At 62.1% G+C, this 112141-nt stretch carries 109 protein-coding genes and 1 tRNA gene (2 of these 110 cut by a window edge); 60 read left to right on the top strand and 50 right to left on the bottom strand.

The features are described 5' to 3' along the window. A protein-coding gene (locus QA637_RS12495) for a hemin-degrading factor (protein WP_283061599.1) crosses the window boundary here: on the bottom strand, positions 1-926 show its 5' portion. The gene continues 136 nt to the left of window position 1, outside the view; 926 of the gene's 1062 nt are visible here — the first part of the coding sequence; it begins with the start codon at positions 924-926; the stop codon falls past the left edge of the window. Positions 927-936: 10 nt separating this feature from the next. Continuing rightward, positions 937-1116, bottom strand: a complete 180-nt coding sequence (hemP, locus tag QA637_RS12490) for a hemin uptake protein HemP (RefSeq protein WP_184108863.1) — start codon at positions 1114-1116, stop codon at positions 937-939. Between the two features lie 192 nt (positions 1117-1308). Here hemP and QA637_RS12485 point away from each other — a divergent pair, with 192 nt between their 5' ends. The 5 genes from QA637_RS12485 to hmuQ all read left to right on the top strand — a co-directional run bounded on the left by QA637_RS12485 (position 1309) and on the right by hmuQ (position 4091). Next, entirely contained in the window at positions 1309-1743 is a 435-nt protein-coding gene (locus QA637_RS12485) for a hypothetical protein (RefSeq protein WP_283064960.1), read from the top strand. 38 nt (positions 1744-1781) lie between these two features. Then, positions 1782-2702 carry an energy transducer TonB family protein gene (locus QA637_RS12480; RefSeq protein WP_283061596.1) on the top strand — a complete coding sequence of 307 codons (921 nt, stop codon included), beginning with the start codon at positions 1782-1784 and terminating at the stop codon, positions 2700-2702. A 224-nt stretch (positions 2703-2926) separates the two neighbouring features. Next, on the top strand, positions 2927-3340 hold the full coding sequence (locus QA637_RS12475) for a DUF2325 domain-containing protein (RefSeq protein ID WP_283061594.1): 414 nt from the start codon (positions 2927-2929) through the stop codon (positions 3338-3340). Positions 3341-3393: 53 nt separating this feature from the next. Next, positions 3394-3663, top strand: coding sequence for a hypothetical protein (locus QA637_RS12470; protein WP_283061593.1), 270 nt, complete (start codon positions 3394-3396; stop codon positions 3661-3663). Positions 3664-3776: 113 nt separating this feature from the next. Next, positions 3777-4091, top strand: a complete 315-nt coding sequence (gene hmuQ / locus QA637_RS12465; protein ID WP_283064958.1) for a heme-degrading protein HmuQ — start codon at positions 3777-3779, stop codon at positions 4089-4091. A 10-nt stretch (positions 4092-4101) separates the two neighbouring features. Here the strand turns inward: hmuQ and QA637_RS12460 are convergent, their stop codons facing one another. Both QA637_RS12460 and QA637_RS12455 read right to left on the bottom strand, forming a co-directional pair. Next, positions 4102-4470, bottom strand: a complete 369-nt coding sequence (locus QA637_RS12460; RefSeq protein ID WP_153439136.1) for a DUF423 domain-containing protein — start codon at positions 4468-4470, stop codon at positions 4102-4104. A 6-nt stretch (positions 4471-4476) separates the two neighbouring features. Then, positions 4477-4869: a globin domain-containing protein gene (locus tag QA637_RS12455; protein ID WP_283061591.1), complete on the bottom strand. Its 393-nt coding sequence runs from the start codon at positions 4867-4869 to the stop codon at positions 4477-4479. A gap of 132 nt (positions 4870-5001) precedes the next feature. Here QA637_RS12455 and QA637_RS12450 point away from each other — a divergent pair, with 132 nt between their 5' ends. The 8 genes from QA637_RS12450 (at position 5002) to QA637_RS12415 (ending at position 12515) form a co-directional block, all read left to right on the top strand. Then, positions 5002-5562 carry a TetR/AcrR family transcriptional regulator gene (locus tag QA637_RS12450; protein WP_283061590.1) on the top strand — a complete coding sequence of 187 codons (561 nt, stop codon included), beginning with the start codon at positions 5002-5004 and terminating at the stop codon, positions 5560-5562. Positions 5563-5611: 49 nt separating this feature from the next. Continuing rightward, positions 5612-5953, top strand: coding sequence for a DMT family transporter (locus tag QA637_RS12445; RefSeq protein ID WP_153439130.1), 342 nt, complete (start codon positions 5612-5614; stop codon positions 5951-5953). A 223-nt stretch (positions 5954-6176) separates the two neighbouring features. Further along, a complete protein-coding gene (locus QA637_RS12440) occupies positions 6177-7232 on the top strand; it encodes a dipeptidase (RefSeq protein ID WP_283061588.1) in 1056 nt (351 codons plus the stop codon). A 51-nt stretch (positions 7233-7283) separates the two neighbouring features. After that, positions 7284-8924, top strand: a complete 1641-nt coding sequence (locus QA637_RS12435; RefSeq protein ID WP_283061586.1) for an ABC transporter substrate-binding protein — start codon at positions 7284-7286, stop codon at positions 8922-8924. 42 nt (positions 8925-8966) lie between these two features. Then, positions 8967-10010 (top strand): ABC transporter permease, encoded by a 1044-nt coding sequence (locus QA637_RS12430; protein WP_283064957.1) that lies wholly within the window; start codon positions 8967-8969, stop codon positions 10008-10010. Beyond that, complete coding sequence (nikC, locus tag QA637_RS12425) at positions 10007-10939, top strand: nickel transporter permease (protein WP_283061585.1); 933 nt, start codon at positions 10007-10009, stop codon at positions 10937-10939. The genes QA637_RS12430 and nikC overlap by 4 nt, the downstream gene beginning before the upstream one ends. Then, the gene (locus tag QA637_RS12420) at positions 10936-11769 is read left to right on the top strand and encodes an ABC transporter ATP-binding protein (protein ID WP_153439120.1); all 834 of its coding nucleotides are present in this window, start codon (positions 10936-10938) and stop codon (positions 11767-11769) included. The genes nikC and QA637_RS12420 overlap by 4 nt, the downstream gene beginning before the upstream one ends. Next, entirely contained in the window at positions 11766-12515 is a 750-nt protein-coding gene (locus QA637_RS12415; RefSeq protein ID WP_283061584.1) for an ABC transporter ATP-binding protein, read from the top strand. The genes QA637_RS12420 and QA637_RS12415 overlap by 4 nt, the downstream gene beginning before the upstream one ends. Positions 12516-12628: 113 nt before the next feature. On the opposite strand, the gene QA637_RS12410 is transcribed toward QA637_RS12415, so the two are convergent. From QA637_RS12410 to QA637_RS12400, 3 genes are read right to left on the bottom strand one after another with little or no spacing between them, the layout of a single operon-like run. Then, positions 12629-13396, bottom strand: a complete 768-nt coding sequence (locus tag QA637_RS12410) for a cephalosporin hydroxylase family protein (RefSeq protein ID WP_283061582.1) — start codon at positions 13394-13396, stop codon at positions 12629-12631. Continuing rightward, complete coding sequence (locus QA637_RS12405; protein ID WP_283061580.1) at positions 13389-14456, bottom strand: class I SAM-dependent methyltransferase; 1068 nt, start codon at positions 14454-14456, stop codon at positions 13389-13391. The genes QA637_RS12410 and QA637_RS12405 overlap by 8 nt, the downstream gene beginning before the upstream one ends. Before the next feature lie 23 nt (positions 14457-14479). Beyond that, on the bottom strand, positions 14480-15307 hold the full coding sequence (locus QA637_RS12400; RefSeq protein WP_283061578.1) for an NAD-dependent epimerase/dehydratase family protein: 828 nt from the start codon (positions 15305-15307) through the stop codon (positions 14480-14482). A 194-nt stretch (positions 15308-15501) separates the two neighbouring features. Here QA637_RS12400 and rfbC point away from each other — a divergent pair, with 194 nt between their 5' ends. Then, a complete protein-coding gene (rfbC, locus tag QA637_RS12395; RefSeq protein WP_283061577.1) occupies positions 15502-16035 on the top strand; it encodes a dTDP-4-dehydrorhamnose 3,5-epimerase in 534 nt (177 codons plus the stop codon). A 136-nt stretch (positions 16036-16171) separates the two neighbouring features. Here rfbC and QA637_RS12390 read toward each other — a convergent pair whose 3' ends face one another. The 3 genes from QA637_RS12390 to rfbF are packed head-to-tail and all read right to left on the bottom strand — an operon-like array spanning position 16172 to position 19244. Beyond that, positions 16172-17404 carry a class I SAM-dependent methyltransferase gene (locus QA637_RS12390; protein ID WP_283064955.1) on the bottom strand — a complete coding sequence of 411 codons (1233 nt, stop codon included), beginning with the start codon at positions 17402-17404 and terminating at the stop codon, positions 16172-16174. Further along, complete coding sequence (gene rfbG, locus QA637_RS12385) at positions 17404-18480, bottom strand: CDP-glucose 4,6-dehydratase (RefSeq protein WP_153439110.1); 1077 nt, start codon at positions 18478-18480, stop codon at positions 17404-17406. The genes QA637_RS12390 and rfbG overlap by 1 nt, the downstream gene beginning before the upstream one ends. After that, positions 18477-19244, bottom strand: a complete 768-nt coding sequence (gene rfbF, locus QA637_RS12380; RefSeq protein ID WP_153439108.1) for a glucose-1-phosphate cytidylyltransferase — start codon at positions 19242-19244, stop codon at positions 18477-18479. Before rfbF ends, rfbG begins: the two co-directional genes overlap by 4 nt. A gap of 273 nt (positions 19245-19517) precedes the next feature. Here rfbF and QA637_RS12375 point away from each other — a divergent pair, with 273 nt between their 5' ends. From QA637_RS12375 to QA637_RS12365, 3 genes are all read left to right on the top strand, one after another. Beyond that, the gene (locus QA637_RS12375; protein WP_153439106.1) at positions 19518-20957 is read left to right on the top strand and encodes an FAD-binding oxidoreductase; all 1440 of its coding nucleotides are present in this window, start codon (positions 19518-19520) and stop codon (positions 20955-20957) included. A 148-nt stretch (positions 20958-21105) separates the two neighbouring features. Continuing rightward, positions 21106-22524, top strand: coding sequence for a pyridoxal phosphate-dependent decarboxylase family protein (locus QA637_RS12370; protein WP_153439104.1), 1419 nt, complete (start codon positions 21106-21108; stop codon positions 22522-22524). Beyond that, a complete protein-coding gene (locus tag QA637_RS12365) occupies positions 22524-23066 on the top strand; it encodes a GNAT family N-acetyltransferase (RefSeq protein WP_153439102.1) in 543 nt (180 codons plus the stop codon). The genes QA637_RS12370 and QA637_RS12365 overlap by 1 nt, the downstream gene beginning before the upstream one ends. Here QA637_RS12365 and QA637_RS12360 read toward each other — a convergent pair. Beyond that, complete coding sequence (locus tag QA637_RS12360; RefSeq protein WP_283061576.1) at positions 23052-23513, bottom strand: MarR family winged helix-turn-helix transcriptional regulator; 462 nt, start codon at positions 23511-23513, stop codon at positions 23052-23054. The two genes, QA637_RS12365 and QA637_RS12360, sit on opposite strands and share 15 nt — an antisense overlap. Positions 23514-23559: 46 nt before the next feature. On the opposite strand from QA637_RS12360, the gene QA637_RS12355 reads away from it, so the two are divergent. Beyond that, positions 23560-23919: a DUF488 domain-containing protein gene (locus QA637_RS12355; protein WP_153439098.1), complete on the top strand. Its 360-nt coding sequence runs from the start codon at positions 23560-23562 to the stop codon at positions 23917-23919. Between the two features lie 60 nt (positions 23920-23979). Here QA637_RS12355 and QA637_RS12350 read toward each other — a convergent pair whose 3' ends face one another. Next, positions 23980-24864 carry a LysR family transcriptional regulator gene (locus QA637_RS12350; RefSeq protein ID WP_153439096.1) on the bottom strand — a complete coding sequence of 295 codons (885 nt, stop codon included), beginning with the start codon at positions 24862-24864 and terminating at the stop codon, positions 23980-23982. Between the two features lie 143 nt (positions 24865-25007). Between QA637_RS12350 and QA637_RS12345 the strand changes: the two genes are divergently transcribed. The 3 genes from QA637_RS12345 to QA637_RS12335 all read left to right on the top strand — a co-directional run bounded on the left by QA637_RS12345 (position 25008) and on the right by QA637_RS12335 (position 27402). Then, positions 25008-25853 carry an oxidoreductase gene (locus QA637_RS12345; protein ID WP_153439094.1) on the top strand — a complete coding sequence of 282 codons (846 nt, stop codon included), beginning with the start codon at positions 25008-25010 and terminating at the stop codon, positions 25851-25853. 51 nt (positions 25854-25904) lie between these two features. Beyond that, positions 25905-26747, top strand: a complete 843-nt coding sequence (locus QA637_RS12340; protein WP_153439092.1) for an oxidoreductase — start codon at positions 25905-25907, stop codon at positions 26745-26747. Between the two features lie 184 nt (positions 26748-26931). After that, positions 26932-27402, top strand: coding sequence for an aminoacyl-tRNA deacylase (locus tag QA637_RS12335; protein ID WP_153439090.1), 471 nt, complete (start codon positions 26932-26934; stop codon positions 27400-27402). Positions 27403-27505: 103 nt separating this feature from the next. Here the strand turns inward: QA637_RS12335 and QA637_RS12330 are convergent, their stop codons facing one another. From QA637_RS12330 to xylF, 9 genes are all read right to left on the bottom strand, one after another. After that, the gene (locus QA637_RS12330) at positions 27506-28441 is read right to left on the bottom strand and encodes a bifunctional helix-turn-helix transcriptional regulator/GNAT family N-acetyltransferase (RefSeq protein WP_283061574.1); all 936 of its coding nucleotides are present in this window, start codon (positions 28439-28441) and stop codon (positions 27506-27508) included. A 67-nt stretch (positions 28442-28508) separates the two neighbouring features. Next, complete coding sequence (locus QA637_RS12325; RefSeq protein ID WP_153439086.1) at positions 28509-28946, bottom strand: thioesterase family protein; 438 nt, start codon at positions 28944-28946, stop codon at positions 28509-28511. After that, entirely contained in the window at positions 28943-29704 is a 762-nt protein-coding gene (locus tag QA637_RS12320) for a class I SAM-dependent methyltransferase (RefSeq protein WP_234886856.1), read from the bottom strand. Before QA637_RS12320 ends, QA637_RS12325 begins: the two co-directional genes overlap by 4 nt. Further along, positions 29694-30170 (bottom strand): MarR family winged helix-turn-helix transcriptional regulator, encoded by a 477-nt coding sequence (locus QA637_RS12315; RefSeq protein ID WP_234886855.1) that lies wholly within the window; start codon positions 30168-30170, stop codon positions 29694-29696. Before QA637_RS12315 ends, QA637_RS12320 begins: the two co-directional genes overlap by 11 nt. A 255-nt stretch (positions 30171-30425) precedes the next feature. Beyond that, positions 30426-30977, bottom strand: coding sequence for an alpha/beta fold hydrolase (locus QA637_RS12310; RefSeq protein ID WP_153439082.1), 552 nt, complete (start codon positions 30975-30977; stop codon positions 30426-30428). A 124-nt stretch (positions 30978-31101) separates the two neighbouring features. Continuing rightward, positions 31102-31178: transfer RNA gene (locus tag QA637_RS12305), tRNA-Arg, on the bottom strand. A 212-nt stretch (positions 31179-31390) separates the two neighbouring features. Continuing rightward, positions 31391-32176: an ATP-binding cassette domain-containing protein gene (locus QA637_RS12300; RefSeq protein WP_153439080.1), complete on the bottom strand. Its 786-nt coding sequence runs from the start codon at positions 32174-32176 to the stop codon at positions 31391-31393. 14 nt (positions 32177-32190) lie between these two features. Continuing rightward, positions 32191-33504 carry a sugar ABC transporter permease gene (locus QA637_RS12295; protein WP_153439078.1) on the bottom strand — a complete coding sequence of 438 codons (1314 nt, stop codon included), beginning with the start codon at positions 33502-33504 and terminating at the stop codon, positions 32191-32193. Positions 33505-33662: 158 nt separating this feature from the next. Beyond that, entirely contained in the window at positions 33663-34703 is a 1041-nt protein-coding gene (gene xylF / locus QA637_RS12290) for a D-xylose ABC transporter substrate-binding protein (protein ID WP_153439076.1), read from the bottom strand. Between the two features lie 347 nt (positions 34704-35050). On the opposite strand from xylF, the gene QA637_RS12285 reads away from it, so the two are divergent. Further along, positions 35051-36259, top strand: a complete 1209-nt coding sequence (locus QA637_RS12285) for an ROK family transcriptional regulator (protein ID WP_153439074.1) — start codon at positions 35051-35053, stop codon at positions 36257-36259. A 127-nt stretch (positions 36260-36386) separates the two neighbouring features. After that, positions 36387-38735 carry a bifunctional diguanylate cyclase/phosphodiesterase gene (locus QA637_RS12280; RefSeq protein WP_283061571.1) on the top strand — a complete coding sequence of 783 codons (2349 nt, stop codon included), beginning with the start codon at positions 36387-36389 and terminating at the stop codon, positions 38733-38735. Positions 38736-38806: 71 nt separating this feature from the next. On the opposite strand, the gene iolG is transcribed toward QA637_RS12280, so the two are convergent. Continuing rightward, the gene (gene iolG, locus QA637_RS12275) at positions 38807-39799 is read right to left on the bottom strand and encodes an inositol 2-dehydrogenase (RefSeq protein ID WP_153439070.1); all 993 of its coding nucleotides are present in this window, start codon (positions 39797-39799) and stop codon (positions 38807-38809) included. Positions 39800-40141: 342 nt separating this feature from the next. On the opposite strand from iolG, the gene QA637_RS12270 reads away from it, so the two are divergent. Beyond that, on the top strand, positions 40142-40372 hold the full coding sequence (locus QA637_RS12270; RefSeq protein WP_283061569.1) for a hypothetical protein: 231 nt from the start codon (positions 40142-40144) through the stop codon (positions 40370-40372). 3 nt (positions 40373-40375) lie between these two features. Here QA637_RS12270 and QA637_RS12265 read toward each other — a convergent pair whose 3' ends face one another. Both QA637_RS12265 and QA637_RS12260 read right to left on the bottom strand, forming a co-directional pair. Then, a complete protein-coding gene (locus QA637_RS12265) occupies positions 40376-40831 on the bottom strand; it encodes a hypothetical protein (RefSeq protein ID WP_283061567.1) in 456 nt (151 codons plus the stop codon). A 103-nt stretch (positions 40832-40934) separates the two neighbouring features. Continuing rightward, positions 40935-41885 carry a LysR family transcriptional regulator gene (locus QA637_RS12260; protein WP_153439167.1) on the bottom strand — a complete coding sequence of 317 codons (951 nt, stop codon included), beginning with the start codon at positions 41883-41885 and terminating at the stop codon, positions 40935-40937. Positions 41886-42188: 303 nt separating this feature from the next. Here QA637_RS12260 and chvE point away from each other — a divergent pair, with 303 nt between their 5' ends. The 6 genes from chvE (at position 42189) to araD (ending at position 50550) form a co-directional block, all read left to right on the top strand. Continuing rightward, positions 42189-43256 (top strand): multiple monosaccharide ABC transporter substrate-binding protein, encoded by a 1068-nt coding sequence (gene chvE / locus QA637_RS12255; RefSeq protein WP_153439064.1) that lies wholly within the window; start codon positions 42189-42191, stop codon positions 43254-43256. A 97-nt stretch (positions 43257-43353) separates the two neighbouring features. Beyond that, a complete protein-coding gene (gene mmsA / locus QA637_RS12250; protein ID WP_153439062.1) occupies positions 43354-44889 on the top strand; it encodes a multiple monosaccharide ABC transporter ATP-binding protein in 1536 nt (511 codons plus the stop codon). Further along, positions 44889-46103 carry a multiple monosaccharide ABC transporter permease gene (mmsB, locus tag QA637_RS12245; RefSeq protein WP_153439061.1) on the top strand — a complete coding sequence of 405 codons (1215 nt, stop codon included), beginning with the start codon at positions 44889-44891 and terminating at the stop codon, positions 46101-46103. Before mmsA ends, mmsB begins: the two co-directional genes overlap by 1 nt. 152 nt (positions 46104-46255) lie before the next feature. After that, a complete protein-coding gene (gene araD1, locus QA637_RS12240; protein WP_184108867.1) occupies positions 46256-47251 on the top strand; it encodes an AraD1 family protein in 996 nt (331 codons plus the stop codon). A gap of 73 nt (positions 47252-47324) precedes the next feature. Further along, positions 47325-48758 (top strand): aldehyde dehydrogenase family protein, encoded by a 1434-nt coding sequence (locus QA637_RS12235; protein ID WP_153439059.1) that lies wholly within the window; start codon positions 47325-47327, stop codon positions 48756-48758. A 46-nt stretch (positions 48759-48804) separates the two neighbouring features. Next, the gene (gene araD / locus QA637_RS12230; RefSeq protein ID WP_153439057.1) at positions 48805-50550 is read left to right on the top strand and encodes an L-arabinonate dehydratase; all 1746 of its coding nucleotides are present in this window, start codon (positions 48805-48807) and stop codon (positions 50548-50550) included. 197 nt (positions 50551-50747) lie between these two features. Here araD and QA637_RS12225 read toward each other — a convergent pair whose 3' ends face one another. Genes QA637_RS12225 through QA637_RS12215 form a run of 3 tightly spaced genes read right to left on the bottom strand, consistent with a single transcriptional unit; the run spans position 50748 to position 53983 of the window. After that, entirely contained in the window at positions 50748-51626 is an 879-nt protein-coding gene (locus QA637_RS12225) for a transglutaminase family protein (RefSeq protein ID WP_283061566.1), read from the bottom strand. Positions 51627-51642: 16 nt separating this feature from the next. Next, entirely contained in the window at positions 51643-52584 is a 942-nt protein-coding gene (locus QA637_RS12220; RefSeq protein WP_153439054.1) for an alpha-E domain-containing protein, read from the bottom strand. A gap of 4 nt (positions 52585-52588) precedes the next feature. After that, entirely contained in the window at positions 52589-53983 is a 1395-nt protein-coding gene (locus QA637_RS12215) for a circularly permuted type 2 ATP-grasp protein (protein WP_283064953.1), read from the bottom strand. Between the two features lie 263 nt (positions 53984-54246). Here QA637_RS12215 and QA637_RS12210 point away from each other — a divergent pair, with 263 nt between their 5' ends. Continuing rightward, on the top strand, positions 54247-54708 hold the full coding sequence (locus tag QA637_RS12210) for a GyrI-like domain-containing protein (protein WP_153439050.1): 462 nt from the start codon (positions 54247-54249) through the stop codon (positions 54706-54708). 129 nt (positions 54709-54837) lie between these two features. Continuing rightward, complete coding sequence (locus tag QA637_RS12205; RefSeq protein ID WP_153439048.1) at positions 54838-55761, top strand: DMT family transporter; 924 nt, start codon at positions 54838-54840, stop codon at positions 55759-55761. 230 nt (positions 55762-55991) lie between these two features. On the opposite strand, the gene QA637_RS12200 is transcribed toward QA637_RS12205, so the two are convergent. From QA637_RS12200 to QA637_RS12190, 3 genes are all read right to left on the bottom strand, one after another. After that, on the bottom strand, positions 55992-57506 hold the full coding sequence (locus QA637_RS12200; protein WP_153439046.1) for a DEAD/DEAH box helicase: 1515 nt from the start codon (positions 57504-57506) through the stop codon (positions 55992-55994). Between the two features lie 303 nt (positions 57507-57809). Further along, the gene (locus QA637_RS12195; protein ID WP_153439044.1) at positions 57810-58910 is read right to left on the bottom strand and encodes a DNA alkylation repair protein; all 1101 of its coding nucleotides are present in this window, start codon (positions 58908-58910) and stop codon (positions 57810-57812) included. 16 nt (positions 58911-58926) lie between these two features. Next, positions 58927-59229 carry a hypothetical protein gene (locus QA637_RS12190; RefSeq protein ID WP_283061563.1) on the bottom strand — a complete coding sequence of 101 codons (303 nt, stop codon included), beginning with the start codon at positions 59227-59229 and terminating at the stop codon, positions 58927-58929. Between the two features lie 82 nt (positions 59230-59311). Here QA637_RS12190 and QA637_RS12185 point away from each other — a divergent pair, with 82 nt between their 5' ends. Together QA637_RS12185 and QA637_RS12180 are read left to right on the top strand one after the other, a co-directional pair. Continuing rightward, on the top strand, positions 59312-59986 hold the full coding sequence (locus QA637_RS12185) for a helix-turn-helix transcriptional regulator (RefSeq protein WP_153439040.1): 675 nt from the start codon (positions 59312-59314) through the stop codon (positions 59984-59986). A 120-nt stretch (positions 59987-60106) separates the two neighbouring features. Next, positions 60107-60556, top strand: coding sequence for a host attachment protein (locus tag QA637_RS12180; RefSeq protein ID WP_180938655.1), 450 nt, complete (start codon positions 60107-60109; stop codon positions 60554-60556). Positions 60557-60595: 39 nt separating this feature from the next. Here the strand turns inward: QA637_RS12180 and QA637_RS12175 are convergent, their stop codons facing one another. Together QA637_RS12175 and mnmC2 are read right to left on the bottom strand one after the other, a co-directional pair. After that, positions 60596-62176 carry a trimethylamine methyltransferase family protein gene (locus QA637_RS12175; protein ID WP_283061558.1) on the bottom strand — a complete coding sequence of 527 codons (1581 nt, stop codon included), beginning with the start codon at positions 62174-62176 and terminating at the stop codon, positions 60596-60598. A gap of 117 nt (positions 62177-62293) precedes the next feature. Then, positions 62294-63013 carry a tRNA (5-methylaminomethyl-2-thiouridine)(34)-methyltransferase MnmC2 gene (mnmC2, locus tag QA637_RS12170; protein WP_283061556.1) on the bottom strand — a complete coding sequence of 240 codons (720 nt, stop codon included), beginning with the start codon at positions 63011-63013 and terminating at the stop codon, positions 62294-62296. Positions 63014-63120: 107 nt separating this feature from the next. On the opposite strand from mnmC2, the gene QA637_RS12165 reads away from it, so the two are divergent. Beyond that, on the top strand, positions 63121-64287 hold the full coding sequence (locus QA637_RS12165) for an NAD(P)/FAD-dependent oxidoreductase (RefSeq protein ID WP_153439032.1): 1167 nt from the start codon (positions 63121-63123) through the stop codon (positions 64285-64287). 150 nt (positions 64288-64437) lie between these two features. On the opposite strand, the gene QA637_RS12160 is transcribed toward QA637_RS12165, so the two are convergent. Continuing rightward, positions 64438-65493, bottom strand: coding sequence for a glycosyltransferase family 2 protein (locus tag QA637_RS12160; RefSeq protein ID WP_153439030.1), 1056 nt, complete (start codon positions 65491-65493; stop codon positions 64438-64440). Between the two features lie 473 nt (positions 65494-65966). Here QA637_RS12160 and QA637_RS12155 point away from each other — a divergent pair, with 473 nt between their 5' ends. The 5 genes from QA637_RS12155 (at position 65967) to uraH (ending at position 69225) form a co-directional block, all read left to right on the top strand. Further along, positions 65967-66767: a DUF1045 domain-containing protein gene (locus tag QA637_RS12155; RefSeq protein WP_153439028.1), complete on the top strand. Its 801-nt coding sequence runs from the start codon at positions 65967-65969 to the stop codon at positions 66765-66767. An 82-nt stretch (positions 66768-66849) separates the two neighbouring features. Continuing rightward, complete coding sequence (gene puuE / locus QA637_RS12150; protein ID WP_153439026.1) at positions 66850-67779, top strand: allantoinase PuuE; 930 nt, start codon at positions 66850-66852, stop codon at positions 67777-67779. After that, on the top strand, positions 67779-68282 hold the full coding sequence (gene uraD, locus QA637_RS12145; RefSeq protein WP_153439024.1) for a 2-oxo-4-hydroxy-4-carboxy-5-ureidoimidazoline decarboxylase: 504 nt from the start codon (positions 67779-67781) through the stop codon (positions 68280-68282). Before puuE ends, uraD begins: the two co-directional genes overlap by 1 nt. A 69-nt stretch (positions 68283-68351) precedes the next feature. Then, complete coding sequence (locus tag QA637_RS12140) at positions 68352-68849, top strand: ureidoglycolate lyase (RefSeq protein ID WP_153439022.1); 498 nt, start codon at positions 68352-68354, stop codon at positions 68847-68849. Positions 68850-68862: 13 nt separating this feature from the next. Beyond that, entirely contained in the window at positions 68863-69225 is a 363-nt protein-coding gene (uraH, locus tag QA637_RS12135) for a hydroxyisourate hydrolase (protein WP_153439020.1), read from the top strand. On the opposite strand, the gene QA637_RS12130 is transcribed toward uraH, so the two are convergent. From QA637_RS12130 to QA637_RS12115, 4 genes are all read right to left on the bottom strand, one after another. Further along, entirely contained in the window at positions 69210-70364 is a 1155-nt protein-coding gene (locus tag QA637_RS12130; RefSeq protein ID WP_153439018.1) for an alpha-hydroxy acid oxidase, read from the bottom strand. The two genes, uraH and QA637_RS12130, sit on opposite strands and share 16 nt — an antisense overlap. 209 nt (positions 70365-70573) lie before the next feature. Continuing rightward, entirely contained in the window at positions 70574-71890 is a 1317-nt protein-coding gene (gene guaD / locus QA637_RS12125) for a guanine deaminase (protein WP_283061553.1), read from the bottom strand. Next, positions 71887-73119, bottom strand: a complete 1233-nt coding sequence (gene puuD, locus QA637_RS12120; protein WP_153439014.1) for a urate hydroxylase PuuD — start codon at positions 73117-73119, stop codon at positions 71887-71889. Before puuD ends, guaD begins: the two co-directional genes overlap by 4 nt. A 150-nt stretch (positions 73120-73269) precedes the next feature. Next, positions 73270-74169, bottom strand: coding sequence for a LysR substrate-binding domain-containing protein (locus QA637_RS12115; protein WP_167528215.1), 900 nt, complete (start codon positions 74167-74169; stop codon positions 73270-73272). 29 nt (positions 74170-74198) lie between these two features. Here QA637_RS12115 and QA637_RS12110 point away from each other — a divergent pair, with 29 nt between their 5' ends. Next, on the top strand, positions 74199-74462 hold the full coding sequence (locus QA637_RS12110) for a hypothetical protein (RefSeq protein WP_153439011.1): 264 nt from the start codon (positions 74199-74201) through the stop codon (positions 74460-74462). Between the two features lie 24 nt (positions 74463-74486). Here QA637_RS12110 and xdhB read toward each other — a convergent pair whose 3' ends face one another. The 3 genes from xdhB to QA637_RS12095 form a co-directional block, all read right to left on the bottom strand. Next, positions 74487-76823, bottom strand: coding sequence for a xanthine dehydrogenase molybdopterin binding subunit (gene xdhB, locus QA637_RS12105; protein WP_283061551.1), 2337 nt, complete (start codon positions 76821-76823; stop codon positions 74487-74489). A 171-nt stretch (positions 76824-76994) separates the two neighbouring features. Beyond that, positions 76995-78485, bottom strand: coding sequence for a xanthine dehydrogenase small subunit (gene xdhA, locus QA637_RS12100; RefSeq protein ID WP_153439007.1), 1491 nt, complete (start codon positions 78483-78485; stop codon positions 76995-76997). A gap of 170 nt (positions 78486-78655) precedes the next feature. After that, entirely contained in the window at positions 78656-79432 is a 777-nt protein-coding gene (locus QA637_RS12095) for a 3-hydroxybutyrate dehydrogenase (protein WP_153439005.1), read from the bottom strand. 303 nt (positions 79433-79735) lie between these two features. Here QA637_RS12095 and glpK point away from each other — a divergent pair, with 303 nt between their 5' ends. The 8 genes from glpK (at position 79736) to sbmA (ending at position 87420) form a co-directional block, all read left to right on the top strand. Continuing rightward, positions 79736-81229, top strand: coding sequence for a glycerol kinase GlpK (glpK, locus tag QA637_RS12090; protein WP_153439003.1), 1494 nt, complete (start codon positions 79736-79738; stop codon positions 81227-81229). A gap of 320 nt (positions 81230-81549) precedes the next feature. Continuing rightward, positions 81550-81873, top strand: coding sequence for an ArsR/SmtB family transcription factor (locus tag QA637_RS12085; RefSeq protein WP_153439001.1), 324 nt, complete (start codon positions 81550-81552; stop codon positions 81871-81873). After that, on the top strand, positions 81870-82301 hold the full coding sequence (locus QA637_RS12080) for an SRPBCC family protein (protein WP_153438999.1): 432 nt from the start codon (positions 81870-81872) through the stop codon (positions 82299-82301). Before QA637_RS12085 ends, QA637_RS12080 begins: the two co-directional genes overlap by 4 nt. Positions 82302-82367: 66 nt before the next feature. Then, on the top strand, positions 82368-82592 hold the full coding sequence (locus QA637_RS12075) for a hypothetical protein (protein ID WP_153438997.1): 225 nt from the start codon (positions 82368-82370) through the stop codon (positions 82590-82592). Positions 82593-82728: 136 nt separating this feature from the next. Further along, entirely contained in the window at positions 82729-83787 is a 1059-nt protein-coding gene (locus tag QA637_RS12070) for an LLM class flavin-dependent oxidoreductase (protein ID WP_153438996.1), read from the top strand. A 69-nt stretch (positions 83788-83856) separates the two neighbouring features. Continuing rightward, positions 83857-84606 (top strand): type I methionyl aminopeptidase, encoded by a 750-nt coding sequence (gene map / locus QA637_RS12065; RefSeq protein ID WP_153438994.1) that lies wholly within the window; start codon positions 83857-83859, stop codon positions 84604-84606. Positions 84607-84860: 254 nt separating this feature from the next. Beyond that, positions 84861-85991, top strand: a complete 1131-nt coding sequence (locus tag QA637_RS12060; RefSeq protein WP_153439163.1) for an MFS transporter — start codon at positions 84861-84863, stop codon at positions 85989-85991. A 166-nt stretch (positions 85992-86157) separates the two neighbouring features. After that, a complete protein-coding gene (gene sbmA, locus QA637_RS12055; protein WP_153438992.1) occupies positions 86158-87420 on the top strand; it encodes a peptide antibiotic transporter SbmA in 1263 nt (420 codons plus the stop codon). A 10-nt stretch (positions 87421-87430) separates the two neighbouring features. On the opposite strand, the gene QA637_RS12050 is transcribed toward sbmA, so the two are convergent. Then, a complete protein-coding gene (locus tag QA637_RS12050) occupies positions 87431-88435 on the bottom strand; it encodes a polysaccharide deacetylase family protein (RefSeq protein WP_153438990.1) in 1005 nt (334 codons plus the stop codon). A gap of 146 nt (positions 88436-88581) precedes the next feature. On the opposite strand from QA637_RS12050, the gene QA637_RS12045 reads away from it, so the two are divergent. The 4 genes from QA637_RS12045 to bglA all read left to right on the top strand — a co-directional run bounded on the left by QA637_RS12045 (position 88582) and on the right by bglA (position 93319). Next, positions 88582-89169 carry an NnrU family protein gene (locus tag QA637_RS12045; RefSeq protein ID WP_153438988.1) on the top strand — a complete coding sequence of 196 codons (588 nt, stop codon included), beginning with the start codon at positions 88582-88584 and terminating at the stop codon, positions 89167-89169. Between the two features lie 89 nt (positions 89170-89258). After that, entirely contained in the window at positions 89259-89927 is a 669-nt protein-coding gene (locus QA637_RS12040) for a tetratricopeptide repeat protein (RefSeq protein ID WP_153438986.1), read from the top strand. A 124-nt stretch (positions 89928-90051) separates the two neighbouring features. Continuing rightward, positions 90052-91485, top strand: coding sequence for a ribosome biogenesis GTPase Der (gene der / locus QA637_RS12035; protein ID WP_153438984.1), 1434 nt, complete (start codon positions 90052-90054; stop codon positions 91483-91485). 187 nt (positions 91486-91672) lie between these two features. After that, positions 91673-93319, top strand: coding sequence for a beta-galactosidase BglA (gene bglA, locus QA637_RS12030; RefSeq protein ID WP_283061543.1), 1647 nt, complete (start codon positions 91673-91675; stop codon positions 93317-93319). A gap of 3 nt (positions 93320-93322) precedes the next feature. On the opposite strand, the gene ade is transcribed toward bglA, so the two are convergent. The 7 genes from ade to QA637_RS11995 form a co-directional block, all read right to left on the bottom strand. Next, positions 93323-95020 carry an adenine deaminase gene (gene ade, locus QA637_RS12025; protein ID WP_283061542.1) on the bottom strand — a complete coding sequence of 566 codons (1698 nt, stop codon included), beginning with the start codon at positions 95018-95020 and terminating at the stop codon, positions 93323-93325. Positions 95021-95108: 88 nt separating this feature from the next. Then, positions 95109-96437 (bottom strand): omega-aminotransferase AptA, encoded by a 1329-nt coding sequence (gene aptA, locus QA637_RS12020; protein WP_153438978.1) that lies wholly within the window; start codon positions 96435-96437, stop codon positions 95109-95111. 215 nt (positions 96438-96652) lie between these two features. Next, entirely contained in the window at positions 96653-96994 is a 342-nt protein-coding gene (locus QA637_RS12015; protein WP_153438976.1) for an ArsR/SmtB family transcription factor, read from the bottom strand. A gap of 120 nt (positions 96995-97114) precedes the next feature. Continuing rightward, a complete protein-coding gene (locus QA637_RS12010) occupies positions 97115-97858 on the bottom strand; it encodes a HugZ family pyridoxamine 5'-phosphate oxidase (RefSeq protein WP_153438974.1) in 744 nt (247 codons plus the stop codon). A gap of 91 nt (positions 97859-97949) precedes the next feature. Continuing rightward, entirely contained in the window at positions 97950-98999 is a 1050-nt protein-coding gene (gene choV, locus QA637_RS12005; RefSeq protein ID WP_153438972.1) for a choline ABC transporter ATP-binding protein, read from the bottom strand. Further along, positions 98996-99841: a choline ABC transporter permease subunit gene (gene choW, locus QA637_RS12000; protein WP_184108865.1), complete on the bottom strand. Its 846-nt coding sequence runs from the start codon at positions 99839-99841 to the stop codon at positions 98996-98998. Before choW ends, choV begins: the two co-directional genes overlap by 4 nt. A gap of 184 nt (positions 99842-100025) precedes the next feature. After that, the gene (locus QA637_RS11995) at positions 100026-100982 is read right to left on the bottom strand and encodes a choline ABC transporter substrate-binding protein (RefSeq protein WP_153439161.1); all 957 of its coding nucleotides are present in this window, start codon (positions 100980-100982) and stop codon (positions 100026-100028) included. A gap of 367 nt (positions 100983-101349) precedes the next feature. Between QA637_RS11995 and QA637_RS11990 the strand changes: the two genes are divergently transcribed. The 7 genes from QA637_RS11990 to QA637_RS11960 all read left to right on the top strand — a co-directional run bounded on the left by QA637_RS11990 (position 101350) and on the right by QA637_RS11960 (position 110729). Next, positions 101350-101937: a thymidine kinase gene (locus tag QA637_RS11990; protein ID WP_153438971.1), complete on the top strand. Its 588-nt coding sequence runs from the start codon at positions 101350-101352 to the stop codon at positions 101935-101937. 235 nt (positions 101938-102172) lie between these two features. Then, positions 102173-103261, top strand: coding sequence for a coiled-coil domain-containing protein (locus QA637_RS11985; RefSeq protein ID WP_153438969.1), 1089 nt, complete (start codon positions 102173-102175; stop codon positions 103259-103261). A 61-nt stretch (positions 103262-103322) separates the two neighbouring features. After that, on the top strand, positions 103323-104471 hold the full coding sequence (locus QA637_RS11980) for a hypothetical protein (RefSeq protein WP_153438967.1): 1149 nt from the start codon (positions 103323-103325) through the stop codon (positions 104469-104471). A 2-nt stretch (positions 104472-104473) separates the two neighbouring features. Next, entirely contained in the window at positions 104474-106390 is a 1917-nt protein-coding gene (locus QA637_RS11975) for an AAA family ATPase (RefSeq protein ID WP_283061540.1), read from the top strand. A gap of 49 nt (positions 106391-106439) precedes the next feature. Further along, positions 106440-107729, top strand: a complete 1290-nt coding sequence (locus QA637_RS11970) for a DUF6638 family protein (RefSeq protein ID WP_153438963.1) — start codon at positions 106440-106442, stop codon at positions 107727-107729. 3 nt (positions 107730-107732) lie between these two features. After that, entirely contained in the window at positions 107733-108959 is a 1227-nt protein-coding gene (locus QA637_RS11965; RefSeq protein WP_283061538.1) for a DUF2333 family protein, read from the top strand. 90 nt (positions 108960-109049) lie between these two features. Beyond that, positions 109050-110729, top strand: coding sequence for a formate--tetrahydrofolate ligase (locus QA637_RS11960; protein WP_153438960.1), 1680 nt, complete (start codon positions 109050-109052; stop codon positions 110727-110729). Positions 110730-110777: 48 nt separating this feature from the next. Here the strand turns inward: QA637_RS11960 and QA637_RS11955 are convergent, their stop codons facing one another. Both QA637_RS11955 and QA637_RS11950 read right to left on the bottom strand, forming a co-directional pair. After that, entirely contained in the window at positions 110778-111287 is a 510-nt protein-coding gene (locus QA637_RS11955; RefSeq protein ID WP_153438958.1) for a DUF1993 domain-containing protein, read from the bottom strand. A gap of 299 nt (positions 111288-111586) precedes the next feature. After that, positions 111587-112141, bottom strand: the 3' portion of a protein-coding gene (locus QA637_RS11950) for an extensin-like domain-containing protein (protein WP_153438956.1). It continues 279 nt past the right edge of the window; the window shows 555 of its 834 coding nt (coding positions 280-834); its start codon lies off the right edge, out of view; its stop codon occupies positions 111587-111589.

The raw sequence follows: 112141 nt of genomic DNA, 5'->3' as shown, positions 1-112141 counted from the left end.
GAGGTCACATGGCCATCGGCCGTCGGTTTGCGGACTGCCCACAATTCGGCAATATGGTCCGTGCGCAGATGCAGATGGAACGTCGGATCCATGACGTTGAGCCACGGACCCATCACTCCGATACGGGCGACTGGTCCGGAATGGATCTGAATGACGCCGCGGTTGCCGACGAAGCACATGATCGGCAGTTCGATTTCGGCGCTGCCGCGCATCATCGCCTCGACGCCCGTCGGATCGAGGCGCCAGGCCAGATCCTCGCCGACGGCATGCAGAGCCTGGCGCCGGCCGATGTTCAGGTTGCGCAACATGCCGTGAAACTGGTGGGTGTCGGTCAGCTTCGACCAGCGGTCCCGGAGTTCCCCGGCATCGACCGCCACATCGGAATGGTCGTCGCTCGTCGGTGCGCTCGCGTCGGCAACGAAGTGCTGCGACTGGTCGCCCAGGCGGAAATCCTCGACGAGCCTGTCGTAGGCCGCTCCGTCGGAGGCGGGGCGCAGGTGAACTTTGTGGACGGCGTTGCCCCACTTGTCGAAGAATTGCAGGCTTCGCCGGACGTCGCCGTTGGAGTCGGTCTTGTTGACGGCAAAGCCGTGGGCCCAGGCACTTGGGAAGATACGCAGGTCGATTTCGGTCCCTAGCACCAGGGCCGCCGCCTTTCCCGCCTTGATGTTCTCGTAGACGCCGATCTTCTCGTGGACTGCACTTTCGTTGCGAGTGAGCGCGAGCACTTCACCCAGTTCCGCGACCCGCTCCAGGAAGCGGTTGGCGTCGCTATCGATGCGAACCGTCGTGAGGCCGCATTCGGCGGCAACGAGCGCAGCTTCCGAAACGCCGAGCTCAGCAGCGATATCGCGCTCGCGCAGCTTCGGGTTCGCGGCGCGGTAGGCACGGATTTCGGAAGGAGTTGGGCAAATGCTCTCGATCATGGTCTTCTGCCTATTTGTTCAGGATCAGTTTGCCCTGACGGGTGATCCTCATCCGGTAGATCGTGCCGTCATGGGAAATGAGGATCTCGCTGTCGCCGCGGAAGAGATCGCGGCTCTCCACGACTCGCTGGTTTTGACCGATCGGGGTCGGCTGCGAGGGGCGCGCGGTATCGGTATCGTTCGGTGTCACGGTTCGGCCAGTTCGCGAGGGACGAACCGGCTGTTTTTCCGAATTCCTCCCGCATATTCCCTTTTAGTATCTTGACTTCATTACTCATATTTATCTAAGGACGCAATACCGGATAATTACAGTCAAGTTTTATGAGCGCGAGCGCTGTTCGAGGATCGCCGGGCACGCGCGCAGATATCGAGTGGTGTGATGATGACGCATGCTTTCCGTTTCGCTCTTGCGGCCGCAGTCGCGCTTTTTCCCGCAGCAGCGCCGGCGATCGCGCAGGAGACTGCGGCTTCCGGACTCGCCATCGAACTGAACGACGTCGCTCCATCGCAGAAGGGCTGCAAGCTGACCTTCGTCGCCGGCAACGCGCTGCCGCAGTCGCTTTCGAAAGTCTCGTTCGAGTTCGTTCTCTTCGATCACAAGGGATTGGTGGAGCGCATGGCCGTGCTCGACTTCCGTGACCTGCCGGCCGGCAAAACAAAGGTCCGCCAGTTCGATCTGCCGGGCACCAAATGCGAGTCGGTCAAGAGTTTGCTGATCAACGATGCCCCCGCCTGTGTCGGCGAGGGCGTCGACAAGAACGCCTGCATGTCGGGTCTCAAGACCCGCTCCAAATCGACGGTCGACCTCAAGGGCTGAGGCGGTGCCGGCCAATCGGTGACCAAGGTAAGGCATTGATGAAGCAGACGTTGAAATGGACGGCGGCGATCGCGCTATCGCTCCTTGCGCATGCGAGCGGCGCGATGCTGTTTAGCCCCGGCGAAGAAGAGGTCCAGGTTGCTGGCGGCGCCGCCACAGAGGTGACGCTGCTCGGCGACGCCTTCGAAGAGACGCTTCAGGCGGGCGACCCCTCTGAAATCGTTGAGCCGTCAGAAGATGTGGCGGAAGAGCTGACGCCCGACGAGGTTCAGCCGACCGAGGAACGCAGCGAGGAAGTGCCGCCGACCGCGGCTGAGGCCGTGTCGCAGCAACCATCCGACGTCACGCCCACGGAGGCGGACGTCATCCTGCCGGCAGAGGAGATGCCCACCCCTCTGCAGCCGGAGCCCGCGGTAACAGCCAGCGTGGCGCCGATCGACACCGTCGTTCCGGAAGAAAAGCCGGAGCCGGATAAGGTCGAGACGCCGAAGGTGGAAAAGCCGGAGCCGAAGAAGGAGCCGGTGAAGAAGAAGAAAGTCACCCGGAAAAAGACCGGTGACGGCGGCGAGCAAGCGAAATCGCAGGTCAAAGGCACGGCCGACGGCGTAGAAGACGCCGCGGCAAGCGCAGCCACGGGCGACAAGGGTCGCGTCTCCCAGCAATCCGGCAACGCGGCAGTGTCGAACTATCCCGGCAAGGTGCGCAGCAAGCTCAATCGCGCCTTTCGCTATCCCGCCGAGGCGAAACGTCAACGTCTGCGCGGCGTCGCCCAGGTTCGCTTCACTGTAACCGCCGGCGGTCACGTGGCGGGTGTCAGCCTGGCGAAGAGCGCCGGTTCGCCGATCCTCGATGAGGCCGCGCTCGACGCCGTGCGCCGCGCGGCTCCGTTCCCCGCCATTCCCGCCGGTGCGGGTCGCGACAGCTGGGTTTTCACTATTCCGCTCGCCTTCAATCGTTGAATGGATGCTCGCTCGGGTGTGAGGGACGGCGGCGTCCCGCAACCGGGGACGGCGTGCGGCGCGACAAATATATGAGTTTAATACTCATGTTTATACTTTACTCTGATTATCAAGTTTAATAACGTCTCGCCATCACGCAACCGATCGGTGTGTGCTGAAGCGTAAATCCAAAGGGTGATCGGCGACGAAGCGCCGGTGACGCGGAACAAGATGGAGAGGAACGCATGCGCGGCAAGCGGCAGAACGCAGGCAAAGGCCACAAGGGAAACGCGGCGAACGCAGCACCCGAACCGAGGCCCGATGCGGGCAAGGCGACGCTGGAGGGCCGCAGCTTCCTCTATGTCGGCGGCAGGGACTGCCAGGTTGCGCATCTGCGCGAGATCGCCAGTTCCTTCGGCGCGGAGTTGATCCATCACGACGGGGGCTTGCGCGAAGCCGTATCGCGTATCGACCGCGTACTTCCTTCCGTCGACTGTGTCTTCTGCCCCATCGACTGCATCAGCCACGACGCGTGTCTTCGCGTGAAGACCGGCTGCAAGAAGTGGGGCAAGGCCTTCGTGCCGCTCCGCAATGGCTCGAAGTCGAGCCTGGAGCGGGCGCTGCAGGACCTGACCGCGAGTAACAGCCGCGACGGCTGAGTTTTTTGAAGATCAGCGGCACGCGAGGGCGCGCCGTGACTGGAGAATTGACGATGAATGACGAACGCCCCGATCAGATGATGCTGATCGGTCTGCACAAGCTTGCCTTCCAATTCGGCGATGGACTGGTGCCCGAACTTTACGAGTTGCTGACCCGCCGGGCCCGCATGCTGGAAGAAAATCCGAACGTTGCCGAGTTCCCGACATGGCAGGCGCGGCAGCCGGGCAGGGATCCTCTCGGCCTTGCGTCACCGCTTGAGGGCGCTATCCTGCCGTTCCCGAGCGTCGGGACCGATGCTCCGTTGAAGAAAGATCGAGCATAGAGCAATTCCAGGAAAAAAGTGTGCAACGGCTTTCCGTCCGGAATTGTGTAATTTCAAAGGGTTATAGGGTTTCTCGGTTTCGATGAAACCGTGAAATGATCGGGAGCGACGACATGTACTTCGCGATGAACCGTTTCCGCATTGCAATCGGTCAGGAAGAGGCGTTCGAGGCCGTCTGGAAAGGCCGGGACTCGAGCCTTGCCGAAGTGCCCGGCTTCATCGCCTTCCACCTGCTTCGCGGGGAAAGCGCGCCGGAAGAAGGCTATACACCGTTCATTTCGAAATCGACCTGGGAAAGCAAGGACGCTTTTATCGCCTGGACGAAGTCGGAAAATTTCCGCGCGGCGCATCGGAGCGCGGGCGAGAACAAGGCGATGTATGTTGGCCCGCCGAAATTCGAGGGCTATTCCGTCGTCGAGGGCGCGTGAGCAGCGGCTCTTAGCTTGCGCGCGACGGCAGAAACGCCCCGAGCGCCACGGCAAGCCAGCCCGCCATCATCGTCAATCCGCCGAGCGGCGCCGACATCGGGAAGAGGCCGTGGCCGAGAGTATGGCGCGCGGTGAGATCGCCGGCGAAAAGCGCAGTGCCTGCCGCCAATAGCAAAGCGGCGATTGCGGCCGTTCGGAAATGGGCCCATGCGGCGTGGAGCGCCACGAGTGCCGGCGCATGGGCGAGGCACATCGCGGAGGCGCCACCGAGCAGTCGCGGATCGGCGCCATGCGACGCCGCTGCCGCAGCGGCGACACCGGTGATCCCCATCAGACCGGCGATGAAAAGGACGGTCGAGCGCGCTCCGCTGTTCGGCATCGAAGACTATTCCTTGTTCTGCATGTGATGGGCAAGCCGCGTGATCGGTTCGAGAATGATTGACCGCAATTTCGGATGGGCAACCGTCTCTTCGAGCGCGCGGGTGAAGCAAAGAAGCCATTCGTCGCGTTCTGCCGGGCCGATTTCCGCGATGAAATGCCGGCGGCGCAGCATTGGATGGCCGCGCTTTTCCACATAGATCGGCGGCCCGCCGAGCCAGCCGGTCAAATATTCGTAGAGTTTCTCCTCGCTGCCCGAGAGATCCGGCGGATGAACGGCCCGGCAGCGGGCGGCTTCAGGCAGGCTGTCCATGAGCGCGTAAAAGCGCCGTGTAAGCGCGCGAACCGTGGCGTCGCCGCCGATTGCTTCGTAAAGGGTTGTCGTTCCGGTTTCGGCCATATAGTCGTCCTTTGCCGGATTGGTATAACGCGACCCGCCTTCCGACAATCTCTTTCAACCATTTGCGGCGTTTCATCGCGTCGGCCAAACCAAGCCTCTTGACAAACCGTCCAGACGGTATCTTTATTGGGCATGACAAGCGCGTATCACAGGAAGAAGCAGCCGGAGCGGGTTCGCCAGCAATTGCTGGAGGTTGCCGCGCGCCTGTCGCTGGAGCAGGGCATCGGTGCCGTGACGCTGGACGCGGTGTCGCAGGCGGCAGGCGTCAGCAAGGGCGGGCTCCTGCATCATTTCCCGAACAAGCTCGCGCTCCTCGACGGTCTCTTCGACGAACTCGTCGCGCGTTTCGATCGGGCGATCGAGGCGGCAATGGAAGCCGACGATGTCGAGTGCGGGCGGTTTACCCGCGCCTATCTGACGGTCTGCTTCGCGCTCGAGGCGGAGGCGGATGGAAAGGGTTGGCAGGTGCTGACGATCGCATTGCTCGCCGAGCCGCATCTCAAGGCGCGCTGGCGCGACTGGGTGGCACGGCGCGCGGACGAGTTCGCAGCGACCGATTCCTCGCCGAATTGCCTGCTCGCCCGTTTCGCCGCCGACGGCGTCTGGCTGGCGGACCTGCTTGAGAGCCATGAGATCGATGCGCCAACCCGTGCGCTTCTGCTCCAAAACCTCAAGGCGCTTTCACTGCAATAGGCAAGAAACCGGAGCAGATCGCTCTCAACTCGTCCACCGGAGACGTCCCATGAACCCCGCCATGCTCTACACGGTCCTGGTGATCGCCATCATCTTCGAGGTGCTCGGCACCTCCGCGATGCAGGCAGCGCAGCATTTCTCACGGCTGGCGCCCACGGTGGTCATGGTGCTGTGCTATGGCGTCGCGTTCTTTTTCCTGTCCTACACGCTGCGCTATATTCCGGTTGGCATCGCCTACGCGCTGTGGAGCGGTCTCGGCATCGTGCTGATCTCTGTCGCCGGCTATCTCGTCTTCGATCAGAAGCTCGACCTGCCGGCCGTTTCCGGGCTGGCGCTCATCATCGCCGGCGTGCTGGTTCTCAATCTCTTTTCCAAGTCGACGTTCCACTGACCGGCCGACGGTGTCATCCAAGTGGTGCTCTGGCCCATGTGCTACCTGGCGTCAGCAATCAGCACGGGGTACTTGCAACATTTCACTACAGATTACGCTGGGAAAACCCCTGAATTTCATTGAAATGGCCGAACTGTTTCAATAGCATCGCCCGCGTCCCTTCTTTGGATGCGGCATGGAAGCATTCCATCCGATCTCCCTGATAATGCGAAGGAATCTGGGAATGCAGGCGGTTTTCGACGGCCACAACGACGTGCTTCTGCGCCTCTGGCAGCACGGGCGCAGCGGAGGCGATCCGGTAACCGAATTCGCCGAGGGGACCGATAAGGGCCATATCGATGCGCCGCGCGCCAAGAGCGGCGGGTTGGTCGGCGGTCTTTCGGCAATCTACATCCCATCCGGCGATCTGGTGCTGAAGACGCCGGACGAAAACGGTCACTACGCCACCCCTCTCTCCGCGCCGCTTGACCGTCTCCCGTCGCTTGCTACCGCGATGGAGCTTGCCGACATCGCCGTGAGGCTCGATCGCGCCGGGGCCTGGAGGCTTTGTCGCTCGACCGCGGAAATCCGGTCGGCGATCGCGGACGGCATCTTCGCCTCGGTCCTGCATATGGAGGGCTGCGAGGCGATCGGGCCCGATCTGGCAGCGCTCGAAACCTTTTATGCCGCCGGGCTTCGGTCGCTTGGTCCGGTCTGGAGCCGCCACAATGTTTTCGGCCACGGCGTGCCGTTCGCCTATCCGATGTCACCCGACACGGGCGCGGGCCTCACCGAGGCCGGCTTCGAACTGGTGCGCGCCTGCAACCGGCTCGGCATCCTCATCGATCTGGCGCACATTACCGAGCAGGGTTTCTGGGACGTTGCGAAGACGACCGACCAGCCGCTTGTCGCCAGCCATTCCAATGCCCATGCGCTGACGCCCGTCGCCCGCAATCTCACCGACCGGCAGCTCGACGCCGTGCGCGAAAGCCGTGGGCTCGTCGGCCTCAACTACGCGACGACGATGCTTCGCCCGGACGGGCAGGAGAATGCGGCAACGCCTCTGTCCGACATGGTGCGCCATGTCGACTACATGGTCGAGCGCATGGGGATTGATTGCGTCGCACTCGGATCGGATTTCGACGGCGCGACCATACCGGAGGAAATCGCCGACGCGGCAGGTAACCAGAGGCTCGTTGCAGCACTACAAGACGCCGGATATGGTGAGGCCGAACTGGCAAAGATATGCCGGGAGAACTGGCTGAGAGTTCTGGGACAGGCATGGCACGAGCCTGCCTGATGCCATGAAGAAAGGCCCGGAAAGGGCGTTAAAAACGAGGGAACTGCAAAAATGATGCACAAGCTCAATGGACGTTTTCGACTGCTTGCCGCTTCGGCAGCACTTGCCATGGTGATGGGCGCTTCCCAGCCTGCCTTCGCAGAGACGCCGAAGGACACGCTGGTCGAAGCCTTCGCGATCGACGACATCATCACCATGGATCCGGGCGAGGCTTTCGAGCTTTCGACCGCCGAGATGACCAGTAACACCTATAGCCTGCTCGTCCGCCTGGATCTTAACGACACGACCAAGGTCGTCGGCGATCTCGCGGACAGCTGGACAGTCTCCGACGATGGCCTGACCTATACGTTCAAGCTGAAGCCCGGCATGAAGTTCGCATCCGGCAATCCTATCACGGCCGAGGACGTCGCCTATTCGTTCGAACGTGCCGTGAAGCTCGACAAGAGCCCTGCCTTCATCCTTACTCAGTTCGGCCTCAACGGCGACAACGTCACCGAAAAGGCGAAGGCGGCTGACGAAACCACCTTCGTCTTCACCGTCGACCAGGCCTATGCACCGAGCTTTGTCCTCAACTGCCTGACCGCGACGGTCGCTTCGGTTGTCGACAAGAAGCTGGTGCTCGAGCACGTCAAGGCCGTGACGCCGACTGAGGAATACAAGTACGACAACGACTTCGGCAACGAATGGCTGAAGACAGGTTATGCCGGCTCCGGCCCGTTCAAGCTGCGTGAATGGCGCGCGAATGAAGTCGTTGTGCTGGAGCGCAACGACAACTATTACGGCGAACAGGCGAAGCTCGCCCGCGTCATCTACCGGCACATGAAGGAAAGCTCCGGCCAGCGGCTTGCGCTTGAGGCGGGTGATGTCGACGTCGCGCGCAACCTGGAGCCGGGCGACTACGAGGCCGTGGCAAAGAACGGCGACCTGGCGACGACCAGCGCAGCGAAGGGTACGGTCTACTACATCAGCCTCAACCAGAAGAACGAGGCGCTGGCGAAGCCCGAAGTGCGCGAAGCCTTCAAATACCTCGTCGATTACGACGCGATTGGCTCGACCCTGATCAAGGGCATCGGCGAAATCCACCAGAGCTTCCTGCCGAAGGGCGTTCTGGGTGCGCTTGACGAGAACCCCTACAAGCTCGATGTGGCCAAGGCCAAGGAGCTGCTGGCGAAAGCCGGTTATCCCGACGGCTTCACCGTCACCATGGACGTGCGCAACTCGCAGCCGGTCACCGGCGTTGCCGAATCCTTCCAGCAGACGCTTGGACAGGCGGGCGTGAAGCTCGAGATCATTCCCGGCGACGGCAAGCAGACGCTGACGAAGTATCGTGCCCGTAACCACGACATGTATATCGGCCAATGGGGCATGGATTATTTCGACCCGAACTCGAACGCCGAAACCTTCACCAGCAACCCTGATAATTCCGACGAGGGCAAGAACAAGACGCTTGCCTGGCGCAATGCCTGGGACGTTCCGGAGCTGACGAAGAAGACCAAGGAGGCGCTTCTCGAGCGCGATAGCGCCAAGCGCGCGGAGACCTACAAGGAGCTCCAGAAGACCGTTCTGGCGGAAAGCCCGTTCGTCATCATCTTCCAGCAGACGGAAGTTGCTGGCCTTCGCGGCAACCTGAAGGGCCTCAAGCTCGGTCCGAGCTTCGACACCAACTACGTTTGGAACGTTTCCAAGGAATAACCCGAAAGGACCGTTCCCTTGAGCATGAGCGGAACAGAACGACTGAGCGGGCGCAGACGCGCCCGTTCCCGAAAGGTTGTGGCCTCGGCACTGCAATTCCTCGTCGTCGTGGCGACCACCTATCTCGGCCTTCTCGCCGTCACCTTCTTCATTGGGCGCGTGATTCCGATCGATCCGGTCCTCGCCGTTCTCGGCGACCGGGCGCCTTCGCATGTCGTCGAGAGAACGCGTGAGGCGATGGGGCTCAACCAGCCTCTCTACCACCAGTTCTTCATCTATGTCCGACAGGCGCTTTCCGGTGATTTCGGCACTTCGGTGCTGACGACAAACCCTGTCATGACGGATATCCGCCGCGTGTTCCCGGCGACGATCGAGCTCGCGACGCTTGGAACGTTGATTGGCGCCTTTATCGGTGTGCCGCTCGGCGTGCTCGCAGCGGTCAAGCGCGCCAGCATCGCCGACCAGATCGTCCGCGTCATCGGCCTCGTCGGCTACTCGGTTCCGATTTTCTGGCTTGCGCTATTGGCCCTGCTCGTCTTCTACGCCCGGCTGCAATGGGTCGCCTATCCCGGCCGCATCGATGTCGTCTACGAATATACGTTTTCGCCGATCACGGGGTTTTATCTCGTCGACGCTCTTTGGCAGGGGCAATGGGATGTCTTCCGCGACGTCTTCCGCCACATCGTGCTGCCGGCGTCGCTGCTCGGCTATTTCTCGCTCGCCTATATCAGCCGCATGACCCGCAGCTTCATGCTGAACGAACTGCAGCAGGAGTATATCGTCGCCGCGCGCGCCAAAGGTCTTTCGGAAGCGCGGATCATCTGGGGCCACGCGCTGCGCAACGCGGCCGTCCCGCTCGTTACGGTGATTGCGCTCTCCTATGCGGGCCTGCTCGAAGGGTCGGTGCTTACCGAAACCGTCTTCGCCTGGCCGGGGCTCGGCCTCTATATCACCAATTCGCTGCAGAATGCCGATATGAACGCCGTGCTCGGCGGAACGATCGTCATCGGATCGGTCTTCATCGGCATCAATCTCCTGTCCGATCTCCTCTACCGGACGCTCGATCCAAGGACGCGCGCGCGATGAGCCTTGCCACCGAAACACGACCGATGACACGCCGCGAATGGCTGCTGTCCGACCGGCCACAATCCCGCACGCAGGCGCGTCTCGGCCGCGCCTACATGACCTGGCGGCGCTTCTCGGCCAACCGCTTGGCGGTTCTCGGTCTCATCATCCTGCTCGGGCTGGTCTTCGTGGCGGCCTTCGCCGATGTGCTGGCGCCGCATTCGCCCGTGGTCGGCAACCTTGCCGGCGCACGGCTATTGCCGCCGGGAAGCGAGGGCTATCTGCTCGGCACGGACGACCAGGGCCGTGATATCCTGTCGCGACTTATTCACGGGTCGCGACTGACGCTTGCGGTGGTCGTGCTCGTCGCGATCATCGCCGCGCCCATCGGCCTTATCGTCGGCGCTGTAGCCGGATACTCCGGCGGTTGGGTCGACGCCGTGCTGATGCGCATCACCGATATCTTCCTCGCCTTTCCGAAGCTCGTCCTGGCGCTTGCCTTCGTCGCGGCGCTTGGACCCGGTATTGAAAACGCCGTCATCGCAATTGCGATCACCTCCTGGCCGCCCTATGCGCGCATCGCCCGCGCCGAGACGCTGACGGTGCGCAATTCCGACTATATCGCCGCCGTGCAACTGATGGGCGCGTCGCCGACGCGCATCATCTTCCGCCACGTCATGCCGATGTGCCTGTCGTCGCTGATCGTGCGCGTCACGCTCGACATGGCCGGCATCATCCTGACGGCGGCGGGACTCGGTTTCCTTGGCCTTGGCGCGCAGCCGCCGTTGCCGGAATGGGGTGCGATGATCGCCTCCGGCCGCCGCTTCATTCTCGATCAATGGTGGGTTGCCACCATGCCCGGTGTCGCGATCCTGATCGTCAGCCTCGGCTTCAACCTCCTCGGCGACGGCCTGCGCGATGCGCTCGATCCGCGGGAGAGCGGCCAATGAGCGCGCTTCTGACCGTCAACGACCTGAGGGTCCGGTTCCCAACGCGCACCGGCGTGGTCGAGGCCGTGCGCGGCGTCTCCTTTACGCTCGGGCGCGAACGTCTCGGCATCGTCGGCGAGAGCGGTTCCGGCAAATCGCAGACGGGCAGGGCGATCATGGGGCTGACGCCGCCGCATGCCGAGGTGACGGCAAAGACGCTTTCCTTCGGCGGTATCGATCTCATTTCCGCGCCGCCAAAAGTCCGCCGCGATCTTCGCGGCAAGCGCATTGCCATGATCCTACAGGATCCCAAATATTCGCTCAATCCGGTGATGAGCATCGGCCGGCAGATCGTCGAGACGCTTCGGCGGCACGAGAATGTCAGCCGTTCCGAGGCCCGGGAGCGGGCGTTGGATATGCTCGCGGCGGTGCAGATCCGCGACCCGGCTCGCGTCTTCGATCTTTACCCGCACGAGGTCTCGGGTGGCATGGGCCAGCGCGCGATGATCGCCATGATGCTGGTCGCGGGCCCGGAGCTGCTGATTGCCGACGAACCGACCTCTGCCCTCGACGTAACGGTGCAACTCGAAGTGTTGTCGATCCTCGACAAGCTGGTCGCGGATCGCGGCATGGGATTGATCTTCGTGTCGCACGATCTCAGGCTCGTCTCGTCCTTCTGCGACCGTGTGCTGGTGATGTATGCAGGCAGGATCGTCGAGGAAATCGCCGCATCGGATCTCGCCAGCGCCAAGCATCCCTACACGCAGGGCCTCCTGAACTGCATGCCGGTCATCGGGGCGGACCGCCATCCCTTGCCCGTCCTCGACCGGAAGCCGGAGTGGGCGCTATGACGACTGCCGTTTCCGTTCAAAACCTCACGGTCAGCTATGACGACTTCAAGGCGCTGGACGCTGTCGGCGTCGATGTCGCCGCCGGTGAGTCCTTCGGCCTTGTCGGCGAATCCGGCTCGGGAAAATCCACCTTGCTCAGGGCCGTTGCGGGGCTTGCGCCGGTAACCGAGGGTACGATCCATGTCGAGAACCGGCAGCTTCAAGGCACGCGCCGAGACAAGGCCTTCTATCGCTCGGTGCAGATGGTGTTCCAGGATCCTTACGGTTCGCTGCATCCGCGCCAGACAGTTGACCGGCAATTGCTGGAGCCGCTGGCGATCCACGGCATCGGCGACGGCGAACGCCGCATCCTGAAGGCGCTGGACGAGGTGGGGCTCGGTTCCGGCTTTCGATTCCGCTACCCGCACCAGCTGTCCGGCGGGCAGCGCCAGCGCATCGCCATCGCGCGGGCGCTCATTCTCGAACCATCGATCCTGCTGCTCGACGAGCCGACATCGGCGCTTGATGCATCCGTCCAGGCGGAGGTGCTCAACCTCCTTGAACAGGTGCGTCGCGACCGCAAGCTGACCTTCATCATGGTCAGCCATGATCTCGGGGTCGTCACTCATATGTGCGACCGGCTGGCGGTCATGCGCGGTGGACGCGTCGTCGAACGGTTGTCGTCGGCCGATCTCGTCGCGGGACGCATCGGCGAGGACTACACCCGCAACCTGATGGTGGCGAGCAAGGGCTTTCGGCGGGACTGACCTCCCGAAGCGCTCAGCCCTTGTTCCCGTCGCCTGGCCTCAATTTCTTTGTGAAATGCAAACGCTCCGAGACGCTGTCCCGGGGCGTTTTGCAGAAAAGCGTCTTCGTGTGATCACTTGCGCCGCAGGAAGCCGTCCGGAGCAACGGTGATCATCAGTTTCCGGTCAATCGAGCGGTCGATCTCGAATTCCGGGTGCGATTCAAGATATTTCCACACCGCGGTCTTGGGGTTGTTTCCCTTGCCCCACGGACGGTCGGGATAGGCCTCTTCCGGAAGGTCTTCGATGACCGTGTCGAACACGACGCAATAGCTGTCCTTCGTCGTCAGCGGCGCATAGGCCTCCAGTTCCGCCAACACATGATCATGCGTGTGGTTGCTGTCGAGGCAGACGAGGACGCGCTCGAACGGTTTTGCAAAGTCACGGACCCGTTCGACGACGTTGCGCTCGATGCTCGACCCCTGGATCATGTGGATCCGGGACGACATCGGGTGGGCCTCGATTGCCTCCCGGTTGTGGGCGCGGATATCGATGTCGACACCCAGCACCTTCCGGCGCGGGGCGCGGGGGTCGAACGTCGTGCCCGCCTCGATTGCGTCGCTCATGTCGAGGAGCGCCAGGATCGATGCGCTCATGATGAGCGAGCCGCCGTGGGCGATGCCGGTTTCAATGATGAGATCGGGACGTGTCGCCCAGATGATCTCCTGCATCGCGACGATGTCCTGCGGATACTGGATGATTGGCCGGTCCATCCAGAAGTAGTTGTACGAGTATTTCGGACCGATCGACTGGCGCAGGAAATCGGCGGCACTCTTGCGGAACTCGCTGTTTGCTTCGATTTCGGAGATTCGCGCGGCGAGCTCCTTTCGGAAATCAGTCATGATCGACCTCGATATAGGTGTATGCGTTGTTGGACATTCGCTTGATCTCTTCGAGATAATTGCGGTTCATCACGTAGATGCTCGAGCCGGGGCGCAAGTCCGCCAGCACGTCCTCGGGCGCGCGGACCCGCAGCCCGGTAATCGGCAGATACTTGCCTTGCTTGGCCGGGTTGATGTCGATGACCGCCTTCACCGGCAGCCCTGCGCGCGTGCGCAGCAGCGAGAAGATGACGCCCTTCGATGCGCCGCCCCAGATCACCGCCGGTTCCCGGTCCGCCGTATCCAGTGCGTCGAGCTTGCGGGTGAAGTCCTCCGGAATGCCTGCCCGATCCTTCTCGTCGATGACCGGTCTGCGCAAGGAATTCAATTCCGCAACCACGAACAAATATTGGCCGCCGAAGACACGGCCGCTCGAAATGACGTTGCCGAAGATCCGGTGAAAATCGGACAGCCTGAAATAGTTGACATGTTCGTAGAAGATGTCGAACCAGGCCCGGCGCTCGCAGATCCAGTCGAAGCAGGGGACCTCGATATAGATCTTCCCCTGGCCGCCGTTCGCTTGCTTCAGTTGCTCGAGGAAGGCGACAGGATCGGGAATGTGCTCAAGCACATGGCGCAGAATGAGGCCCTTGGCCTCGATGCCCGAGCCGGGCTGGAAATATTCGCGGCGGACGCGCGGGTTGTCACCCTCATAGGCCGGATCGAAGCCGGTGATATCGACGCCTTCGCCAAGAAGCTTCTCGAGGAAAAAGGCCTTGCCGCATCCTACCTCGACGAGCTCGTGGCGCCCCATCGTATCGAGAATGATCCTGGCGACGTCATCGAGATGACGTTGGAATGAGGGGCTGACGGCCTGCTCGTTCTGATAGCTCGTATCGTAAACCATCAGATCCGGCCGGAAGGCCGCATTGCGCACCAGGCCCGTGCCAAGGTCCTCCACGAGGCGCATTTCCCCGCGCGGCGAAGATATCGCGTCTTCGGGGCTGTCGTACATCTTGTTCTGAAAAATCGGCAACTCGCGCTGCTCGTAAAGCACCCGCGTAGCGTTTTCTGATGCCATAAGTGGTCCCTCAGCCTGTCGGTTCACCTGACGCCCACGACGAATGGCGGGTCGACGAGGTTCTCGGCTCGACCCCCGAAATTGAGCAGGTCCCGCCTACCATGTTCGTCGGCGATTCTCTCGGCAAATTCTCGGATCGTTACCGGTACGCCCGAACAAATATTGACCGCTCCTTGCGCGGTGCTGACCGAAGTGTCCACGATCATCCTGGCGGCTTCGCCGACGTCGAGAAAATCGCGGACCTGGTGACCTTGGGTCAAATCCGCCCTCTGTCCCGCGGCGAGGCATTTTCGTAGATAGGGAACGAAGCGCCGCTCGTCTTCTCCTTCGCCGTAAAGATAGAACAGCCTGCACCAGGCAAATTCGACACCCGCCTGCGGCAGCCATTGTGAAAGCGCCATGAAGACCGCCGCCTTGGCGCCCGCATAGGGTGTCAGGGGCTTGAGCGGCGTATCGATGGTGAGCGGCCGGCCGGTAAGCTCGTATTCAAAGCATGTACCTATGCCGACAAAGCGCCTGACGCCGGCGGCCGCGGCGCCTTTGGCCATGGCCAGAGTGCCGGTGAGACAATCGAGGTTGATGGGTGATGTGAGGTATTTGCCGGGCTCGGCATACCATGCCAGGTGGATGATCGTGTCGATTCCGGCGAGCGCTTGCGCCCACCATTCCGCCGGCTCGGAAAAAAGCGCATCGGTTGAAAGAATGCGCCCGATCCCGGCCACGTCGGCAAGCCGGTCTTCGCTTCCTGTGCGCACGACAGGGCACGCGACAAGGCCGCGTCTGGCCAGTTCGCGCAGGACGTGGCGGCCGACAAAACCGGCAGCGCCGGTGAGAAGGACTTGTCTGGTCAAGCGGTCTCCGTTCGCCGGTAAGGGTTTTCGCGAGGGATCGTGTTCATGAGACACGCAACCCCTCGAAACGATGCAATCCCGGAAGGAAAACGACTACACACCTTCCGTGGAATCGCTCTAACGTCTTTCGATCGCGCGGGAATGATGATACCGCCGCCCCGATGAATCGCTTGGCCAATTGAGAGGGACATGCAATGTCGCGCTTCAAGCGCATCCATACGGAACTTCCCGGCCTGCTGGTGGTCGAGCGCAAGCGGTTTGGTGACGAGCGTGGATTCTTCTCGCGTTTCTTTTGTCAGGAGGAGCTTTCCGAGCTCGGCCCCTCTGGCGTGATTGCGCAAATCAATCATTCGATGACGCGCACCAAGGGTGCCGTCCGCGGGCTTCATTTCCAGCGCCCGCCCTATGAGGAGGCGAAGTTTGTCTCGTGTCTCGCGGGTGCGGTCTTCGATGTCGCTGTCGACATGCGGCCGGATTCGCCGACCTACTTGCGCTGGCACGGCGAAATCCTGAGCGCCGAAAACGCTCGGTCCATGATGATCCCGGGCGGCTTTGCACATGGCTTCCAGACCCTCACCGAGAATTGCGAGCTGATCTATCTTCACGACAAGCCCTTTGCGCCGGAGGCGGAGGGCGGACTGAATGCGCTCGATCCGCGTGTGAATATCGCATGGCCGATCGAAATTACCCAGATGTCCGAGCGCGACCGGAACCTCGCTTTCGTCTGATCGCAGAATGAAGTTGGGGCGCCTACAGCGCCGCGCATCTTTTCAGACGCACAAAGGACGCTGTGGCACTTTGAATTGCTGCATGTTTTGTCCTTAAACCGGTTACGATTTGAGGAAACATGCAGTAATCGCACCCTCAGATCACGCGTACTTCCGGAATCGCCACGACGAAGCGGCCGCCCCAAGAGCGGACGTGATCGTTCGCGGCAACGATCTCATCCGTCAGGTTCCAGGGAAGGATCGCGACGTAATCGGGCCTCGCGGACGCCAGTTCGTCCGGCGCGTGGATCGGGATATGGCTGCCGGGCGACAGCTTGCCCTGTTTCAGGTCATTGCGGTCGACGATGAAGGCTATGTCCTCTGAGGTAAGGCCGCAAACATTCAGGAAGGTGTTGCCCTTGGCCGCCGCGCCATAGGCCGCCACGGTCTTGCCCTCGGCCTTTGCATCCGCGAGAAAAGCCCGGAATTCTTCGCACACCGCTGCGATCCGCTTTCCAAACGCCGTGTAGGTCTCCATGCGCATCAGACCGGCCGCGGCCTCGTCGGCACGCACCGTCGCCAGACCCGCGGTCTCCGGCCTCTTGCCGCCTGGCAGTTGCGCATAGACTCGGAGCGAGCCGCCATGGGTCGGCAGTTCCTCGACGTCGAAGACGTGCAGACCGCAGGCCTTGAAAATGCGCTCTACGGCGACGAGCGAGAGATAGGAGTAATGCTCGTGGTAGATCGTATCGAACTGGATGCCTTCGATGGTGCGCAGCAGATGCGGGAATTCAAAGGTCGCCACCCCGTCCGACTTGAGCAGGATCGGGAAGCCTCTGACGAAATCGGCGATGTCCGGCACGTGCGCCAGAACATTGTTTGCGGCGGTCAGGTCGGCGCGGATGCCGCGGGCGACCAGTCCACTCGCGGTAATCTCTCCGAAGAAGGCAACGTGCGTCGGGACGTTGCGCCCTTCGGCGATCTTGGCGGCATTGGCCGCCGGTTCGACGCCAAGCACGGGAATATACTTCTCGGCGAAATATTGCAGCAGATAGCCGTCGTTTGAGGCAACCTCCACGACCTGTGACGTGCCATCGAGATTGAAGCGGTTAATCATCTTTTCGGCATAGCGCCGGGAATGGTCCAGCCAGCTCGTCGAGAACGATGACAGGTAGTGATATTCCGCGTTGAAGATTTTATCGGCCGGTACCGTTTCGGTAGTCTGGACGAGCAGGCACTCCGAGCAGACCATCACCTGCAAGGGAAAGGCCTGCTCCCGTGCGATCGCTTCCTCGGTCGGCTCGAGAAACGAGTTGGACCAGGGCGTCGCCCCCAGGTCGGCAACGAGCGTTGCGAGCGGGGTCGAGCAGAAACGGCAGTGATGGGGCATCAGCATGGGCAACCTTTCGTAAATTCGGCGATCTGGCCGAGCGTGAGCTGGCGCGCGGCCTCGCCCCGGCGCCAGCCGTTGTACCAGTGCGCGGTCCACTCGATCGCCTGTCGCTGCGTCAGTCGCGCGCGCCAGGCGAGGGTCTCGGCTGCGAGTGCCGGATCAAGACCGAGTGTCTGCATTTCGCGCGGTTGCGCGAGTGAGGAAACATCGTCCCATTGCGGGGAAAGACCCATTGCGGCCTGAATGGCGTTTGCCACGTCACGCACGGCGATCGGCTGTTCGGTGGGCGAAGGACCGAAGTTCAGTGCATCGACGCTGGCTTTGCCCTTGTAGAGCGATTCGGCCAGGAGAAAATAGCCGTTGAGGCAGTCGAGCACATGCTGCCACGGCCGCGTCGCAAGCGGGCTGCGGATGTGGAGCCTTTCACCTGAAAGCGCCGCCCGCACGATATCGGGCACCAGCCGGTCGGCCGAAAAGTCGCCGCCGCCGATCACATTGCCGCCACGGGCGGTAGCGATGCGGATGCCGCGCTCGTTGAAATAGGAGCTGCGCCAAGTCGCGACCGCGATCTCGCAGGCGGCCTTCGAGCCGGAATAGGGATCGTGGCCGCCGAGCGTGTCGCTTTCCCGAAAGTGTCGGCCGCTCTCGTCGTTGCGGTAGACCTTGTCCGTCGTCACCAAAACGATGGCTTTGACCGATGGCGCGGCGCGGGCGGCCTCCAGCAGCCATACCGTGCCCATGACATTGACGTCGAAGGTTTCGGCGGGCGTCGCATAGCTTTCCCGCACCAGCGGCTGTGCCGCCATGTGCAGGACGATCTCCGGCTCGCTCTTCCGCAGGATTTCGGCAAGCGCTTCGCGGTCGCGAATGTCTCCGAGCTGCGCATCCGGTAATTCGCCTGGATGCAGCAGGGCGTGCAGCGACGGTTGGGTAGCCGGCGGCAATGCGTAGCCGGTGACATGCGCTTGCATTTCACTCAGCCACAGCGCAGCCCAACTGCCCTTGAAGCCCGAGTGACCGGTGAGAAGGACGCGTTTTCCCGCCCAGAACTCTGGATCAGCCAGTCGGCTCATGACCAGACCTTCCAGGGCGCGCGGTTTTGCTGCCAGAGCTCTTCGAGCTGGTTCTTGTCGCGCAGCGTGTCCATCGGACGCCAGAAGCCGTCATGCGGGAAAGCCATCAACTGGCCGTCCCGCGCCAGGCCTTCGAGCGGCCCGTCTTCAAAGGGGCTGTGATCGCCTTCGATGCGGTCGAGCACAGCGCGGTTGAGCACGAAGAAGCCGCCATTGATGCGGCCGTTGTCGCCCGCAGGCTTTTCCGTAAAGCTGTAGACCCGGCCGGAATCTATTGCGAGCGCCCCGTATCGTCCTGGCGGTACAACGCTCGTCACGGTCGCGTCGCGCCCATGCCGGCGGTGGAAATCGGTCAACGCGCGTATGTCGATGTCGGCGACGCCATCGCCGTAGGTGAGGCAGAAGGTATCGCCGAGATAATCGGCGACCCGCTTCAAGCGCCCGCCGGTCATCGAGTCCGCGCCGGTTTCGACAAGGGTTACGCGCCAGGGCTCCGCCTTGCTGGTGTGATAGACGGTCTCTCCGGTCGCCATGTTGAAGCTGACGTCCGAGGAGTGGAGGATGTAGTTGGAGAAATATTCCTTGATCATGTAGCCGCGGTAGCCAAGGCAGATCACGAAATCGGAAAAGCCGAAATGGCTATAGATCTTCATGATGTGCCAGAGGATCGGACGACCGCCGATCTCGATCATGGGCTTGGGCCGCAGGTGGCTCTCCTCGGAGATGCGTGTGCCGTATCCACCGGCGAGAATGACGACTTTCATGCCCGATCTGCCTCCAACGTGCGCTTTGCGCTCCGCTTTTCTCGTATTCCAGCCTTGCCCGGGGCTTGATTGGCGACGTCCTTCCTGGGGGGCGGCGTGAACTGCGGAGTCATCCGCGCGCCGCCGGCGTTCCTTGGCGGATTTTGGCCAAAATTGCAACCATGGGGCGCACTGACGCCGGTCGATGCAGCCGGGCCGGCTGCTTGCGCGGGTTTGGGGAAAGGCGCAGAATGCCGCTCGCTGGGGCATGGTTCACCGCGGGAGAAGCGAATCATGAATGATATGAGCCTCACCAATCTGCAAGCGGGAAAGACGACGGTTAAGGCCGAGGCCATCGAGGCGCTGGCGGGGCAATTGCGTGGCCGCGTACTCACCGAGAACGACGCGACCTACGACGAGGCGCGTACGATCTGGAACGGCATGATCGACCGCAAGCCCGCACTGATCGTGCAATGCGCAGGGGCCGCCGACGTCATCAATGCGGTTCGTTTCGCGGCCGAAAACGGCCTGCTCGTCGCGGTGCGCGGCGGTGGGCATAACATCGCCGGCAACGCCGTCTGCGACGGCGGCCTGATGATCGATCTGTCGCCGATGAAATCCGTGCGCGTGGACGTTGCGACGAAGCGGGCATGGGTCGAGCCGGGGGCGACGCTTGCCGATGTCGACAAGGAAACACAGGCTTTTCGACTGGCGCTCCCTACCGGCATCAATTCAACGACGGGCATTGCCGGGTTGACGCTTGGCGGCGGCTTCGGCTGGCTCACGCGCAAGTTCGGATTAACCCTGGACAACCTGCTTTCGGTCGATGTGGTGACGGCGAATGGCGAGATGGTGCGCGCCAGCCTGACAGAGCATCGCGACCTGTTCTGGGCGCTGCGCGGCGGCGGCGGAAATTTCGGCGTCGTCACGGCCTTCGAATTCCAGCTCCACGAACTCGACACGCAGGTTCTCGCGGGGCTGGTTGTCCACCCCTTCGCCGACGCGCAAACGGTTCTCCAGCAATACCGCGAGGCGCTCGAGACTGCGCCGGACGAACTCACCTGCTGGGCGGTGATGCGGCAGGCGCCGCCGCTGCCCTTCCTTCCGGAAGAATGGTATGGCAAGGAAATCCTCGTGCTGGCCATGTGCTACTCGGGCGATATCGCGGCCGGCGGGCAGGCAACTGCGGCCTTGCGCGCAATCGGCAAGCCGATTGCGGATGTCGTCGGTCCCAGTCCTTTCGTCGGCTGGCAGCAGGCGTTCGATCCCTTGCTAACGCCGGGTGCTCGCAACTACTGGAAGAGCCACGATTTCATAGAACTGTCGGACACGACGATCGGCATCCTTCTGGACGCCATCCGTCAATTGCCGGGACCGGAATGTGAAATCTTCATCGGCCACGTCGGTGGTGCCGCCGGTCGTGTTGCAGCCGAGGAGACCGCTTTCCCGCAGCGCAGCTCGCACTTCGTCATGAACGTTCATGCTCGCTGGCGCGAACCGGGAATGGACCAGACCTGCATAGACTGGGCGCGTCGTCTTTTCGAGGCGGCCAAGCCCTATGCAGCCGGGACGGCCTATATCAATTTCATGCCGGCTGACGAAATCGACCGCGTCGAGGCCGCCTATGGCAGCAATTACGGACGGCTTGTCGAGGTCAAGCGGAAATACGACCCGCAAAACCTGTTCCGCATGAACCAGAACGTAAGGCCGATCGAGGAGCGGGGAGCGGCCTGAGTCCACGAGAGCTGCCGCTCACTGCTGAAATGCGGCCATGCGCGAAACCGCACGCGTATGGCCGGACCGCGTCGTGACGGCAGAAGAGAGACGTCAGGAGTCGTCATTTTCGCTTGCGAGGGCTGGCGACTTGGCCGGAGGGGGCTTCATGAAGCAGGACTCGGTAGACGACCTGTTCCAGCGTGCGGCAAAACATGCCGCGCGCTTCCGCGACAACATAGCCGCGGGCCCGCAAAGGCCGCGGATCTCCTACCAGGCATCGCTTGACGAATTCCGCGAACCTCTGCCGGAGAGAGGCGGCCTTGGCGTGATCGAGGAACTTGTGGCGAAGGCGGAGCCCGGACTTCACGCGATGACGGGTCCGCGCTTCTTCGGCTGGGTCATCGGCGGGTCGCATCCCGTTGGGGTCGCCGCCGACTGGCTGACGAGCGCCTGGGGCCAGAACACCGGCAACCATCACGCAACACCCGCTGCCGCGGCCGCCGAGGCTGTTGCTGGCAACTGGCTGCTCGATCTTCTCGATCTGCCGAGAGAAAGTTCCATCGGCTTCGTGACCGGAGCGACGGTCGCGAATTTTGTCTGCCTCGCCGCAGCACGCGGCGATGTGCTGCGAAAGGCCGGCTGGGACGTCGAAGCGCAGGGCCTGTTCGGCGCACCGCCAATCACGGTTTTGATTGGCGATGAGGCCCACGCGACGGTTTTCTCGGCTCTGCAGTTTCTCGGCCTCGGGCACGACAGGGTTGTCCGCGTGAAGACCGATGATGCCGGCCGCATTCTCGTGTCGGATTTCACCGAGGCGGCTGGCAAGGTTTCCGGACCCTGTATTGCCATCCTTCAGGCTGGGCAGATCAACACAGGTGCCTTCGACGATTTCGACCGCATCATTCCTATCGCCAGGGACATCGGCGCCTGGGTTCATGTCGACGGCGCCTTCGGTCTTTGGGCGCGCGCCTGCCCGCAGAGAAGCGGGCTCGCCAAGGGCGTCGACGGTGCCGATTCCTGGGCTACCGACGGCCACAAATGGCTGCAGACGCCCTATGACTGCGGCTATGCCATTGTTCGCAGCGAAGAGGCGCATCGCCGTGCGATGACGATTGCGGCAAGCTACCTGCCGCCAAGCTACGAGGGCGAGCGGGATCCGAGCCATTTCGTCCCGGAATTGTCGCGTCGCGCCCGTGGTTTTGCCACCTGGGCGATGATCAAGCATCTCGGGCGTGACGGCATTGCCGCCATGGTCGCGCGTCACTGTCGGGTCGCCCATGCCATGGCCGAAAAGCTGAGGTCGGAGGAGGGCATTGCGGTACTGAATGACGTCGTGCTCAACCAGATCCTCGTGCGGTTCGGTGCGAAACACCCAGACGACGCGGCCGACCGGCTCACGCAGCGGACGATCGAGCGGATACAGGCCGACGGCGTCTGCTTCTGCGGCGGTGCGATCTGGCGTGGCCGCAAGGTCATGCGCGTATCGGTGATCTCATGGCTGACCGACGATCTCGCCGGCAATGCTGCGGCAGACGCAATCATCGCGGCATGGCGGGCGGTGCTCCGGGAGAGTGACGGTTGCTGATGGCAGATATGCACGTGACCATTCGCACGGCTGTGTCGGCTGACGACTACGCCGCCTTCGACACATTGATCCGGGAGTATACGGACTGGTGCCGAGCCCGCTATGCGCACGACCGCTGGTTCGTCGACGCGGCGTTCGGTCATCAATCGCTCGATGCGGAACTAATGAACCTGCCGGCAGTGTACGGGCCGCCGAATGGCAAAACCCTTCTTGCCACGATCGGCAACCAGATCCACGGCGCCTGCGCCTACCGCCGGCTTTCAGATGGGATTTGTGAGATGAAGCGGCTGTTTGTTCCGGCGCGCTCTCAGGGGCATGGCATCGGCAGGCGTCTGGGTGACGCGATCATGGCTGCGGCGAGCGCCGACGGCTACATGCTGATGCGGCTCGACACGGCCAACCGCCTGACGGAGGCGATCGCCCTGTACAAGTCGCTCGGGTTCCGCGACTGTCCTCCATACCATCAGTACCCGGATGACCTCATGCCCCATATCGTCTTCATGGAGCGCGAGCTCGGCACAACGCCTTCAACCTCTGACTAACACTTCCGTCTCCTCCGCCAGACGGCGGGCGAGGTCGGGGGAAAAGTGCGCCGCCAACCTTGCCTGAGCGTCGCGCCAGACCGGAATCGCCGCTTCAAGCCTTTGAGCGCCGGCCTCCGTCAGCCACACGGCGCGGCGGCGCAGATCAGCCTCGACGATGGCAATCTCGATCAAGCCTTCATTCTCGAGGGTGCGCAGGTTCCGCGAAAGGGTGGATTGTTCAAGCCCGCTGCGCCGCGCCAGGGCGCCGAGCGTGTCGTCGGATGCCGCTGCGATCTGGGCCATCAGGCCGAGTTGCGCGACGCTCAGCCCGCATCCCGCCATTTCACGATCCATGAATTGGGTGATGCGCCGGGCGGCGAGCCGGCTGTTCAGGCCGGCGCAGATGTCCACCAGGATACTGGCATCGCTGCGGAGCGTTTTCGGCGGTTGCTTCGTCTTTTCCATGGTTGTATGCATATACATAGTATCTAGATACATGGAAAGGCTTCTGATGAGCTCGCTCAAATTGAAGCGGGTATACGAGGCGCCGGAGGCCAGCGACGGCACGCGCATCCTCGTCGATCGGCTTTGGCCACGCGGCGTTGCCAAGGACAAGGCCGGGGTCGATCTCTGGCTGAAGGACATCGCGCCGAGCGATGCCTTGCGCAAACGCTTCCATGGACAGCCGGATGCATGGGACGAGTTCTGCACGGCTTATGCGGCGGAACTGGAGGACGCGGCGGCGCAGGCGGCGGTCCAGGAGCTTCGCGAGCATCTGGCAAACGGTTCCGTGACGTTGCTATTCGCGGCGCGCGACGTCGGGAGGAACAATGCCGTGGCACTGAAGGCATGGCTGGAGCGACATGGGTGAGGCGTTGCCGAAGTAGCAAGCGGCCGTGATGGCGCGCGAGGACCAGTTTGCCGGCCCCGGTCACACCCGCATCGCCTCGATCACCGCCCGCAGTCCCGCTGAAATGTTCCGGCGACTCGGATAGTAGAGATAAAACCAGTCCTCCGGCGGACACCATTCATCGAGGCAGCGGATCAGCCTGCCGTCAAGGACCTCGCGTTGTGCGCGGTTTTCCCAGACATAGGCGAGCGCCACGCCGGAAAGCGCCGCTTGGACCATGAGTTCCTGGTCATCGAGCGCGATCGGTCCGCTCGGATGGAAGGCGACAGCCTCGCCGCGCCGTTCGAATTCCCAGGGGTAGCGCACACCGGTCGGATACATGTTTTGAACGCAGACATGATCCTTCAGTTCGTGCGGCGTCTGCGGGATGTCCCGCTCCCGGAAGTAGTCCGGTGCGCCGACGACCGCGAAGCGTAGTCGAGGCCCGACCTTCACTGCCACCATGCCCTCCCGAAGGCTCTCGCCGAGGCGGACTCCGGCGTCGAAACCTTCCTCGACGATATCCACCAGTCGGTCGGTCGCGGAGATCTCCAGTTCCAGATTGGGGTTGTCCCGGATAAGCGGACCCATCACCCGCCCCAAGATGAAAGGGGCAATCGAATTCGGGACATTGATGCGCACCTTGCCGAACGGCGTGTCGCGAAATCTGTTGAGCGCGTCGAGCGCCGATCCGATTTCACCGAAGGCGGGGGTGAGATGCGCCAGAAGCATGGTGCCGGCGTCGGTCAGCGAGACGCTGCGGGTCGTGCGGTTGAGCAGCCGAAGCCCGATCCGTTCCTCCAGATTGCTGACGGCGTGGCTGATCGCCGAGGCCGTCACCCCACGCTCCTCGGCGGCCTTCCGGAAGCTTCGGTGCCGCGCGACGGCGTCGAAGGCCGCAAGTTCTGACAGATCGGTTGCCCGCATAGATGAACCTCGCTCAGCATTGTTGAGATATTTTCCATTCTAATCACGCAAATCTAATTGCGCCATTCTCCCCTTGTCGCCACGGGCAAGTCGGCCCCGGCCTCGAGGATCTGATCCTCATCCGATCAAGGAAGGAGTTCGCAATGGCACAGACATGGTTCATTACAGGCTGCTCGACCGGCTTCGGCCGCGCGCTCGCACAGCACGTCATCGCGCTCGGCCACAATGTTGTCGTCACGGCTCGTGACGCCGCGCAGGTCGCCGATCTAACGGCCATCGCGCCGGACCGGACGCTCGCGCTCGCACTCGACGTGACGAAGGCAGACGACATTGCCGCGGCGACACGCGCCGCCGAAGAGCGCTTCGGCCACATCGACATTCTCGTCAACAATGCCGGTGTCGGTTATTTCGGCGCCTTCGAGGAGAGCGACATGGATGCGGTCCGCGCCATGTTCGAGGTCAATGTCTGGGGCCTCGCCAACATGACCCGCGCCGTCCTGCCCGGCATGCGCCGGCGCCGCTCGGGCACGATCGTCAACATTTCTTCGGTCGGTGGCCTGCGGTCGGTGCCGTCGCTAAGCTTCTACGCGGCCTCGAAATTCGCCGTCGAGGCATTGTCCGAGGGGCTGTCGAAGGAGACGGAGCCTCTCGGCATCAAGGTGCTCATTGTTGAGCCCGGTCCCTTCCGCACCGATTGGGCGGGACGCTCCGCCGGCGAGGCCACCGTCTCGATCAACGACTATGAGGACACGGCAGGTGCCGTCTGGCGCCGGATCAGGGGTTACAGCGGCAAGCAACCTGGCGATCCGGATCGGGCCGCGCGCGCGATCGTGATGGCGGTTAATGCCGCCGAACCGCCGCTGCGGCTGCTGCTCGGCCGCGAAGCTCTCGCCGGTGCTCGGGCGAAGCTCGATGCCTTGCGCAAGGATTTCGATGCCTGGGCCGAAGTGACCGAAGGGGCCGACTTCCCGGCTGCTGAATCGAACTGATTGACACTCGAAGAAAACATCCGACTCAACTCAAGGAAAAAGGATATTCCCATGCGTATCTGGTTCATCACAGGTGCCTCCCGCGGCTTTGGCGCACTGATCACCAAGGAGGCACTCAGTGCCGGTGATGCGGTCGTTGCCACGGCGCGTCGCGTCGAATCCCTCGATTCGCTCGGCCAGCACGCGAACCTCCTGACGCTCGCGCTCGACGTCACCAATGAGGAACAGGCCCGGGCGGCAGCCGCAGCAGCGGTCGAGCGCTTCGGCCGGATCGACGTGCTGCTCAACAATGCCGGCTACGGTCTGCTCGGGGCCGTCGAGGAAGCGACCGCGGAAGAAATCGAGAAGATCTATCGCACCAATGTCTTCGGCGTTCTCGCCGTCACCCGTGCCGTCCTGCCGCAGATGCGCAGCCAGCGCTCCGGCCACATCATCAACATCTCGTCGATCGGCGGCTATACGGCCTTTACCGGCTGGGGCGTCTACGGCTCGACCAAATTCGCGATCGAAGGGCTGACCGAGGCGCTTGCGCAGGAATTGGCGCCGCTCGGCATCAAGGCGACGGTGGTCGAGCCGGGTTTCTTCCGCACCGACTTCCTGGACGAGCAGTCGTTGTCGGTGAGCCCGCTGTCGATCTCCGATTATAGCGAGACCGTTGGCGCCATGCGCGAATTCGCCAAGACGGCAAACCATGCCCAGCCGGGCGACCCGGCGCGGTTCGCCAAAGCGATGGTGCAACTTGCCCACGCCGACAACCCGCCGCTGCGCATGCCCTTCGGAAGCGACACCGTGGCCGCGATCGAAGCCAAGAACGCCCATGTCGCCGGCGAACTCGCCGCCTGGCGGGAACTCGCGGTATCGACGGACTTTCCGAAGGACAGTGCGGCCGCGTAACGACCGGCCGAAGTTGCAGAAGGCCGGTGGCTGCACGGCGGCCGCCGGCCTTTGTTGCGTCTGCAGTGGGTGTTTTTGGAATTGAAGTGCGGCCGGCGCAACGGCCATTCGCCGTTGACTTCGCAGTTGATGAGAGGAAAATGTCTCTCCTGATACGTCACTACGCAACATTGAGGTGCCTACGATGACGATCGCAAGGAAGCTTCAGAACTACATCGAAGGCGAGGGTGTGGCCTATGACACCGTCGCTCACCACCGCACGGCAACCACCAGCCAGTCGGCGCAGGCGGCGCATGTTCCGGGCAGCAGGCTGGCCAAGTCCGTCGTCGTGCATCACGAAATGGGATACTTTCTCGCCGTTGTTCCAAGCACGCATCGGATCGAGCTCTCCACGTTGCAGGACGTGATGAACAGGCGCCTTGGCCTCGCCTCGGAAGAGGAGGTCAGCACGCTTTTCGCCGATTGCGACACCGGCGCGGTGCCGCCCATCGGATCGGCCTATAATGTGCCGGTGGTCCTTGACGAGAGTCTCGGCAACGTCACCGACGTCTATTTCGAAGGCGGCGACCACAAGACACTGGTGCATGTCAGCGGACCAAACTTCCGCAGCCTGATGAAGGATGCGCAAGTGGCCCGCTTCAGTCACCCGTCGTAACGGGCGATCTCCGGTCGAGCCCTTACCACCGGACGCCGAGTTGGCGCTTCCGAGGCGTTGCCGTACGCGTCTGACGCGGCGCTGGGGCAGGGCCGTGTCACCGTCACAGCACCAGTTCCCAATTCTGCCCGACCAAATCGTGCCCGAAACTATGGTGCTTCTCCTCGTGCACGAGATGAAAACCCGTCGTTTGGTAGATGTGCCTTGCTGCGGTCAGGATGTCATTGGTCCAGAGGGTAACCTTCGAATACCCCGCCTGTCGCGCAAAGCGGATGCATTCCTCGACCAGCCGGCGGCCGATCCCGAGACCTCGTGCGCTTGGCTCGGTGTAGAGGAGGCGGAGCTTGCCGACGGTCGCAGATTCTTCAACGAGGAAGACAGAACCGACGATCTCGCCTTCGCGCTCCGCGACCCAGCAGCGCTCGCGGTTCGGCTTGAAGTTTTGAATGAAATCGGCCGTGATCTGGGCGACGAGGGCCTCAAACCGCTCATCCCATCCGTATTCCTCAGAATAGAGCACACCGTGGCGATGGACGATCCAACCCATGTCTCCGGGCTGATGCGGGCGGAGGATATAGGGGACGCGAGCAGGTTCCGGGGTCGCACCGCCCAGCAGTCGCTCGGCCTCGGCAAGTGCCGTCGCGAGCTTCCGCCGTTCGGGCAGTGAGAGGCGATCGAGCATGGCGCTCACCTCGTCGCGCGAACGCGCGTCGATGGTTGCGAAGCTCTCGCGGCCCGCCGGGGTCAGCGAGATCAGAACCTGCCGGCCGTCCTCCTGCGACGGGCTTTTCGAGACGAGACCGCGCTCTTCCAGGCCCCTCAGGAGCCGGCTGAGATATCCGGAATCGAGCTCGAGCTCGGCTCCGAGCTCCTTGGCTGTGGATGTCTTACGCTGCGCCAGCTCGTAGACGAGGCGGCCCTCGGCGAGCGACAGGGGGCCGCCGAGCAGGCCCTCGTGCAGCAGGCCGATCCGGCGTGTGTAGAAACGGCTGAAGCGGCGCACCGCGGCCACATAATCTTCCTGATCGACCTGCGGCATGGAACATCCATTTAGTTGACGTTGTCATATATATCACTGACTTTGTCACATAATATCGGAATGTCAACTAGCTGGCCTGGGCGGCCTTGTCAGCCAATCGCCGGGTAAACCGGTTCAGGTCGATGATGGCGCGGCGATGGGTTCCTTCGCCAATCAGACCAGCTTCGTCGCAGCAGCAGACTTTGAAGAGAAGCGATCTTTCGTCCACCGCTACCAGTTCGACATCTGCCGTCACCGACATGCCGACGGGTGTTGGCGCGACATGGCTGACATCGACATGGGTGCCGACGGTGCGTTGTTGGTCGGTGAGATAAGGACGCAACGCTTCGATGCAGGTCTGCTCGATGAAGCCGATCATCATCGCCGTTGCGAACACCGGCGGCATATCCCTGAAGCCTGGCCAGGCATCATCGACCTCGGGCACGGTGTGAAACGGGGTGACCGCCAGCCGTTCGCGATGACGCAGGCCAGCCTCGAGTATCGGCAGTTCGCTGATATCGTTCATATCGTCCCCAATCTCATGTTGATGGGCCAGGACACCGGCCGCTTCTTCGCCGGGTCGCCCCAGAGTTCGGAAATATCCCGGACAAAGGCCGTGAGAATGTCTTCGCGCCCGGCGTCGTTGACACGGTGCACGGCGGACCATGTCGACAGGTAGCCCAGGAAATCGCCGAGCTCCCAGGCCCTGTGGATCTCCATCTCCGGTGCTGCCCGCTCATTGAAAGGGAAGGTGATATCGGCATAGCCGGTGTCCACCAGCTTGCGCTCCGTCGGCCAATAGGGGCCGATCTCGTTGTGGTAGAAGTCGATGAATCGCTCCTGAAGTTCATCAGGTTCCAGCCGGAGCACCCCGTAGCTGATGAGCGCGATAACGGCGTTCTCGACGGCGATCCGGCGAGCCTCGGCATAAAAGGCCGGCAGATCGAACCAGTGGGCGGCCTGTGCTGCGGTGATGAGGCTCGCCGTGTTGTCCGGAAGAGGCAGTTTTTCGGCCGGCGCGCAAAGATATCGCACCTTGTCCTCGGCCTGAGCGTTGGCGATCTGGTCTTCGCTAGGGTCTACCCCGATCACGCGATCGAAATAGGTCGCCAGTTGCCGGGTCAGTTGCCCGTTGCCGCAGCCGACATCGACGGCCATGTCACGGGTGGGAGACACTTTCGCAAGAAACGTCGACAGCGCGACCGGGTACTCGGGCCTGAACTGCGCATAGGCGCTGCCTCCTGCACCGAACCAGTTCTTGCGCAGCATCGTGTCAGTCTGCATCGACGTGATCCTCGTTTGCGTGGTGTGCGGCGGCCCTCAGTCGGGCGGCAAATCCCTGGTGTTCCAGTGCGCGCGCCGTTTTTGCCAGCACCTCAAGAAGCGGATGGCCAATTTCCTTTTCCAACGCGTCTATGGCTGTGAAGGTGATCGCCCAGTGGGGTTCAAGTCTCTTCAGCAATTCCCGGCCGCGAGCCGTCAGATGAACACCGTTCTTGCGCCCATCCTCCAGGCGATGGCGTGCCACTAGGCCATCGGCCTCCATCAGCCTCACGGTCTGGCTGATCGCGCCCTGCGTGAGGTTGCTCAGGGCGGTGATCTCGGTCACGGTTTCCGCGCCGGCGGCGAGCGCACGCATGACCGGGGTGTATCTGGCGCGATAGGGGAGGTTCATGGCGCGGTACTCTTCCTCCGCACCCTGATCGACCAATTCTCCGACATAGCGGAGCAGTTCACCGAGACCTGGCATCTGTTTTTGGCTCATGGGCAGCAAATTACATTAGCGCTAATGTAATTTCAAGCGTGAGCTTTCTGTGCGTTTTGTGATCGCCAGATCGACCGGTGAACAGCGCCCGACGACCGATGCGGTGTCGAGCCGTCACAAAAAACATCTGTGACCGGGGTCGCCGGAAACTGCTACACACCGGGGTGGGGGTGAGCTGAAGCGCCGCCGAATACCGGATATGAAGTCCCGTTGGAGAACGCGGTCGCAGGCAGGCCCGTCTCATTTCAAAGCGCGGACGCCAGCGGCAACCTCGGCCAAGTCGTCGTTGAGCTGGTGATCGCGGCCGTGGAGCCGGTGCACTATCGCGCCGGGTATCGCTCTCTCATAGAGATCGACATGCGCAAACGGCGCAATGTCGTCTTCGCTGCCATGATAGAGATGGACCGGCGTCTTTGGAGGCAATCGCGCACCGAGGTCGGCTGTTGGCTGGATATCTTCACTTGGCCAACCGCCAGCGCCAACAAAGGGCGCTGCGATGAGAAATATGCCCGCAAGCTTCCGGTTCAGTGGTGACCCCGCGAGCGCGTTGATCAGAACCGTTCCGCCAATTGAGTGGCCCATCAGTATCGCGCCATCATCGAGGCCGGCGATCTCTTCCGCGAGCGCGGCCTTCCATGTGGAATAGGTGGGATCTGCCTCGTTCGGCATGCGCGGGTAGCGGACGTCGTAGCCAGGCCCAAGTTCTCGCCTCAGGCTGTCGACGAGCTTGTTGTCCCATTCATCATGGGTCCCTGCGCCGCCGCCTTGAATGAACAAGACTTGCTTCTTCATGATTGAGGTCCTTGCCTGCAGCATACGCGCCGCCTTTGGCGTCGCAAAAACCGAACTGCTAAAGACATTTTCCGCCGCTTCGGGCGCAGAATCGGCGGCTTGGATTCTCAGGTTTATATCAAAATGGCGCACCCGACAGGATTCGAACCTGTGACCTTTGGAATCGGAATCCAACACTCTATCCAGCTGAGCTACGGGTGCATCCGTTGGCGGCCAGGGCCGCCGAAGCAGGCTGTGAGCGGTTCTTAGCCTAGCTTGCGCGCCGCTTCAATGGTGATTGAATGAGTTTGCAGCGGAAATTTGCGTTCTGTGTTCGCGTGGAGGCCGCAGCGCTGCATAGGACAAGGGACCTCCGTGAAGAAAAATGCCGCGCCCTCGGACGCGGCATTCGTGGTGTTTGCAGAGCTTCAGGCTCACGCCATCTGCATGGCGCCGGGGCCGGGGATCGCTTTTGGCGGCACCTTGCCCATGATGATCATGCCGAGCACCTCGTCTTTGGTCACGTCCTCGGTGCGGGCGTGGCCGACGACCTGGCCGTTCTTCATCACCGAGACGCGGTCAGCGAGATCGAAGACGTCGTGGATGTCGTGGCTGATCAGGAAGATGCCGATGCCTTCGCGCTTCAACTGCTTGATGAGCTCGCCGACCTGTGCGGTTTCCTGAGGCCCGAGGGCCGCCGTCGGTTCGTCCATGATCAGGATGCGGGCGTTGAAGAGGATGGCTCGGGCAATCGCCACCGATTGCCGCTGACCGCCGGAGAGTGCCTTTACCGGTTCCTTGAAGCGCTGGAAGTTCGGGTTGAGGCGGCCCATCACCTCGCGCGCCTTCGCCTCCATCGCCACGTCGTCGAGCGTTCCCCAGGGGGTGCGCAGTTCCCGGCCGAGATAGAGATTGGCGGCGGCGTCGACATTGTCGGCGACAGCGAGCGTCTGGTAGATCGTCTCGATGCCGTATTTCTTGGCGTCGCGCGGATTGTGGATCTCGGCCGGCTCGCCATTGATCAGGATCTCGCCGGCATCGCGCCTGTAGGCGCCGGAAAGTATCTTGATCAGCGTCGATTTGCCGGCGCCGTTGTGGCCGAGGAGCGCCACGACCTCACCCGGATAGAGATCGACGGAAGCGTTGTCCACCGCGTGGATGCCGCCGAAGGAGATGGAAATGTTCTTCATTTCCACAAGCGGAGTGCGTTGATCTGTCATGTTCGTACTCCTGATTATTTTGCGCGGGCGCGATATACGGTGTCGAGCCAGACGGCGGTGACCAGCACGACGCCGACGACGATCCGCTGCAGCGGGCTGTCGATGCCGAGCAGCACCATGCCGGATTGCAGCGACTGCATGACGAGGGCGCCGAGCATGGCGCCGGCAATCGTGCCCATGCCGCCGGCAAGCGAGGTGCCGCCGATGACGGCCGCGGCGATCGTGTAAAGTTCGTCGAGTTCGCCCTGGGCATTGGTGGCGGCGTTGAGGCGCGCCGTCGAGATTGCGGCGGCGACAGCGCAGAGCATGCCCATCAGCGCGAAGATGCGGACGGTGACCCAGCGCGTCTTGATGCCGGCAAGCTCGGCCGCCTCCGGATTGCCACCGATCGCGAAAACGTAGCGGCCGAAGCGCAGGCGCGTGGCGATGAAGGTCATGACGATGCCGATGACGATGGCGATCAGCACCGGAATGGCGATGCCGTGGGCGATGAAGAGGCCGCCTTCGGGCCACGCGATGCCGCTGGCTTCGGCGTATTTGCGGGCGATGTTGGTTGGCCAGGGATAGCTGTTGGCGACCGCCACCGCGCCGAGAACGAGGGCGCAGCCAATTCCCGACAGGAAATACTCGGCCCAGACCGGGCGGCGGGGAAAGCCGAAGCGCTTACGTTGCTTGCGGGCGTTGATGATGCTGGCGACGATCGCGAGACAGGCAAGCAAGCCGACGATCCAGCTTGCCGTCGCGCCGATCGAGCCTTCGGTGCCGCCGCCCATCAGGCGGAAGGTGGCGTCCATCGGCGCGACAGTGCGGCCACTGGTCACAAACCAGGTGGCGCCGCGCCAGATGAGGAGACCGCCGAGGGTGACGATAAAGGACGGGACGTTGAGGAAAGCGATGATCATGCCATGGAGTGCACCGATCGCCGCTCCGAGGGAAAGGCCGGCAAGCAGCGTGATGATCCAGGTGGCAGGATGGTTAAAGCCGAGGATCTGCGGCAGCAGTTCAGCCTGCAGCACGCCCATGATCATGCCGACGAAGCCGAGGATGGAGCCGACCGACAGATCGATATTGCGGGTGACGATGACGAGAACCATGCCGGTCGCCATGACGGCGACCGAGGCAGTCTGCACCGAAAGGTTCCAGAGGTTTCGCGGCGTGAGGAACAGGCCGCCGGACAGGAAGTCGAAGCCGATCCAGATGATCAGCATCGCGCCGACCATGCCGAGCAGGCGGGTATCGATTTCGGTGGCGCGGAAGAAGCGCTTCACTGGATTCTCAGCCGCGCTGCGCGCGCGATTAAAATGTGCGGTATTTGTCGTGTCGGCCATGGCCGCCGTCCCCCACTGTTTCCATTTGCTCATGCGGCTATTTTCGCGCCGCGTTGCCGCGATCTTATCACCTGCATGCGAAGACCGTCCCGACCTCAAGCAAACGCCGCAACGCGGTCACGTTGCGGCGTCTTGAGGTCAATTCAAATGCCGAGCCGTCAGTTGCACGCGGCGATGGTGCCGGCAGCAACGCCCTGGCAGGCTGCGTCCTTGGAAATCCAGCCGGCGTCGATGACGACGTTCAGATTGTCCTTGGTGATGGCAAGCGGTGCCAGGAAGACCGACTTCATGGCAACGCCCTTCGGTCCGCCGTTGAAGGTTTGAACGCCCTCGATCTCGTCCATCGTCTTGCCGGCGGCGAGCGCGGAAGCGATTTCAGCGGCCTTCTTGCCGAGCTCGCGGGCGTCCTTCCATACGGAAACCGTCTGGGTGCCGAGCGCGACGCGGTTAAGCGCCGCAAAGTCACCGTCTTGCCCGGAGACCGGAACGGCGCCTGCGAGGCCCTGCGCCGAAAGTGCCGCGATGGCGCCGCCGGCCGTGCCGTCGTTCGAAGCGACGACCGCGTCGACCTTGTTGTCGTTGGCGGTCAGGAACTGCTCCATGTTCTTCTGGGCATTTTCCGGCTTCCAGCCGTCGGTGTAGGCCTCGCCGACGTTCTTGATCTTGCCGCCGTCAACCGCTTCCTTCAGCACTTCCATCTGGCCGGCAAAGAGGAAGTCGGCATTCGGGTCGGACGAGGAGCCCTTGATGAAGACGAAGTTGCCTTCCGGCTTCACCTTGAAGACTTCGCGAGCCTGCATGCGGCCCACTTCCTTGTTGTCGAAAGTGATGTAGAAGGCGGCCGGATTTTCGATCAGGCGGTCATAGCCGACGACCGGGATACCCTCTGCGGTGGCCTTTTCGATCGCCGGGGCGATCGCGTCGGAGTCCTGGGCAAGCACGATCAAGGCGTTTGCGCCCTGCGCGATCAGCGATTCGATGTCGGTCAGCTGCTTGGCGGCGGAAGACTGGGCATCGGCGGAGATATACTTGTCGCCGGAAGCTTCAAGCGCGGCCTTGATGGCGGCCTCGTCGGTTTTCCAACGCTCTTCCTGGAAGTTCGACCAGGAAACGCCGACGACAAGATCCTTGGCGATGGCCGCCGAATGCATGGACGCGATGATGGCAGCCCCCGCCATCAACTTCAAAACGGATTTCATTTCATCCCTCCCAAATGGTTGCGCCGTGCGCACGAACCTCCCGCACGCCTCCTCGGCCAACCGTGAAGTGCTGTCGCAAGCCCGCCGCAACCAGTGCGGACTTTTTTCTCGACAGTCGAGAAAATAAATGTCAGAGTTTTAGCAGGCTGTCAACAAGGCCCCGTGCAGCGCCATGCGCCTCTTCCGGGAAGGCGCAAAAGTCGTGATAGCATGTTGAAATGCTGTATGTTTTTGCCCTTGGATCGGCTTCCGTCCGAGTAAACATGCAGGGCGCCTTGTCTTGCCGGTCAACAGATGCTTTGGAGGAGGCATGGGGTTGAAGGATCCGCCATCGACAGGGACGCGTAATGCTGACGAAGTCCAGCACTGAACTTGTACGTCAGCAGAACAGCACGCTTGTCCTTGCGGCGCTCCGCCGGAAAGGTTCCCTGTCGCACACGGAAATCGCATCGGAAACCGATCTCGCCTCGGCCACCGTCTCCGCCATCACGGCGGAACTGGAACGCGCCGGAATCATCGCCAGAAGTGAACAGCACGTTCAAGGCGGCCGTGGCCGGCCGCGTGTGCTTTTCATGCCGCGGCGCGACTGCGGCCATGTGATCGTCGTGCGCATCTCGTCCGATATCGTGCAGTATTCGCTCGCCGATTACGGCGGCACTCTGCTCGACCGGTTCGAGGAGGCGAGACAACACGATCTCAGGGGCACCGCCGCTTTCGGGCAGGTATTCGCCGCAGCGCTTGAACGGCTGCTCCAGCGCTCCCGCATCACGAAGGAAGATGTGCTTGCCATCTCGATCAGCAGCAAGGGCCTTGTTGCGGCTGATGGAGCGCGACTGATCTGGTCCCCGGTTTTCGGCCAAGAGGAACTCGATTTCGAAGAGCTGCTGCGCCCGGATTGGCGGGCCAAGATCATGCTCAGCAACGAGACGCTGCTGGTTGCCCAAGCGCTTGCGGTCCGAGCCGAGGAGGAGAGAGAAGACTTCAAGGCGCTTGCAGCCATATCGCTTGGGCACAGCATCGGTCTCGGCCTTGCACGGAAAGGCCGTCTCGGCGAACTTGATGTTTCGGCGCCGAATTTCGGGCACATGCTGCACACGAGCTCCGCTGGGCTTTGCCGATGCGGCGGCCACGGCTGCATCGAAGCGGCGGCGGGCTTCTATGGAATCCTGCGCACGGCGTTCGAGGTGCCCTCCGACACGATCCCTGCGAAGTTCGTGCCGCTATCGGAGATGGACAAGATTGCGGCCAACGCGCGCCAGGGACACCGCATGGCCGGCTACGCCTTCCGCCAGGCCGGCATCGCGCTCGGCAACGGCATTTCCCGCTTGCTCAGCCTCTACGAGCCGATGCCGATCTTCGTCACCGGACCGGGGACACGTTACTTCGATCTCCTTCACAAGGGACTGGAGGAGGGGCTCGCCCAGTCCCTGCAGGTACGCCTGCAAGGACTGCCGGAAATCGCGGTGGCAGCCGACGAGCAGCGGCTCGTTTTCGATGGCCATCTCAATCGCGCACTCAGCACGATCGACGCAGACATTGCCGGCGGGCATGGCTAAGTTCGAACGCCGCCTCGGCGCTCCGCGTCGCTCGGCACTGAAATCTCTCGGGCGAATTCTGGTGTCTCTGCAATTTACGGTTATTTAGAGACTCCTTGCAAAGCTGTCCCTGACGCAGGGGGCAGCGATGTTTTCAGTGATTGCATGCATACGCAATGATCATGACTGGCGACTGATCGCCATTGCGGCGATCGTTTGTCTTGCCGGCAGCGTCGCCACGATGCTGCTCCTGATGCGCGCGCAGCGCAGCCTCGGCACTGAGCGCCGCCTTTGGACCGTCGCCTGCGCCTTTGCGTCCGGCGTCGGCATCTGGTCGACACACTTCATCGCGATGCTCGCCTACGACGGCGGCATGCCGATCGCATATGAGGTCCGAGGCACGACCCTCTCGGTGCTGGTGGCGATCGCGGCGTCCTGGATTGCATTCACCGTGGCGCTCGCCGGAACCTTCCGCTACGCCTTCGCCGTCGGCGGCATTCTGCTCGGCCTCGGCATCGCAGCAATGCATTTCACCGGCATGCGCGCGGTCGAAGCGCAAGGCCAGGTTACGTTCGACTTTCGATCCACCGTGACCGCCGTCATCCTCGGCATGCTGATCGCAGGCGTCGCGCTTCATCTGTTCCGAAAGCTGCAGGGCGTTCGCGGGCTGGTCGCGTCCACGGTCCTATTGGTGCTTGCGATTTGCGCGATGCACTTCAAGTCGATGAGCGGTGTCGGCCTTGTGCCGGACCCGAGCGTTGCCGCCGCTACCACATTCGATCCTGCCTGGCTTGCGGGCGGCGTGATCGCTGCATCGACGACACTCATCCTCGTGGCTTTCGGCGCGCTCTTCCTCGACCGGCACCTCACCGATCTTCGCGGGCTCGTCAACGCGTCGCTCGAAGGCATGATGATCGTCCGCGGTGATGAAATCGTCGATATCAACGAGCGTTTCATGAGCCTTTGCGGCCGGACCGCAGCCGAACTGGCAAAGAAAAACCTGACGGAGCTGTTCGCGCAGGATCGGGAACGGCCGGGGGATCGTCGGGCGTTCGGCGGCTCATGCGAACTCGAACTGCTTCACGCGGACGGGAGGCGAATTCCCGTCGAATACACGTGTCGCACGATCGAATACCGGGGTCGGGAGTGCGACGTGATTTTCGTGCGCGATCTCAGCCAGCGCAAGGAGGCGGAACGCACGATCGAGCACCTTGCGCATCATGATGCGCTGACCGACCTTTCGAACCGCAGTTCGTTCGATCGGCGGTTGGCGCAGTCGATCGCCGTAGCGAGCGCGAGGAACGAACTGCTGGCTGTCCTCTGTCTCGACCTCGACCGCTTCAAGGCCGTCAATGATATTTTCGGCCACGGGGAAGGCGACCGCATCCTGCGCAAGGTGGCGGACATCCTGCGCGCGGCATGCGGGGATGGCGATACGATCGCGCGGCTCGGCGGCGACGAATTCGCGATCATCCAGCCGTCCGCCGGGCAGCCCGAGGCAGCGCGGCAATTGTCGGAGCGCATTCTGAGATCCATTGCAGAGGAAATGGATACCAGCCGTGACCCGATGGCTGTTGGCGTCAGCATCGGTGTGGCGATCTATCCGGCCGACGGAATGACGGCGGACCGGCTTTGCAACAATGCCGATACGGCGCTTTACCGCGCGAAGCAGACCGGCAAGGGCATTGCCTGCTTCTTCGACGCCGAGATGGATGCAGCGGTGCGCACGCGCCGGCAAATGGAAAACGACCTTCGGCACGCGGTCGTCAGGCGCCAGCTCTTCCTCGAATACCAACCGCTCGTCGACGTTCGTGACGACAGGATCGTCGGCTACGAGGCGCTGTTGCGCTGGCAACATCCCGATCGCGGTCTTGTCAGTCCCAGTATCTTTATTCCGATCGCCGAGGAAAGCGGCTCGATCATCCAGATCGGCGAGTGGGTGCTTGAGCAGGCCTGCCTTGAAGCGGCCCGCTGGAACGAGCCGTTGGCGATTTCGGTCAATATCTCGCCGGTGCAGTTTCTGCTTCCCAACCTCTTTGACCAGATTGAAGCGATTCTGAGGCGCACCGGTCTCGAGCCGCGCCGGCTGGAACTGGAGATCACCGAAGCAGTGCTGATGCACAATAGAGATGACGTGTTGACGACGCTCGTCCGGCTGCGGCTGCTCGGCGTGCGCATCGTCATGGACGACTTCGGGACGGGCCATTCCTCGCTCAGCAACCTCCAGACCTTCCCGTTCGACAAACTGAAGATCGATTGCAGCTTCACGGCGGCTCTCGACAAGGACCCTGCGGCGCATGCCATCATCCGCGCGATCATCGCGCTTGGCCAAAGCCTCAACCTGCCGGTGGTGACCGAAGGTGTCGAAACGGAGCGGCAGAAGCAGATCATCGTCGAAGAGGGCTGCCGGCAGATACAGGGCTTCCTCTCCGGTCGTCCGGGGCGCGCACCGAGTGCCAACCAGCCGGTGCAGGACCGGCCAAGGGCCGAGGCGTGATGTTCACCGAATGAAAAAGATCAAGGCCGGGCTCAAAACCCGGCCTTGGCTGTTTTGCTGAAAATGCAGCGTCAGGCGATGCTCACCTGGCGCTTCTCGGCAACCGATTTCACGGCCGCGTCCGCCAGTGCCAGTGCCGCGAGGCCGTCCTTGCCGGAGGGCGTGATTTCCGCGCCTTTTTCGATGGCAGCGATGAAGCTTTCGATCTCGTTTGCGTAGGCCTCGGTATAGCGCGTCATGAAGAAGTCGTGCAGCGGCGGGCGGGTGTAGCCTTCGCCGGTGGCGATTTCGATCGATACCGGGCGCTGGTTTTCCGCCGAGACGACGCCCTTCGATCCGTGAACCTCGATGCGCTGATCGTAGCCATAGGTGGCACGGCGCGAATTCGAGATGATCGCCTGTCTGCCGGAGGCCGTCTGCAGGATGACCGAGACGCTGTCATAGTCTCCGGCCTCGCCGATCGCCTTGTCCACGAGCACGGCAGCGGTCGCGGTCACGGTGACCGGCTCTTCCCCGAGCAGGAAGCGCGCCATGTCGAAATCGTGGATCGTCATGTCGCGGAAGATACCGCCGGAGCGCTTGATATAATCGACCGGCGGCGCACCCGGATCGCGTGAGGTGATCGTCACCATCTCGACATCGCCGATGCGGCCGTCATCGATCGCCTTGCGCACGGCCATGAAATGCGGATCGAAGCGGCGATTGAAGCCGACCATCAGTTTTGCCTTGGTGTCCGATACGACATTAAGGCAGGCCTTCACGCGCTCGACATCGAGATCGATCGGCTTTTCGCAGAAGATCGCCTTGCCAGCGCGGGCAAAGCGCTCGATCAAGTCGGCGTGCGTGTCGGTCGGCGTGCAGATGACGACGGCGTCAATGTCGGCAGCGCTTTCGATTGCCTCGATCGTGCGCACTTCGCAGCCATAGGCATTGGCGATGGCGTCCGCCGCGGCCGGGAAAGCGTCGGCGACCGCGACGAGGACGGCGTCGGGATTGCCGCTGACGGCTTTCGCGTGAACCTTGCCTATGCGCCCGGCGCCCAGAAGACCAAATCTCACTGTCATGTTCGTCTCTCTCGAAATCCGGTCGCAACCGGAAAGGGGCGCGATGATTGACGCTCATCGCGCAAAGGCGTCGCGGACCGCATTGCCCGCGCATTCATAAGGAATGTAACGCTGATATCCCCGCGCGCCGCGGCGCGGCGTGTCTCTCCCTTGCCTCCACTCCGATTCTGTCTCCCGTTTGCGACAATTTCGCGCCGGAATGAAAAGGCCAAACTCATCAATTTCGGAATTTTTATTCCATTTGCGCTCGCGTCGTCAAGCCGGGTTTGTGGCCGTACACTTGCAGGCGCGCCCAATTTGCCCCTACAAGGAAACAAGTTTGCACGCTGGCCGAGAGACAGGATGTTCAAGTTCATCGATCCGGATCACCCTTTTTACCAGCCCCTGTGGATCCGCCTGTTGATCGTCGCCGTCTGCGCTGCCTGGACGGCGGTGGAATTCAGCACCGGGCAGACGACGTGGGGCATGATCTTTCTGGCCGTAACCGCCTATGCGGGCTGTGCTCTGCTGATCTTTTTCAAGCCGAAGCAATCGGCCGGTGACAAGACCGACGCGGGTGACGCGCCGAAGTGAAGGTCATGCCGACCCGTTGTCGCGGGGCAGCCTTCGCGACGCTTCATCGATGAGCATATTGGCAAGTTTCATCCGAACGGTGGCGTTGGCCCTGAAGTCGGCCGGTAACCTGTCCGGGTGGTTAGCCGCGGCGAACCGCCGTCGTTTGGCAGCAAGCGAAATCGCGGTTTCCTGCTCGTCCAGTGCAAGCTCGGCCGCAACCTCGGCAAGACTCGTGCGTTTCAGATGATCGGGCATCACCGGTTGCTGCATGCTCTCGGCCGGTGCAAGCTCATGATAAGCACGTTGAACCGCGTCGAGCGCCGTTATAGCCGGCGACGTGTCGACGATGAAGCCGTGCGAGAACCCGGCCATGCCATGCCGGAATGCCTGCTCGCCGGCGTCCTCGTCGCACGCCGCGTCCTGCTGCTCTGCCTTCAATCGTTCGAGCACTGACTGAAACACCGACATGCCGAACATGACGTGTCTTCTCCAAACAGCATTTGTCGGGGATGTCGCTTTGCGAACGACCGACGGCGAGCTTCTTCAGCCATCCTGCCCTGTGAGGGTTATGCGGGCCTTATCACGCTCTGCTCTGCTTCAGGATCAGGTCGTAGAGCAGCTTTGCGCTTGGCGGCAGGGCACGGCCTTCGGCGGTGATCAGGCCGTAGGGCTTGATGCGTATCGGGATTTGCGTTGGCAGCACGCGAATATCGCCGGCGGGCGTCCCGTTGCCGGCGACGAAATTCGCAACGTCGAGGGCGACCGGTGCAATCGCGTTGGTGTTTCGAACGATCGACAGCGTCAGAATGATCGAGGACGTGTTGATGACGGTTGCCGGCAGCCGGACGCCGGCGGAGACGAAGCTGTCCTCGACCGCACGGCGCAGCAGCGTTCCCGGCGGCTGGAACACCCACTCGTAACCCGGCAGGTCGTCGGCGTTTGCAATTGGCTTTTCGAGCAGGGGATGGCCTTCGCGAACGATCAGGCAGGCCTCCTCGAAACCGATCTCGACCATGTTGAAGAGGCGCGGATTGAGATCGTCCGGGATGCGGCCGACGACGAAGTCGTGGCGCGCCGCCAGGAGCTCGCGCGTCAGCACGTTGCTGTTGTCGATCTGCACATTTATCTCGATGCCGGGATAGGCCGTCGAGACCTGGCGGATGGCGGGCACGGCGAGGTTAAGGGCGGGGCCCGTGACGGAGCCGAGCGAGACCGAGCCGCCGCTACCGGTTTTCAATTCATTGATCTCGCGCGCGGCCTCGCGCAGTTCGAGAAAGATCGTTCGCGCGCGTCGTGCGAGCGCCTCGCCATAGCGGGTCAGTTCGACGCCGCGCGCCACCCGTTCGCAGATCGGCGCCTTCATGATCGCTTCGATCTCGGCGAGCATTCGCGACGCTGCCGGCTGCGAGATGCCGAGCGAATCGGCGGCGGTGCTGATGCGACGATAGTCCTCAATCGCCAGGATGAGCCTCAGATGATTGATCTTCAGGCCCGATCGAAGGAGGGCGCTATCGAGAAGTTCGTCCGCCATCGCTCCGGCATTCGCCCTGCTGTCCACTGTCACGGCATTGGCCCCGTTTTCTGAAAATTTTCAATAATCACACTCTTTTGCTGTGGTATATCAATTTTGATATGCATGCAAAGCGATATTGTATTTGACAGTTATGTTTATTGATTCCAGTTTCCCTGTCGATGCGCCAGTGCATGCGGGAGTATGTGGGGCCGGGAGGGCTTTCCTTCACCTTGAACCACCGCCGGGGACCAACTCTCCGCGCCGGTGGATCGCTGCGCATATGACGGGGCCTGCCGGCTTCAACACTCAGGGAGAGATCTGATGAAATTGATTACTTCGCTTCTCGCAGCCGCGGCGATTTCCGTCGCGTCGTTTGCTGCACCGGTCTTCGCACAGGACAAGGGCACCGTCGGCATCTCCATGCCGACGAAGACGTCGACCCGCTGGATTTCCGACGGCGAGACCATGGAGAAGCTGTTCAAGGAAGCCGGCTACACGCCGGACCTGCAGTTCGCCGACGACGACATTCCGAACCAGCTCGCGCAGATCGAGAACATGGTGACCAAGGGCGCGAAGGTTCTCGTGATCGGCGCCATCGACGGCACCACACTGTCCGACATCCTGCAGAAGGCGCATGACGCCGGCGTCAAGGTCATTGCCTATGACCGCCTCATCCGCGACTCCGGCAACGTCGACTACTACGCCACCTTCGACAACTTCCAGGTCGGCGTCCTGCAGGCGACCTCGCTCGTTAACGGCCTGAAGCTCGACGGCGCGACCGAGCCGAAGAACATCGAACTTTTCGGCGGTTCGCCGGACGACAACAACGCCTTCTTCTTCTATGACGGCGCGATGTCGGTCCTGCAGCCCTTGATCGACAGCGGCAAGATCGTCGTGAAGTCCGGCCAGACGGGCATGGATCAGGTCGGCACGCTGCGTTGGGACGGCGCCGTCGCCCAGTCCCGCATGGAAAACCTGCTTTCGTCCACCTACACCGACGCCAAGGTTGACGGCGTGCTCTCGCCCTATGATGGTCTCTCGATCGGCATCATCTCCGCTCTGAAGGGCGTCGGTTACGGCTCCGGCGATATGCCGATGCCGGTGGTCACCGGTCAGGACGCCGAACTGCCGTCGGTCAAGTCGATCCTCGCCGACGAACAGTTTTCGACCGTCTTCAAGGACACCCGCGAACTCGCCAAGGTCACGGTTAACATGGTCAACGCGATCATGGACGGCAAGGAGCCGGAAGTGAACGACACCAAGACCTATGAAAACGGTGTCAAGGTTGTTCCGTCCTACCTGCTGAAGCCGGTTGCGGTCGACAAGTCCAATGCCAAGGAAATCCTTGTCGGCTCGGGCTACTACACGGAAGACCAGATCAACAACTGATCGCGTCGAAACGGAGGGTCCGCGATCCCGTTGCGGACCCTTTTCTCTGGGTAAGGGAGTCTGTAGTCTCTCGCGGGCTGCAGCTGGAATGCTGAACATGGACAATATCATTCTCGAAATGCGGGGCATCACCAAGACGTTTCCGGGCGTCAAGGCGCTTGACAATGTCAGCTTCAAGGTCCGCGAAGGGGAAATCCACGCTCTCGTCGGCGAAAATGGTGCCGGCAAGTCGACCTTGATGAAGGTGCTGAGCGGCGTCTATCCCGCGGGAACCTACGAGGGTGAGATCTACTATGACGGCGAGGTGCGGCGCTTCAGCACGATCTCGGACAGCGAGCATCTCGGCATTATCATCATTCACCAGGAACTGGCGCTGGTTCCATTGCTGTCGATCGCCGAAAACATCTTTCTCGGCAACGAGATCGCTAGCAAAGGTGTGATCCACTGGCCGCAGACTTTTGCCCGCACGCAGGAGCTCTTGAACAAGGTAGGCTTGAAGGAGCCGCCCGCGACGCTCATCACCGATATCGGCGTCGGCAAACAGCAACTGGTGGAAATCGCCAAGGCGCTTTCCAAGAAGGTCCGGCTGCTGATCCTCGACGAACCGACCGCCTCGCTGAACGAGACCGATTCCGACGCGCTTCTGAAGCTGCTCATGGAGTTTCGCAAGCAGGGCATGACCTCGATCATCATCTCGCACAAGCTGAACGAGATCAAAAAGGTCGCCGACCAGATCACCATCCTGCGCGACGGCGGCACGGTGGAAACACTCGACTGTCACAAGGAAGACATCAGCGAGGATCGGATCATCAAGGGCATGGTCGGCCGGGCGATGGAAGACCGCTACCCGCCCCGCGAGCCGAACATCGGCGAGACGCTGCTCGAGGTGAAGAACTGGAACGTCTTCCATCAGCATCACCGTGACCGCCAGTTCCTGCACGATGTCAGCTTCAATGTTCGCGCTGGCGAAGTCGTCGGTATTGCGGGGCTGATGGGTGCGGGCCGCACCGAAACGGTGATGAGCATCTTCGGCAAATCGTGGGGGCACAAGATCACCGGCGACGTGACCATGCGCGGCAAGCCGGTGGACGTCAGCACGATCCCGCGGGCGATCAAGGCGGGTCTCGCCTATGTCACGGAAGACCGCAAGCAGCTCGGGCTCGTGCTCATCAACAACATCAAGGACAACACGACCCTTGCCAACCTGCATGCGGTCGCGTCGAACGGCGTCATCGATGAGCGCAAGGAGAGAAAGGTCGCTGCGGACTATCGCACGAAGCTTCGTATCCGCTCGCATTCGATCTATCAGGAGACGGTGAACCTTTCGGGCGGCAACCAGCAGAAGGTCGTGCTGTCCAAGTGGCTGTTCACCAATCCCGACGTTCTCATACTCGACGAGCCGACACGCGGCATCGATATCGGCGCGAAGTATGAGATCTACACCATCATCAACCAACTCGCGGCCGAGGGCAAAGGCATCCTGATGATCTCTTCGGAGATGCCGGAACTCCTCGGAACCTGCGACCGCATCTATGTCATGAACGAAGGGCGCATTGTGGCAGAGCTTTCCAAGGAAGAAGCCAGCCAGGAATCTATCATGCGCGCCATCATGCGTTCAGGGGAGAAACACTAATGGTCGCCGATACGAGCACCCAAACCACCAAACCGTCGATCGGTGACTATCTCAGGAACAACATCCGCGAATACGGCCTGCTGGTCGCGCTCGTCATCATCATGCTGTTCTTCCAGTTCGTGACCGATGGCGTTCTCTTCAGGCCCGTCAACATCACGAACCTGGTGCTGCAGAACTCGTTCATCGTCATCATGGCGCTGGGCATGCTGCTGATCATCGTCGCCGGGCATATCGACCTTTCGGTCGGCTCGATCGTGGCCTTCATCGGCGCGATATCGGCGATCATGCTGGTCAAATGGGGCCTGCCTGCGTTCGTGGTCATTCCCGCCTGTCTCGTCGTCGGCGGCATCATGGGGGCGGCGCAGGGCTATTGGGTGGCCTACCAGAAGATTCCGTCCTTCATCGTCACGCTCGCCGGCATGCTGGTGTTCCGCGGAATGACCTACGTGGTCCTCGGCGGGCGGCCGATCGGGCCGTTCCCGAAGGAGTTCCAGATCCTGTCGACGGGCTTCGTTCCGGATTTCCTCTATTTCCTCAGCCCCAACCCCGACGTCATCAAGAACATGGTGGCGCTGGTAGCTGTGCTGGCGCTTGTCGGCTACGCCGTCTACGCGGGGCTGCGCAATCGCCGCATCAACGAGCAGCACGGCACGGAGAACGAGCCCTTCATCTTCTTCGCGATTCAGATGGCGGTTATCGGTTTCGTCGCGCTGTTCATCGGCTTCCAGCTCTCGACCTATCGCGGTCTGCCGAACGTTCTCATCGTCATGGGCGTGCTGATTGCCGCCTATACGTTCCTTACGACGCGCTCGACGATCGGCCGGCGGATCTATGCGATGGGCGGCAACGAAAAGGCTGCAAAGCTCTCCGGCATCAACACCGAGCGGCTGACCTTCTACGCGTTCGTGAACATGGGCGTGCTTGCCGCTCTCGCCGGCATGATCATCACGGCGCGGTTGAACTCGGCCACCCCGAAGGCCGGCGTCGGCTTCGAACTCGACGTGATCGCCGCCTGCTTCATCGGCGGCGCCTCTGCTTCGGGCGGCGTCGGCAAGATCACCGGTGCCGTCATCGGCGCCTTCATCATGGGCGTCATGAACAACGGCATGTCGATCATGGGCATTGGCATCGACTACCAGCAGCTGATCAAGGGTCTTGTGCTGCTCGCAGCCGTATTCTTCGACGTCTACAACAAGAACAAAGGCAAAGGCTGACCGGTTCCCCGATCAGCCTTCATTGAACCAGAAACAGAAACGGGCGGCTCGGGCCGCTGGATTGGGTGGTGCAAATCACCCGAGGGCGGCGCATTGCCTGCGTCACGAAAGGGGCGGGCGGTGAAGCCCAGGTCGAGAGGAAGGACAGGAACGTGCTGATTTCTCAGGTCAGGAAAGAAGATGGATCGATCGCCGTCGCCGTTCGGTCTGCGGGCGAGGTGGCTCGCGTCGTCAAGGGGGCGGAAAGCGTCTATGCGCTGGCGATGGAAGCGGCCAATGGCGACAAGAGCCTCAAGGAGGTGATCGACAGCCGCGGTCTGGGCGATACGATCGATCTCAAGAAGGCCTATGCGGAAGGGCGGATGCTGCCGCCGATCACTCATCCTGATACGGCGCACCTGCATCTGACTGGAACCGGTCTCACTCATCTCGGCTCGGCGGCAACCCGCGACGCCATGCACAAGAAGACGGCCGAGGCAGCGGAAGAGACGCTGACCGATTCGATGAAGATGTTCCGCATGGGGCTCGAAGGCGGCAAGCCGAAGCCGGGCGAAAAGGGCGTCCAGCCGGAATGGTTCTACAAGGGCAACGGAACGTCTGCGGTCGCGCCCGGCCAAGCCCTCGTTTCCCCGGCCTTTGCGGAAGATGGCGGTGAGGAACCGGAAATGGCCGGTATCTACGTGATCTCCGACAAGGGTGTGCCCTATCGCCTGGGCTTTGCCGTCGCCAACGAGTTCTCCGACCACAAGACCGAGCGGGTCAATTATCTCTGGCTCGCCCATTCGAAGCTGCGCCAGGCGAGCTTCGGGCCGGAAATCCGCATCGGCGCGGCGCCTGACGACATTCGCGGCACGTCTCGCATCCTGCGCGGCGGCACAGTGCTGTGGGAAAAGCCGTTCCTTTCCGGCGAAGCGAACATGTCGCACAGCTTCGCCAATCTCGAATATCACCATTTCAAGTACGGTCTCTTCCGTGTGCCGGGCGACGTGCATGTGCACATGTTCGGCACGGCGACGCTTTCCTTCGGGGATGGCATCCGCACGGAGGAGGGGGACGTATTCGAGATCGAGGCCGGGGAATTCGGCCTGCCGCTACGCAATCCGCTGGCCATTGCCGCGGAGGAAGAGATCGCCATACGCCAACTCTGATATACCTGACATGGCAGCCGCAGGCCGCGACGGGCGGCCGGCTGCGTCAAGAAGACAAGGAGGCCCAAAGCCCATGACACTTCATCAGAACCTGATTGCCGGCGAATGGGTCGGCACCGACGGCGTTGCCAACATCAATCCGTCGAACACCAACGATGTCATCGGCGACTATGCCCGCGCCAGCGCCGACGATGCGAAGGCCGCGATCGCGGCGGCAAAGGCGGCCTTTCCGGCCTGGTCGCGCTCCGGGCTGCTCGAGCGCCACGCGATCCTGAAGAAGACCGCCGACGAGATCATCGCGCGCAAGGACGAACTCGGGCGGCTGTTGTCGCGCGAGGAGGGCAAGACGCTGGCCGAGGGCATCGGCGAGACCGTGCGTGCCGGCCAGATCTTCGAATTCTTCGCCGGTGAGGCCTTGAGGCTGGCCGGCGAGGTCATCCCGTCGGTCCGGCCGGGAATCGGCATCGAGATCACCCGCGAGCCGGTCGGCGTCGTCGGCATCATCACCCCGTGGAATTTTCCGATCGCCATTCCGGCCTGGAAGATCGCCCCGGCACTTTGCTACGGCAACACCGTCGTCTTCAAGCCGGCCGAACTGGTGCCCGGCTGCTCCTGGGCGATCGTCGACATTCTTCACCGTGCCGGCCTGCCGAAAGGGGTGCTGAACCTCGTCATGGGCAAGGGCTCGGTCGTCGGCCAGGCGATGCTCGACAGCCCCGACCTTCAGGCGATCACCTTTACCGGTTCCGTCGGCACCGGCAAACGCGTGGCCGCTGCCTCGGTCGAGCACAATCGCAAATTCCAGCTCGAGATGGGCGGCAAGAACCCGTTCGTCGTGCTCGATGATGCCGATCTTTCGGTCGCCGTCGAGGCGGCGGTCAATTCCGCCTTCTTCTCGACAGGCCAGCGCTGCACCGCCTCGTCGCGCATCATCGTCACCGAAGGCATCCACGACAGGTTCGTCGCAGCGATGGCCGAGCGGATGAACGGTCTTGTCGTCGATGATGCGCTGAAGGCCGGCACCCATATCGGTCCGGTTGTCGATCAGGGCCAGTTGAACCAGGACACCGACTATATCGCCATCGGAAAGCAGGAAGGCGCCAAGCTCGCCTTCGGCGGCGAGCTCATTGCGCGCGACACGCCCGGCTTCTACCTGCAGCCGGCGCTGTTCACCGAGGCGACCAACGCGATGCGGATTTCCCGCGAGGAGATCTTCGGTCCGGTCGCGGCGGTGATCCGGGTGAAGGACTACGACGAGGCGCTGGCGGTTGCCAACGACACGCCGTTCGGGCTGTCCTCCGGCATCGCCACCACGAGCTTGAAGCATGCGACGCATTTCAAGCGCAATGCCGAAGCCGGCATGGTGATGGTCAACCTGCCGACGGCCGGCGTCGATTTCCACGTTCCGTTCGGCGGCCGCAAGGGCTCCTCCTATGGCTCGCGCGAGCAGGGCAAATACGCCGCCGAATTCTACACAACCGTCAAGACCGCCTACACGCTGGCGTGAGGCAGCATGGTATTGCCCGCTGACATGCGGGGCTGAAGAGGAAACGATGAAGAAGAAAGCTGAGTGGCCGCGCAAACTCCGTTCACAGGAATGGTTCGGCGGTACGGGCAAGAATGCCATCATGCATCGCTCCTGGATGAAGAACCAGGGACTGCCCGCCGATACCTTCGACGGCCGGCCGATCATCGGCATCTGTAACACCTGGTCGGAGCTCACGCCCTGCAATGCGCATCTACGTGACCTCGCGGAGCGCGTGAAGCGGGGCGTTTACGAGGCGGGCGGCTTCCCGGTGGAGTTCCCGGTCTTCTCGACCGGCGAAAGCACGCTTCGACCGACGGCGATGATGTTCCGCAACCTTGCGGCCATGGATGTCGAAGAGGCGATCCGCGGCAACCCGGTCGATGGCGTCGTGCTGCTCGGCGGCTGTGACAAGACAACGCCCAGCCTTCTGATGGGAGCGGCGAGCGTCGATATTCCGGCGATCGTCGTTTCTGGCGGACCGATGCTCAACGGCAAATGGCGCGGCAAGGACGTCGGCTCCGGCACCGCCGTCTGGCAGTTTTCCGAAATGGTCAAGTCCGGCGAGATGACGCTGGAAGAGTTCATGGACGCCGAGCAGGGCATGGCCCGTTCTGCCGGAAGCTGTATGACCATGGGCACGGCCTCGACCATGGCATCGATGGCCGAAGCGCTCGGCATGACGCTCTCCGGCAATGCCGCCATCCCCGCCGTTGACGCGCGCCGCCGGGTCATTTCGCAGCTTACCGGCCGCCGCATCGTGGAGATGGTCAAGGAAGACCTGAGGCCTTCCGACATCCTTACCAAAGAGGCCTTCGAAAACGCCATCCGTGTCAATGGCGCGGTCGGCGGCTCCACCAATGCGGTGCTGCACCTGCTCGCACTTGCCGGTCGTGTCGGGGTCGATCTCTCGCTCGATGACTGGGATCGGCTCGGCCGCGACGTGCCGACGATCGTCAACTTGCAGCCGTCGGGCAAGTACCTAATGGAGGAGTTCTACTACGCCGGCGGCCTGCCGGTTGTCATCAAGGCCGTCGCCGAGATGGGGCTCCTTCATAACGACGCCATCACGGTCAGCGGCGACACGATCTGGAACGACGTCAAGGGCGTCGTCAATTATAACGAAGACGTGATCCTGCCGCGCGAAAAGGCGCTGACGAAGTCCGGCGGCATCGCCGTGCTGCGCGGCAATCTTGCCCCGAGAGGCGCCGTGCTGAAGCCGTCAGCCGCTTCGCCCCATCTGATGCAGCACAAGGGCCGCGCGGTCGTCTTCGAAAGCATCGAGGACTATCACGCCCGCATCAACCGTGAAGATCTCGACATCGACGAGAACTGCATCATGGTGCTGAAATATTGCGGCCCGAAGGGCTATCCCGGCATGGCCGAGGTCGGCAACATGGGCCTGCCGCCGAAGGTCTTGAAGAAGGGCATCACCGACATGATTCGCATCTCCGATGCGCGCATGTCCGGCACGGCTTACGGTACAGTTATCCTGCATACCGCGCCCGAAGCCGCCGAGGGCGGGCCGCTCGCACTCGTCGAGAATGGCGATCTCATAGCAGTCGATATCCCCAACCGCACGCTGCATCTCCACGTGTCCGATGAGGAACTTGCCCGCCGTCGCGAAGCTTGGGTGTCGCCGGTCAGGCCGCTCACCGGCGGCTATGGCGGGCTCTATATCAAGACCGTGATGCAAGCCGACACCGGCGCCGACCTCGACTTCCTCGTTGGGGCGCGTGGGGACCGCATCCCGATGGACCGCGACAGCCATTGACCAGGGCTGGCGTCTGAATAAGCCGGCGAGGGCGGTCGCATTGGCCCTCGCTCAGCGCTTCTTCGCCAATTTGCCCCTCACCCTAACCCTCTCCCCGCTCGCGGGGAGAGGGGACTTGAGCGGCCGCCACGAGTCTCCTTCCCGCTTGCGGGGAGAAGGTGGCCGGCAGGCCGGATGAGGGGCAGTTGGGACGGCGATTACTGACTTTGGCTCTGGCTCTGACTTTGGCTCTGGCTCTGGCTCTGGCTCTGTTCGCCTTGTCTCTGGCTTTGCGTCTGTCCTTGCTTCTCGACCGTCACGGCCACTTTCAGCGTCTCGCTCGCCGCGCCATGCACCAGTCCGGAGATCGGAGCGGCATCCCTATAGCAGAGCCCGGACGCGATGCGGACATAGCGATCGTCCGGGCAGATCTTGTTGGCGGCGTCGAAGCCGACCCAGCCGAGGCCCGCGATATGAACCTCGGCCCAGGCGTGACTCGCCGTCTGTTCCGGATGGCCTTCCATCATGAGATAGCCGGAAAGATAGCGGGCGGGGAGGCCGAGCGTGCGGGCTGCGGAAATCAGGATATGAGCGTGATCCTGACAGACGCCCTTGCCGCGCTCCAGTGCTTCTTCTGCTGTGGTCTCAGTCTGCGTGTCGCCGGGCTTGTATTCGACCGTTTCGTGGATGATGGCCATCAGCGAATGCACGCGCTCGAGATCGGTCTCTCCTTCGGCGGATTTCGCAAGATCACGGATCAGCTTCCCGGCTTTGCTGAGCGGCGTCTCGCGCGCATAGAGCCATAGCGGCACGAAGGAGTGGTGCGGGCCGAAAACGCCGGCGCGATCTTCCGTGTGCACCTCGCCGCTCGCCACGATCCGAATGGCCTTGCGGTCTCCCTCGACGCTGACGAGATGCGTGCGATTGCCGAAGTGGTCGTCGTAGGCGACTTCGACAGCCGCACCTTCCACGCGCGTCTCCCAGTTCAGGACCGTTTGACCCACCTGGGTCGTCGGCGTCAGTCGCAGCCGTTGAAGCGCATATTGCACCGGTTCATCGTAGTGATATTCGGTCGTGTGGCTGATTTTCAGGTGCATGTTTTTCTCCTGAAGCTCAGTGATAGAACCGATAGCCGTCGGAGATTTCCTGGCCCAGACGGTTATTGTCGCTGATGAACTCCTCGAGATATTCGTGCAACCCCTGATCCATGATGTCGTTCATCGAGCGGCTGCGGAGCGCCGCAAGCGTCTGCTCGGCCGTCTCGTGCGCCGCATGTGTCTCGCCGTATTCACGCGCGAGATAACCGAGATTGCTGACGATCTTTTCGTAGCAATAGGCGAGCGATCGCGGCATGCGCCCGTTGGAGATCAGGAAGTCGGCAATGTTCGCCGGCTTGAGCTCGGCGTCGTAGACCCAGCCATAGGCGCGATGGGCTGAGACGGAGCGCAGGATCGATTCCCATTGCACGTTGTCCATCGACGAGCCGACTGCGGCGACGGCCGGCAGCAGCACGTAATATTTCACGTCGAGAATGCGCGCCGTATTGTCCGCCCGCTCGATGAAGGTTCCAATGCGCGAAAAGTTGAAGATCTCGTTCCTCAGCATCGTGCCATGGAAAGCGCCGCGGATGAGACCGGCGCGGCGCTTGATCGTGTCGATGATCTCGGGCAGGTCGGCGGGCCGTGCCTTCTTCGCCAGCATCGCCTTCATCTCGATCCAGCATTCGTTGGTCGCTTCCCAGGTCTCGCGCGTCAGCGCCGTGCGAACCATGCGGGCATTGTGGCGGCCCGCCTCGATGCAGGACATGACGCTCGAGGGATTGGCGCGATCGCGAAGCAGGAAGTCGATGGCATCGCTGCTCGTCAGCGTGTCGTGCACCTCGTCATAGAGTTCGCGCACACCGGCGCTCTGCAGCACACCGTCCCAGTCGTCCTCGGTCGCTTCGCTGCGGGTCAACGACATGCGCAGGCCGGCATCGATCAGGCGGGCGCTGTTCTCGGCGCGCTCGATATAGCGGAACATCCAGTAGAGGCCGTTCGCAGTTCTTCCCAGCATCGCGTCAGTCCTCCAGTACCCAGGTGTCCTTGGTGCCGCCGCCCTGGCTTGAATTGACCACCAGGGAGCCCGCCTTCAGTGCGACGCGCGTCAGGCCGCCGGGAATGATCTGCACCTTGTCGGAGACGAGGACGTAGGGACGCAGGTCGACATGGCGAGGAGCGATGCCCTTGTTGACGAGGATCGGAACAGTGGAGAGCGACAAAGTCGGCTGAGCGATGTAGTTGCCGGGGCGAGCCTTCAGCTTTTCGGCAAAAATGGCCCGCTCCTTCCTGGTTGCCGTCGGGCCGACGAGCATGCCGTAGCCGCCGGAACCGTGGACCTCCTTGATCACTAGCTCCTCGATGTGTTCGAGCACGTATTTGAGGCTTTGCGGTTCCGAGCAGCGCCAGGTCGGGACGTTCTCGAGCAACGGCTTGCGCCCGGTGTAGAACTCCACGATCTCCGGCATATAGGAATAGATCGCCTTGTCGTCGGAAATGCCGGTGCCGGGCGCGTTGGCGATGGTGATGTTGCCGGCCCGGTAGACGTCCATGATGCCGGGAATGCCGAGGGCGGAATCGGCGCGGAAGGTGAGGGGATCGAGGAAATCGTCGTCGACGCGGCGGTAGAGCACGTCGATCGCCTCATAGCCGCGCGTCGTGCGCATCTTCACCTTGCCGTCGATGACGCGGAGATCCGAGCCCTCCACCAGCTCGACGCCCATCATGTCGGCGAGGAAGGCGTGCTCGTAGAAGGCCGAGTTGTAGATGCCGGGGGTTAGCACGGCGATACGGGGCTTGCCGCTGCAGCCGGGCGGAGCCAGCGAGGCGAGGCTCTGGCGAAGCAGGTAGGGATAGTTCTCGACCGGACGCACGCGGTTCTGGTGAAAAAGCTCCGGGAACATCTGCATCATGGTTTCCCGGTTTTCCAGCATGTAGCTGACACCGGATGGCGTGCGGGCGTTGTCCTCGAGCACGTAGAACTGGTCTTCGCCGGTGCGCACGATGTCGGTGCCGACGATATGCGTGTAGACGCCGCCCGGCGGCCTTAAGCCGATCATTTGCGGCAGGAAGGCGTCGTTTTTCTCGATCAGTTCGCGCGGAATACGCCCGGCGCGGACGATTTCCTGCTTGTGGTAGATGTCGTCGAGAAAGGCGTTGAGGGCGATGACCCGCTGTTCGATGCCTTGCGCCAGCTTGCGCCACTCTCGGCCGGAAATGATGCGGGGAATGAGGTCGAAGGGGATGAGCTTTTCGGAGGAGTCTGCGTGTCCGTAGACCGCGAAGGTAATGCCCGTCTTGCGGAAGATGTTTTCAGCTTCTTTTGATTTCGCTATGAGGCGATTTCTGTCCTGGCTGGCATACCATTCATTGTAGGTCGAATATGGCTGGCGCGGACTGCTGTCCGCATTCATCATTTCGTCAAATGCCAAAGGCGTGGTCCCCTTATTTTTGACCATTTGAGTACAATGGTTGATGCAATGCAAGAAGCGTGCACATTCGCTGATCAAGAATTTTCGAGCTGCCTTAAATGTCTTTCGGGACGCGGCCGCCGTGATTGCGGGCGGCCGAAATCCGCCGCAGCGGGCGGCAGGCTCCCGGGCGCTTTTCCATGTGCGGCAGGAAATCGGCAGATGCTTGAAATTTGAGCATTCGGCAGGAGGCAACGGGAGGAAGCGAGATGGTGATAGCGTTCGAAATCGTGGAACGCCCGGCCCAAACGATCACGGGTCACCTCTGGGAGGGTACCTTCATCGAAGCGGCCGACGGCGCCGTTCGCCGCCTGATCGCGGAGACGCAGGAACATCGCCGGCGTGCTTATCCTGATGATCATTCGGCGCTAATAGGTCTCTCCTGGAACGATCGGTCTGACGGCTTCCGTTATCTCGTCGGCTATGCGGGCGAAGACGACGGGACCTTCACCCAGCCGCAGCAAGTCGAGTTGCCGGCCATGCGCCTGGCAACGACGATCCATCGTCCCGAGAGCTCGGATGTCTTCGCGGATTACAGCAAGATGTTCGACTGGATCGCCGCTGAGGGGCACATCATCGATACGACCCATTTCCACTATCGCGAGGAATACGAGGCCGGGTTTGTTTCGCCCGCGGCCTCGTCGCTCAGGCTTATGGTTCCGATTCGCTGATGGTGAGCATCAGAAAAATTACTTTGACCGAAGGCAGTATGCGCTTTATCGGCGGAAGTGCTCGTACCAGCTTGCGACCTTAGGCACTCGACTAATCCGCCGCGGTCGTGCCCAGCCACGGAAAAACCGATGACGCTTGCCCGTTTGGCTCCGGCCATCTTCGTCCTGCTCTGGTCCACCGGCTGGGTGGTCGCCAAGTATGCGGCCTTTTTCGCCGATCCGCTGACTTTTCTCGTGCTGCGTTATGCCTTCGCGATCCTGCTCTTCATCGGCTTCTGCGTCGTGACGGGCGCTCGCTGGCCGCGCTCCTGGACCACCATCAGTCACGCTATTGTGTCGGGGATGTTCCTCCACGGGCTCTATCTCGGCGCCGTGTGGTGGGCGATCGGGCAGGGGGTGCCGGCAGCGATTTCCGGCATCATCGCCGGACTGCAGCCGCTGATGACCGCGGCCGTCGCACCCTTCTTGATCAATGAAAACCTGAGCCGGCTGCAGCAGATCGGCCTCGTGCTCGGCTTTCTCGGCATCGCGCTCGCGGTGCTGCCGAAGATGGTGGCGATCGATACCGCCGCGATGCCGATCCACCTCCTGCCCGTCGTCGTCAATGTCCTTGGCATGGCGGCCGTCACCTACGGCACGCTCTACCAGAAACGGCACCTCCAGAATGGAGACATCCGTGCGATCGCGACGCTGCAATATGCGGGCGCGCTGATTGTTACGGTTCCCCTCGCGTTCGCGCTTGAGGACCTGCACGTCACCTGGAACCTGCAGCTTGTCGGCGCGCTAGCCTGGTCGGTGCTTGGCCTGTCCATGGGCGCGATCGCGCTGCTGCTCTATCTCATCCGCCGCGGACAGGTCTCGCGCGCTGCCTCGCTGATCTATCTGGTGCCGCCGCTTGCGGCCGTCCAGGCGGCGCTCTTCTTCGGCGAAGCCCTGACGCTACCGATGATCGTCGGCACGATCATCGCGGTGGCCGGCGTCTATCTTACCAACCGAAAGGCCGCTGACCCTGCGCCCTCCGGCGACCGGGCCAGTAAGGCTGTGGCGAGCTGAGCCGGACGGCGATCAGCATTTGCGGGCGGAGTTCGGACGCTGATCAAAATCGCTTCTGGCTCTAAGTGGGCATGTTGACACCACCTCTGCCCTACCGCGGCATCTCCCCCCTTGTGGCGGAGATGGCCGGCAGGCCGGAGGAGAATGCTGCAGCTGGCGCAATGCTCCAACTTAGACCAAAACGGCGGGCACTCGGCCCGCCGTTTCGTTTCCCAGCAATGAGATTGCACTCAGCCGCGGCGGCCGCGATTGTCGGCGCGACGTGCGCCCTGGCCTTCGCGGCGGTCGCCGGACGGGCCGTCGCCGTGGCGTCGGCCCTCGTGTTTCGAAGCCGGGCGGCCGTGGTGCTTGCGGCCCTCGTGATTGCGGTTGCCTTCCGACCGGCCGTCATGATGGCCGTGAGCCGGCTGGCGCTGATCGCGGCGGTCGTGCTTCTGTGGACGCCGTTCGTCGCGCAGCAGGTCGTCGCCGGCAAAGCCTGACGGCGTTGCTGCCGGTTCGCGTGCCGGACGTTCGCGATGCGGACGCCCTTCCTGCCGGTGCCCACCGCCGTTGCCGCGATGCTGGCCATTGCCGCGCCCGCCGCGTCCCTTGGACGGACGCGCCTGGTCGGCCGGAGCCTCGCCGCTGGCGACAGCAATGTTGATGCCCATCAGCTTCTCGATGTCGCGCAGAAGGCGGATTTCGTCCGGTGCGCAGAAGGCGATGGCGATGCCGTCGCGGCCGTTGCGGGCCGTTCGGCCGATGCGGTGGACATAGGCATCCGGTACTTCCGGCAGATCGTAGTTGTAGACGTGGGTGACGCCTGGAATGTCGATGCCGCGGGCGGCGACATCGGTCGCAACGAGCACCCGGATTTCACCGTCGCGGAAGGCTTTCAGCGCACGCTCGCGCTGGCCCTGACTCTTGTTGCCGTGGATCGAAGCAGCCTTGAAGCCGACGTGGTCCAGATGCTTCATCAGCTTCTCGGCGCCATGCTTGGTGCGGCTGAAAATGAGCGAGAGGCCATCGGGGTTGTCGGTGAGCGACTGCTTGAGGATCGAGGTCTTCAGGTCCTTGCCGGGAACGAAGTGGACATACTGCTCCACCTTGTCGGCGGCCTTGCCCGGAGGCGTGACAGCGACCTTGACCGGATCAGTCAGGTACTCGCCGGCAAGCTCGGCGATCAACTTCGGCATGGTCGCGGAGAAGAGCAGCGTCTGGCGGTTCTTCGGCACCAGCTTCGAGATCTTGCGCAGGTCGTGGATGAAGCCGAGGTCAAGCATCTGGTCGGCCTCGTCGAGGACGAGATAGCGAGCCTGGGTCAACGTCACCGCCTTGCGGGCAACGAGATCGAGGAGACGGCCAGGGGTCGCGACCAGAATGTCGACGCCACGGGCGAGCTGTTCGGTCTGCTTGTTGATCGAGACGCCACCGACGACGACGCCGATCTTGAGCGGGCTCTTCTTCACGAAAAGCTTCAAGTTGGCGGCGATCTGGTTCACCAGTTCGCGGGTCGGTGCAAGGACGAGAGCGCGGATGTTGCGCGGATCGGGACGTTTACCGTCGGCAACGAGTTTCTCGATCATCGGCAAGCCGAAAGCAGCGGTCTTGCCGGTGCCCGTCTGTGCGAGGCCGATGAGATCATGGCCTTTCAAAACCAGCGGAATGGCCTGCGCCTGGATCGGCGTCGGCTTTTCGAAACCATTGGCCGAGAGTGTCGCCAGAATCTGCTCGGAAAGACCGAGCTCTTTAAAAGTGGACAATGCGTATACCTTTAGGGCGCGCCAAACGCTCTCGCCGGAACCGCAGGATGCAATTCCGGTGTCGTCTGGCGTCAAGAACCCCGCGTGAATTGGGAACTTGTGGGTTAAAGAAAAATCGTCAGTTAGGCGCCTGTGCTGCCGCCGATCGCGGCGAATGTTCGCGCTTTTCCTTCTTCACGGCTGAGAAGTGGTTGCCGAGGGCGCGCTCACGCGGCGGCCGGAAGGTGACGCTGCGACCATGTCGTTGTTTTGGCCGGAAAAGTCAAGGTCTATCTTTTCGCAAGCGCGAAACGGCGCGCCGATTCAGTCGATCACGAGCTCGAAATCGGCTCCAGCCACCGGTTGACCGTTGATCAGAACGACGACCCTGTGCGCGCCGGCATAGTAGCGTCGCGTCGTGATCGGGCGGATCGGGTGGCTTTTTTCGATTTCGAGCGCTGCACCTGGCTTGAGCGTCATCGTCGTCCACTTGAATACTTTCGGCGACATTGTGCCGTTCGCCTTCTGGTGATGCACGGCGAAGTCGATCATGACTTTTTGCACGGCCGTGTCGGAGTTCCGTATTCCAAGGCCGAAGCGAAGATGTTCGCCGAGGCGGACAAGCGGCGTGCCCAACGTCAGGCTGGCATCGATGCCTGACAATGTACCGAAGCCGAAGTTGGCGAGTGCCTCCACATGGCCCTGCTTCAGGAGCGTGCGGCAAGCGTGGCGGAGCAGCCGCAAGCGTTCCGGCGATGCGCCGTCGACATGCGCCGCGACGAATTCCGCCACGAGGTCGGGATGATCCTTGGCAATGTCGTTGAGGCTGTTGGCGACGGAGCGGCGCACGTAATCTTCCGGGTCGTCGATCAGCGCGGCGATTATCGGAAGGATCGGGCGCGGATCGCGGATGAGTTCCGGCAGGCGCATGGCCCAAGGCAGGCGCGGGCGCGTGCCTTCGCTCGCCAGCCGCCGGACATGGTGGTTGCTGTCGCCGGTCCAACTGGAAATCGTGGTGATCGCTCGTTGCTGGTCTCGACGGATGAAAGCGCGGATGCCGAATTCCGCAGTGAAATGCGGTGTAAGACGGCGCAGAAGCGAGAGCGAGAGTTCGAAATGGTCAAGGCCGCGTGCCTCAATGAACTGGTTCACCGGAAGAAGTGCCCAGCCGCTCAGCCCCGGTACGTCGTCTCTCGGCAGGGCGCGCTGCAGTATCTCGGCGGCGGCGGGGAAATCTTCGGGCAGCGTTTGAAAGAAGGCGTCGCAGATCTGTCGTGACCGCTGCATCAGTTCGAGCGCATCCAGGTCGTGTGTTGCGAGCGCAATGAAGCGCTCGCGGTCGAATGCGGCCGCACTCCGGCCCAGATGCGTGGCGATTTCAAGGACGACGCCGGGATGCAACAGGTTCTTGAGCGGTTCTGCCATGGGCCGTCTTCTTTACTCAGATCTGCCGTTCGGTGACGAAGTGCTGCATTAGTCTTACTCGCGTGACCGCCGCCATATACGGCGTAAATTCCGGGTCGTTCAGCACCCGCTCGCCGGCCGCTTCGGCGGCATCGAGCGTTTCCCACTCGACCAGGTCGGCGAGCAGATCGGTCATTTCGCAGGCGGTCACGGCGCGCCATGAGACGAAACCGGGATAGCGGGACACGGCGGCCTGCATGGCGCGGTTGCGAGCGACGAGTGCTGCCTTCTTGTCCCGCACGGTGCAGACTGCGAGTTCGAGTACATGTTGGGCCGTCATCGTAGTCTCCTTTTCAATATAGCTTGACTTAACCACACCCCAACTGCCAGCCTTATGGCCATAGTCTTTGGGAGGTGAAATCATGCGGCCCGCCGATCGGTTGTTTCGCATCATTCAACTCATGCGCGCATCCGGGAAGGCAATGACGGCGCGGGAGATTGCCGAAAGGATGGAAGTCGCGCCACGCACGATCTATCGCGACATGGAGCACCTGATGGCATCGGGAGCGCCGATCGATGGTGAACGCGGCGTGGGTTACCTGCTGCGGGAGGCCTTTGATGCGCCGCCGCTCACCTTCACCTTCGAGCAACTGGAGGCAATCGCATTTGGCGCCCGCGCCGTTCAGATGCTCGGGGATAGGCGGCTGGCGCAAGCTGCGCGCGAGGCGATAGAGAAGATCGGACAAGGGCTGCCGCCGGATCACGCAAAAAGATTGAGAGAGGCACCGTTGAGGGCCTTCCGCTCGGCAATGCAGCCCGATCCGCCTCCGCTGCTCGGCGAAATACGTCAGGCGATTGCGACCAGGCGGAAGCTGCACGTGACGTATGAAAGTCTTGCAGAACTGACGTCCGAGCGTACAATTTGGCCGCTCGGCCTCAGCGTTTTCGGGCACAAATGGCTGCTCACGGCTTGGTGTGAATTGCGTCAGGACTTCCGTGATTTTCGGGTTGACAGGATCACTTCGCTCACGACCGAGCGGGAGCAATACGAACCAACGCCGGAACGCAGCTTCGACGCCTATCTTACCCGAATGTAGTCCGGCCGCGCGCACTGCGTGTGAAAGATTTCAGCAGAAGGGAACCTGAAACGGCTTCGGCCGTTCTGCCTGATGACCTTCACCGACCTATCTGCCATCCACGACACAGGGGAGAAAATAGTGCGGAACCGGATTTGGATACTGGCAGCCGACGGAAACACGGCGCGCATCTTCAAGGACGTCAACCTGCTGAAGGATGGACGCCAGCAACCGGAAGTGGAGACATACGAAATCGAAACCAAGCGTGCTCAAGATATCATGGCCGACAAACCCGGCCGCAGCCATACGTCGGTCGGCTATGGCCGTTCGGCGATGGAATACAGCAGCGATCCGGTTCGCGAGGAGCAGCACCGCTTCGCCATGGAGATTGCCGGGAAACTCGACCACTATGCGCTTGAGCACGCCTTCGAGAACCTTGTGATCTGCGCCGCGCCCAAGACACTGGGCGACCTCAGAAAGCTGCTGTCGCCCCAGGTCAAGGAAAGGACCCTTGCGGAGATCGATCGCAACTGCGTCGCGGCGCCCACGGACCAGTTGATCGCAACGGTCCGCTCCGTGGTGTTTCCGTAGCGCAAACTTGCTTCCACGCGATAAGCTCTCGGCGTTCCGTCAGAAATCCGTCGGCACGCCGCCTTCTTGTTTGCGCCTGGCGACGAAAGCGTCGAGTTCTTCTTCTATCGCCGGATCGAGCGGCGGGCGCTCATATTCGTTGAGTTTCTGCTTGAAGACGCGGTTGGCATGATCATAGGTGGTCGGCCGGCCCGCCTCGGTCCAAGTCTCGTAATTCCGCCAATCGGAAAGGATCGGCGAGTAGAAAGCCGTTTCGTAGCGCTGAAGCGTGTGCAGCGTACCAAAATAGTGTCCGCCTGGACCGACGTCGCGCACGGCGTCGAGACCGAGCGCATCCCCGCTGACGTCGAGCGGCTTGAGGAATTCGGCCACCATCTGCAGCATATCGACATCGAGGATGAACTTCTCGAAAGAGGCCGTCAGGCCGCCCTCGGTCCAGCCGGCCGCGTGCATCACGAAATTGCCGCCGCCCTGGGTCAGCGCCCACAGCGAAAGTGCCGACTCATAGGCGGCTTGCGCGTCGAGCGTGTTTGCCGCGTTGGTGTTGGATGTGCGGTAGGGAAGGTTGTACTTGCGCGCAAGCTGGCCGCCGGCGATGACGGCCTTCATGTATTCCGGCGTCCCGAAGGCCGGCGCGCCGGTCTTCATGTCGACATTCGAGGTGAAGCCGCCATACATGACCGGAGCGCCCTTGCGCACCATCTGGGTAAAGGCAATGCCGCAAAGCGCCTCGGCGTTCTGCTGTACGAGAGCGCCGGCGATGGTGACCGGCGCCATGGCGCCGGCGAGCGTGAAGGGCGTGACGACGACCACCTGATTGCGCGACGACATTTCGATGATGCCCTGAAGCATCGGGCCGTCGAGGCGAAGCGGCGACGAGGTGTTGATGATCGTGAAGAGCGACGGCTCCCGTTCCATCTGCTCCATCGGGATGCCGCGGCCGATACGGGCGATTTCGATGCCGTCGATGTTGCGCTGGCGACCGAGCGAATAGGCATGAAACACCTTGTCGGTCAGCTTCACCATGTCCGAGAGGCAATCCAGGTGACGGATTGAGGCATGGAGGTCGACCGGTTCGACCGGGTAGCCGCCCGTGGTGTGCACGATGTCGTAAGACTGCGCCAGCTTGACCAGTTTGCGGAAATCCTCCTGGTTGCCGGTGCGCCTGCCGCCCTCTCGGTCGGCGACGAAAGGCGCGCTGGCAATCTGCGCGAAAACGAGATTGTTGCCGCCGATCTCGACGTTTCGCGCTGGGTTGCGCGCATGCATTGTGAAACTGGGGGGAGCCGACGCGATCATCTCCATGATCAGACCGCGGTCGAAGCGGACGCGATCCGTGCCGGGCGTTACGTCCGCGCCGGCCGCCTTCATGCGGTCGCGCGCCTCCGGTAGGATGATGTCCATGCCGATTTCTTCGAGGATCGTCAGGGAGGCGTCATGTATCGCTTCGAGCGCGTCTTCCGAAAGGACCGTCGACGTGGCCAGCGTGTTGACGAGGTTGAGGTATTTCGTGGCCGCCGGCTTTCGTGACCGTTCCGCGGCTCGGCCGCCGGGTCGGCGGCGTCGCTCCAGCGGTGAGGTTTCGCCTGCCGCAGCGTCCCGGAATTGATTGTCGGTCATGAAAGATCCACCCCCGCTTTTCCGTTGGATCTCTGTCGCAGATTTTGACGCGCCATGCCCCGCCATTTGCGACAGTTCGCTTCGTGCCGCGTAGCGGAGGTTGAAAAAGCGCCGAGATCAGGGCTTGTCGCCGCGCAGCATCTCGCGTTTGCCGGCGAAACCTGGGAGCCGCTCGACGATGAAGCCGGCCGCTTCGAGATTCCGTCGGACGAAGCCGGCGGCGGCATAGGTCGCGAAGGTGCCGCCGGACGCCGCCTTGTCGAACACCAGCCGCATCAGTTCCCGTGACCACATGTCCGGGTTGCGGGAAGGAGCAAAACCATCGAGATACCAGGCGTCGAATGTATGCACCGAGGTGGCGAGGTTCTCAAGCGCAGGCCCGCACACCACCGTCAACCGAACTCCATCGGCGAATTCGAGATCGACGTTGCCTTCCGGTGCTTCCGGCCAGCTCGCAACATGCGCCCGTTTTTCCTCGGAAATTTCCGTCCAGTGCGAAAGCGCCCGGCCGATGTCGGCTGCCGGCATTGGGAAACGCTCGAAGGAGATGAAGTGCAGCCGGCCCATCGCCGTTCGCGTCTGTTTCCATTGCCGCCACGTTTCGCAGAAATTGAGGCCGGTGCCGAAACCGAGCTCGCCTATGACGAAGCTTTCCGCCGCCTGCCAGCGTTGCGGCAGCCTGTTGCCGGAGAGGAAGACATGGCCGCATTCCAGCCGGCCGTCCGTGCGGCAATAAAAGTGATCGCCAAACTCCCTCGAGTAGGGCATATCGCCCTCGTGCCATTCAAGGCTTTGCCGCGATGGCGGATGGCTCTGGTGGAAATCAGTTGCTGTCATGGCGTGGTCGTCTTCCGACCCTTTGAAGATGCACAAGGGTGAAACGCTGCATAATTTTTCCTTCGATCGGATTCGATCTACGGAATTATGCCGCGGAAGGTCAATCGATGAGTGAACTTTTGATCGTGGGCGGCGGTATCATGGGGCTGTGGGCCGCCGTCATGGCCGGCCGGGCGGGCATCGGCACGTGCCTTGTCGAGCGCAGGAGCATCGGCGCGGGTGCGAGCGGAGGCCTGCTTGGCGCGCTGATGCCGCACATGCCCGACCGGTGGAACGCAAAGAAACAATTCCAGTTCGATGCATTGGTCGCGCTCGAAGACGAGATCGCCGAACTGCAGCGCGCGACCGGACTATCGGCCGATTATCGCCGCTGCGGCCGGATCATGCCGCTCGCCAAGCCGCATCTGAGGGAGATCGCTCTCGACCACGAGCGGGATGCGGCACGGCATTGGATTGCCGGCGTGCGCCGGTTCCACTGGCATGTCCGGGATGTGGATTCCGACTGCGACTGGCCGGCGTCGGAGGCGGCCTCCTTCGGCATTATCCATGACACGCTGGCTGCGAGAGTGGCGCCGCGGCGCCTTGTGCAACTGCTCAGGACCGCGCTTGCGCAATTCCCCCATGTCCGTGTCGAAGAGGGTGCCGAGGTTGTCTCGCTCGATCCTCAACACGGACGGCTCTTGCTCGCGGGCGAGAGGGAGATGTCCTTCGGACATTGCATCCTCTCCGCCGGGGTCGAGTGCTTTGGCCTGATCGATCGCCTGGCGCATTCGGCGCAGGCGCCGAGCGGCGGTGCGGTCAAGGGGCAGGCGGCGCTGCTTCGCGCAGATATCGATCCGGCTTCGCCAATCATCTTTACCGATGGGCTCTACATCGTCGCGCACGAAGATGGTCATGTGGCGATCGGCAGCACCAGCGAGAATCGCTTCGACGAGCCCTATTCGACGGACAATCAACTGGATGCATTGATCCGGCGAGCCGAAGCTTTAGCGCCCGCGTTGCGCGGCGCGCGGGTCATCGAGCGTTGGGCCGGACTGCGCCCGAAGGCAACCGGGCGCGAGCCGATCGTCGGCCGCCATCCCGATCACGACAATCTGTCCGTGCTGACCGGCGGCTTCAAAGTCAGTTTCGGCATCGCACACGCCCTGGCGCGTTTCGTGATCGACGACATCATTGGGCGGCCGACCGTCGCTCTTCCCGAGTCCTTTGCGTGCGCGCACCACATGGCGGCGCTGCGGCAGCAAGGCCGCAGCCGGCCCGAGGGTGCTCCTTGACCTACAGCGCCGCGCGTCTACGAGACGCACAAAGGATGCTGTTGCACTTTAGAGCGGGATGCGCTCACGTGCGTTCGCGCAACCGCTCTATCTGTTTGTTTTTGCCGCATTTGTGCGACGTCAGGTGATCCCACCTGACTGCAAAATTCTCTAGCCCATTGCGCGCCGTATGGTTTTTGACAGCAGAGACAGGAAGGCCGGGCGGGACGATGCCACGAGCTTCCAGGAGAGCACCGACGTCGCCAGTTGCCGCGGAAGCACCCCGACGGCAAGGAACCAGGCCGCCTCCACGGCACGCCTTCGGATAGAGTAGTTCATGCCAAGGCTGGCGGTTGCCCCGGCTGCTGCCAGGCGCAGCCGCGAGTCACTTCTGACCGGGTGCCGCGCTTCCTCGATGCACAAGGAGGCAAGCCGCTCTTCGAGGTGGGTCGGGTCGCGCATGACGATCCCGGGCTGCAAGTGCGATCCAGTGGCCTTTGCCTCGGCGGAAAGAGCCTCAAGGCGGCGGAAGTCATGTTGCATGCGCCAGCGGGCCCGCTCGGCCAGCTTCTCGGCAAACAGCGAATGATTGGAACCATGCATGCGGTATGCCCCGAGGCAATCGTCGGTGGCGTGGACCTGTCCATGCAACGGCGCCACAGTTGCAAGATAGCCATCCGCTCCTTGCCTGAATTCTCCCTCCGGGATCGGCATCACCGCTTCCAGAGCCGAACGGGCGAAGGCGAGGCCGCTGGTGACCGTCGTCTGATAGCGGCCGCGATGAAACAGTTTTGGCGTCACGTCGCCGGTGTCGAAGGGCTGCTCCGGTGGCGGATAGATATCCATTGCCCTTTCTCGCTGGTCGACGAGATCAAGCCTGAACTGAAACTGCGCGGTCGAGGGGTCCCATGCATTGACGACCTCGGATACGGCAGCCGGATAGAGATAGTCGTCGGCGTCCAGGAAGAACACGATGTCGCCAGAGCTCGCGGCAAAACCGGTGTTGAAGGCGGCCGCGTGTCCGCCGTTTGCCGGTCGCAGACAGGCGCGGATCCTGTCGCCGTATGATCGAATGATGTCTGGCGATCCATCGGATGAGGCGTCGTCGACGACGATAACCTCGGTATTTGCGTGATCTTGAGCCAGGGCGCTGTCAACACAGCGCCTGAGAAAGCGTGCGTAATTATAGTTGGTGATGATGATGGATACAGAAGTTTGGTTCAGCAAAGCCTGCCCTCGCTCTGATCCCCGCTGGTCGCTTCGGTACTCGTGCTGAGTGTGCGCGGTCGGTCGCCGGGATCTCTCTCGAGATAACAAGGCATTCGCCGCCTCGCAGACGGCCACTACCAACCTTCAAAGGAAACCGCGGGTAGATTTCCTCCGGCGCGGCGGTGCTCAAAACGGCAGGTTGCTGCCTTGCACCATTGCGCGATTTTCCACGCTTCAAGGGAAGCGCTGCGGCGTAGTAACTGCACTTATTGTGTTGACAATAGGGCCCTGCCGGATCGGCGTACGGAACGTCGACGAGCGTTGGCGGGGTTGGACATCGCGTGTTTCCACCGTCCATCATGCTTCGCATGAGACGCTTCGGTCGCTTTAAACGATCGATTTTTGGCCCGGTTCCGAGCCTCCAACTTCGTTAATCTGTCACGCAAATCACCTAATAGGCGGGCCATCCACGGACTTCCGGAGCATGCGCCATGCGTTACGCCATTTGTTTCACTCCACCTATGGGGGACCCGCTGTCGGCGGTGGCCGCCAGCTGGCTCGGGCGGAACGTCTATTCGGATGAGCCGACGGAACTGCCTTCCGTTGCCGGACTGAGCGTTCCGGAGATCGCCTTCCACACGGCAGCACCCCGCCGCTTCGGCTTTCATGCCATGATCATGGCGCCGTTCTGCCTCAACGAGGCGACCAACGAGACCGAGCTGCTGAAGGCGCTGATGCATTTTGCCAGCGCCGAGGCCCCCTTCGAAATCGCGCGGATGGAGGTTGCCCGGTTCAGCCAGTGCTGGGGGCTGGTGCCGCAGGTGCCGAGCCATGAAATGCACCTGCTCGCCGCCCGTGTCGTCCAGGCATTCGACAGGTTTCGCGCGCCGATGAGCGAGGACGAGATCGAACGGTGTGACCCGGACCGGCTGACCGCACCGCAATTCACCAACCTCCATCGCTGGGGCGATCCCTACGTGATGGACGAGTATCGCTTTCACATGAAGCTGACGGGCGCCTTGAATCCGGAAACCGCCCGGCGCATGGAGGCGCCCCTCAGGGAGCTATTCGAGCCGCATTTGGAAAGGCCGCTTTCGATCGGCAGCCTTGCCCTGTTCATCGAGCAGGATCCGGGCGCGCCGATGCGGGTCCATTCTCAGCATCCGCTTGGCAAGATTTCCGCCCGTCTGCGCGACGGCGCGGCGAAACGGTCGGCCATCGAAAGCCTGACCGAAGGTCGCGCTGCCCGGCCGATACCCTACATCATGGCCTCCTTGCTTGCGGGCCGGTAGTCGCCCCCTCTGAAGCGTCAATTTCATCTCGACAATCCGGTCCGCGGTGCTACCGTTCCGGAAAAATCGAAGGGGTGATTTGATGGCAGAGGCTTCCTATCCGCGCGACCTCGTCGGCTACGGGCGCATGCCGCCGCAGGTGCGCTGGCCGGGTGATGCACACATCGCCGTGCAGTTCGTCCTGAACTACGAGGAGGGAGGCGAAAGCTGCATTCTCGATGGCGACCCGGCGTCCGAATGCCTGCTGTCGGAGATCGTCGGCGCGCAGCCCTGGCCGGGCCAGCGCAATCTCAACATGGAATCGATCTACGAGTATGGCGCCCGGGCCGGGTTCTGGCGGCTGTGGCGCCTGTTCACGAGCCGCGGCGTCGCGCTCACGGTCTATGGCGTAACGCTTGCGATGGCGCGCAATCCCGAGGCGGTCGCGGCGATGAAGGAGGCGGGCTGGGAGATCGCCAGCCACGGACTGCGCTGGCTCGAATACAGGGATTTCCCGGAAGAGGTCGAGCGCGAGCATATCCGCGAGGTCGTCCGCCTGCATACGGAACTGACCGGCGAGCGGCCGCTCGGAATCTATCAGGGCAAGCCCTCGGTCAACACGCTGAAGCTCGTACTGGAGGAGGGCGGTTTTCTCTACTCCTGCGATTCCTATGCAGACGAGCTTCCCTACTGGATTCCTGGACTGACCGCAGACAAGCCGCATCTCATCATTCCCTACACGCTCGATGCGAACGACATGCGCTTTGCGACCAATCAGGGGTTCAATTCCGGCGACCAGTTCTTCACCTACCTCAAGGACACGTTCGACGTGCTCTATGCGGAGGGCAAGGAAGGCAGTCCGAAGATGATGAACATCGGCCTGCATTGCCGCCTCGTCGGCCGTCCGGGCCGTGCCGCTGCGCTCGCCCGTTTCATCGATTACGTGCTGTCCCACGACAAGGTCTGGATCCCGCGGCGCATCGACATTGCGCGCCATTGGTACGATCATCACAAGCCGGAGGGTGTGCGCTGATGTCTGACAGGGAGGCCTTCGTCGCTCGCTTCGGCGGTGTCTTCGAGCATTCGCCATGGGTGGCCGAGCGCGCCTACGACCGCGCCGCTTCCGCCGGGCTGACCGCCGGCAGCGTCCATTCGGCACTCTGCAACGCGTTTCGTGCGGCGTCTCCCGCCGAACGCCGCGCGGTCCTCAAAGCCCATCCGGATCTTGCCGGCAAGCTCGCGATCGCCGGCAAGCTGACCGCCGACTCCCGGGCCGAGCAGGCGTCTGCCGGACTGGACCGCCTTTCACCCGAGGAGCATCAGCGATTCACTCAGCTCAACAAGGCCTATACGAAGAAATTCGGCTTCCCCTTCATCATCGCGGTCAAGGGTCTGACGAAGGACGACATTCTCGCAGCCTTCGAGAGGCGGATTGACAATTCGGCGGAAGAAGAATTTGAAACCGCCTGCGCGCAGGTGGAGCAGATCGCCCGACTGCGGCTCAAATCCATGCTCCCCGGAGATGAAAATGCCTGAAAGTGCCGTCCCTGACTTCTCCGCCTCGGCATCAAGCCGCGCGCCTGAATGCTGCAGAGCGGAAGCCTGATGTCGCGCCTGCTTTTGATCGAGCCCCTCACGAAGGAGGCTTTCGCCCCGTTTGGCAGTGTCATCGAAGCAGATCCGGCATCGATGCGGTTCATCAATGGCGGCAACACCGAACGGTTCCACGCGCTTGCGCGCGCCGACGTGTCGGGCGAGGGCGCCGGCGTCATCATCAACATCTTTCGCGGCCAACCGCGCGCGTTCCCCTATGCCGTCACGATGATGGAGCGCCATCCGCTCGGCAGCCAGAGTTTCTCGCCGCTCGATGATCGGCCGTGGCTGGCGGTCGTGGCCGAGGATGAAGGCGGGCACCCGGGCAGGCCCCGGGTGTTCCTGGCGAGCGGACGGCAAGGGGTCAATTATGGCCGCAATGTCTGGCATCATCCGCTGATGGCGGTCGAAGCAGCGAGCGATTTCATCGTCGTCGACCGCGAAGGGCCGGGCAACAATCTGGAAGAATTCTTCTACGACGAGCCCTTCGTGATCCCCGTTCCCTTCTGAAGGAAATCAAGCGATGAGCAAGACCGGGCGGCTTACGACCCATGTCCTCGACACCGCGCTCGGCAAACCGGCCGAGGGCCTGAGGATCGATCTTTATTGGCTGGAGGGTGAGGAGCGGCAATTGATCCGCACGGTCCACACCAACAGCGACGGGCGTGTCGACGGACCGATGGTCGAAGGCGTGGCCTTCATGGCGGGCAATTACGAACTGGTCTTCCACGCCGGCGACTATCTCCGGGCAACGGGCGTCGTCCTTCCGAAGCCGGCCTTCCTCGACCTCATCCCCTTGCGCTTCGGGATCGCCGATCCCGGAAGCCACTATCACGTCCCGCTGCTGCTCTCGCCCTACGGCTATTCCACCTATCGCGGAAGCTGATCGTACTCCGCGAGGATGTCGCGGCCGACGTCGGTGATGCTGCGCTTGCCGCAGAGGGCCATGGTGACGTCCATCTCCTTGCGGATGATCTCGAGCGCGAGCGTCACGCCCTCCTTGCCCATGGCGCCGAGGCCGTAGAGGAAGGGGCGGCCGATGAACGTCCCTTGCGCACCGAGTGCGATCGCCTTCAGCACATCCTGGCCCGAGCGGATGCCGCCATCGAGATGGACTTCGATCTGGTGTCCGACGGCATCGACGATGCGTGGCAGCATGCTGATCGACGAGGGTGCTCCGTCAAGCTGGCGCCCGCCGTGGTTCGAAACGACGATCGCGTCGGCGCCGGTCTTGGCGGCCATCTTCGCATCCTCGGGGTCGAGGATTCCCTTGAGGATCAACGGGCCGCCCCAGCGCTCCTTGATCCATTCGACGTCCTTCCAGGAAAGCTGCGGATCGAACTGCTCGTTGGTCCAGGCGCCGAGCGACGAAAGATCGGTGACGCTTTTGGCGTGACCGACGATATTGCGGAAGGTGCGCCGGTTGGTGCCGAGCATCTTCATGCACCAGCCGGGTCGGGTCGCCATCTGCCAGAGGTGCTTCGGCGTCATGCGCGGCGGTGCGGAAAGGCCATTGCGCAGGTCCTTGTGGCGCTGGCCGAGGATCTGCAGATCGAGCGTCAGGACGAGCGCCGAGCATTTGGCGGCCTTCGCGCGGTCGATCAGGTTCAGTACGAATTCGCGCTCGCGCATCACATAAAGCTGGAACCAGAAGGGCTTGGTGGTGACCGAAGCGACATCCTCGATGGAGCAGATGCTCATGGTTGAAAGCGTGAAGGGTACCCCGAAAGCCTCCGCGGCCTGTGCCGCCAGCATTTCTCCGTCGGCATGCTGCATGCCGGTGAGCCCTGTCGGCGCAAGTGCAACCGGCATCGACACCTTCTGGCCGATCATCGTCGTTTCCAGCGAGCGGTTGGTCATGTCGACCAGAACCCGCTGACGCAGCTTGATCTTCGAAAAATCCTCCTCGTTGGCGCGATAGGTCCCCTCCGTCCAGGCGCCGCTGTCGGCATAGTCGAAGAAGAGTTTTGGAACACGCCGCTTGGCGAGCGCCTTGAGATCGCGGATTTCGAGGATTTGCGTCATGGGAACGGCCTTCATCGATGGATGACGACTGCATGTTTCCTCAAGTCGAGCGAACTCAAGGGTAAAGCCATGCAGCAACCCAAAAGTGCTACAGCGACCTTTGTGCGTCCTGTGAGACGCACGGCGCTGTAGGGCCATTATCACGATTTCGGGAGGTGCGTAATAGCTTTGGGGGAGAACAGGTCAAAAAAATTGACCTCTCACTTGGTTCAGTCGGTACCCAGCGAAGATTTGGCCGGACGGCCCGCCACATAGGTCTCGACGATCGCGCGATCATCCCCCATTGTCTGCAGCAGGAAGAGCTCATCGGCCAGCGAATTGACCACTTCGGCGCGCAGCGCCATGGCGGGTGTCGCCGCCATGTTCAGGACGACAATATCCGCATCGGTGCCTGGCTCCAGGGTACCGATGCGATCGACGAGCGACAGCGCCTCGGCATTGCCGCGGGTCATCAGGTGAAAGCTGTCGAAAGGGTTCAGCCGCTCGCCCTGCAGTTGCAGTATCTTGTAGGCTTCGTCGAGTGTCTTCAGCATCGAGTAGCTGGTGCCGCCACCGATATCGGAGGCGACGGAGACGCGCACCGGCTTCTGCCGGCGCGTCAAGGTGCGCAGCGGGAAGAGTCCCGAGCCCAGGAAGAGGTTCGAGGTCGGGCAAAAGACTGCGACGGAGCCGCTCTCGCTCATGGCATCGGCTTCGCGATCGGAAAGATGGATGCAATGGCCGAAGAGGCTCTTCGGTCCAAGCAGGCCGTAGCGGGCATAGACGTCGGTATAGTCCTTCGCTTCCGGATAGAGTTCGCAGGTGTAGGTGATCTCGTCGCGGTTCTCGGAAAGATGCGTCTGCACGTGCAGGTCCGGGAATTCGCCAACGAGCGATTTCGCGACGTCCATTTGCTCGGGGGTCGAGGTGATGGCGAAACGCGGCGTTATGGCGACGTGGTTGCGGCCCTTGCCGTGCCAGTCCGCAATGACCGCCCGCGTCTCGTCATAGCTCATCTCAGGGGTATCGAGCAGGCCTTGCGGTGCGTTGCGGTCCATCATCACCTTGCCGGCGACCATGCACATGTCGCGCTTCAGGCTTTCGGCGAAGAAGGCGTCGGCGGAAGCCCTGTGGACCGAGCAATAGGCAGTCGCGGTCGTCGTCCCTTGGCGGATCATCTCGTCGAAGAAATGAACGGCAATGCGTTCGGCATGCGCCGTTTCGACGAACCGGCATTCCTCAGGAAACGTGTAGGTGTTCAGCCATTCGAGCAGGTTGGCGGCATAGGAGGCCATCACCTGCATCTGCGGGAAGTGAAGGTGCGTGTCGATGAAGCCAGGCATGATCAGATGCGGGCGATGATCGATCTCCGCGACGCCCTCCGGCGCTGCGGCCTTGACTGCCGTGTACGGCCCGGACGCCTTGATCACGCCGTCCCCGATGAGCAGCGCGCCGTCGCTTTCGTAGGAATAGGCATCGCTGTCGTCGATGGCTTGCGGGGCACGGTTGAAGCTCAGCAGGCGGCCGCGAATGAGGGTGGTTGTCATCGTGTCTCCCCGACGGCGCTTTCAAACCAGGCGGTCACCAGCCTGCGTTCATCCGCCGTCATGTCGGTTATGTTGCCGGGCGGCATGGCATGGCTGCGCCCGGCCTGGATATAGATTTCCCGGGCATGGGCGGCAATCTCGGCGTCGCTTTCGAGTATGACGCCGTTCGGCGCGCGGGCAATGCCCTCGTAAGCGGGCTCGGCTGCGTGGCACATGCTGCAGCGGGTCGAGATCGTATCCTTCACCGCTGGAAAATGCGCGTTATCGGCGAAGCGCTTGAAGGCCGGCGCGGCCTCGGCCTGTTCCTCGCCGGTTAACACCTTCGGCACTGTCGAGAGCCACATGATCAGGATGAAGAGGATCACAGTGACGATCCAGGTCCAGGTCGGCTCGCCCTTGCGCGCGTGGGTGGTGTTGAACCAATGGCGGATGGTCACCCCCATCAGGAAGACGAGCGCTGCGATGATCCAGTTGAAAGCCGTCGCGAAGGCGAGCGGGTAGTGGTTCGACAGCATGAAGAAGATGACCGGCAGTGTCAGATAGTTGTTGTGGAGGGAACGCTGCTTGGCCTGGGCGCCGAGCTTCGGATCCGGCGTGCGGCCTGCGATCAGGTCGGCGACGACGATCTTCTGGTTGGGAATGATGATGAAGAAGACGTTGGCCGACATGATGGTGGCGGTGAAGGCACCAAGATGCAGAAACGCCGCGCGACCGGTGAACACCTGCGTGTAGCCCCACGCCATGGCGACGAGCACGACATAAAGCAGCGCCATCAGCCCCCAGGTATTCTTGCCGATCGGCGATTTGCAGAGAAGGTCGTAAAGAATCCAGCCGATCCCGAGCGAGGCGAGCGAGATGAGGATCGCCGTTGTCGCCGAGATATCCAGCACGTGACGGTCGATCAGAAAAAGATCGGCGCCGCCATAGTAGACGATGCAGAGCATGGCGAAGCCGGAGAGCCACGTCATGTAGGATTCCCACTTGAACCAGGTGAGATGCTCCGGCATCGCCGCCGGTGCGACCAGGTATTTCTGGATATGGTAGAAGCCGCCGCCATGCACCTGCCATTCCTCGCCATAGGCGCCGGGAGGAAGATGCTCGCGTTTCACCAGGCCGAGGTCGAGCGCGATGAAATAAAAGGATGAGCCGATCCAGGCGATGGCGGTGACGACATGCAGCCAGCGGGCGGCGAAGGCCAGCCATTCCCAGGCAATGGCGTATTCGTACATTCAGGTCCCCTCGTTTTTTGTCGACGCAGCTTGCGAGAAAAACCCGAAACGGGGAAGGGTCGTTCTCGACGATTCACGCAACAGGCGTAGAGCGGAATGAGGAAAAGTGTGGACGGCTTTCCGCCCGCATCCCGCGCTAACTGACAGGGTCTACGCGCAGCCATCCTGTTTGAACTCCGCAAGGATCCAGTCGCGAAAACTGCGGATCTTTGCGACGTTGCGTCGCGCATGCGGGTAGACCAGCCAGTAGTCGTGGCCCTCGCTGCCGAGCAGATCGAAAGGTTGATAAAGCCGACCGAGCGCGACGTCATCGGCGTAGAATTGAGGAGTGAGGATCGCCACACCTTGCCCAGCGATCGCCGCGCCTGCCTCGAAGGATTGGGCGCCGAGCCGCGTCGGAACCCGACCTTCGAGATCCGGATCGCGGACGCCGGCGGCACGAAACCATAGTGGCCACCAACGGTCTTGAGGGTCGATGATGCGGAGCTTCAGGAGGTCTCGCGGTTCGTTCACCCCGCCGACCGTCGAAGCGAGCGCCGGACTGAGCATGGGTGCAAACTCCACCTTCATCAGCCGATGGCTGACGAGACCCGGCCATTCGCCCAACCCGGACCGGATCGCCACGTCCACTGCCTCTTTGCTGAAATCGATCATCGCATCGTTCGCCGAGAGCCGAACGGCGATGTTGGGATGGGCGAGCTGGAATGAGCCGATATGGCGGGCGAGCCATTGTGACGCGAAGGTCGCAGTCGAACTGATGAGCAGGGCGGATGCCGCGTCGCCGCGCGCCGAGGCAACCGCCTCCTGCAGCATCTCGAATGCTTCCGTCACCCTGGGCGCCAGCCGGTGGCCCACTTCCGTCAGCGTGATTTGCCGCGGGCGCCTCAGGAACAGCGGTTCACCGACATTCTCCTCGATGAGCTTGATCTGATAGCTGACGGCCGTCTGCGTCATGCCGAGCTCGTCGCCCGCCTTGGTGAAACTGCCGAGCCGGGCCGTGGCCTCGAAGACCCTTAGCGCGTTCAGCGGGAACTGCTTCGACATTTTCATGGATAAGTGCTCTTGATGCATGCAGACGGATGTTCGATTGGAATTCGAGCACCTTTGGCGCCATGCTGCAAGTCGAATTCAGCAACTTCAAAGGTGCTAAAATGACTTGCGACGCATTGGAACACCCTGAAAGAAAAGTATTTCTTTCAATCGATCCGATTTCGCGACTGGCTTCGATCCTGTTTCGCCCGAATCCGAGACTGGACATCAGGGTCTTGTCCGATCACATGAAAAGAGACATGGGTTTCATGGATTGGGGCGCGCCCCGGCGGGAGGACGAGATGTTCCGGTAGGGCGAGGGGCCGTCTTTGGAGGCCTCACATCCGTCTCAGCCGTTCCACCGCCATCAAAATCCGTTCCGGCGTCGCCGGCGTATCGAGGCGAGGGCACTCGCGGTAGTCGGCGACACTGGCGACCGCCATCGATAGAGCCTCCAGCACGGAGATCGGCAGCATGAAGGGCGGTTCCCCGACCGCCTTCGATTGCCCGATGGTTTTCTCGGCATTCTCCGACCACTCGGCGAGCCGCACATTAAAGATTTTCGGCCGGTCCGAGGCGAGCGGAATCTTGTAGGTCGAGGGCGCGTGCGTCCTCAAGCGGCCCTTTTCATCCCACCAGAGCTCTTCCGTCGTCAGCCAGCCCATGCCCTGGACAAAGCCGCCTTCGATCTGGCCGAGGTCGATCGCCGGATTGAGCGAGCGGCCGACATCGTGCAGCACGTCGACGCGGTCGATAAGGTATTCCCCCGTCAGCGTGTCGATCGAGACCTCGGAGACGGCGGCGCCGTAGGCGAAATAGTAGAATGGCGTGCCGCGCCCCGTCGCGCGATCCCAGTGGATCTTCGGCGTCTTGTAGAAGCCGGCGGCGGAGAGCTGAATGCGCGCCGTGTAAGCCTGGCGGATGAAATCCGGGAAGGGCACGAGCTCCTCACCGATCTTCACATGATTCGCCACGAAAGTGACGTGTTCGGGGGTGGTTTGCCAGCGCTCGGCGGCGAAGGCGACGAGACGGTCCTTGATCTGGCGGGCCGCATCGAAGGCGGCCATGCCGTTGAGGTCTGAGCCCGACGACGCCGCGGTCGCCGACGTGTTCGGCACCTTGCCGGTCGTCGTCGCGGTGATCTTCACCCGGTCGATATCGATCTGGAAGCTGTCGGCGAGGACCTGGGCCACCTTGGTATACAGGCCCTGTCCCATCTCGGTGCCGCCATGATTGAGGTGGACGGAGCCATCCTGATAGATATGCACCAGCGCGCCCGCCTGGTTGAAGGCGGTCATGGTGAAAGAGATTCCGAACTTGACGGGCGTCAGCGCGATGCCCTTCCGGATCACCCGGCTCGACTTGTTGAAATCGATGATCGCCGCGCGGCGCGCCTGGTAATCGGCGCTGGCCTCCAGCTCGCCGACGATCCGATGGATGATATTGTCCTCGATCTTCTGGTGGTAGGGCGTGACATCGCGACCGGACCCTTTCTCTCCGTAGAAATTGAGCTTGCGGATTTCGAGCGGATCCTTGCCGAGGGCGTAGGCGATCTCCTCGATAATCCGCTCGGCGCCGACCATGCCCTGCGGTCCCCCGAAGCCGCGATAGGCGGTGTTGGAAACCGTGTTGGTTTTCAGCGGCTGCGAGGTCAGCTTCACATGCGGGTAGGAATAGGAGCTGTCGGCATGGAAGAGCGCCCGATCGGTCACCGGGCCCGAGAGATCGGAGGAGTAGCCGCAACGGGCGGCATAGTTCGCATGGACGGCATGGATGCGCCCTTCGTCGTCAAAGCCGACATCATAGTCGACGAGGAAATCGTGGCGCTTGCCGGTCGCCATCATGTCGTCGTCGCGATCCGGGCGGAATTTCACGGCGCGGCGAAGCTTTCGCGCGGCGACGGCGGCAAGCGCCGCGAACTGGTTGCCCTGCGTCTCCTTGCCGCCAAAGCCGCCGCCCATGCGGCGCACGTTCACCGTAACGGCGTTGGACGGCACGCCCAGCACATGCGCGACCATGTGCTGGATTTCGCTTGGATGCTGCGTCGAGGACCAGACGGTCATCTCGTCGTCTTCTCCGGGGATGGCGAGGGCTATGTGCCCTTCCAGATAGAAGTGCTCCTGGCCGCCAATCCGCATCTGCCCCTTCAGCCGGCGCGGCGCTCGTTCCAGTTCTCCTTCCGCGTCGCCGCGCTGGAGCGTCAGCGGCTGCGTCACGAGTTCGCCGCCCTGGACCATGGCGTCGGCTACATCGATCAGATGCGGCAGGTCGCGGTACGTGATCTTGGCGAGCCGCGCGGCGCGACGCGCAATCTCGCGCGTTTCCGCGATCACGGCGAAGGCCGGTTGGCCATGGAACTGCACGCGGCCGTCGGCCAGCACCGGCTCGTCGTGCAGGTGGCTCGGGCTGATGTCGTTGGAATGCGGCATGTCGCTTGCGCTCAGCACGCAGACAACACCGGGCAACGCGGCAACGGCGGAGAGGTCCATCTCCAGGATTTCCGCATGAGCGCGATCGGTGAGGCCCAACGCGCCATGCAGCGTGCCGGCGGGCTCGGGCATGTCGTCGATATAATCGGCCGTCCCCGCGACGTGCTTGTGGGCGCTGTCGTGGCGGAGCCGCGTGTGCATCGGGCCAGAAATGGTGGTCTGCTCTTCGAAGGTGGACTTATCCATCTCGTCGATTCCTTTCGAAGAAAGCGCCCCTCATCCGGCCTGCCGGCCACCTTCTCCCCGTTCCGACGGGGAGAAGGGACTTTGCCGCGCCGCCCTTGTCCCCTCGCCCCGCGAGCGGGGAGAGGGTTAGGGTGAGGGGCAATCCCAACCTACCAACGTCGAGACAGGCGCTCATGCCACATCCTCGAACCGCTGGAGTTGAACAGTCTCGCCCGTGCTTTCCAGGAAAAAGCGCATTAGCAGGTTCTTTGCCGCCAGCATGCGATAGGCGCTCGTGGCGCGCCAGTCGGTGATCGGCTGGTAGTCGCTCTCGAGAGCCGCTTGCGCCGCATGAATGGTCTCCTCGCTCCAGGGCTGGCCGATGAGGGCCGCCTCGACGGCCTTCGCCCGCTTCGGCGTTGCGGCCATGCCGCCGAAGGCGACGAGGGCGGTGCGGACGCGGTTGTCTTCGTCAAGCGAGACTCGGAAGGCGCCGAGGAGGGCGGAGATATCCTCGTCGCGGCGCTTGGAGACCTTGTAGGCGGCGAAGTGATCGCCTTCGGGCAATGTGGGAACGAAGATGCTTTCGACGAATTCGCCCGGCTTGCGATCCTGCTTGCCGTAGGCGATGAAAAAGTCCTCGAGCGGCATCGTGCGGGCGCCGTTCTTCGATCGCAGGCTGACCGATGCGCCGAGCACGATCAGCGGTGGCGGGCTGTCGCCGATCGGCGAGCCATTGGCGATGTTGCCGCCGATCGTGCCCATGTTGCGGACCTGTTCGCCACCGATGCGATCGATGAGTTGGCCGAAGGCTGGGTAGGCTTTGGATAGGGCATCGAACGCGGCGGTGTAGCTGACGCCGGCGCCAATCGTCAGACCCACTTCCGTGCGCTCGATCCGCTGGAGTTCGGCGATGCCGTTGATGAACACCGCCGGATTGAGCGGTCGCATCTGCTTCGTCACCCAGAGGCCGACATCGGTTGCGCCTGCGACGATCGTCGCGGTCGGATGTTCGTCGAGCACCGTTGCGAGTCCCGTCGCGTCCGCCGGCACGATCAGACAGTCCTCGCCCTTGCGGATCACGATCGTTTCCGTGGAACGGAGCGCTTTCAACCGTGCGGTGACCGCTTCCCGCGTACGGGTGATCGGATCGAATATCGCCGATGGGCGTTCCCGCGCTGCGGCTTCAGCCGCCCGCACGATCGGCTCATAGCCGGTGCAACGACAGAGATTGCCTTGCAGCGCCTTTTCGATCGCGGCCCGGCTCGGATTTTCATTCGTCAGCCACAGGCCATAGAGCGACATGACGAAGCCCGGCGTGCAGAAGCCGCATTGCGAACCGTGGAAATCGACCATCGCCTGCTGCACCGGATGGAGCGTGCCGTCCTGGGCCGCGAGGTGCTCGACGCTCACGATATGCGTCGCGTTCAGCGAGCCGACAAAGCGGATGCAGGCGTTGACGCTTTCGTAGACGAGCCTTTCACCGTTCTCGCCATCGTTCGAAAGACGGCCGACCAGAACCGTGCAGGCGCCGCAATCGCCTTCGGCGCAGCCTTCCTTGGTGCCGGTCAGCCGCCGCTCCAGCCTCAGATAGTCGAGCAGGGTTGCGGTCGGCGAGACGTCCGAAAGGGCGACTTCGGTGTCGTTCAGGATGAAGCGGATGCTATCGGATGCCTGTGCCATGCCAATCATTCCGTGGCTGCTGCATGTTCCCATAACCGTAGACGATATATGGATAAAAACATGCAGCAATTCAAAGTGCTACAGGTGCTTCATGCGTCTGACAAGAAGCGCGGTGCTGTCGGTGGAGCGGGATGCTTATGGAAACCGCTCATACGTTCACTTAGGCCGCTCTACTGCGCGGTCCAGCCGCCATCCATCGAGACATGCGTGCCGGTGATCTGTGCGGCATCGTCGCTTGCAAGATAGAGCGCCAGCGATGCCACTTGCTCGACCGTTATGAATTTCTTGGTCGGCTGGCCCTTGAGCATCACGTCGTTAACCACCTGCGCCTCCGTGATGCCGCGCGTCCTCGCCTGGTCCGGGATCTGCTTCTCGACGAGCGGCGTCAGCACGTAGCCGGGGCAGATCGAGTTCGCGGTGATGCCGTTTTCCGCGACCTCCAGCGCAACCGTCTTCGTGAGGCCCATGATACCGTGCTTGGCCGCGACATAGGCGGACTTGAACGGCGAGGCGACGAGCCCGTGCGCGGAGGCGATATTGATGATCCGCCCCCAGCCTTTCTTCTTCATGCCCGGCAGCGCGGCGCGGATGGTGTGGAAGGACGACGAGAGATTGATGGCGATGATGCGGTCCCATTGCTCGACCGGAAAGTCTTCGACCTTCTCGACATGTTGCACGCCGGCATTGTTGACGAGGATATCGACGCCGCCGAAGCGCGCCGCAGCGGTCGCCATCAGATCGGCGATCTCGTCGGGCTTCGTCATGTCCGCGGGATGATAGATGACCGTGCCGCTTCCGAGCCCGGCGACGTCGTCCGTCACCGCCCTGATCTCGTCCGGCGCACCGAAGCCATTCAGCACGATATTTGCGCCGGTCTTCGCGAAAGCTTTGGCAATCGCCAGACCGATGCCGCTCGTCGAACCTGTTATGACCGCAGTTTTCGTCATTTCGTTCTCTCCCTCGCGCTGCCGCTCTTTGCGCCGGTCGAAGCGGATCGCGGGCGAAACTCGCCGCGCTGTTCGTCCTTCCGCCGTCGCTTCGGTTTTGCGCTGCAACAGTGTCAACCTACGCGGAAAAATGCACGAGTGACAATTGTGTTTTTCGGATTGCCAACGCAGATTTGACGCCGTTGGAGGAGCGGCGGGATTGCGTTTCGTTTTCGTTTGACATTCGTTTTTCCGTCGTATTGAAGTTTTTCGAATGTCGTCGTTGAGGAAGGCGCGACGTCGAATTAGGCCGGGGAGGGGCGCATGGGCGAATATATTCTCGCGATCGATCAGGGCACGACATCGAGCCGGGCGATCGTTTTCGACCGCAAGCAGAAGGTCGCTGGCGTCGGCCAGAAGGAATTCAAGCAGCATTTCCCGAAATCGGGCTGGGTCGAGCACGACCCGGAGGAAATCTGGCAAACGGTTCTCTTTACCGTCAAGGAGGCGATCGAAAAGGCCGGCATCTCGGCGAGCGAGATCGCCGCAATCGGCATCACGAACCAGCGCGAGACGGTGGTCGTGTGGGAGCGCGAGACCGGCAAACCGATCCACAATGCGATCGTCTGGCAGGACCGCCGCACGGCGCCCTTCTGTGAAAAGCTGAAGAAGAAGGGACTGGAAAAGACCTTTGCGAAAAAGACCGGCCTGCTGCTTGATCCCTATTTCTCCGGCACGAAGCTCAGCTGGCTGCTTTCGAACGTGAAGGGGGCGCATGCGCGCGCGGCAAAGGGCGAGCTTTGCTTCGGCACGATCGACACCTTCCTCATCTGGCGGCTTACCGGCGGCAAGTCCTTCGCCACGGACGCGACCAACGCATCGCGCACGCTCCTCTACAACATCGCCGACAATGCCTGGGACGACGAACTGCTCGATATCCTGCGCGTTCCGCGGGCGATGCTGCCGGAGGTCAAGGATTGCGCCGCCGATTTCGGCGTGACCGATGCAGCGCTCTTCGGGGCGGCGATCCCGATCCTCGGCGTTGCGGGCGACCAGCAGGCGGCGACGATCGGTCAGGCATGCTTTACGCCCGGCATGCTGAAATCGACCTACGGCACCGGCTGCTTTGCGCTGCTCAACACCGGCAAGGACATCGTCCGTTCGAAGAACCGCCTGCTTACCACCATCGCCTATCGCCTCAACGGTGAGACCACCTATGCGCTCGAGGGTTCGATCTTCGTTGCCGGCGCGGCCGTGCAATGGCTGCGCGACGGCCTCAAGGTGATCAAGGCGGCTCCGGACACTGGCACGCTCGCCGAAAGCGCCGATCCCTCGCAGGACGTCTATCTCGTGCCTGCCTTTACCGGCCTCGGCGCGCCGCACTGGGACCCGGACGCGCGCGGCGCGATTTTCGGCATGACCCGCAACACGGGCCCGGCGGAGTTTGCCCGGGCGGCGCTCGAAGCCGTCTGCTATCAGACCCGCGATCTGCTCGAGGCCATGCACAAGGACTGGCGTAACGGCGGCAAGGATACGGTGCTGCGCGTCGACGGCGGCATGGTCGCGTCCGACTGGACGATGCAGCGCCTCTCCGACCTGCTCGACGCGCCGGTCGATCGCCCCGTGATTCTCGAGACAACGGCGCTTGGTGTTGCCTGGCTTGCCGGAAGTCGCGCCGGCATCTGGCCAAGCCAGAAGGAGTTCGCCAGCTCCTGGGCGCGCGACCGGCGCTTTGAGCCCAAGATGGACGAGGCGACACGCAAGGGGAAGCTCAAGGGCTGGCGCAGCGCCGTCAAGCGGACGCTGATCGCGGCTTAGAGCAACGTCGCGATCCGACCGAATCGCGGCTGCCCATGCGCAGGCTGATACCCCTCTGCCCGACAGGGCAGAGGGGTATCAGCCGCAGTATTTTACCACTGTCCAAATCATCGATATCGATAATATTCGAAAGCATAGCTGGCGGGATATGTGCCCCTGCGCGCCGCGCACTCTCTGGGCGATTGACCCAGCACAACGGGGGCTTTATGTCCCCGACCACTTTTGTAGGAAGATCATCAACCGACTCCAGGATCGGCTTGACTAACGCATAGCTTGATGGCTATATATTCATCAATAGCCAATGGGGTATGGATCCCAAAATGTCGAACGCGCACGATGTGCTCTTCAGGACGCTTGCCGATCCGACTCGGCGGGCGCTCTTTGAGCGATTATGCCGTGAGGGGGAAAGGACAGTCGGGGCTCTGACGGCGCAGGCCGGCGTGTCGCAACCGGTCGTCTCAAAGCATCTCGGGCTCCTGAAGGAAGCGGGTTTGGTTCGCGACCGCCACGAAGGTCGCCACACGTACTACAGCGCCCAACTCGGCGCTCTTGCTCCGCTGGTCGATTGGACAAGCCAGATGGCCGGTTTCTGGCAAAGCCGCTTCGACGACCTCGAAGACCTACTGAAAAGGATGGACCAATGAACGAAACGTCGCCCGAAACCCGCTCCGTCGTGATCGAACGCGAGTTCCCTCATCCGCCGGAAAAGATCTGGCGTGCGCTCACCCAACCGCACCTGGTCGAGGAGTGGCTGATGAAGAACGATTTCAAACCTCTCGTGGGTCACCGTTTCAATCTTCGCGGAGACTGGGGCGGAGTATTGGACTGCGAGGTCCTCGCCGTAGAGCCGAACAAAAGGCTGACCTACACCTGGAATTTCGCCCACGACGATGCCGCCTACGATCTGAGGAGCGTGGTGACTTTCACTCTCATCCCGACGAGCACGGGGACCCAGCTGCGCATGGAGCAGTCGGGCTTCCGGCCGGAACAGCGGCAGGCCTACGGAGGCGCCAAAGCGGGATGGCAGCAGTTCCTTGCCAATCTGGAGCGCGTCTTGGCGCAAATGGATTGAAGTCCGCCAGCATCGTCCAAAATGGGCCAATCGCCCCCCGGTTCACTGCATTAATGGGAGGTCTCAATGAATTGGAATGTGTGGATTCGGCAAATCCACCGCTGGTTGTCGATCGTCTTCACGGTGACTGTGATCGCCAACTTCGTCGCCATGGCACTGGGGGAGCCTCCCGCATGGGTGGTCTATTCGCCATTGCTCCCGCTCTTCCTGCTGCTGTTTACTGGCCTCTACATGTTCATGTTGCCGTACATTGCGAAGCCGCGTGGTCGACCCGCTGATGCGATGAAGTGAGCACAATGGCAGCTAGACGCGCCGGCTTCCAGGTCGGCCCGTGGCTCCACAGTGGAAACGATGCGTTTCCCGAACGGCCATTTGCGGCTTGACAGGATGCCAACTATTTCTGTGCGAACAGCAACAGGAAGGCATCATGGAACTCGGGCTTTATACATTCGCGGACGTGGATCCGAATGCGATCGACAAGGGTGCCGAAGGACGGCGGCGCCTCGCCAACCTTCTTGAGGAAATAGAGCTTGCCGATCAGGTCGGGCTCGACGTCTTCGGCCTCGGCGAGCATCACCGCCCGGACTACGCCGCGTCAGCGCCGGCCGTAATCCTGGCGGCCGCCGCCTCGCGCACCAGCAGGATCCGGTTGAGCAGCGCCGTGACGGTACTGAGCTCGGACGATCCGGTGCGGGTCTTCCAGCAGTTTTCGACACTCGACCTTCTCTCCAACGGCCGCGCCGAGATCATGGCGGGCCGAGGTTCCTTCATCGAGTCCTTCCCGCTCTTTGGCCAGTCGCTCGACGACTACGACCAGCTCTTCTCCGAAAAGCTGGATCTGCTGCTGGCGATCCGGGAGGGCGAAAAGGTTACCTGGTCAGGTAAGTTGCGTCCGCCGATCGACGACCGCGGCGTCTATCCGCGTCCGCTGCAGAATCCGCTGCCGCTCTGGATTGCCGTCGGCGGTACGCCGCAGTCGGTCGCGCGGGCCGGCGCGCTCGGCTTGCCGATGGCGCTTGCGATCATTGGCGGCGAGCCCCGCCGTTTCGCGCCGCTCTTCGACCTCTTTCGCGAGGCGGCGCGCCGGGCCGGGCGGGACGTCGCGAAACTGAAGACGAGCATCAACGTTCACGGCTTCATCGCCGACACGACGGAAAAGGCGGCTGACCAGTTCTACGGACCGCAGGCGGAGGTAATGAACCGCATCGGCCGAGAGCGCGGCTGGGGGCCGACGAACCGCGCCCACTTCGACCAGGCGCGCAGCCCGACCGGCAATCTTTTCCTCGGCGATCCCGAGACGGTGGCGGAAAAGATCGTTGCGCATCAAAAACTCTTCCGCAACGATCGCTTCCTCCTGCAGATGGCGATCGGCCCGATGCCGCACGATCAGATCATGCGTGGCATCGAGCTTTACGGCACCAAGGTCGCGCCGCTGGTCCGGGAGAGGCTGGCGGAGGAACGCCGATCGCAGCCTGCCGGCGCCTGAGCCTCCGTGGTCTCGGCACTGGCATATGCCGGGTCGGCACGCTACATGTGGCCGCGAAAGCGAGACACCATGACCCTCAACAACGACGAAGATCTTGAGCGGCTGAAGGAAATCGGCCGCATTTGCGCCAATGCGCTTCAGACCATGACCGCGGCCCTCGAACCCGGCATCACCACGGCGGAACTCGACGCGATCGGCCGCAAGGTACTGGAGGATGCGGGCGCGCGTTCGGCGCCGGAGCTTTGCTACAAGTTCCCCGGCGCGACCTGCATCAGCGTCAACGAGGAAGTCGCCCACGGCATCCCCGGCGCCCGCGTGATCCGCGCCGGCGATCTCGTCAATATCGACGTTTCGGCCGAGAAGGACGGGATCTTTGCCGATACGGCAGCTTCCTTTCCGGTGCCTCCGGTGACCGCGGCAATCGACCGGCTTTGCCGCGACGGCAAGCGCGCGATGTGGGTCGGTTTGAAGCAGGTACGCCCTGGTCAATCCTTGGCGGCGATCGGCAATGCCATTGGCGATTTTGCTCGCAAGAACCGCTATTCGCTCGTCACCAATCTTGCAAGCCACGGCATCGGCCGATCGCTGCATGAGGAGCCGGGCGAGATCGCCACTTGGCCGGACCCGTCCGAGCGGCGGCACATGACCGATGGCATGGTCTTCACGGTCGAGCCGTTCCTGTCGATGGGCGCCCACTGGGCGGAAGGCGGAGACGACGACTGGACGCTCTACAGCGAACCGCGGGCGCCGACCGTGCAGTATGAACATACCGTCGTCGTCACGCGCAGCGGGCCGCTGGTCGTGACGCTGCCGGGGTGACGCACACCCCGATCCGGTGGATCATTCGATTTCGTCAACAGGACGTTCAAATATAGTCATTTGTCGTTTTCTTGCTGCGGTGCAATAAGACGACCATGAGCACGCTTCACAAATTGCCGGACCGCGACCATGTCCCTTCGAAGCAAGCCGGTGCCGGCCTTCATAAGGCAGGGCACCCGGCAAGCAAAGAGTCTCTCGCGCATCCCGCCTCGGGCGGCAATCTCGCGGCAACGGCGATCGCCGGTGCCATCGCCATGGCGGTCGCCATGGGATTCGGCCGGTTTTCCTACACGCCGATCCTGCCGGCGATGATGGCGGATGCGGGGCTCTCGCCACGAGATGCCGGACTGATCGCGTCGGCGAACTTCGTTGGCTATCTCGCCGGCGCCGTGCTTGCGGCCTATGGCTGGGCTCATGGTCGCGAACGGGCGATCGGCCTCGCTGCACTCGTGGCGACGACGCTGCTGCTCGCCGCCATGGGGGTGACGACCTCCGTGCTCGCTTACTCCGTCATTCGTTTCCTCGCCGGTCTTGCCAGCGCCTTTGCGATGATCTTCATCTCAGGGATCGTGCTGGGAGAGGGGCTGCGCGCCAGATCGGAGCATGTACCGTCGGTGCATTTCGGCGGCGTCGGCCTCGGCATCGCCCTTTCCTCGATCTGTGTCTGGGCCGCGCCGCTCGCTTCAGCCGGTTTTTCCACGTCGCAGGCCGACTGGTTCACCGGTGCGCTCGTCGCGCTTGTAGGCACAGTCGTCGTGGCTGCGCTGCTGCCGCGCGGTCGTCATGCCGCGAGCGGGGGTGAACGCGAAGGGCCGCTGACGTGGACGCGGCCGTTGACGGCCATGACGCTTACCTACGGCTTCTTCGGCTTCGGCTATGTGATCACCGCCACGTTTCTTGTCGCCATGGCCCGTGATGCCAGCGGCGGCCACAGCGTCGAATTCCTCGCTTGGCTGCTGACGGGTGCAAGCGCCGCGGTCTCGGTTTATCTCTGGCGCTTCGCGGTGCCGCGCTTCGGGCTCGCGGGCGTTTACGCCATCGGCCTGCTGGTGGAGGCCGCGGGGCTGGTTCTGACCGTCTCGTTGCCCTTGCCCTTCGCGCCGCTCGTAGGCGGCCTGATGCTTGGCGCCACCTTCATGATGATCACCGCCTATGGCCTGCAGATCGGCCGGCGGCTTGCGCCACAAAGCCCGCGCCGGGCGCTTGCCCTGATGACGGCAGCCTTTGGCATCGGCCAGATCGTCGGGCCTCTCGTCGCCGGCTGGCTTGCCGAACAAACCGGCGATTTTACCTTGCCGACACTCGTGGCAGCCGTGGTTCTGTTTTGCTGCGGAAGCGTGGTCGTTATCGAGTTGCGCAAGATCAGCGCCGCCCTGGATCGTTGATTTCCAAGGTCATCCGGCCGATCTGCAGGAAAAATTTGAACGCGCGCAGCTTGATGAATAACAGTAACATTCACATTACCTAATTGTTGCCTAGGGCGAATTGCCCTAGTTTCGGCACATCAGGGGGCAAGTCATTGTCCCTCCTCAGAAGCGAGAGTGCCGCACCTTGTTCCAATCCTTTTTCCCTCAGCCGAAGCAATTCTTCATTTCCGTCGTCGCCTGGTCACTGTTAGCCATTGCCTTCTGGTATGGCTGGGGCGAGAGCCTGGGCGCCGTATTCGGCCTTCCCCCGTTGTCGGTTGATGCGCCGCCGATCGTCGGCATTTCGGCGTTCTGGTCGCCGGCCTTTGTGTGGTTCTATATCTACTTCGGCATCGTCGTCGGGCTCTTCACGGCGTTCTGGTATGTCTATTCCCCGCATCGCTGGCAGACCTGGTCCATCCTGGGCTCGGCGCTGATCCTTTTCGTCACCTATTTCCAGGTTCAGGTCAGTGTCGCGATCAACAACTGGTACGGCCCGTTCTGGGATCTGGTGCAGGCCGCGGTCTCCAAGTCGGCCACCGTGACCGCTGAGCAGTTCTATGGCGAAATCGGCACATTCCTGGCGATTGCGATGGTCGCCGTCGCCGTTGCAGTCATGACGCGGTTCTTCGTCAGCCATTACATCTTCCGCTGGCGCACGGCGATGAACGAATACTATATGGCCAATTGGGGCAGGCTTCGCCACATCGAAGGTGCCTCGCAGCGCGTCCAGGAAGACACGATGCGTTTCTCGACCACTGTCGAGGGGCTTGGTGTCAGCCTGATCGACAGCGTCATGACGCTGATCGCGTTCACGCCGGTGCTGATCCGACTATCAGCCAATGTCACCGAGCTTCCGATCGTCGGCATCATTCCCTATCCGCTGGTAACGGCCGCCGTACTCTGGTCGCTGTTCGGCACCGTGTTCCTGGCTCTCGTCGGCATCAAGCTGCCGGGGCTGGAATTCCGCAATCAGCGGGTGGAAGCCGCCTACCGCAAGGAACTCGTCTATGGCGAGGATCACGCCGACCGCGCCCAACCGCCGGCGGTCGCCGATCTGTTCGACAATGTTCGCCGGAACTATTTCCGGCTTTACTTCCATTATCTCTATTTCAATATCGCCCGCATCTTCTACCTGCAGATCAACAACATCTTTTCGTTGCTGATCCTGGCTCCGTCGATCATCGCGGGCCGGATTTCGCTCGGTGCCTTGAACCAGATTTCCGGCGCATTCGGGCAGGTAACGTCCTCGTTCCAGTACCTCGTCAACTCGTGGCCGACGATCGTCGAGCTTCTCTCGATCTACAAGCGCCTGCGTGCCTTCGAGTCGATCCTCGACGAGGAGCCGCTGCCGCAGATCGACCAGCAGTTCATCGAGGCTGGCGGCAAGGAAGAGCTGGCGCTTTAAGAGGCGGGCATCAGAAGGCGGAGCGATCCGCCTTCTTTTTTGCGCTCTCGATGAGGGGAAGCGCTTCCGCGTAGCTGACGCAGGCGACATCCGGCTTGACGCAGGTCTCTGTCAGGAAGCGGTCGAGCGCGCGCCAATAGGCGCCGCCATTCATCTCGACGAAATGGAAGCCGAGCTGAAGCGGCACACGGCCGCCGTCATATTCCTTACGGAAGGCATCGCGGTAGGCCGCAAGCGTACGTTCTTCGAAAACGGAGCTCTTCTTCTTGTTCTCGACGCCCATCGAATGGCGGACGAAGAGGTTGTAGTCCATGCCGATCACCGGCCGATGCGACGGCCCTTCGGGAATGAGAGGCAGGCCGAAGCGCGGCAAGCCATCCTGCACCGCCGGCCACCCAGGCCCCTTGGTCACAAGGCTTGCGTCATAGGTGAAGCCGAATGTCTTCAATGCTGGCAGCAGGCCGTCGCTCAACGAAAGGTAGGGCGCGCGGAAGCCCTTGACGTCGTTGGTCGCAAAGTCGGCCCAGCCTTGCGGCTCGGCCTCTGCCCTGTCGGCCTTCTTCCAGGCATCGACAAGTGCCTCCCGGGACGCCGTAAATTCCCGCGTCCAATCGGTCTTGCTCCAGCCCTTGCCGTCGAAATGGCCGCAGGCATGGCTGCCGATATCGTGCCCATCGAGATGGGCCTGCCAGATATGGCCGGCGCGCGTCGCGATCTCCTCGCGGCTTTGCGCGAAGCCGACATTGGAGCGTCCCGCCTTCTGGCCCGGTGCCTTGTAGATCTGTTTGCCGTCCGCTCTCGTCATCAGAAATGTGCAGGACAAGAAATAGGTGAAGTGGGCGCCGGTGCGCTTGGCCATGGCGAGGCTCTTCTCCCACAGCGCGTTGTCGTGCGCGCCGTCGAAGGAGACGATAATGAGCTGCTTGTTCGCTGTGGGGTCGGGCGCCGGCAGCGGCTCGGCCGTGGCGAGGGCGGGATAAAGGCAAAGGGAGAGAGCAAGGATCTGGCGCGTCATTCGGGAGGCATCTTGGGAGAATCAGTAAAGGATTTGTTCGTGCCGTCCCTTCTTGAGGATTGCGGCAATCCTTTGATCCATCTGGAAATTCGCGAGCGATATCGCTATGGCTTGGTAAACAAATGAATAATTTCGATCGGTGAAACATGGCGCTTCTCATACTGGGCATTGTGATCTTCTTTGGCATCCACCTCGTTCGAAGCTTCGCACCGGGCGTGCGCAAGGCGGTGATCGAGCGGAAGGGTGTTGGAACCTGGCATGCGATCCACGGCATTTCGGCGGTCGTTGGCCTCGCCCTTATCGCCTTCGGTTTCGACCAGGCGCGCTCGACCACCGGCATTCTCTACACGCCGCCGGTCTTTCTCACCCATATCGCCCTGACGCTGATGCTGATCGCCTGCATCTGTCTCGCCGCGGCCTTCCTGCCCGCCGGCAAGATCCGTGTCGCAACGAAACATCCGGCCATCCTCGCCATCAAGATCTGGGCGTTTGCCCATTTGCTTGCCAATGGCGAGACCTCGTCCGTCCTGCTTTTCGGTGCCTTCCTGGCCTGGGGCGTCGTTCTCCGCATTTCCATGAAGAAGCGCTGGCGAGCCGGCGAGATCAGTTATCCCACCGTTGCTTCCTATCGCTATGATGTCGGCGCAATCCTCCTCGGTGCCGTACTCTTCGTCGCGATTGTCTGGAAGCTGCACGAACTGGTGATCGGCGTGGCACCCATCGCCATCGGCTAAATGATCTTCTCCCCCTTACAAGCGGCGCAAAATCGGGTAGAAGGCGCAAAATTCTCAGCATGAAGGCCGGGCAGCCGGAACACAGGGACATGGCGAACCAAGACGACAGTTTTATCCGCGAGGTCAATGAAGAACTCCGTTCGGACCAGATGAAAGCCATCTGGATGCGCTTCGGCGGCCTGATCGTCGCGCTCGCCGCCTTGATCGTGCTCGGCACCGTCGGTAAGGTCGGTTACGACTATTGGCAGGAAACATCCTCGTCACAGTCGGGAGACGCCTTCCTCGCCGCGCTCAATCTCGCCCGGGATAACAAGTCGGACGAGGCCCTCGCGGCGCTCACGGCTTTGGAAAAGGACGGCTACGGCTCCTATCCGGTGCTGGCCCGGCTGCGGTCGGCGACCCTTCAGGCGCAGAAGGGCGAGACCGAGGCGGCGATCACTGCCTTTTCCGAAATCGGCAAGGATACGCGCATTCCGCCGGCGCTGCGTGACGCCGCGCGCCTGCGCGCCGCCTATCTGCTCGTTGACCACGGAACCTATGAGCAGGTGTCGTCGGAGGTCGAACAACTGGCCGTTCCGCAAAACACGATGCGCCATTCCGCCCGGGAAGCGCTTGGCCTCGCGGCCTACAAGGCCGGCGACTTCGCCAAGGCGAAAAGCTGGTTCCAGCAGATCACCGACGACACCGAGAGCCCGCGCGGGGTCGTGGGCCGTGCGCAGATGCTGCTTGATGTGATCGCGGCGAGCGGAAAAGCCTAGCGCATCGGCCCGAAAATCGGACCCGATTTTCGGAAAGCACGATGCGTAGACTCAAAGAGTTACAGCGTCCTTTGTGCGTCCTAAAGGATGCACGGCGCTGTAAGAGCGGAAACGGAATTTCGAGATGAGTTTTACCGTCGCCATCGTCGGGCGCCCCAATGTCGGCAAGTCCACCTTGTTCAACCGTCTGGTTGGCAAGAAGCTGGCGCTTGTCGACGATACGCCGGGGGTGACCCGTGACCGGCGCCCCGGCGACGCGAAGCTCGTCGACCTCAAGTTTCGCATCATCGATACGGCCGGCCTCGAACAATCGGCGCCCGAAAGCCTGCAGGGGCGGATGTGGGCGCAGACCGAGGCGGCGATCGACGAGGCCGATCTCTCGCTGTTCGTGATCGATGCAAAGGCGGGATTGACCCCGGCGGACGAAACGCTCGCCGAGATGCTGCGCCGTCGCGGCAAGCCCGTTATCGTCGTCGCCAACAAGGCGGAAGCGCGCGGCTCCGATGGCGGCTTTTACGACGCCTTCACACTCGGCCTCGGCGATCCTTGCCCGATTTCGGCAGAACACGGCGAGGGCATGCTCGACCTGCGCGATGCCATTGTCGCAGCGCTCGGCGAGGAGAGGGCCTTTCCGCCCAGGGAAGACGTGGCGGTGACCGATGTCGACATTCGCCCAACCGCTCCGGGCGAGGGGGCCGAGGACGAGGATGCCGAGCCTGCCTACGACGAGACGAAGCCCCTGCGCGTGGCGATCGTCGGACGGCCGAATGCCGGCAAGTCGACGCTGATCAACCGTTTCCTCGGCGAGGACCGGTTGCTGACCGGGCCTGAGGCGGGCATCACGCGCGACTCGATCTCCGTCGAATGGCAATGGCGCGGCCGCACGATCAAGATGTTCGACACGGCCGGCATGCGCCGCAAGGCCAAGGTCCAGGAGAAGCTTGAAAAGCTCTCGGTCGCCGATGCGCTGAGAGCAATCCGCTTCGCCGAGACCGTGGTTGTCGTCTTCGACGCCACGATCCCTTTCGAGAAGCAGGACCTGCAGATCGTCGATCTGGTCCTGCGCGAGGGGCGGGCGGCTGTGCTCGCTTTCAACAAATGGGACCTTGTCGAGGATTGGCAAGCGGTGCTCGCCGATCTTCGTGAAAAGACCGAGCGCCTCCTGCCGCAGGCGCGCGGCATCCGTGCGGTGCCGATTTCCGGCCATACGGGTTATGGGCTCGACCGGCTAATGCAGGCGATCATCGATACTGACAAGGTCTGGAACCGGCGCATCTCGACGGCCCGGCTCAACCGCTGGCTCGAGTCTCAGCAGGTGCAGCATCCGCCGCCGGCCGTTTCCGGGCGCCGCCTCAAGCTCAAATACATGACGCAGGTAAAGGCCCGCCCGCCGGGCTTCATGATCTCCTGCACGCGTCCCGAGGCGCTGCCGGAATCCTACACCCGCTATCTGATCAACGGGCTTCGCAACGACTTCGACATGCCGGGCGTGCCGATCCGGGTGCATTTCCGCGCGTCGGACAATCCCTACGAATCAAAGGCACGCAAGAAGCGCTGATCGGGAGCCGGCGAGCCTCGCCGGCAACTTGTCCCGCGCAGTCAACGACGCGTGCCGGCCATACGCCCTCGATTTCCGGATCGCGCTCGCGCGGACGCCCGGCGAGTGAATATCACCATCGTCGTTTACTCAAAGAACTCGCAAAGATACATCTGCTTGCAGACAGCCGAAACGAGGAGATTTGCCGATGGCGATAGCATCGAGATCAGCGGACGACTGGTGGCGCGGCGCGGTGATCTATCAGGTCTACCCGCGCTCCTTTCAGGATACTGACGGCGACGGTATCGGCGATCTTCGCGGTGTCACGGGGCGGCTTCCCCATATCGCCTCGCTCGGTGTCGATGCGATCTGGCTGTCGCCCTTCTTCAAGTCACCTCAGGCCGACATGGGCTATGACGTCTCCGACTATTGCGACGTCGATCCCATGTTCGGCACGCTTGCCGATTTCGACGCGATGCTCGCGGAGGCGCATCGCCTCGGGCTGAAGGTGATCATCGACCAGGTGATTTCGCACAGCTCCGATCGTCATCCGTGGTTCCTCGAGAGCCGGTCGAGCAGGACCAATGCCAAGGCCGACTGGTATGTCTGGGCCGACCCGAAACCCGACGGGACGGCGCCGAACAACTGGCTTTCGATCTTCGGCGGCCCGGCCTGGGAATGGGACGGCGTCCGCAGGCAATATTACCTGCACAATTTCCTGTCGTCGCAGCCAGACCTCAACTTCCACAATCCGGAGGTCCAGGAGGCCGTGCTCTCGACCGTCCGCTTCTGGCTCGACCGCGGCGTCGACGGCTTCCGGCTCGATACCGCCAACTACTATTTCCACGACCGGAACCTCAGGGACAATCCGCCGCTCGTTCCAGATCCGGACGCAACGAGCCACGATGCGCCGGATGTCAATCCCTATGGCATGCAGGACCATCTCTACGATAAGACCCAACCGGAGAACGTCGGCTTCCTGCGCCGATTGCGGGCGATGCTCGATGAATACAGCGCTCGCGCAACGGTCGGCGAAGTGGGCGACGGCCGCCGTTCATTGAGGACGGTCGCCGCCTACACCGGTGGCCGCGACAAGCTGCATATGTGCTACACCTTCGATTTTCTCGGCCCCGAACTGACGGCAAGGCATATCCGCCGCTGCGTCGAGAATTTTCAGGCGGTGGTCGCCGACGGTTGGGTTTGCTGGGCCTTTTCCAACCACGATGTGATCCGCCATGTCAGCCGGTTCGCACACAATGAAGCCGAGCGGGAACGGGTGGCCAAGCTCGCGATCTGTCTGCTTGCTGCGTTGCGCGGGTCGATTTGCCTTTACCAGGGAGAGGAACTGGGATTGCCGGAGGCGGAACTTGCTTTCGAGGAACTGCGCGACCCCTACGGAATCCGCTTCTGGCCGGCCTTCAAGGGCCGCGACGGATGCCGTACACCGATGGTATGGGAAAAGGAATTGCCCAATGCGGGCTTCTCCCTCGGGACACCCTGGCTGCCGGTCCGCGACGAACAGCGGTTGCTCGCCGTCGATGCGCAGGAGGGCGTTCCGGGATCGGTGCTGGAGCATTATCGCCGAACCCTCGATTTTCGCCGGACGCAGGAACCGCTGCTCGACGGTGACATGGCGTTTCTCACCTTCGACCAGGACATCCTAGCTTTCACGAGGGAGAAGAATGGCGAACGCTTGCTGTTCGTGTTCAACCTCACGCGGGAACCGCAGGAGGTGCGGCTCCCCGCCGATGTGATTGTTCACGAGGCCGTTCCGATGCCCGGCTTCGCACCCGTCTGGCTCGACGACGTCATCGCGCTTTCCGCGCGCGACGTCTTCTGCGGCCGGTTGCGGTGACTGTCAGCCGATCAGCGTGAACGTATCCACATCGACCAGGCCCTTGTCCGAGATCTTCAGGTGCGGGATCACCGGCAATGGCAGGAAGGCGAGTTGGAGGAAGGGCTCCTCCAGCGTCGCGCCGAGAGCGAAGGCGGCTTGGCGCAGGTGATGCAGGGTGTCGCGCACGCGGTCGTAGGGTTCAAGGCTCATGAGGCCCGCGACGGGGAGGGCGATTTCGCCCGTGATGTTGCCGCCGTCGACAACGACGAAGCCGCCCTTGATCTCGCCGAGCCGATTGGCCGCGAGCGCCATGTCCTCCTCGTTAACGCCGACGACGCAGATATTATGGCTGTCATGGCCGACGGTCGAGGCGATCGCCCCCTTCTTCAGTCCAAAACCCTGGACGAAGCCGTTGGCGTGGTTGCGGTTGACGCCGTGACGCTCGATGACGGCCACTTTGATGATGTCCTGGCCGAGGTCCAGCCCCGTCTGGTTACCTTCAGCGGGCAGGTGGAAGCGGCGGTGTTCGGTGATGATCTTGCCGGGCAGGACGCCTATCACCGAGGTCTGGCCTTGCGTGTAGGGAACCGCAAAATCGGCGGCTTTGACTTGGCCAGCCTTGACGCTGTCGAGCCCGACCGGCTCGACTGGCGTGCGCGTCGCGAACAACGCATCCGTTACCCGTCGGCCCGCGGAAAACACGATCTCGGCCTTGCAGTTCTCCAGGCTGTCGATAACGACGAGGTCGGCGCGCCAGCCGGGCGCGACAAGGCCGCGGTCCCTGAGGCCGAAGGCGCGGGCGGCGGAAACCGAGGCAGCGCGATAGATCGCCAGAGGCTCGACGCCGCCGGCGATCGCGGTGCGGATCATGTGATCGAGATGGCCCTGTTCGGCGATATCGAGCGGATTGCGGTCGTCGGTGCAGAGTGCGAGGTAGGGCGACAGCCGCTCGGTGATGATCGGCATCAGGGCATGCAAGTCCTTCGAGACGGAGCCTTCGCGCACGAGAATGTGCATGCCCTTGCGGAGCTTTTCGAGCGCCTCGTCCGCCGTCGTGCACTCGTGATCAGTGCGGATGCCGGTAGCGAGATAGCCGTTCAGCTCCTTGCCGGAGAGAAGCGGCGCATGACCGTCGATGTGGCCCCCCTGGAATGCATCGAGCTTGGCCAGGCAGACGGGATCCTTGTGGACGACGCCGGGAAAATTCATGAACTCGGCGAGCCCGATCACCTTCGGATGGTGGCGGAAGGGCAGCAGGCGCTCGATCGGCAGGTCGGCGCCAGCCGTCTCGAGATGTGTTGCGGGCACGCAGGACGAAAGCTGAACACGGATGTCCATGATCGTTTCCACCGCCGAATCGAGGAAGAACTGGATGCCCTCGGTGCCAAGGACGTTGGCGATTTCGTGCGGATCGCAGATCGCTGTCGTTATGCCGAGCGGTAGCACGCAGCGGTCGAACTCATGCGGGGTGACAAGCGAGGATTCGATATGCAGATGCGTATCGATAAAACCCGGAACGACGATGCGCCCGGCGATGTCGATTTCGTCGCGCCCCTGATAATCGCCGTAAGTGCCGACGATGCGGTCGCCGCAAATGGCGATGTCGGAAGCAATCAGTTCGCCGGTGACGAGATCGAAGAAACGGCCGCCCTTGAGCACGATGTCAGCCGGGGTGCGGCCGACGCCCTGATCGATGATACGTTCCAACATCTCGGACATGCCCACGCTCCGCTTTCTATATTAATTCATGACAATAACCCTCTCCCCGCTTGCGGGGAAAGGGCTTGAGAAAGCGTGATGCCGAAGCTCAGATGTTATTCTTCAGAACGTCGCGCAGCTTGTCGAACAATTCGTCGATCTGCTGTTTCTGAATGATGAGCGGTGGCGACAAGGCGATGATGTCGCCGGTCGTGCGGATAAGCAGCCCTTTCTCATAGGCCTTCAAGAAGGCGGAGAATGCCCGCTTCGTCGGTTCTCCGGCGATCGGCTCCAGTTCGATTGCGCCGATCAGTCCGATGTTGCGGATGTCGATGACATGCGGGCAGTCCTTGAGCGAATGCAGAGCTTCTTCCCAATAGGACGCGAGCTCGGCGGCCCGCGTGAGCAAGCCTTCCTCCTTGTAGGTATCGAGCGTGCCGAGTGCGGCAGCGGAGGCGATCGGGTTGCCGGAATAGGTGTAGCCGTGGAAGAACTCGATCAGATGCTCCGGCCCGGTCATGAAGGCGTCGTGGATTTCCGAGGTCACGAAGACCGCGCCCATCGGGATCACGCCGTTGGTGATGCCTTTCGCGGTCGTGATGATATCTGGCTTCACGTCGAAATACTGCGCTGCGAAGGGCGTGCCGAGGCGGCCGAAACCGGTGATGACCTCGTCGAAGATCAGGAGGATGCCGTGTTTGGTGCAGATCTCGCGTAGCTTCTGGAGATAGCCCTTCGGTGGGATGAGCACGCCGGTGGAGCCGGCAACGGGCTCGACGATGACGGCGGCGATCGTGGAAGCGTCATGCAAGGTGACGATCCGTTCCAGTTCGGTCGCAAGGTCGGCGCCGTGCTCCGGTTCACCTCGGGTGAAAGCATTCTTTGCCGGGAGATGGGTATGCGGCAGGTGATCGACGCCGGTGAGCAGGGTGCCGAACATCTTGCGATTGGCGACGATGCCGCCGACCGAGATGCCGCCGAAGTTGACGCCATGATAGCCACGCTCGCGGCCGATCAGCCGGAAGCGGGAGCCATTGCCCTTTGCGCGATGATAGGCGAGCGCGACCTTGAGCGCCGTGTCGACCGATTCCGAACCCGAGTTCGTGTAGAGAACATGGTTCATGCCCTCGGGCGCGATGTCCACCAGTCGGTTCGCCAGTTCGAAGGCTTTCGGATGGCCAAGCTGGAAAGCCGGCGCGTAGTCGAGTTCGCCGGCCTGCTCGCGGATCGCTTCGGTGATCTTGGGCCGGCAGTGACCCGCATTGACACACCAGAGGCCGGCTGTTCCATCCAGCACCGTGCGCCCATCATGGGTCGTGTAGTACATGTCTTTGGCGCCGACGAAGAGGCGCGGCTCCTTCTTGAATTGCCGATTTGCCGTGAACGGCATCCAGAAGGCGCGCAGATCGTTCGGCGTTGTGTTCAATCGGTTCGACATGTGCTGTTCTCCTCCGCGAATTCTGACTTGCTGGCGATGCGACTGGATTCTTTTACCCTTTGGTCAAACTATCAGCGCGCCTGATAGCGTCAAGCCTGCGGCTTCTACGGCGCGAGGAGACGACCGGCGTTTTCGGGGCTCGAAAAAATATAAGCCCCGCGCGATTGCTCGTGGGGGCTTCATGACGCGTCCAGCGTGACGGACGTATTGGGAGACTACGCCGATTTGCGGACGAGGACTTTTTCTTCCACGGCATTGCCTTCGCCGTAGATTTCTGCGAGGGCGCCCAAGATCTTCATGACCGCGTCAGAGGAACTCGAATAATAAATCGTCTGGGCGTCACGTCGGGTACTTACCAGATTTTGGGCGCGCAACTTCGAAAGGTGCTGGGAAAGAGCCGACTGGCTCAGCCCGACCTTGTTGGCCAAGGCGCCGACCGCCAGCTCTTCCTTGATGAGAGAGTCAAGGATGAGGAGGCGTTTAGGATTTGCCATGGCCGAAAGGAAACCGGCTGCTATTTCGGCGTCCTCGTGTTTTTCAGGCGGAAGGGGCTGCATTGCGTGCTCCATGCGAAAATTACATCACACGTAGTTATGATTGATTGAAGCACGATAATTAGACGTGATGCATGAAAGGGCAACTACCCACTGCGAAAAATGGGGGTAGCTAGGCAGCGGTTAACGGTAAAGTTTTTTCAGAAGCGGCCGCAATTCCATCGTTTCCTGGATCGGTGCTTCGAATTCGAGGCGTTTCAACCGCTCGCCGTCGAAGAGATCGAGGCCGGCCGCGTCGATACCGACGATCTTCCAGTCACCGTCCGGCGCGCGGCAATGGACGGTCGCGTAGTGATTCACGGCGTCGACGTGGTCAGTATTCATGTGTTCGATCGCGCTCTCCTCCATTTCGGCGAGTTCAGCGACGGCGGGCGAGGCTATGGCGAGGTCCTCGGCCGTCAGTGCGTAGGCGCGTCCGAAGCCACCGTTGAGGCTTGCCCTCAATGGGTTCAGCCGGAAGAAGCCGAAATCGGGAAAGTCGACATAGAGCTTTGCCTTGGGATGGCGGCGGACGAAGCGCGCGCGGATGCGGACATGGGCCTCGGAGTCACGTGGGACCTCTTCCGCCTCGCACTGAACGGTGAGGCGCGGGTGGGCGAGCGGATCGCCCTTGCCGGGCTCTCCGGTCAGAAGCGACGCGCGCCGGTCGGCGAGCAGCGCCTGCGTGTGCGTTGCCAGCCGCGAGACGAGAATGACCGGCGCGCCATCGATGTCGATGCCGATCAGCACACGGCTGACGAAGGGGAAGCCGCCACTTTCGGGTTCGATCGCGGCGAGCGAGGCGCTTTTCGCTGAGCGAAGCAACACCCGGGCGAGCTTGCGGGCCTCATCATCGGTTTCGCGCAAAACGTTGGGTTTTTCGCTCATGACCGCCTTCCTTTCGCCGCTTGTCACTCCAGACAAATAATAAAGCCCGAAGCGGTTGCTCCGGGCTTTATTGGCCGTTCGGCGTGTCGCGTCAACTTTTGTTGCGGTGGCGCGTCAGGCCTTCGACAATGTTTTGCGCGTCGATCGTGCCGACCACCGAGCCGTTGTCGACCACGCCGATGCTGCCCGGCTGGCGGGACATTGCATCAAGGATGTCGACGAGGGGAGTCGTCGGTTTCGCCGTCGCCGTCACGCCGGCAATTGTCGCGTCCCGTTCGACGCCGGTGCGCATGACGTCCTTGGCCATCAGCATGGTGATCGGGTTCATATGCTGGACGAAATCGGCGACGTACTGGTTTGCCGGGCTTTTCACAATTTCCTGCGGTGTCCCGCACTGGATGATGCGCCCGCCCTCCATGATGGCGATGCGGTTTCCGATGCGGAAGGCTTCGTCGAGATCGTGGCTTACGAAGATGATCGTCTTCTTCAGCCGCCGTTGGAATTCGAGCAACTCATCCTGCAAGCGGGTGCGGATCAACGGATCGAGCGCCGAGAACGGTTCATCCATCAGCAGGATCGGCGCGCCTGTCGCAAAGGCGCGGGCGAGTCCGACGCGCTGCTGCATGCCGCCCGAAAGCTCGTTGACTTTCCGGTCCGCCCATTTCGTCAGGTTGACCAGATCGAGCTGTTCGCCGACGCGTTTCTTGCGATCTGCCTCAGGCATGCCTGCGAGTTCGAGACCGAAGCCGACATTGTCGGCAACCGTGCGCCAGGGAAGAAGCGCGAACTGCTGAAACACCATGGAGACCGTATGCATGCGGAAGTCGCGCAGCGACTTCGCCGTGCAGCGATAGGGGTTCAGAGAACCGTTTGCCGTTTTGATCTCGACGTCGCCGCGTACCACGGGTGCAAGGCCGTTGACAGCTCTGAGCAGCGTCGACTTGCCGGAACCGGAGAGGCCCATCAGGACCAGGATTTCGCCCTCGTTGATCGTCAGCGAAGCCCCGGCGACGCCGAGCACAAGACCCGTGGCGGCGCCGATCTCGTCGCGGCTCTTTCCCTGGTCGACCATTTGCAGAGCGGTCTGCGGGCTCTTGCCGAAGATGATGTCGACATTCTTGAAAACAACCGCGTCCGTCATGCGCTTTCTCCTTCATCGGACGAGCGGAACAGGCGGTCGAGGATGATCGCGAGGATAACGATGCAAAGACCAGCCTCGAAACCCTTGGCGACATTGACCGAGTTCAAGGCGCGAAGCACCGGAACGCCGAGACCGTTGGCGCCGACGAGCGCGGCGATGACCACCATCGACAGGGAAAGCATGATCGTCTGGGTAAGGCCGGCCATGATCTGCGGCGTCGCAAAGGGCAACTCCACCTTGCGCAATACCTGCCACGGCGTCGCGCCGAAGGATTCGGCCGCCTCAACCAGGGAAGGCGGCGTCGAGATGATGCCGAGGCGCGTGAGCCGGATCGGCGCGGGAATGGCGAAGATGACGGTGGCGATCAGGCCTGGAACCATGCCGAGGCCGAAGAGGATCAGCGCCGGGATGAGATAGACAAAGGTCGGAATCGTCTGCATCAGGTCGAGAATGGGGCGCATGACGGCATAGACCCACGCGCGGCGGGCTGCGGCAATGCCGAGCGGAACGCCGACAGCCATGCTCACGAAGCTTGCCGCGAGAACCAGCGCTAGAGTTTCGGTCGTTTCCTTCCAGTAGCCCTGGTTGACGATCAAGAGAAGCCCAAGACCGGTGAAGAGCGTCACCCCGAGCGAGCGGCGGAACCACCAGGCGAGCGCCGTGACGACCGCGACGACGATGAGCGGATGAGGGGTCTGGAGGATGTAGAGCAGGACGGCCACGACCGCCGACAGGAAATTTGCGAGCTGATCGAAGAACAGTTCGAAATTGGTTGTCAGCCAGTCGACGAACGCTTTGGCCCAGCCTCCGATGGGGATGCGGTATTCAGTCAGAAATTCCACGAGCTTGGATCCCTCTTGTCAGGGTCAAAAACCGGATCGCGCGAAGCGGTGAAAAAAGGCGGGGTGGTACCCCGCCCGCTGCATGTTTCCTCAAACCGGACCGATTGAAGGGTGAAACGTGCAGCACTTCAGGGTGCTACAGCGACCTCTATGCGTGCTGCAGGACACACGGCCCTCTGGTCGATCAGAGACCCAGGGCGGTCTTGACCGCAGCCATTCCGTCGCCGCCGTCCCTGGCGGTCACACCGGCAAGCCAGGGGTCGATTACCGTCGGATTGGCCTTGAGCCATGCCGCCGCAGCTGCCTCCGGCTCTTCGCCGTCGTTCAGGATCTTGCCCATGATCTCGTTTTCCATCTGGAGCGAGAACTTCAGGTTCTTCAGCAGGGCGCCGACGTTCGGGCATTCGGTCGTGTAGCCGGCACGCACATTGGTCAGCACCGTCGCGCCGCCAAAGTTCGGACCAAAGATATCATCGCCGCCCGACAGATAGGTGAGCTTAAAATTGGCGTTCATCGGGTGCGGCTCCCACCCGAGGAAGACGATCGGCTCGCCGTCCTTCTCAGCGCGGGCGACCTGCGCCAGCATGCCTTGCTCGGAGGACTCGACCACCTCGAAACCCTTGAGATCGAAGGTTCCCTTGTCGACCATGTCGATGATCAGACGGTTGCCGTCATTGCCCGGTTCGATACCGTAGATCTTGCCGTCCAGTTCATCCTTGTGTGTGGCGATATCCTTGAAATCCTTGATCCCGAGTTCCGCGCCTTTGGCGTTGGTGGCGAGCGTGTACTTGGCGCCTTCGAGGTTCTCGCGCACGGTTTCGACCGACTTGTCCTCGCGATAGGGCGCGATGTCGGCTTCCATTGTCGGCATCCAGTTGCCGAGGAAGACATCGATGTCCTTGTTCTTCAGCGAGGTATAGGTGACGGGAACCGACAGGACCTTCACGTCAGTCTCGTAGCCGAGGCCCTTGAGTATCGTGGTCACCGTTGCGGTCGTTGCCGTAATGTCCGTCCAGCCGACATCGGAGAAACGGACGGTTCCACAGCTTTCCGGCTCGGCCGCGACGGCATTTCCGGCGGTCAGGGCTGCCATGCAGACGGCACCAGCCAGCATGAATTTGAGAGAGCGTATGCTTGTCATCATTGTCGTTCCCCTGCCTGTATTTATTGTTTTAGCCAAACACCAATGGAGCTTGAATTCAAGCGCCTTGATGCCGAAGGAAGTGTATTGCGTCAATACATTGACGGGATGCACAATGCGACGCCGGATGTCGCAATATCCAAGAAAAGAAAGCCATTTTTCGCCACGCGCTTGCACCGGCGCGCACCAGTTGTCGTCATGCTTCGCCCAGCTACGCGGTTTTGGGGAAACGCGCCGAAGCGAAAATCTGTGGGTCGTGCCGACCCGCTCTGGCCATCGGCCGCAAGCCCCGTCATGAAGCGGACTGCTGCAGCTTGCGCGTCTGATTAGGACGCGCGGCGCTGCAGGAAGTCCGGAGACGGGGAATATGGCCAAACTCTATTTCAGCTATGCGACGATGAATGCCGGCAAAAGCACGCTTTTGCTGCAGGCCTCCTATAACTATCAGGAGCGCGGCATGCGCGTCGTCATGCTGATTGCCGCCTTCGATGACCGCGCCGGAGCCGGCCGCATCTCGTCGCGCATCGGATTGGCCTCGGACGCGATCCCGTTCAGCGGTGATGACGATCTCTACGCCCTGGTCGATCGCCTGAACGGTGACGGTTCGGGCGAGATCGCCTGCGTCTTCGTGGACGAGGCGCAATTTCTCGCCGAAGATCAGGTCTGGCAGCTTGCGCGCGTTGCCGACCGCCTCGGCATTCCGGTGATGGCCTATGGCCTCAGAACCGACTTCCAGGGCAAGCTCTTTCCCGGTTCCATGGCGCTGCTTGCGATCGCTGACGAGTTGCGCGAAGTCAGGACAATCTGCCATTGCGGGCGCAAGGCGACGATGGTCGTGCGCCTCGACGGCGCCGGCAACCTTGTGCGCGAGGGCGCGCAGGTAGATGTCGGCGGCAACGAGAAATACGTCCCCTATTGCCGCCGTCACTGGGAAGACCGGATGCGCGACGGCTGAAGAAGCCCGCCGAAATTCCCGACGTGATCGCCAATCTCACGGACACTTCGGCTGCACGATAGACGGCCACCGCCACCGCTTGCGCCTGTGCGGGCGCCCGCGCAAAAAAGCGTGTGTGCTATACTTGTCCTGACCGGCCAAACATCCTTTATATAACTGCAATCGAAAGCTGAATAATTCGGCACGCGATGCGGGTGACCGTCCCGATCAAGGGGCCGGGTTAAAGGGGGAAAGTATGGCGACTCTTCAGAATTTTGCCGCAGAAATCGAAAAGACGAAGAATGTCGTCCAGGAGATGCGCGGCAAGCTTGAGCAATCTGGCGTTGTCCTCGACCAGTTCGCCAAGGCCGACACCAAACTCGGTGACGTCAATTTCGACATCGAGAACGCCCGCATTCAGGACGTGATCAATCAGCAGAAGGTGATGGAAGCCAACATTGCCGATCTGATCATCGGGCTTGAGGATGCGACCAACGTCTTCGGCTCCGAATTTGAAAGCATGAAAAGCTATACCGGCTATGAGAAATTCATCGGCATATTCTCCAAGCAGAAGATGCAGCGCCTCAGGACCGATCGCGTGCGCAACATGTCGCTTGCCGGGAACCTGCAGGAACTTCTCGTCAAGTCCGACACCATCGTTGGCATCCTCAAGGAGCAGAGGGCGATCCTCGACCAGCGCTACAAGACCTCCGAGCAGAGCCTTATCAAGGTGATCGACCGCCGCAAGGGGACGATGGCAGCGCTTGAGGAGACGCAGAAGCGCATCGAGGAACTCAATCCACTGTTGCTCGACATCGAGAACAGGATCGCCGCGTCGACCGACCAGAAGACGAGAACTGGACTCGAGGGCGAGCGCTCGACGCTCGCGACCGAATATAACGAGAAGCAGGCCAAGGAGCAGGAGTTGCTCGCAGAGAGCCAGACGCTCGAACGCTACACGTCGATGTTCCAGACCTTCGTCGATTCCCTCAACAATCAGATCGCGGCGCAGAATACGCTGATCAACAAGCTGACGATCGATACCGAACAGCGCATCGTGCTCTACAAATCGCTGGAGGACTCGTTGAAGACGGCGGCGCAGCAGGACGTCGCCCACAGGATCAACACGCTCGGGAGCCAGGTCGACACCGCGGCCGAGGAAACCATGGCCGGGATCGGCGCGGCGGCGCAGCGTCACATCGGCGACCTTCTCGAAATGCATGAAAAGAACATGCTCGCGACGCAGGATATCCAGCGGCGCAAGAAGCTTGCCGACGACGCCTTCGCCCGTCGCTTCCAAACGGTGATGGACAAGCACAATGCGGCAAACTACGTGAAGCAGTGATCGGCAAGGCGGCAATGACAAGATTTGCGACCGCCTTTCGGCGCTCGCCGAGGGATTAGGCATGAACACCGCCGCATCCGCAGCCGTACGGCAATATTTCAGTTCCATCCGATCCGCGCTGGCGGGGCTTGAACTGTTTCTCGGCGACCGCAACTCACCGCTCTATCAGAATACGGTGGTCGGGGAGGTGATCGTTCCCTATCTCGCCCGTCTGAAGGCATCGATCGCCTGCTGGGAGAACCGCATCGGCTTCGTCGAGCGGTTCCGGATTTCGCGCGCCGAAAGCGGCTTCCCGGTGTTCCAGAACGTGCTCGAACTGGAAAACGACCGGCAGAGCGCGGAAAAGCGTCTGGCGAGCATTCCCGCGGCCGATGCGCTCCGCGAAGAAATGGCCGATTTCATCCTCAGGCAGAAGGCCTTTCCCGAGGCATTGCAGGCCCGCATGGCGGAAAGGCTCTATCTCGAGCAGATCGGCAAGGGCGACATCTTTTCGCCGTTCATCCTGCCGGAGACGATCCGGGTCGCCGTCAATTCGAAGACGATGCGGCCCTATTACGTCGTCTCCTGGGGCGCCTTCGACGGCACCCAGACGCTCCCCATGGTCTACATGGCGACGATCGAGGATTCATCGGAAAACATCGTCGAAATGCTGGTCACCCGTGAAGGCAAGCTCAACCCGGACGTCGAGATTCCGCTGCCGGTTGGCGGGCTCCTCAATCCCGACCTTGCGAGCCGCTTCGATGACTTCGCCTCGAAGAACAGCGCCTATTCGCTGACGCCGGTGACGATCGCGACCAATCTCGACAAGGATTTCCCGGAGCTTCACCCGAAACAGCTTCGGCGCATCGTGCTCGGCCCGTTCTATTCGGCCGGGATCACCGAGAACAACGCCCGGGTCAACGATATCCTCTCGAAGGTCCGGAAGGCCGAAAATGCCTGGCTTTTGACCTGGACGGTGCAGGAGGTCTTCTCCAAGGCCGAACGCCCTGCGGAGCGCGGCTTCTGGTCCTCGACGCCGGCGCAGGAGGAATTCCACATAGACACGGACAACCTGGAGGCTGCACGGATGGGCGTCAGCTCCTATGAGAAGCATGCGCTCGTGCCGCACGACGCCTATCAGGCGCTTTACGCCGAAGGGGAGGCGGGTGCGGTCTTCGGAGACTACAAAGTGCACGTGATTTCCGGCAACCAGGTGGTGAGCGAGGTTTGACGATGACGCTGAATACCGGCCTGACGACGCTGCACGAAGACGATATCGCCAAACATCAGGCGACAGCCCAGAGCCTTGTCACCAAGCTGATCATCCTCGAACGGGAAGATACATCCAGAGGGACGCCGCTCGCGGGCACCGGCCGTCGTTTTGTCTCGACCGTTTCGACCGGCAGCCAGCGCCGCAGCCGCGAGGTCGAGCTTCAGCGCACGATCCAGTCGGTGCGTGGCGCCGATCCGCTCCTGTCGCCCGCCCAGCATGCCGTCCTCTACCGGACGCGCCGCGGCATCCAGGTGGCGCTTGCCGTGGCCGACGTCTTCGCGCGGCAGACGAATCTCGAGCAATTGCAGGCGCGCAACGCCACGGCGCCGCTCGGCGGCGAGGAGGTAGGCCAATTCAAGGCACTGCTTTCGGCCGCCGCCTATATCGCCGCCTTCACGCTCGCGGCCTATCTGGGTGCCACCCTGCAGGGAGAGGGCGAACCGGTCGATGATGCCGCAGAGCCCGACTTTCTCTTCGATACGCCCCAGGATGCGCTGAAGAGCATGGTTGCGGGACTCGACCGCAGCATTGCTGGCGCCCAGGACGATCTTGCCTTGACCGCCCGGACGCGCGCCTTTTCACGCGCCACGATCGAAGGACTGATCGCCCGCAAGGCGCGGTTCACCGGCCTCCAGAGCTTCGAAAACGTCCATATCCGGCTCGACCAGGACGACTTCACCCTGAACGGTTTCGACATTGCGCCTGGGCAGAAGCGCAAGCCATTGGTGATGACCTTCAAGAAGCCGGAAGAAATCATCGGCAACCACATTGCGAAGTACCAGGCGCTGAAGCTTGCCAAGATGCTGATGGCCTACGACTTCGACCGGCAGATGAATCCCTTCGTCGAACTTGGCGGCTTCCTCTTCACCTTCATCGGCGACGGAATGCCGGGCACCGGCAAGACCATTCTCATCCAGATGCTCGCCGGAATGCTCCACGATTACTGCGGCGTTGCCGGCTACGCTTTCCATTACGAGAACTTCGGAGTCGACCAGATCTCCTCCTACCAGGGAAAGTCCGGCCAGAACTGCAAGGAATTCGTCAACAACGTCATCAATCCTCGGGCGATCGGCTTCGGCACGATCGACGATGTCGACCAGGTGGCGGCGAGGCGCTCCGACGACCGCGCTTCGGCCGGCCAGCATGAGGTGACGGCGGTGCTGATGGAGAGTTTCGCCGGTGCGTCGACCGTGGTGCGCGGCAACTGCACGTTCGGCATGTTCTCGAACTACCCGGAGGACGTCGACGACGCGTTGCGTCAGCGCGCGGGGGCGCGTTGGCTTGTCGACGGGCCCCAGACGGAAGGCGACTATATCGACATCTTTGCGCTGCTTGTCGGCAAGAACCACAAGATCCCGCTTGGTCAGCACGATCTCTATGCCGGCCAGGAGATCGAGCGCGCGGTGTCAAAGTCCTACGTGGCCCATTCACAGCCGCAGGAGGAGGGGCTCGCCGCCGTTTGGGAGCGCTACGAGAAGGAAAAGGGCAAGATTGCCACGCTCGCCGACGTCGGCGCCTATCTGCACATGATCAAGGAAGCCGAACCGCGCTTTACCGGCCGGGCGATCAGGAACATCACCGATGCGATCAAGATGCGGGCGATGGACGTTGAACTGCCCGACGACTGGTTCAAGGATGCCGGCGCCTTCATGCACAAGTCCTACGACGAGAAGAAGGCGATGATCGAGGAGTTGCGCGGCCCGATCACGATCGAGATGGTGCTGCAGGAAATCAACCGCTACGCCGACAGCGAGTTCCGCTACACCGACAAGTCGGACGATGCGGCGGTCGGCGAGATCATCCGCCGCGAGCGCCAGCGGGAGAAGGCGATCCGCGAAATCGAGACCATGAAGCGCGAGGGCAGGTGGCAGGCATGAGCGAAGAGCATAAGGAACGCTCCAGCGCCAACGCGCGGAGCATTTCCGTATGAAACGCCTCCTCGAAGCGGAACTGATCTATGGGCGGCTGCTCGACATAGCCGAGCCGCATCTCGTCGCGCGCTACAACAAGGCGCTGCAGGGCTTGGGCCTGAAACCGACGGCGCTCGATCACTTCAGCATCGATATGACCGGTTTCTCGCCGGAGATCGCCGACGAACTCGGGGATCGCGACTATCTCGACCCGAACCGCGTCAATCGGCGCTTTATCATCCTGACGCCGGCGCAGGCGGACCTCCCGGTCGTTCATACGAGTTTCTCCAACACCGCGGCGCTGATGCATGAATTCTTCAACGCCAACAGCCGCGCGATCAACGCGGTGACCATCAAGGATGCGCTCTACGGCGAGATCGAGGATTCGGTTTCGGTGGTCGAGGACATCGACGACCTGCTTTCGATCAACGAGGTTCGTTTTCGGGTCCTTTCGGCGGAAGACATGCTAGGCAAGGCAACCGAGCTCAGGGAACTGGTGGACCGATTGAAGAAGGTACCGACCGCCTGGGCCGACGACGCCATGCTGAACCGGATGGTGGAGCTGGCAAAGGTGACCGGCGACATCCGGCAGAACGCGCTGGTGCCGAACGAACTCGTTTTCCGCCATGAGGCCTTCTGGGCCAATCACTTCGGCGGCGTCTATGTCTTCCTCGACCAGAAGACGACGACGGTGATCTGCGATCCCTCGGTGCCCGGTTTCAGGCGGTCGCGGCCGTGGCAGGTGGCCTACATTGCCATCAACGATCACGCCCGCATCTACGAGTTTCTCGCCCGGACCAACCGGCTGCAACTGCCGCAGGCCTCCTGGGTGCAGGAATCCGGGCTGTTCCAGCACCGGGCAGACATGATCATTCGCGGGCTGATCAACGCTGCCGATCCGACTGCCGATCTCATGGGTGCCGACCGGATCTGGCTGCAGACCTGGATCCACCGCAACGCGGCGATCGTGTCGCGCGACGGGACATACCCCTTCCTTCAGGAAATGGCTCGCATGCTTGCGGCAACGGGCACGATCACCATGGCGGAGGTCCCGCCGGAACATCGCTTCCTGCTCGTGCGCGCCGCACCGATGCATCCCGATCAATGGCTGGTGAACCGCTTGATATCGCAGCTCGTCCCGCGCGACTTCGTCTCCCGCTTCGTGTTCGACAAGCAGGGATTCTATGACGCCTACGAGCATTACGGCGAAAAGTTCCGGGAATATGTTGTCGCGACGCTGACCAGCACGTATCTCAAGGACAAGGCCGCTTTCCGCCACAAGCTTTACGGTCTCAAAGAGGAATAGGACATGTTCGATCCGATCGTTGCGTTTTTTTCGCGTGTCTTCACGGCGATCGGCCGTGGCATCGGCCTGGCGGTGGCCTGGCTCCTCTGGCCCTTCGTCGCACTCGGCAACTGGTATCGGGCGAGAAGCTGGATCATCAAGGGCCCGGTCGGCCTCGTCCTGCTCGGTCTTATCCTGTTCTACGGCTACTTCATTTGGCAGACGCAGGCCTGGACCAACTTCAATCCAGACTATGTCGATCGCTACAAGCTCGCCGAGCGCAAGGTGCCGGCAGGGTCGCCGGTAAGCGGTCCCGGCGCAACCACGCCGGGGCAGCCAAATCCAGGGACTACTGGCGACCAGGCTGCCGCAGTCGGTTCATCGGGCGAGGCCAACACGACCGAGGCGCTCGCCGTCGCGCAGCTGCCGGCAGGAACGGTTTGCCAGACCTCGGCGATCGTCGACGTAGCAGCCGATCTCATCGACTACAATGTCAACCAGAATGCCTGGATATCCTCGATGCTGCTCTACGAGCTCGGCCTCTTCGGGATGGACTGGGACGATACGCCCTGGCTCGACAACAAGGCGTCGTTCCAGCGCGGCATCAACCAGGCGATACGCCGCACCTCGGTGGAGCTCGTGGATTCGCTCGGACGCGTCCGCGGCACGTCGGGCATCAACAACGACCTGCAAAGCGCGCGCGGCAACATCCAGTTCGACGAGGAGACCTGGTATTTCGGCATCAACCCGTTCGGACCCAAGACGCCGACGCCGAGCTTCTATCGGGCGGCGATGCACGATTTCAGGAAGTTCAATGTTTCGCTCGGCAAGTGCGAGGCGATCTTCGACGGGCGGTCCGACAACATGGTCGAGTTCCTCGACCGCATCGCCAACGATCTCGGCAACACCTCGGCAATCATCCGCGAACGCTCCGAATTCCACAACGGCGGCTGGTTCGACACGCGCGCCGACGACCGCTTCTGGTTCGCCTTCGGCCAGCTCTATGGCTACTACGGCATTCTTTCCGCGGCCGGTGCCGACTTCGAGAATGTGGTGGCGCAGCGCGGCCTGACGCCGATCTGGACGGAGACGATCCGGCAGCTGCGCGCCGCCTTGAACATCCAGCCGCTCATCATCTCGAACGGTCGCGAGGATGGCTGGATCATGCCGACGCATCTGGCGACGATGGGCTTCTACATCCTTCGCGTGCGGTCCAACCTGGTGGAAATGCGCGATATCCTTGCCCGATGACGCGCGGCGTGCAAGCGTAAGCACGCAGAAACAAAGCGCGCCCATTTTCGCGGAGGAGGCGGATGGGCGTGCCACAAAGGGGGAACAGCCATGCCGGAGGTCAAATCCGATATCGAGATCGCGCGCGCCGCGAAGAAGAAGCCGATCCAGGAGATCGGCGAAAAGCTCGGCATTCCGCCGGAGCACCTGCTGCCCTACGGCCACGACAAGGCCAAGGTCAGCGCTGAATTCATCGCTCAGCAACTGAACAACGGAAACGGCCGGCTTATCCTGGTGACCGCGATCAACCCTACGCCGGCCGGCGAGGGCAAGACGACGACCACCGTTGGGCTCGGCGACGGCCTCAACCGCATCGGCAAGAAGACGGTCGTCTGTATCCGGGAGGCATCACTCGGCCCCTGCTTCGGCAGCAAAGGCGGCGCGGCCGGCGGTGGTTATGCCCAAGTCGTGCCAATGGAGGACATCAACCTTCACTTCACCGGCGATTTCCATGCCATCACGGCGGCGCACAACCTGCTGGCGGCGCTGATCGACAATCACATCTATTGGGGCAACGAGCAGGCGATCGACATTCGCCGCATCGCCTGGCGTCGGGTGATGGACATGAACGACCGGGCGCTGCGCCAGATCGTCGGTTCGCTCGGCGGTGTCGCCAACGGCTACCCGCGCGAGACCGGCTTCGACATCACCGTCGCCTCGGAAGTCATGGCGATTCTGTGCCTGGCGATGGACATCAAGGATCTCGAAAAGCGGCTCGGCAACATCATCATCGGCTATCGGCGCGACAAGAGCCCGGTCTACGCCCGCGACATCAAGGCGGACGGGGCGATGGCGGTGTTGCTCAAGGACGCGATGCAGCCGAACCTGGTGCAGACGCTTGAGAACAACCCGGCTTTCGTCCATGGCGGCCCCTTTGCCAATATCGCCCATGGTTGCAATTCGGTGGTCGCTACGGCAACGGCCTTAAAGCTCGCCGACTACGTGGTGACCGAGGCCGGCTTCGGTGCCGATCTCGGCGCCGAGAAATTCTTCGACATCAAATGCCGCAAGGCCGGCCTGAAGCCGGACGCCGCCGTCGTCGTCGCGACCGTGCGGGCGGTCAAGATGAATGGCGGCGTGAAGAAGGAGGACCTCAGCCGGGAGAATATCGAAGCGCTCAAGAAAGGTTGCGCCAATCTTGGGCGGCACGTGCAGAACGTCAAGAAATTCGGCGTTCCCGTGCTCGTTGCGATCAACCACTTCACCTCCGACACCGAGGCCGAGATCCAGGCGATCAAGGACTACGTCAGGACGCTCGGTTCCGAAGCCGTTCTTTGCAGGCACTGGGCCGAGGGTTCGGCAGGGATCGAGGAACTGGCGCACAAGGTCGTGGACCTTGCCAATGCGGGCCACTCGCAGTTTTCGCCGCTTTACCCGGACGACATGCCGCTCTTCCAGAAGATCGAGACGATCGCCAAGGACATCTATCACGCGAGCGAGGTTATTGCCGACAAGCTGGTGCGCGAACAGCTCCGGACTTGGGAGGACCAGGGTTACGGCCACCTGCCGATCTGCATGGCGAAGACCCAATATTCGTTCTCGACGGACCCGAACCTGCGCGGCGCGCCGAGCGGTCACACCGTGCCGATCCGGGAGGTGCGACTTGCGGCCGGCGCCGGCTTCATCGTCGTCATCACCGGCGAGATCATGACGATGCCCGGCCTGCCGAAAGCGCCGTCCTCCGAGAGGATACGGCTCAATGAAGAGGGGCTGATTGAGGGGCTGTTCTGAGGCGCGCGATCATGGCGAAGCCGCCCATGACGGCACCCCCTCTGCCTTTCAGCCAAGACCGCCGATATAGTCGGGCTTGCCGATCGGAACGCCCTTGTGGCGGAGGATGTCGTAGGCAGTGGTGACGTGGAAATAAAAGTTCGGCAGTACGAACTTCAAGAGATAGTCCTCGCCGCTGAAGTTGACCTTGAGGTTGGGGAAGCTGAGCGTGACTTCGCGGTTTTCGCTGCCTTCAAGATCGGCGGGTTGGACCGTTTCGAGGAATGCGACCGTCTTGGCGATCCGTTCGCGCAGCTCGGCGAAGCTCCGTTCCTCGTCCGGGAAGCGTGGCGTTTCGATCGTCGTCAGCCGTCCGATGGCGTTCTTGCTGGTGTCGCTCGCCCGCTGGATCTGTCCGACGAGCGGCAGCATATCCGGCGCGAGCCGTGCCTCGAAGAGCTCAGCGAGCGGCATGCCCTTCTCTGCAGCGAAGGCCTCGGCCTTGTCCAAGAGGCCACCGAGGGCAGAAAAGCCGCGGATGAAGGCGGGCACGGAGAGCTTGTACATGGTTAGCGGCATGGATTGTTCCTCGGTCAGGTCGATGGCGGGCGAAAAATGATGCGCAATAGATCGTGCTCGCCCGCGGTGATTTCAATCGCCTCGCCGCTATCTTGCGTCCCATGGTCGGTGAGCCGCGTCACCGCGCAGCATGGATACCTACAGCGCCGCGCGTCCAATCGGACGCGCAAAGGTCGCTGTAGCACTTTGATTTGCAGTAGGCGGCAGGTACCACGGTAACGACTTGTCTCCCTGGGCAAGTTCGTCGTGCCTGCAGACGAGAAGGCGCCAACCTGCTCCGACAGGAACTTGACGACCGCCTATCGACAGTAGCGATAGCCGTTCTTGCGTTCGATGATGTCGAGATGCAGGTGCATCTCATGGGCGGCGTCGCTGCCCGGATCGAGGACGGTTGTGAAATAGAGGCAGCCCGATGCCGTGACCGCGCGCTGAAACGCGCCGTCCAGCGTGCCATCCTCGTCGCGCGGCTGGATGGCGATCGTCCTGCCGTTGCCCAATGTGAACGAGGCGATGTCGACAGCGTTGCCATGGGCATGCTCCGATATCTTGCCGGCCGTTGCGTTGTTGCGCAGGCGGCAGACGTAGGTCGATGCCTGGTTCACCGTCGCGATCCGGGTGTCCGGTCCGAACGCGGCCGCGGCTGCGGGGACCGCCGATTCCTTGGTCCAACGGGCAAGCGCCAGTGCCGTCGCGCAGCGCATAGTCCCTTCCGGCTTCAGGGCGACGCCCGGCAAGATCGCCGTCACGCGAACCGGTTTGTCGATGCCGCAGCCTTTGCCATCGTCGATGCGCTTGGTGTCAGTGAATGTGCCGCCGAGCGCCTTGAGATCGGCAAGGCAGGAGGCGTGCTCTTC

This window comes from Sinorhizobium terangae, assembly GCF_029714365.1.
GTDB lineage: Bacteria > Pseudomonadota > Alphaproteobacteria > Rhizobiales > Rhizobiaceae > Sinorhizobium > Sinorhizobium terangae.
This window is presented reverse-complemented; position numbering and strand designations above follow the sequence as displayed.

What these genes read in the sequence shown, in the direction of transcription:
- QA637_RS12320 (WP_234886856.1), bottom strand. Translation starts at nt 29,704, where the DNA reads ATGCAGACTGACACGATGCTGCGCAAGAACTGGTTCGGTGCAGGAGGC.
- QA637_RS12295 (WP_153439078.1), bottom strand. Translation starts at nt 33,504, where the DNA reads ATGGCCGACACGACAAATACCGCACATTTTAATCGCGCGCGCAGCGCG.
- uraD (WP_153439024.1), top strand. Translation starts at nt 67,779, where the DNA reads ATGTCTGACAGGGAGGCCTTCGTCGCTCGCTTCGGCGGTGTCTTCGAG.
- QA637_RS12265 (WP_283061567.1), bottom strand. Translation starts at nt 40,831, where the DNA reads ATGTTCGGCATGTCGGTGTTTCAGTCAGTGCTCGAACGATTGAAGGCA.
- QA637_RS12095 (WP_153439005.1), bottom strand. Translation starts at nt 79,432, where the DNA reads ATGACGAAAACTGCGGTCATAACAGGTTCGACGAGCGGCATCGGTCTG.
- QA637_RS12140 (WP_153439022.1), top strand. Translation starts at nt 68,352, where the DNA reads ATGTCGCGCCTGCTTTTGATCGAGCCCCTCACGAAGGAGGCTTTCGCC.
- QA637_RS12485 (WP_283064960.1), top strand. Translation starts at nt 1,309, where the DNA reads ATGACGCATGCTTTCCGTTTCGCTCTTGCGGCCGCAGTCGCGCTTTTT.
- QA637_RS12350 (WP_153439096.1), bottom strand. Translation starts at nt 24,864, where the DNA reads ATGCGGGCAACCGATCTGTCAGAACTTGCGGCCTTCGACGCCGTCGCG.
- QA637_RS12050 (WP_153438990.1), bottom strand. Translation starts at nt 88,435, where the DNA reads ATGACGCGCCAGATCCTTGCTCTCTCCCTTTGCCTTTATCCCGCCCTC.
- QA637_RS12445 (WP_153439130.1), top strand. Translation starts at nt 5,612, where the DNA reads ATGAACCCCGCCATGCTCTACACGGTCCTGGTGATCGCCATCATCTTC.
- QA637_RS12010 (WP_153438974.1), bottom strand. Translation starts at nt 97,858, where the DNA reads ATGAGCGAAAAACCCAACGTTTTGCGCGAAACCGATGATGAGGCCCGC.
- QA637_RS11995 (WP_153439161.1), bottom strand. Translation starts at nt 100,982, where the DNA reads ATGACAAGCATACGCTCTCTCAAATTCATGCTGGCTGGTGCCGTCTGC.
- aptA (WP_153438978.1), bottom strand. Translation starts at nt 96,437, where the DNA reads ATGTCGAACCGATTGAACACAACGCCGAACGATCTGCGCGCCTTCTGG.
- QA637_RS12075 (WP_153438997.1), top strand. Translation starts at nt 82,368, where the DNA reads ATGAATTGGAATGTGTGGATTCGGCAAATCCACCGCTGGTTGTCGATC.
- der (WP_153438984.1), top strand. Translation starts at nt 90,052, where the DNA reads ATGAGTTTTACCGTCGCCATCGTCGGGCGCCCCAATGTCGGCAAGTCC.
- QA637_RS12360 (WP_283061576.1), bottom strand. Translation starts at nt 23,513, where the DNA reads ATGGAAAAGACGAAGCAACCGCCGAAAACGCTCCGCAGCGATGCCAGT.
- xdhB (WP_283061551.1), bottom strand. Translation starts at nt 76,823, where the DNA reads ATGGATAAGTCCACCTTCGAAGAGCAGACCACCATTTCTGGCCCGATG.
- chvE (WP_153439064.1), top strand. Translation starts at nt 42,189, where the DNA reads ATGAAATTGATTACTTCGCTTCTCGCAGCCGCGGCGATTTCCGTCGCG.
- rfbC (WP_283061577.1), top strand. Translation starts at nt 15,502, where the DNA reads ATGTCGCGCTTCAAGCGCATCCATACGGAACTTCCCGGCCTGCTGGTG.
- QA637_RS12340 (WP_153439092.1), top strand. Translation starts at nt 25,905, where the DNA reads ATGCGTATCTGGTTCATCACAGGTGCCTCCCGCGGCTTTGGCGCACTG.
- bglA (WP_283061543.1), top strand. Translation starts at nt 91,673, where the DNA reads ATGGCGATAGCATCGAGATCAGCGGACGACTGGTGGCGCGGCGCGGTG.
- mnmC2 (WP_283061556.1), bottom strand. Translation starts at nt 63,013, where the DNA reads ATGACAGCAACTGATTTCCACCAGAGCCATCCGCCATCGCGGCAAAGC.
- araD (WP_153439057.1), top strand. Translation starts at nt 48,805, where the DNA reads ATGAAGAAGAAAGCTGAGTGGCCGCGCAAACTCCGTTCACAGGAATGG.
- QA637_RS12405 (WP_283061580.1), bottom strand. Translation starts at nt 14,456, where the DNA reads ATGGCATCAGAAAACGCTACGCGGGTGCTTTACGAGCAGCGCGAGTTG.
- QA637_RS11965 (WP_283061538.1), top strand. Translation starts at nt 107,733, where the DNA reads ATGTTCGATCCGATCGTTGCGTTTTTTTCGCGTGTCTTCACGGCGATC.
- QA637_RS12375 (WP_153439106.1), top strand. Translation starts at nt 19,518, where the DNA reads ATGAATGATATGAGCCTCACCAATCTGCAAGCGGGAAAGACGACGGTT.
- QA637_RS12190 (WP_283061563.1), bottom strand. Translation starts at nt 59,229, where the DNA reads ATGACGGCCCAACATGTACTCGAACTCGCAGTCTGCACCGTGCGGGAC.
- QA637_RS12330 (WP_283061574.1), bottom strand. Translation starts at nt 28,441, where the DNA reads ATGCCGCAGGTCGATCAGGAAGATTATGTGGCCGCGGTGCGCCGCTTC.
- QA637_RS12115 (WP_167528215.1), bottom strand. Translation starts at nt 74,169, where the DNA reads ATGAAAATGTCGAAGCAGTTCCCGCTGAACGCGCTAAGGGTCTTCGAG.
- QA637_RS12210 (WP_153439050.1), top strand. Translation starts at nt 54,247, where the DNA reads ATGGTGATAGCGTTCGAAATCGTGGAACGCCCGGCCCAAACGATCACG.
- puuE (WP_153439026.1), top strand. Translation starts at nt 66,850, where the DNA reads ATGGCAGAGGCTTCCTATCCGCGCGACCTCGTCGGCTACGGGCGCATG.
- QA637_RS12300 (WP_153439080.1), bottom strand. Translation starts at nt 32,176, where the DNA reads ATGACAGATCAACGCACTCCGCTTGTGGAAATGAAGAACATTTCCATC.
- QA637_RS12155 (WP_153439028.1), top strand. Translation starts at nt 65,967, where the DNA reads ATGCGTTACGCCATTTGTTTCACTCCACCTATGGGGGACCCGCTGTCG.
- QA637_RS12270 (WP_283061569.1), top strand. Translation starts at nt 40,142, where the DNA reads ATGTTCAAGTTCATCGATCCGGATCACCCTTTTTACCAGCCCCTGTGG.
- rfbG (WP_153439110.1), bottom strand. Translation starts at nt 18,480, where the DNA reads ATGAGCCGACTGGCTGATCCAGAGTTCTGGGCGGGAAAACGCGTCCTT.
- QA637_RS12420 (WP_153439120.1), top strand. Translation starts at nt 10,936, where the DNA reads ATGAGCGCGCTTCTGACCGTCAACGACCTGAGGGTCCGGTTCCCAACG.
- nikC (WP_283061585.1), top strand. Translation starts at nt 10,007, where the DNA reads ATGAGCCTTGCCACCGAAACACGACCGATGACACGCCGCGAATGGCTG.
- QA637_RS12315 (WP_234886855.1), bottom strand. Translation starts at nt 30,170, where the DNA reads ATGCCAGGTCTCGGTGAACTGCTCCGCTATGTCGGAGAATTGGTCGAT.
- QA637_RS12015 (WP_153438976.1), bottom strand. Translation starts at nt 96,994, where the DNA reads ATGCAGCCCCTTCCGCCTGAAAAACACGAGGACGCCGAAATAGCAGCC.
- xdhA (WP_153439007.1), bottom strand. Translation starts at nt 78,485, where the DNA reads ATGGCACAGGCATCCGATAGCATCCGCTTCATCCTGAACGACACCGAA.
- QA637_RS12365 (WP_153439102.1), top strand. Translation starts at nt 22,524, where the DNA reads ATGGCAGATATGCACGTGACCATTCGCACGGCTGTGTCGGCTGACGAC.
- QA637_RS12355 (WP_153439098.1), top strand. Translation starts at nt 23,560, where the DNA reads ATGAGCTCGCTCAAATTGAAGCGGGTATACGAGGCGCCGGAGGCCAGC.
- QA637_RS12080 (WP_153438999.1), top strand. Translation starts at nt 81,870, where the DNA reads ATGAACGAAACGTCGCCCGAAACCCGCTCCGTCGTGATCGAACGCGAG.
- QA637_RS12310 (WP_153439082.1), bottom strand. Translation starts at nt 30,977, where the DNA reads ATGAAGAAGCAAGTCTTGTTCATTCAAGGCGGCGGCGCAGGGACCCAT.
- ade (WP_283061542.1), bottom strand. Translation starts at nt 95,020, where the DNA reads ATGTCCGAGATGTTGGAACGTATCATCGATCAGGGCGTCGGCCGCACC.
- mmsB (WP_153439061.1), top strand. Translation starts at nt 44,889, where the DNA reads ATGGTCGCCGATACGAGCACCCAAACCACCAAACCGTCGATCGGTGAC.
- QA637_RS12165 (WP_153439032.1), top strand. Translation starts at nt 63,121, where the DNA reads ATGAGTGAACTTTTGATCGTGGGCGGCGGTATCATGGGGCTGTGGGCC.
- QA637_RS12285 (WP_153439074.1), top strand. Translation starts at nt 35,051, where the DNA reads ATGCTGACGAAGTCCAGCACTGAACTTGTACGTCAGCAGAACAGCACG.
- mmsA (WP_153439062.1), top strand. Translation starts at nt 43,354, where the DNA reads ATGGACAATATCATTCTCGAAATGCGGGGCATCACCAAGACGTTTCCG.
- QA637_RS12325 (WP_153439086.1), bottom strand. Translation starts at nt 28,946, where the DNA reads ATGAACGATATCAGCGAACTGCCGATACTCGAGGCTGGCCTGCGTCAT.
- QA637_RS12335 (WP_153439090.1), top strand. Translation starts at nt 26,932, where the DNA reads ATGACGATCGCAAGGAAGCTTCAGAACTACATCGAAGGCGAGGGTGTG.
- xylF (WP_153439076.1), bottom strand. Translation starts at nt 34,703, where the DNA reads ATGAAATCCGTTTTGAAGTTGATGGCGGGGGCTGCCATCATCGCGTCC.
- QA637_RS12475 (WP_283061594.1), top strand. Translation starts at nt 2,927, where the DNA reads ATGCGCGGCAAGCGGCAGAACGCAGGCAAAGGCCACAAGGGAAACGCG.
- QA637_RS12130 (WP_153439018.1), bottom strand. Translation starts at nt 70,364, where the DNA reads ATGACGCAAATCCTCGAAATCCGCGATCTCAAGGCGCTCGCCAAGCGG.
- choV (WP_153438972.1), bottom strand. Translation starts at nt 98,999, where the DNA reads ATGACGGACGCGGTTGTTTTCAAGAATGTCGACATCATCTTCGGCAAG.
- QA637_RS11955 (WP_153438958.1), bottom strand. Translation starts at nt 111,287, where the DNA reads ATGCCGCTAACCATGTACAAGCTCTCCGTGCCCGCCTTCATCCGCGGC.
- QA637_RS12345 (WP_153439094.1), top strand. Translation starts at nt 25,008, where the DNA reads ATGGCACAGACATGGTTCATTACAGGCTGCTCGACCGGCTTCGGCCGC.
- QA637_RS12085 (WP_153439001.1), top strand. Translation starts at nt 81,550, where the DNA reads ATGTCGAACGCGCACGATGTGCTCTTCAGGACGCTTGCCGATCCGACT.
- guaD (WP_283061553.1), bottom strand. Translation starts at nt 71,890, where the DNA reads ATGACAACCACCCTCATTCGCGGCCGCCTGCTGAGCTTCAACCGTGCC.
- iolG (WP_153439070.1), bottom strand. Translation starts at nt 39,799, where the DNA reads ATGACAGTGAGATTTGGTCTTCTGGGCGCCGGGCGCATAGGCAAGGTT.
- QA637_RS12370 (WP_153439104.1), top strand. Translation starts at nt 21,106, where the DNA reads ATGAAGCAGGACTCGGTAGACGACCTGTTCCAGCGTGCGGCAAAACAT.
- QA637_RS12060 (WP_153439163.1), top strand. Translation starts at nt 84,861, where the DNA reads ATGGCGGTCGCCATGGGATTCGGCCGGTTTTCCTACACGCCGATCCTG.
- puuD (WP_153439014.1), bottom strand. Translation starts at nt 73,119, where the DNA reads ATGTACGAATACGCCATTGCCTGGGAATGGCTGGCCTTCGCCGCCCGC.
- QA637_RS12460 (WP_153439136.1), bottom strand. Translation starts at nt 4,470, where the DNA reads ATGCCGAACAGCGGAGCGCGCTCGACCGTCCTTTTCATCGCCGGTCTG.
- QA637_RS12225 (WP_283061566.1), bottom strand. Translation starts at nt 51,626, where the DNA reads ATGCACCTGAAAATCAGCCACACGACCGAATATCACTACGATGAACCG.
- glpK (WP_153439003.1), top strand. Translation starts at nt 79,736, where the DNA reads ATGGGCGAATATATTCTCGCGATCGATCAGGGCACGACATCGAGCCGG.
- QA637_RS12110 (WP_153439011.1), top strand. Translation starts at nt 74,199, where the DNA reads ATGTTCGATTGGAATTCGAGCACCTTTGGCGCCATGCTGCAAGTCGAA.
- QA637_RS12435 (WP_283061586.1), top strand. Translation starts at nt 7,284, where the DNA reads ATGATGCACAAGCTCAATGGACGTTTTCGACTGCTTGCCGCTTCGGCA.
- QA637_RS12260 (WP_153439167.1), bottom strand. Translation starts at nt 41,885, where the DNA reads ATGGCGGACGAACTTCTCGATAGCGCCCTCCTTCGATCGGGCCTGAAG.
- QA637_RS12235 (WP_153439059.1), top strand. Translation starts at nt 47,325, where the DNA reads ATGACACTTCATCAGAACCTGATTGCCGGCGAATGGGTCGGCACCGAC.
- QA637_RS11985 (WP_153438969.1), top strand. Translation starts at nt 102,173, where the DNA reads ATGGCGACTCTTCAGAATTTTGCCGCAGAAATCGAAAAGACGAAGAAT.
- QA637_RS11980 (WP_153438967.1), top strand. Translation starts at nt 103,323, where the DNA reads ATGAACACCGCCGCATCCGCAGCCGTACGGCAATATTTCAGTTCCATC.
- QA637_RS12185 (WP_153439040.1), top strand. Translation starts at nt 59,312, where the DNA reads ATGCGGCCCGCCGATCGGTTGTTTCGCATCATTCAACTCATGCGCGCA.
- map (WP_153438994.1), top strand. Translation starts at nt 83,857, where the DNA reads ATGACCCTCAACAACGACGAAGATCTTGAGCGGCTGAAGGAAATCGGC.
- QA637_RS11975 (WP_283061540.1), top strand. Translation starts at nt 104,474, where the DNA reads ATGACGCTGAATACCGGCCTGACGACGCTGCACGAAGACGATATCGCC.
- QA637_RS12045 (WP_153438988.1), top strand. Translation starts at nt 88,582, where the DNA reads ATGGCGCTTCTCATACTGGGCATTGTGATCTTCTTTGGCATCCACCTC.
- uraH (WP_153439020.1), top strand. Translation starts at nt 68,863, where the DNA reads ATGAGCAAGACCGGGCGGCTTACGACCCATGTCCTCGACACCGCGCTC.
- QA637_RS12195 (WP_153439044.1), bottom strand. Translation starts at nt 58,910, where the DNA reads ATGGCAGAACCGCTCAAGAACCTGTTGCATCCCGGCGTCGTCCTTGAA.
- QA637_RS12220 (WP_153439054.1), bottom strand. Translation starts at nt 52,584, where the DNA reads ATGCTGGGAAGAACTGCGAACGGCCTCTACTGGATGTTCCGCTATATC.
- QA637_RS12470 (WP_283061593.1), top strand. Translation starts at nt 3,394, where the DNA reads ATGAATGACGAACGCCCCGATCAGATGATGCTGATCGGTCTGCACAAG.
- QA637_RS12070 (WP_153438996.1), top strand. Translation starts at nt 82,729, where the DNA reads ATGGAACTCGGGCTTTATACATTCGCGGACGTGGATCCGAATGCGATC.
- QA637_RS12455 (WP_283061591.1), bottom strand. Translation starts at nt 4,869, where the DNA reads ATGGCCGAAACCGGAACGACAACCCTTTACGAAGCAATCGGCGGCGAC.
- QA637_RS12040 (WP_153438986.1), top strand. Translation starts at nt 89,259, where the DNA reads ATGGCGAACCAAGACGACAGTTTTATCCGCGAGGTCAATGAAGAACTC.
- QA637_RS11990 (WP_153438971.1), top strand. Translation starts at nt 101,350, where the DNA reads ATGGCCAAACTCTATTTCAGCTATGCGACGATGAATGCCGGCAAAAGC.
- QA637_RS12215 (WP_283064953.1), bottom strand. Translation starts at nt 53,983, where the DNA reads ATGATGAATGCGGACAGCAGTCCGCGCCAGCCATATTCGACCTACAAT.
- QA637_RS12480 (WP_283061596.1), top strand. Translation starts at nt 1,782, where the DNA reads ATGAAGCAGACGTTGAAATGGACGGCGGCGATCGCGCTATCGCTCCTT.
- QA637_RS11970 (WP_153438963.1), top strand. Translation starts at nt 106,440, where the DNA reads ATGAAACGCCTCCTCGAAGCGGAACTGATCTATGGGCGGCTGCTCGAC.
- QA637_RS12280 (WP_283061571.1), top strand. Translation starts at nt 36,387, where the DNA reads ATGTTTTCAGTGATTGCATGCATACGCAATGATCATGACTGGCGACTG.
- QA637_RS12440 (WP_283061588.1), top strand. Translation starts at nt 6,177, where the DNA reads ATGCAGGCGGTTTTCGACGGCCACAACGACGTGCTTCTGCGCCTCTGG.
- QA637_RS12415 (WP_283061584.1), top strand. Translation starts at nt 11,766, where the DNA reads ATGACGACTGCCGTTTCCGTTCAAAACCTCACGGTCAGCTATGACGAC.
- QA637_RS12410 (WP_283061582.1), bottom strand. Translation starts at nt 13,396, where the DNA reads ATGACTGATTTCCGAAAGGAGCTCGCCGCGCGAATCTCCGAAATCGAA.
- QA637_RS11960 (WP_153438960.1), top strand. Translation starts at nt 109,050, where the DNA reads ATGCCGGAGGTCAAATCCGATATCGAGATCGCGCGCGCCGCGAAGAAG.
- QA637_RS12390 (WP_283064955.1), bottom strand. Translation starts at nt 17,404, where the DNA reads ATGCCCCATCACTGCCGTTTCTGCTCGACCCCGCTCGCAACGCTCGTT.
- rfbF (WP_153439108.1), bottom strand. Translation starts at nt 19,244, where the DNA reads ATGAAAGTCGTCATTCTCGCCGGTGGATACGGCACACGCATCTCCGAG.
- QA637_RS12450 (WP_283061590.1), top strand. Translation starts at nt 5,002, where the DNA reads ATGACAAGCGCGTATCACAGGAAGAAGCAGCCGGAGCGGGTTCGCCAG.
- QA637_RS12205 (WP_153439048.1), top strand. Translation starts at nt 54,838, where the DNA reads ATGACGCTTGCCCGTTTGGCTCCGGCCATCTTCGTCCTGCTCTGGTCC.
- hmuQ (WP_283064958.1), top strand. Translation starts at nt 3,777, where the DNA reads ATGTACTTCGCGATGAACCGTTTCCGCATTGCAATCGGTCAGGAAGAG.
- QA637_RS12175 (WP_283061558.1), bottom strand. Translation starts at nt 62,176, where the DNA reads ATGACCGACAATCAATTCCGGGACGCTGCGGCAGGCGAAACCTCACCG.